Origin of the sequence: Roseococcus thiosulfatophilus (assembly GCF_017311575.1) — a bacterium.
In the GTDB taxonomy this organism is placed as follows: Bacteria; Pseudomonadota; Alphaproteobacteria; order Acetobacterales; family Acetobacteraceae; genus Roseococcus; species Roseococcus thiosulfatophilus.
This window is the reverse complement of record NZ_JAFFQY010000007.1, coordinates 1-102,304: the sequence shown is the minus strand read 5'-3', so window position 1 is coordinate 102,304 and position 102,304 is coordinate 1. Positions and strand designations below refer to the sequence as shown.

Annotated in this window: 98 protein-coding genes and 2 tRNA genes; 30 read left to right on the top strand and 70 right to left on the bottom strand. The window is 70.7% G+C overall.

The features are described from left to right. Positions 1-234: 234 nt before the first annotated feature. The 18 genes from JTN19_RS04715 to bchF all read right to left on the bottom strand — a co-directional run bounded on the left by JTN19_RS04715 (position 235) and on the right by bchF (position 20,451). On the bottom strand, positions 235-1,257 hold the full coding sequence (locus JTN19_RS04715; RefSeq protein WP_206930754.1) for a phytoene/squalene synthase family protein: 1,023 nt from the start codon (positions 1,255-1,257) through the stop codon (positions 235-237). Then, on the bottom strand, positions 1,257-2,165 hold the full coding sequence (bchO, locus tag JTN19_RS04710) for an alpha/beta fold hydrolase BchO (protein WP_206930753.1): 909 nt from the start codon (positions 2,163-2,165) through the stop codon (positions 1,257-1,259). Before bchO ends, JTN19_RS04715 begins: the two co-directional genes overlap by 1 nt. Before the next feature lie 37 nt (positions 2,166-2,202). Beyond that, entirely contained in the window at positions 2,203-3,879 is a 1,677-nt protein-coding gene (locus tag JTN19_RS04705) for a magnesium chelatase subunit D (protein WP_206930752.1), read from the bottom strand. Then, a complete protein-coding gene (gene bchI, locus JTN19_RS04700; RefSeq protein ID WP_206930751.1) occupies positions 3,876-4,946 on the bottom strand; it encodes a magnesium chelatase ATPase subunit I in 1,071 nt (356 codons plus the stop codon). Before bchI ends, JTN19_RS04705 begins: the two co-directional genes overlap by 4 nt. Before the next feature lie 2 nt (positions 4,947-4,948). Next, on the bottom strand, positions 4,949-6,160 hold the full coding sequence (gene hemA / locus JTN19_RS04695) for a 5-aminolevulinate synthase (protein WP_206930750.1): 1,212 nt from the start codon (positions 6,158-6,160) through the stop codon (positions 4,949-4,951). 23 nt (positions 6,161-6,183) lie between these two features. After that, positions 6,184-6,999: a putative photosynthetic complex assembly protein PuhE gene (gene puhE, locus JTN19_RS04690; RefSeq protein ID WP_206930749.1), complete on the bottom strand. Its 816-nt coding sequence runs from the start codon at positions 6,997-6,999 to the stop codon at positions 6,184-6,186. Between the two features lie 16 nt (positions 7,000-7,015). Beyond that, positions 7,016-8,089, bottom strand: a complete 1,074-nt coding sequence (gene acsF, locus JTN19_RS04685; RefSeq protein WP_206930748.1) for a magnesium-protoporphyrin IX monomethyl ester (oxidative) cyclase — start codon at positions 8,087-8,089, stop codon at positions 7,016-7,018. Further along, a complete protein-coding gene (locus JTN19_RS04680; protein WP_184383207.1) occupies positions 8,086-8,409 on the bottom strand; it encodes a hypothetical protein in 324 nt (107 codons plus the stop codon). Before JTN19_RS04680 ends, acsF begins: the two co-directional genes overlap by 4 nt. Next, positions 8,406-8,852, bottom strand: coding sequence for a photosynthetic complex assembly protein PuhC (puhC, locus tag JTN19_RS04675; protein ID WP_206930747.1), 447 nt, complete (start codon positions 8,850-8,852; stop codon positions 8,406-8,408). Before puhC ends, JTN19_RS04680 begins: the two co-directional genes overlap by 4 nt. A 1-nt stretch (position 8,853) precedes the next feature. Next, positions 8,854-9,504, bottom strand: a complete 651-nt coding sequence (gene puhB / locus JTN19_RS04670; protein WP_206930746.1) for a photosynthetic complex putative assembly protein PuhB — start codon at positions 9,502-9,504, stop codon at positions 8,854-8,856. 151 nt (positions 9,505-9,655) lie between these two features. Beyond that, positions 9,656-10,438, bottom strand: coding sequence for a photosynthetic reaction center subunit H (gene puhA, locus JTN19_RS04665; RefSeq protein ID WP_206930745.1), 783 nt, complete (start codon positions 10,436-10,438; stop codon positions 9,656-9,658). A 19-nt stretch (positions 10,439-10,457) separates the two neighbouring features. Further along, positions 10,458-11,894 (bottom strand): PucC family protein, encoded by a 1,437-nt coding sequence (locus JTN19_RS04660; protein ID WP_206930744.1) that lies wholly within the window; start codon positions 11,892-11,894, stop codon positions 10,458-10,460. Further along, on the bottom strand, positions 11,891-12,589 hold the full coding sequence (bchM, locus tag JTN19_RS04655; protein ID WP_206930743.1) for a magnesium protoporphyrin IX methyltransferase: 699 nt from the start codon (positions 12,587-12,589) through the stop codon (positions 11,891-11,893). The genes JTN19_RS04660 and bchM overlap by 4 nt, the downstream gene beginning before the upstream one ends. Continuing rightward, complete coding sequence (gene bchL, locus JTN19_RS04650; protein ID WP_206930742.1) at positions 12,589-13,503, bottom strand: ferredoxin:protochlorophyllide reductase (ATP-dependent) iron-sulfur ATP-binding protein; 915 nt, start codon at positions 13,501-13,503, stop codon at positions 12,589-12,591. The genes bchM and bchL overlap by 1 nt, the downstream gene beginning before the upstream one ends. Further along, positions 13,500-17,051, bottom strand: a complete 3,552-nt coding sequence (locus JTN19_RS04645) for a magnesium chelatase subunit H (protein ID WP_242530867.1) — start codon at positions 17,049-17,051, stop codon at positions 13,500-13,502. Before JTN19_RS04645 ends, bchL begins: the two co-directional genes overlap by 4 nt. 25 nt (positions 17,052-17,076) lie before the next feature. Next, a complete protein-coding gene (bchB, locus tag JTN19_RS04640) occupies positions 17,077-18,630 on the bottom strand; it encodes a ferredoxin:protochlorophyllide reductase (ATP-dependent) subunit B (RefSeq protein WP_206930740.1) in 1,554 nt (517 codons plus the stop codon). Positions 18,631-18,634: 4 nt separating this feature from the next. After that, entirely contained in the window at positions 18,635-19,897 is a 1,263-nt protein-coding gene (locus JTN19_RS04635; RefSeq protein WP_206930739.1) for a ferredoxin:protochlorophyllide reductase (ATP-dependent) subunit N, read from the bottom strand. 5 nt (positions 19,898-19,902) lie between these two features. Then, complete coding sequence (gene bchF, locus JTN19_RS04630) at positions 19,903-20,451, bottom strand: 2-vinyl bacteriochlorophyllide hydratase (protein WP_206930738.1); 549 nt, start codon at positions 20,449-20,451, stop codon at positions 19,903-19,905. Between the two features lie 235 nt (positions 20,452-20,686). On the opposite strand from bchF, the gene JTN19_RS04625 reads away from it, so the two are divergent. The 6 genes from JTN19_RS04625 to hemC all read left to right on the top strand — a co-directional run bounded on the left by JTN19_RS04625 (position 20,687) and on the right by hemC (position 27,385). Beyond that, positions 20,687-21,517, top strand: coding sequence for a cobalamin B12-binding domain-containing protein (locus JTN19_RS04625; protein ID WP_206930737.1), 831 nt, complete (start codon positions 20,687-20,689; stop codon positions 21,515-21,517). Between the two features lie 87 nt (positions 21,518-21,604). Further along, positions 21,605-22,972, top strand: coding sequence for a transcriptional regulator PpsR (gene ppsR, locus JTN19_RS04620; RefSeq protein ID WP_206930736.1), 1,368 nt, complete (start codon positions 21,605-21,607; stop codon positions 22,970-22,972). Positions 22,973-22,977: 5 nt separating this feature from the next. Further along, positions 22,978-23,865, top strand: coding sequence for a chlorophyll synthase ChlG (chlG, locus tag JTN19_RS04615; RefSeq protein WP_206930735.1), 888 nt, complete (start codon positions 22,978-22,980; stop codon positions 23,863-23,865). Further along, complete coding sequence (locus JTN19_RS04610) at positions 23,862-25,175, top strand: BCD family MFS transporter (RefSeq protein WP_206930734.1); 1,314 nt, start codon at positions 23,862-23,864, stop codon at positions 25,173-25,175. Before chlG ends, JTN19_RS04610 begins: the two co-directional genes overlap by 4 nt. Then, the gene (locus JTN19_RS04605) at positions 25,172-26,362 is read left to right on the top strand and encodes a geranylgeranyl diphosphate reductase (RefSeq protein ID WP_206930733.1); all 1,191 of its coding nucleotides are present in this window, start codon (positions 25,172-25,174) and stop codon (positions 26,360-26,362) included. The genes JTN19_RS04610 and JTN19_RS04605 overlap by 4 nt, the downstream gene beginning before the upstream one ends. 3 nt (positions 26,363-26,365) lie before the next feature. Next, on the top strand, positions 26,366-27,385 hold the full coding sequence (gene hemC / locus JTN19_RS04600) for a hydroxymethylbilane synthase (protein ID WP_206930732.1): 1,020 nt from the start codon (positions 26,366-26,368) through the stop codon (positions 27,383-27,385). Between the two features lie 231 nt (positions 27,386-27,616). Here the strand turns inward: hemC and JTN19_RS04595 are convergent, their stop codons facing one another. Next, positions 27,617-28,138, bottom strand: a complete 522-nt coding sequence (locus JTN19_RS04595) for a demethoxyubiquinone hydroxylase family protein (protein ID WP_242530863.1) — start codon at positions 28,136-28,138, stop codon at positions 27,617-27,619. 50 nt (positions 28,139-28,188) lie between these two features. Here JTN19_RS04595 and JTN19_RS04590 point away from each other — a divergent pair, with 50 nt between their 5' ends. Together JTN19_RS04590 and JTN19_RS04585 are read left to right on the top strand one after the other, a co-directional pair. Further along, positions 28,189-28,551, top strand: coding sequence for a thiol-disulfide oxidoreductase DCC family protein (locus JTN19_RS04590; protein WP_206930730.1), 363 nt, complete (start codon positions 28,189-28,191; stop codon positions 28,549-28,551). 44 nt (positions 28,552-28,595) lie between these two features. Next, positions 28,596-29,525 (top strand): NAD-dependent epimerase/dehydratase family protein, encoded by a 930-nt coding sequence (locus tag JTN19_RS04585; protein WP_206930729.1) that lies wholly within the window; start codon positions 28,596-28,598, stop codon positions 29,523-29,525. 3 nt (positions 29,526-29,528) lie between these two features. Here the strand turns inward: JTN19_RS04585 and JTN19_RS04580 are convergent, their stop codons facing one another. Together JTN19_RS04580 and JTN19_RS04575 are read right to left on the bottom strand one after the other, a co-directional pair. Further along, the gene (locus JTN19_RS04580; protein ID WP_206930728.1) at positions 29,529-29,795 is read right to left on the bottom strand and encodes a hypothetical protein; all 267 of its coding nucleotides are present in this window, start codon (positions 29,793-29,795) and stop codon (positions 29,529-29,531) included. Next, the gene (locus JTN19_RS04575) at positions 29,795-30,262 is read right to left on the bottom strand and encodes a TspO/MBR family protein (protein ID WP_340643276.1); all 468 of its coding nucleotides are present in this window, start codon (positions 30,260-30,262) and stop codon (positions 29,795-29,797) included. The genes JTN19_RS04580 and JTN19_RS04575 overlap by 1 nt, the downstream gene beginning before the upstream one ends. 110 nt (positions 30,263-30,372) lie before the next feature. Between JTN19_RS04575 and JTN19_RS04570 the strand changes: the two genes are divergently transcribed. After that, positions 30,373-30,750, top strand: coding sequence for a c-type cytochrome (locus JTN19_RS04570; RefSeq protein ID WP_242530862.1), 378 nt, complete (start codon positions 30,373-30,375; stop codon positions 30,748-30,750). 66 nt (positions 30,751-30,816) lie between these two features. Here the strand turns inward: JTN19_RS04570 and JTN19_RS04565 are convergent, their stop codons facing one another. Next, positions 30,817-31,473, bottom strand: a complete 657-nt coding sequence (locus tag JTN19_RS04565; RefSeq protein ID WP_206930727.1) for a GOLPH3/VPS74 family protein — start codon at positions 31,471-31,473, stop codon at positions 30,817-30,819. Positions 31,474-31,649: 176 nt separating this feature from the next. Here JTN19_RS04565 and rutA point away from each other — a divergent pair, with 176 nt between their 5' ends. Then, entirely contained in the window at positions 31,650-32,735 is a 1,086-nt protein-coding gene (gene rutA, locus JTN19_RS04560) for a pyrimidine utilization protein A (RefSeq protein ID WP_206930726.1), read from the top strand. Between the two features lie 46 nt (positions 32,736-32,781). Here the strand turns inward: rutA and JTN19_RS04555 are convergent, their stop codons facing one another. The 3 genes from JTN19_RS04555 to JTN19_RS04545 form a co-directional block, all read right to left on the bottom strand. After that, complete coding sequence (locus JTN19_RS04555) at positions 32,782-33,777, bottom strand: Bug family tripartite tricarboxylate transporter substrate binding protein (RefSeq protein WP_206930725.1); 996 nt, start codon at positions 33,775-33,777, stop codon at positions 32,782-32,784. Between the two features lie 108 nt (positions 33,778-33,885). Continuing rightward, entirely contained in the window at positions 33,886-34,527 is a 642-nt protein-coding gene (locus JTN19_RS04550) for a GOLPH3/VPS74 family protein (RefSeq protein ID WP_206930724.1), read from the bottom strand. Continuing rightward, the gene (locus JTN19_RS04545; protein ID WP_206930723.1) at positions 34,524-36,086 is read right to left on the bottom strand and encodes a gamma-glutamyltransferase; all 1,563 of its coding nucleotides are present in this window, start codon (positions 36,084-36,086) and stop codon (positions 34,524-34,526) included. Before JTN19_RS04545 ends, JTN19_RS04550 begins: the two co-directional genes overlap by 4 nt. Before the next feature lie 152 nt (positions 36,087-36,238). Here JTN19_RS04545 and JTN19_RS04540 point away from each other — a divergent pair, with 152 nt between their 5' ends. From JTN19_RS04540 to JTN19_RS04530, 3 genes are all read left to right on the top strand, one after another. After that, positions 36,239-38,377, top strand: a complete 2,139-nt coding sequence (locus JTN19_RS04540) for a malate synthase G (RefSeq protein ID WP_206930722.1) — start codon at positions 36,239-36,241, stop codon at positions 38,375-38,377. Between the two features lie 40 nt (positions 38,378-38,417). Next, positions 38,418-39,815, top strand: a complete 1,398-nt coding sequence (locus tag JTN19_RS04535) for an amidase (RefSeq protein ID WP_340643275.1) — start codon at positions 38,418-38,420, stop codon at positions 39,813-39,815. 100 nt (positions 39,816-39,915) lie between these two features. Next, positions 39,916-40,113, top strand: a complete 198-nt coding sequence (locus tag JTN19_RS04530) for a hypothetical protein (protein ID WP_206930720.1) — start codon at positions 39,916-39,918, stop codon at positions 40,111-40,113. A gap of 105 nt (positions 40,114-40,218) precedes the next feature. On the opposite strand, the gene serB is transcribed toward JTN19_RS04530, so the two are convergent. Beyond that, complete coding sequence (gene serB / locus JTN19_RS04525) at positions 40,219-41,112, bottom strand: phosphoserine phosphatase SerB (protein ID WP_206930719.1); 894 nt, start codon at positions 41,110-41,112, stop codon at positions 40,219-40,221. A gap of 29 nt (positions 41,113-41,141) precedes the next feature. Here serB and miaA point away from each other — a divergent pair, with 29 nt between their 5' ends. From miaA to JTN19_RS04500, 5 genes are read left to right on the top strand one after another with little or no spacing between them, the layout of a single operon-like run. Beyond that, complete coding sequence (miaA, locus tag JTN19_RS04520; RefSeq protein ID WP_206930718.1) at positions 41,142-42,098, top strand: tRNA (adenosine(37)-N6)-dimethylallyltransferase MiaA; 957 nt, start codon at positions 41,142-41,144, stop codon at positions 42,096-42,098. Positions 42,099-42,132: 34 nt separating this feature from the next. Next, the gene (locus JTN19_RS04515; RefSeq protein WP_206930717.1) at positions 42,133-43,947 is read left to right on the top strand and encodes an acetolactate synthase 3 large subunit; all 1,815 of its coding nucleotides are present in this window, start codon (positions 42,133-42,135) and stop codon (positions 43,945-43,947) included. Positions 43,948-44,003: 56 nt separating this feature from the next. Further along, positions 44,004-44,510 (top strand): acetolactate synthase small subunit, encoded by a 507-nt coding sequence (gene ilvN / locus JTN19_RS04510; protein WP_408901850.1) that lies wholly within the window; start codon positions 44,004-44,006, stop codon positions 44,508-44,510. Positions 44,511-44,549: 39 nt separating this feature from the next. After that, positions 44,550-45,566 carry a ketol-acid reductoisomerase gene (gene ilvC, locus JTN19_RS04505; RefSeq protein WP_206930715.1) on the top strand — a complete coding sequence of 339 codons (1,017 nt, stop codon included), beginning with the start codon at positions 44,550-44,552 and terminating at the stop codon, positions 45,564-45,566. 29 nt (positions 45,567-45,595) lie between these two features. After that, positions 45,596-46,402: an alpha/beta hydrolase fold domain-containing protein gene (locus tag JTN19_RS04500; protein WP_206930714.1), complete on the top strand. Its 807-nt coding sequence runs from the start codon at positions 45,596-45,598 to the stop codon at positions 46,400-46,402. Here the strand turns inward: JTN19_RS04500 and JTN19_RS04495 are convergent. From JTN19_RS04495 to JTN19_RS04450, 10 genes are all read right to left on the bottom strand, one after another. Continuing rightward, positions 46,368-46,835 carry an MOSC domain-containing protein gene (locus JTN19_RS04495; protein WP_206930713.1) on the bottom strand — a complete coding sequence of 156 codons (468 nt, stop codon included), beginning with the start codon at positions 46,833-46,835 and terminating at the stop codon, positions 46,368-46,370. The genes JTN19_RS04500 and JTN19_RS04495 overlap by 35 nt on opposite strands. A 31-nt stretch (positions 46,836-46,866) precedes the next feature. After that, positions 46,867-47,607 (bottom strand): trypsin-like serine peptidase, encoded by a 741-nt coding sequence (locus tag JTN19_RS04490; protein ID WP_206930712.1) that lies wholly within the window; start codon positions 47,605-47,607, stop codon positions 46,867-46,869. Next, positions 47,604-48,293: an NAD-dependent deacylase gene (locus tag JTN19_RS04485; protein ID WP_408901849.1), complete on the bottom strand. Its 690-nt coding sequence runs from the start codon at positions 48,291-48,293 to the stop codon at positions 47,604-47,606. The genes JTN19_RS04490 and JTN19_RS04485 overlap by 4 nt, the downstream gene beginning before the upstream one ends. A 218-nt stretch (positions 48,294-48,511) precedes the next feature. Beyond that, positions 48,512-49,009, bottom strand: a complete 498-nt coding sequence (locus JTN19_RS04480) for a copper chaperone PCu(A)C (protein ID WP_206930710.1) — start codon at positions 49,007-49,009, stop codon at positions 48,512-48,514. Next, positions 49,006-49,350 carry a hypothetical protein gene (locus JTN19_RS04475; RefSeq protein WP_206930709.1) on the bottom strand — a complete coding sequence of 115 codons (345 nt, stop codon included), beginning with the start codon at positions 49,348-49,350 and terminating at the stop codon, positions 49,006-49,008. Before JTN19_RS04475 ends, JTN19_RS04480 begins: the two co-directional genes overlap by 4 nt. After that, positions 49,347-49,844, bottom strand: coding sequence for a YcnI family protein (locus JTN19_RS04470; protein ID WP_206930708.1), 498 nt, complete (start codon positions 49,842-49,844; stop codon positions 49,347-49,349). Before JTN19_RS04470 ends, JTN19_RS04475 begins: the two co-directional genes overlap by 4 nt. Positions 49,845-49,865: 21 nt before the next feature. After that, on the bottom strand, positions 49,866-51,917 hold the full coding sequence (locus JTN19_RS04465; protein WP_206930707.1) for a TonB-dependent receptor family protein: 2,052 nt from the start codon (positions 51,915-51,917) through the stop codon (positions 49,866-49,868). 61 nt (positions 51,918-51,978) lie between these two features. Further along, the gene (locus JTN19_RS04460; RefSeq protein ID WP_206930706.1) at positions 51,979-52,356 is read right to left on the bottom strand and encodes a DUF2946 family protein; all 378 of its coding nucleotides are present in this window, start codon (positions 52,354-52,356) and stop codon (positions 51,979-51,981) included. 32 nt (positions 52,357-52,388) lie between these two features. Next, positions 52,389-52,925, bottom strand: coding sequence for an RNA 2',3'-cyclic phosphodiesterase (gene thpR, locus JTN19_RS04455; RefSeq protein ID WP_206930705.1), 537 nt, complete (start codon positions 52,923-52,925; stop codon positions 52,389-52,391). 25 nt (positions 52,926-52,950) lie between these two features. Continuing rightward, positions 52,951-53,547: an arylesterase gene (locus tag JTN19_RS04450; protein ID WP_340643274.1), complete on the bottom strand. Its 597-nt coding sequence runs from the start codon at positions 53,545-53,547 to the stop codon at positions 52,951-52,953. A 70-nt stretch (positions 53,548-53,617) separates the two neighbouring features. Here JTN19_RS04450 and JTN19_RS04445 point away from each other — a divergent pair, with 70 nt between their 5' ends. The 3 genes from JTN19_RS04445 to JTN19_RS04435 all read left to right on the top strand — a co-directional run bounded on the left by JTN19_RS04445 (position 53,618) and on the right by JTN19_RS04435 (position 57,740). Next, positions 53,618-54,334 carry an ABC transporter ATP-binding protein gene (locus JTN19_RS04445; protein ID WP_206930703.1) on the top strand — a complete coding sequence of 239 codons (717 nt, stop codon included), beginning with the start codon at positions 53,618-53,620 and terminating at the stop codon, positions 54,332-54,334. A 2-nt stretch (positions 54,335-54,336) separates the two neighbouring features. Then, positions 54,337-56,835 carry an ABC transporter permease gene (locus tag JTN19_RS04440; protein ID WP_206930702.1) on the top strand — a complete coding sequence of 833 codons (2,499 nt, stop codon included), beginning with the start codon at positions 54,337-54,339 and terminating at the stop codon, positions 56,833-56,835. A gap of 218 nt (positions 56,836-57,053) precedes the next feature. Then, entirely contained in the window at positions 57,054-57,740 is a 687-nt protein-coding gene (locus JTN19_RS04435; protein ID WP_206930701.1) for a Bax inhibitor-1/YccA family protein, read from the top strand. Between the two features lie 54 nt (positions 57,741-57,794). Here the strand turns inward: JTN19_RS04435 and JTN19_RS04430 are convergent, their stop codons facing one another. From JTN19_RS04430 to JTN19_RS04350, 17 genes are all read right to left on the bottom strand, one after another. Next, positions 57,795-59,762: an acetyl/propionyl/methylcrotonyl-CoA carboxylase subunit alpha gene (locus JTN19_RS04430; RefSeq protein ID WP_206930700.1), complete on the bottom strand. Its 1,968-nt coding sequence runs from the start codon at positions 59,760-59,762 to the stop codon at positions 57,795-57,797. Between the two features lie 5 nt (positions 59,763-59,767). Next, positions 59,768-61,369: a carboxyl transferase domain-containing protein gene (locus JTN19_RS04425; protein WP_206930699.1), complete on the bottom strand. Its 1,602-nt coding sequence runs from the start codon at positions 61,367-61,369 to the stop codon at positions 59,768-59,770. Positions 61,370-61,371: 2 nt separating this feature from the next. Then, entirely contained in the window at positions 61,372-62,547 is a 1,176-nt protein-coding gene (locus JTN19_RS04420; protein WP_206930698.1) for an isovaleryl-CoA dehydrogenase, read from the bottom strand. A 29-nt stretch (positions 62,548-62,576) separates the two neighbouring features. Next, entirely contained in the window at positions 62,577-63,365 is a 789-nt protein-coding gene (locus JTN19_RS04415; RefSeq protein WP_206930697.1) for a glycerophosphodiester phosphodiesterase, read from the bottom strand. A 32-nt stretch (positions 63,366-63,397) separates the two neighbouring features. After that, the gene (locus JTN19_RS04410; RefSeq protein ID WP_206930696.1) at positions 63,398-65,662 is read right to left on the bottom strand and encodes a tetratricopeptide repeat protein; all 2,265 of its coding nucleotides are present in this window, start codon (positions 65,660-65,662) and stop codon (positions 63,398-63,400) included. 4 nt (positions 65,663-65,666) lie between these two features. After that, positions 65,667-67,094 carry a methyltransferase domain-containing protein gene (locus tag JTN19_RS04405; protein WP_206930695.1) on the bottom strand — a complete coding sequence of 476 codons (1,428 nt, stop codon included), beginning with the start codon at positions 67,092-67,094 and terminating at the stop codon, positions 65,667-65,669. A gap of 10 nt (positions 67,095-67,104) precedes the next feature. After that, positions 67,105-67,443, bottom strand: a complete 339-nt coding sequence (locus tag JTN19_RS04400) for a flagellar biosynthesis regulator FlaF (protein ID WP_206930694.1) — start codon at positions 67,441-67,443, stop codon at positions 67,105-67,107. A gap of 150 nt (positions 67,444-67,593) precedes the next feature. Beyond that, positions 67,594-68,499 carry a flagellin gene (locus JTN19_RS04395; protein ID WP_206930693.1) on the bottom strand — a complete coding sequence of 302 codons (906 nt, stop codon included), beginning with the start codon at positions 68,497-68,499 and terminating at the stop codon, positions 67,594-67,596. Positions 68,500-68,595: 96 nt separating this feature from the next. After that, positions 68,596-69,597, bottom strand: coding sequence for an NAD-dependent epimerase/dehydratase family protein (locus JTN19_RS04390; protein WP_206930692.1), 1,002 nt, complete (start codon positions 69,595-69,597; stop codon positions 68,596-68,598). Between the two features lie 9 nt (positions 69,598-69,606). Then, positions 69,607-70,149 carry a class I SAM-dependent methyltransferase gene (locus tag JTN19_RS04385; RefSeq protein ID WP_206930691.1) on the bottom strand — a complete coding sequence of 181 codons (543 nt, stop codon included), beginning with the start codon at positions 70,147-70,149 and terminating at the stop codon, positions 69,607-69,609. Further along, positions 70,146-71,234 carry a glycosyltransferase family 2 protein gene (locus JTN19_RS04380; RefSeq protein WP_206930690.1) on the bottom strand — a complete coding sequence of 363 codons (1,089 nt, stop codon included), beginning with the start codon at positions 71,232-71,234 and terminating at the stop codon, positions 70,146-70,148. Before JTN19_RS04380 ends, JTN19_RS04385 begins: the two co-directional genes overlap by 4 nt. Positions 71,235-71,237: 3 nt before the next feature. Further along, positions 71,238-71,957 (bottom strand): TylF/MycF/NovP-related O-methyltransferase, encoded by a 720-nt coding sequence (locus tag JTN19_RS04375; protein ID WP_206930689.1) that lies wholly within the window; start codon positions 71,955-71,957, stop codon positions 71,238-71,240. A 148-nt stretch (positions 71,958-72,105) separates the two neighbouring features. Continuing rightward, positions 72,106-73,824 (bottom strand): dihydroxy-acid dehydratase, encoded by a 1,719-nt coding sequence (gene ilvD / locus JTN19_RS04370; RefSeq protein ID WP_206930688.1) that lies wholly within the window; start codon positions 73,822-73,824, stop codon positions 72,106-72,108. 18 nt (positions 73,825-73,842) lie between these two features. Further along, on the bottom strand, positions 73,843-76,539 hold the full coding sequence (locus JTN19_RS04365) for a valine--tRNA ligase (RefSeq protein WP_206930687.1): 2,697 nt from the start codon (positions 76,537-76,539) through the stop codon (positions 73,843-73,845). A gap of 84 nt (positions 76,540-76,623) precedes the next feature. Continuing rightward, positions 76,624-77,097: a DUF2497 domain-containing protein gene (locus JTN19_RS04360; protein WP_206930686.1), complete on the bottom strand. Its 474-nt coding sequence runs from the start codon at positions 77,095-77,097 to the stop codon at positions 76,624-76,626. Between the two features lie 46 nt (positions 77,098-77,143). Beyond that, complete coding sequence (locus tag JTN19_RS04355; protein WP_242530860.1) at positions 77,144-78,607, bottom strand: TolC family outer membrane protein; 1,464 nt, start codon at positions 78,605-78,607, stop codon at positions 77,144-77,146. 90 nt (positions 78,608-78,697) lie between these two features. After that, positions 78,698-79,420, bottom strand: coding sequence for a protein-L-isoaspartate O-methyltransferase family protein (locus tag JTN19_RS04350; RefSeq protein ID WP_242530859.1), 723 nt, complete (start codon positions 79,418-79,420; stop codon positions 78,698-78,700). A gap of 106 nt (positions 79,421-79,526) precedes the next feature. On the opposite strand from JTN19_RS04350, the gene JTN19_RS04345 reads away from it, so the two are divergent. Together JTN19_RS04345 and JTN19_RS04340 are read left to right on the top strand one after the other, a co-directional pair. Beyond that, positions 79,527-79,600 (top strand) — tRNA-Cys (locus JTN19_RS04345). A gap of 93 nt (positions 79,601-79,693) precedes the next feature. Further along, positions 79,694-79,768: transfer RNA gene (locus tag JTN19_RS04340), tRNA-Asn, on the top strand. Positions 79,769-79,973: 205 nt separating this feature from the next. Here JTN19_RS04340 and JTN19_RS04335 read toward each other — a convergent pair. The 4 genes from JTN19_RS04335 to JTN19_RS04320 form a co-directional block, all read right to left on the bottom strand. Next, positions 79,974-81,119, bottom strand: coding sequence for a mechanosensitive ion channel family protein (locus JTN19_RS04335; RefSeq protein WP_340643273.1), 1,146 nt, complete (start codon positions 81,117-81,119; stop codon positions 79,974-79,976). 131 nt (positions 81,120-81,250) lie between these two features. Beyond that, on the bottom strand, positions 81,251-82,078 hold the full coding sequence (locus JTN19_RS04330; protein ID WP_206930685.1) for a carbohydrate ABC transporter permease: 828 nt from the start codon (positions 82,076-82,078) through the stop codon (positions 81,251-81,253). Continuing rightward, the gene (locus tag JTN19_RS04325) at positions 82,075-82,929 is read right to left on the bottom strand and encodes a carbohydrate ABC transporter permease (protein WP_340643272.1); all 855 of its coding nucleotides are present in this window, start codon (positions 82,927-82,929) and stop codon (positions 82,075-82,077) included. Before JTN19_RS04325 ends, JTN19_RS04330 begins: the two co-directional genes overlap by 4 nt. Before the next feature lie 17 nt (positions 82,930-82,946). Next, positions 82,947-84,176 (bottom strand): ABC transporter substrate-binding protein, encoded by a 1,230-nt coding sequence (locus JTN19_RS04320; RefSeq protein ID WP_206930683.1) that lies wholly within the window; start codon positions 84,174-84,176, stop codon positions 82,947-82,949. Positions 84,177-84,499: 323 nt separating this feature from the next. Here JTN19_RS04320 and JTN19_RS04315 point away from each other — a divergent pair, with 323 nt between their 5' ends. Further along, positions 84,500-84,805, top strand: a complete 306-nt coding sequence (locus JTN19_RS04315; protein WP_206930682.1) for a hypothetical protein — start codon at positions 84,500-84,502, stop codon at positions 84,803-84,805. Positions 84,806-84,818: 13 nt separating this feature from the next. Here JTN19_RS04315 and JTN19_RS04310 read toward each other — a convergent pair whose 3' ends face one another. Continuing rightward, positions 84,819-85,817 (bottom strand): serine hydrolase domain-containing protein, encoded by a 999-nt coding sequence (locus JTN19_RS04310; protein WP_206930681.1) that lies wholly within the window; start codon positions 85,815-85,817, stop codon positions 84,819-84,821. Positions 85,818-85,883: 66 nt separating this feature from the next. Next, positions 85,884-86,498: a DedA family protein gene (locus JTN19_RS04305; protein WP_242530858.1), complete on the bottom strand. Its 615-nt coding sequence runs from the start codon at positions 86,496-86,498 to the stop codon at positions 85,884-85,886. A 202-nt stretch (positions 86,499-86,700) separates the two neighbouring features. Between JTN19_RS04305 and JTN19_RS04300 the strand changes: the two genes are divergently transcribed. Then, the gene (locus JTN19_RS04300; protein WP_206930679.1) at positions 86,701-87,663 is read left to right on the top strand and encodes an AI-2E family transporter; all 963 of its coding nucleotides are present in this window, start codon (positions 86,701-86,703) and stop codon (positions 87,661-87,663) included. A 1-nt stretch (position 87,664) separates the two neighbouring features. Here JTN19_RS04300 and urtE read toward each other — a convergent pair whose 3' ends face one another. From urtE to urtA, 5 genes are all read right to left on the bottom strand, one after another. After that, entirely contained in the window at positions 87,665-88,357 is a 693-nt protein-coding gene (urtE, locus tag JTN19_RS04295) for an urea ABC transporter ATP-binding subunit UrtE (protein WP_206930678.1), read from the bottom strand. A 3-nt stretch (positions 88,358-88,360) separates the two neighbouring features. Beyond that, positions 88,361-89,098, bottom strand: coding sequence for an urea ABC transporter ATP-binding protein UrtD (urtD, locus tag JTN19_RS04290; RefSeq protein WP_206930677.1), 738 nt, complete (start codon positions 89,096-89,098; stop codon positions 88,361-88,363). Next, positions 89,095-90,144 carry an urea ABC transporter permease subunit UrtC gene (urtC, locus tag JTN19_RS04285; RefSeq protein WP_206930676.1) on the bottom strand — a complete coding sequence of 350 codons (1,050 nt, stop codon included), beginning with the start codon at positions 90,142-90,144 and terminating at the stop codon, positions 89,095-89,097. Before urtC ends, urtD begins: the two co-directional genes overlap by 4 nt. Then, a complete protein-coding gene (gene urtB / locus JTN19_RS04280) occupies positions 90,141-91,688 on the bottom strand; it encodes an urea ABC transporter permease subunit UrtB (protein WP_206930675.1) in 1,548 nt (515 codons plus the stop codon). Before urtB ends, urtC begins: the two co-directional genes overlap by 4 nt. A 68-nt stretch (positions 91,689-91,756) precedes the next feature. Then, entirely contained in the window at positions 91,757-93,004 is a 1,248-nt protein-coding gene (gene urtA, locus JTN19_RS04275) for an urea ABC transporter substrate-binding protein (RefSeq protein ID WP_206930674.1), read from the bottom strand. Between the two features lie 137 nt (positions 93,005-93,141). Between urtA and JTN19_RS04270 the strand changes: the two genes are divergently transcribed. Beyond that, positions 93,142-93,315: a hypothetical protein gene (locus JTN19_RS04270; RefSeq protein ID WP_206930673.1), complete on the top strand. Its 174-nt coding sequence runs from the start codon at positions 93,142-93,144 to the stop codon at positions 93,313-93,315. Between the two features lie 71 nt (positions 93,316-93,386). Here the strand turns inward: JTN19_RS04270 and JTN19_RS04265 are convergent, their stop codons facing one another. From JTN19_RS04265 to JTN19_RS04255, 3 genes are all read right to left on the bottom strand, one after another. Beyond that, positions 93,387-93,644: a hypothetical protein gene (locus tag JTN19_RS04265; RefSeq protein WP_206930672.1), complete on the bottom strand. Its 258-nt coding sequence runs from the start codon at positions 93,642-93,644 to the stop codon at positions 93,387-93,389. Positions 93,645-93,710: 66 nt separating this feature from the next. Then, on the bottom strand, positions 93,711-94,418 hold the full coding sequence (locus JTN19_RS04260; RefSeq protein WP_206930671.1) for a hypothetical protein: 708 nt from the start codon (positions 94,416-94,418) through the stop codon (positions 93,711-93,713). Between the two features lie 63 nt (positions 94,419-94,481). Next, positions 94,482-95,120, bottom strand: coding sequence for a hypothetical protein (locus tag JTN19_RS04255; RefSeq protein ID WP_206930670.1), 639 nt, complete (start codon positions 95,118-95,120; stop codon positions 94,482-94,484). Positions 95,121-95,279: 159 nt separating this feature from the next. Between JTN19_RS04255 and JTN19_RS04250 the strand changes: the two genes are divergently transcribed. From JTN19_RS04250 to JTN19_RS04235, 4 genes are all read left to right on the top strand, one after another. Next, the gene (locus JTN19_RS04250) at positions 95,280-95,765 is read left to right on the top strand and encodes a YciE/YciF ferroxidase family protein (RefSeq protein WP_206930669.1); all 486 of its coding nucleotides are present in this window, start codon (positions 95,280-95,282) and stop codon (positions 95,763-95,765) included. Between the two features lie 85 nt (positions 95,766-95,850). Further along, positions 95,851-96,765, top strand: coding sequence for a non-homologous end joining protein Ku (ku, locus tag JTN19_RS04245; RefSeq protein WP_206930668.1), 915 nt, complete (start codon positions 95,851-95,853; stop codon positions 96,763-96,765). Between the two features lie 3 nt (positions 96,766-96,768). Then, positions 96,769-99,183 carry a DNA ligase D gene (gene ligD / locus JTN19_RS04240; protein WP_206930667.1) on the top strand — a complete coding sequence of 805 codons (2,415 nt, stop codon included), beginning with the start codon at positions 96,769-96,771 and terminating at the stop codon, positions 99,181-99,183. Then, on the top strand, positions 99,180-100,250 hold the full coding sequence (locus tag JTN19_RS04235; protein WP_206930666.1) for a glycosyltransferase: 1,071 nt from the start codon (positions 99,180-99,182) through the stop codon (positions 100,248-100,250). The genes ligD and JTN19_RS04235 overlap by 4 nt, the downstream gene beginning before the upstream one ends. Before the next feature lie 50 nt (positions 100,251-100,300). Here JTN19_RS04235 and JTN19_RS04230 read toward each other — a convergent pair whose 3' ends face one another. The 3 genes from JTN19_RS04230 to JTN19_RS04220 all read right to left on the bottom strand — a co-directional run. Further along, positions 100,301-100,870, bottom strand: a complete 570-nt coding sequence (locus JTN19_RS04230) for a class I SAM-dependent DNA methyltransferase (protein WP_206930665.1) — start codon at positions 100,868-100,870, stop codon at positions 100,301-100,303. Continuing rightward, on the bottom strand, positions 100,867-101,916 hold the full coding sequence (locus JTN19_RS04225; RefSeq protein WP_206930664.1) for an acyl-CoA dehydrogenase family protein: 1,050 nt from the start codon (positions 101,914-101,916) through the stop codon (positions 100,867-100,869). Before JTN19_RS04225 ends, JTN19_RS04230 begins: the two co-directional genes overlap by 4 nt. Before the next feature lie 38 nt (positions 101,917-101,954). After that, a partial coding sequence (locus JTN19_RS04220; RefSeq protein ID WP_206930663.1) for a sigma-70 family RNA polymerase sigma factor occupies positions 101,955-102,304 on the bottom strand: 350 nt, incomplete at its 5' end.

Sequence of the window (102,304 nt, the reverse complement as noted above, 5' to 3'; positions counted from 1 at the left end):
AGGTTGTTCGTCATGGCGTCAATGAAGGTCAGGTCGGTGTAGCCATCCGCCTTCAGGTAGCCCGCGAGATAGGCGACCCAGGCCGGCGGCCAGTTGCCCGCGATCTCCGCACCGCCCGAATGGTAGTTGGGGTGAACCAGCACGATGCGCATCGCGACACCTCCATTGACGATGGAGGCAGGCTAGGCGCGGGCTTGCGGCGGCAACCTTGATGTGCCGCAAGCCGCGTGCGCGCTATTGCGGCAGGCGGCCCCGGGTCTGGAGGTCCGCGAACAGCTCGATTGCCCAGCCGATGCGCTCGTCCAGGCTGCGTGCCGCGACGGCCATGGGCGCCGGCGTCACCGCATTCACCAGGAAGGCATTGGCGGCCAGTGGCGGCTCCGCACCGCCTTCGACGCGCGCCAGGCTGGGCAGGCGCGCGCGCGCCACCAGCGCCAGCTTGCGCGAGGAGGAGACCACGGCGCGGCGCGAGACGCTGTCGAAGCCGTGGCGCGTCACCTCCGCGCCGATCTCGGCATAGAGGCGGTGCGCGGCGCGGATCGCGGGCCGGCAGTCGCGCGGCAGCATGGCGATGCCGGCTTCCGCGCGGGCGTAGAGGCGCTGCGCCTCGGCCAGCAGCCGCGCCACCACGATGCCGATGGCGGGCGAGAATTCCGGATGCGCCAGGAAGTCGCGTGGCGACACCCCCGCCTCGCGCAGCCAGGCGCAGGGCAAGTAGAGGCGGCCGGCCCGCGCATCCTCGCCCACGTCGCGCGCGATGTTCGTCAACTGCATCGCGGCCCCGAGATCCGTCGCGCGGGCCAAAGCCGCATGGCTGCGCACGCCCATGATGAGGGTCATCATCGCCCCCACCGTGCCAGCCACGCGCGCGGCATAGCCGTGCAAGGCCTCGATGTCCGGATAGTGGCGGCCCTCGGCGTCCCAGGCGAAGCCTTCCAGCAGCGCGTCGGGCAGGGTGCGCGGGATGTCGTGCAGGCGCACGGCGGCGGCGAAGGCACGGTCGGCCGGGTGGTCCTCGGGCAGGCCGTCATAGGCCGCGTCGAGCCGCCGGCGCATGAGGGCGAGGCCCGCGCGCGGGTCGGCGGCGTTGTCCACCGCATCGTCGCCCAGGCGGCAGAAGGCGTAGAGGGCGGTGGCGCTGTCGCGCACCCGCCGCGGCAGCAGCAGCGAGGCGGCGTGGAAGCTCTTGGAGCCTACGCGCAACAGGTCGCGGCACGCTTCAAGGTCCTCGGACGCAAGGCGGGGTTCGGCGTCCATCACACGGTCTCCAGGATGCGACGCGCGACGAGGCCAGGTGCCTCCTCATGCGCGAGATGGCCAAGGCCCGGCAGCGCATCGATTCGGGCCGCGGGCAACAACGCCTGCAGGCGGCGCGCCTCGGTGGGGCGGATGGTGCGGTCCTGCTTGCCCACGATCAGCGTCAGCGGTGTGGCCAGCCGCGGCAGGTCACGCGCCAGGCCCGGCAGGTCCCAGGCCGCCATCATGCCGAGGGTGGCGGCGACGTGCTCGGGCCGGCGGAAGAGGCGGGCATAGAGGTCCACGCCCTCGGCCGGCAGGACGGAGCCCGTGTCCCGCAGCAGCCGTTCCACCGTCGCGCGTTCCCGCGCCTGGCGGGCGGCGAGGCGTGCCACGCCGGGCAGGTTCACCATCAGCCGCGCCATGGGGCCGAAGACCATGCCCGCCACGCCGCCCAGCGGCAGCAGCGCGCCGTTGATGGAGATGAGATGCGCGGGTGCCACCGCGCCATCCAGGCAAAGCCGCGCCCCCAGCGCAGCGCCCGCCGAATGCCCGATGATCAGCTCCGGCCGCACCTCCAGCACACGCAGCAGCGCGGTGATGCCCATGGCCATGCCGGCCAGCGAAAGCCCCCCCGCTGGCGGCATCGCGGAAAACCCCTGCCCTGGCAGGTCCGGCATGATGATGGTGTAGCGCCGGGCCAGCAGCGGGCCGAGGTCGCGCCAGGAATGGGTGGAGGCGCCGGTGCCGTGCAGCAGCAGCGCCACGGGCGCATCAGGCCGCGGGCTGTCCAGCACCTGCACATGCCAGCGCAGCCCGCCCGCCAGCACGAAGCGGCTGGCGGCGCGGTGCGGCCAGTCGGCCGTGGACAGCCAATCGGCCGCGGCGGGGACGATGGCCCGTTCGGGGAGGAGGAGGGTGGCGCTCATCCCGCCTCCGATCGCTGGAGGAGTGAAGCGGTCGCGCTCATGCCGCCATCACCTGTCGCACCGCGCCCGCGAGAACCTCCGCCCTGGCCTGGGGCAGCACCAGCGCGCGCCCGCCGGCCTCGGCGGCCAGGGTGGTGGCGAAGGGCTGCGGGCGGGGGGCGGTGTCCACGATCAGCACGGCGTGGCCCTCGGCGCGCAGCAGCTTCGCCACCGCCAGCGCATCGGCCTCGGCGGCGGCGCGGCCGCTGCTGCCGTCGCGCGCCATGTTCGCGCGGCCATCGGTCAGCGCCACGATCAGCGGCGTGCGGCCGGCGCGCTTCTCCAGCCGCGCCATCGCCAGCGCGGCATCAAGCCCCGATGCGAGCGGCGAGGCCCCTCCCCCCGGCAGTCCCGCCAGGGCACGCTTGGCGCGCACCAGGGAATGCGTGGGCGCCAGCAGCATTTCGGCGGCGGCGCCCCGAAAGGCGATGACGCCCACCCGGTCCCGACGCGCATAGCATTCGGCCAGCAGCATCTCGACCGCGCCCTTGGCCTCGGCCAGGCGGTGCAGCGCGGCCGAGCCCGAGGCATCCACCACGAAGATCGCCGTGCTCTCGCTGTGCTCGCGGAAGCGACGGATGCGGAAATCCTCGCGGCGCACGGCCACGCGCGCGCGCGGCGGCGCGGGGCGCAGCCGCTGCCACGGCGCGGCGGCGCGCAGGGTGTCCAGCAGCGCGATGCGGGCCCCGTTGCGCGGCTCGCCCGGACGGCTGCCAACAGGGCGGCCGCGCTTCAGCGAAATGCGCTCCGCCCCCGTGCGGCCGGAGGACGGTGCCCGCAGGCGCAGCGTGGCGGCGGCCAGGCTGGCCAGGAGTTGCGCGGGCAGCGGCACCTCGCGCGCCTCCTGCACCAGATCCTCCATCTGGCCCCGCTGGGCCGGGTCGGTGGCGTCGTCGGGGCGTTGGGCGTCCGGCTCCTCAGGTGGCGGCGGTGGCGCTTCCTGTTCCGGTGGCAATTCAGGAAGGACCGTGGCGCGGGGGCCCAGCACGAGGCGCACGGCCAGCGCCGCGTCATCCGCGCTCGGGGCGTCGCGGCCACCCAACGCCGCCGCGGCGCGGGCCGCGCGCAGGGCAAGCGCGGGCGCGCGCAAGGAAAGGATGCCCGCCGCCATGGCGGTGGCGAGGATGGCCTCGATGATGGGCTCCGGGCTGTCCACGCCCGGCAGGCGGGCCCGCGCGGCGGCGATGGCGCCCGCGTCATGCGGTGCGGGGGCCGGTGGTTCGGCCAAATCGGGGCAGAAGGCCAGCCGGTCCAGCAGGGCGGGCGGCGGGGCCTCGTCCTCATCGAGCCCCTCGTCCAGGGCCAGCATGGCGTAGCCGTGGCGCTCCTGGCCGGCGTTGAGGCGGGCGGCGGTGGGGCGGGTCAGGCGCTCGGCCATGGGCATGACCAGCACGCCGTCGGCACTCGCTTCCAGCAGGCCCGCGCGCTGCACAGGCCGGCCGGTGGCCAGCGTGGCCGTCAGGTCCAGCCCACCCAGCAGCGCGTCATCCGCCACACCGGGCGGCAGGCGGCGCAGCGCGGTGCCGGAGGGCAGGAGGGACTGCAGAAGACCGAGCCAGCGGTCGCGCTCCACGCCCGGACGCGCCCGCAACACGGCACCGCCCAGGCCAGCCGGATCCACCGCGAGCAGGCAGGCCGCGAGCGCGGCATCCTCGCGCGGTGAGCTGGGGGTCACGGCCCGATGACCTCCTCGACGGCACGGGCCACGCGGGTGGTGGCGACCGAATCATCGAGGGGGTTGCGGCGCAGCCTGTGCCGCAGCGCCAGTGGTGCGAGGCGGCGCAGGTGGTCCAGCGTCACCTCGCCCGCGCCTTCATAGGCGGCCAAGGCTCGCGCCACGCGGATCAGCGTGAGTTCCCCGCGCAGCCCATCCGTGCCCGCCGTCATGCACAGGCGCGCGGCGTGTTCCAGCATGGTGTCGGGCACGGCCACATGCGGCAATGCCGCACGCGCGGCCAGGATGCGGGCGCGCAGCGTGGCTTCCTCGGGCGCGAAGCGGGCGCAGAAGCCGGCCGAGTCACGCTCGAAGGCGTCGCGACGCTTGATGACCTCCATGCGCGTGGGCAGGTCGGTGGGTGTCGTCACCTCGACCGAGAGGCCGAAGCGGTCCAGCAATTGCGGGCGAAGCTCGCCCTCCTCCGGGTTGCCGCTGCCGACCAGCACGAAGCGCGCGGGATGACGCACCGACAGGCCGTCGCGTTCCACCACGTTCTCGCCCGAGGCGGCGACGTCCAGCAGCAGGTCCACCAGGTGGTCCTCCAGCAGGTTCACCTCGTCGATGTAGAGGAAGCCGCGGTGCGCTCGGGCCAGCAGGCCGGGCTCGAAGGCCTTCTCACCCTGGGTCAGCGCCCGTTCGAGATCGAGGGCGCCCACCACCCGGTCCTCGGTGGCGCCGAGCGGCAGGTCCACCACGGGCACGGGCACGGTCGCACGGGGCGCGCGGGGCTGCTGGCAGGCCTCGCACATCTGCGCGGGCTTGCCCGGCGCGCAGTTGAAGCGGCAGCCGCGAATGGCCTTCATGGGCGGCAGCAGGGCAGCCAGCGCGCGGATGGCCGTGGACTTGCCCGTGCCGCGATCCCCCAGCGCCAGCACGCCGCCAATGGCCGGGTCCACCGCGCAGAGGACCAGGGAGAGCGTCATCTCTCCCTGCCCCACCATCGCGGTGAAGGGAAAGACCGGCCGCGGCTTCGGCGCCTTGGGGCGGCGCGCCTTCGGCGTCAGGCGGTGCGCCAGCCCATCCATGTTCAGGCGCGCCGCTGGATCTGGAATTCCGTCCAGACCTCGTCCAGCGCCAGCATCAGGTGGTCAATGTCCGCATCGGTGTGGGCGGGCGAGGGCGTGAAGCGCAGACGCTCCGTCCCGCGCGGCACCGTCGGGTAGTTGATGGGCTGCACATAGACGGAATACCGCTCCAGCAGCAGGTCGCTGATCTCCTTGCAGAGCACGGCATTGCCGACCATCACGGGCACGATGTGGCTCGGGTTGCGGAGGTGCGGGATGGAGAGGCCATCCAGCCGGCTGCGCACCGTGGCAACACGTTCGTGCATCCGCTCCCGCTCTTCCGCACTTTCCTTCAGGTGCCGGATGCTGGCGGTGGCGCCGGCGGCGACGGCCGGCGGCAGCGCGGTCGAGAAGATGAAGCCCGAGGCGAAGCTGCGCACGAAATCCACCATGGCGGCGGAGCCCGCGATGTAGCCGCCGATCACGCCATAGGCCTTGGCCAGCGTGCCCTCGATGACGGTCAGGCGGTGCGCCACGCCATCACGCTCGCTGATGCCGCCGCCGCGGGGGCCGTAGAGGCCCACCGCATGCACCTCGTCCAGGTAGGTCATGGCGCCGAACTCGTCGGCCAGGTCGCAGATGGAAGCGATGGGGGCGACATCGCCATCCATCGAATAGACGCTCTCGAAGGCAATCAGCTTGGGGGTGTCGGCCGGGAGCGCCGCGAGCTTGGCGCGCAGGTCGGCCAGGTCGTTGTGCTTCCACACGATGCACTGCGCGCGGGAGTGGCGGATGCCCTCGATCATGGAGGCGTGGTTCAGCTCATCGGACAGCACCACGCAGCCGGGCAGCTTGGCCGCGAGGGTGGAGAGCGTGGCCCAGTTGGACATGTAGCCGGAGTTGAACAGCAGGGCCGCTTCCTTGCCGTGCAGGTCGGCCAGCTCCTTTTCCAGCAGCACATGGTAATGGTTGGTGCCGCCGATGTTGCGCGTGCCGCCCGCCCCTGCCCCGGCGCGGTCGATGGCCGTGTGCATCGCCTCCAGCACCTTGGGGTTCTGGCCCATGCCGAGGTAGTCGTTGGAGCACCACACCGTCACCTCGGCCGTGCCGCCCGGGCGGTGATGCACCGCGCGCGGGAAGGAGCCCGCCCGGCGTTCGAGGTCGGCGAAGACGCGGTAGCGGCCCTCGCGGCGCAGACCGTCGAGTTGCTTCCGGAACAGGGCCTCGTAGTTCATGGCGACAACCTTTCCTTCTTCGTTCATGGCCGCAGCGGCAGGGAGGCGGGCTCATTGCGCTGCGGGCGCAACGGGGCCGGTTGGGGGGTGGAGGCGGGGCGCCCCCAGGTCCAGAGGCCGTCCAGCGGCAGCGGCAGCACCAGGAACCAATGTTCGATCACGGCCAGCGCCAGCAAGGCCGCCAGCAGCGTATAGGCCGTGAGGGCGTAGGGGTCATCGGTCTGGACGGCGGCCAGGGCCAGCAGCACCGCCACCACCGTCCCGCCCGTCACCGAGAAGGGGAACAGCCAGTTCATCGGCCGGCGGCGGAAATAGCTGGCCAGGTGCGCGAGGTGCGGCGGCAGCATGGCCTCGCCCAGGTTCCGGGCGCCCAGGAAGATGTTGATCTTGGCCGATTGCCGCATCACCCAAAGTGCCAGATAGGTCCAGAGCGCCATCTGGTTCGGCGCGTCCCACAGCAGGGCCAGCAGCACGAGTCCGAGCGCCAGCATGGCCAATTCATTGTGGATGATGGCCGATAGCGCAGCGCGGAAACGCGGGAACCCCTCCGTCCCCTCGGGCAGCGGCGCACGGTTGGGGCCGGTGACGACGCCGGTGAGGAAGGCGATTTCCTGCCAGGCCCAGACCAGCACCCCGCAGGCGAAGCCCGCATAGGCGCTGGCCATGGTGGTGCGTTCGGACAGCGTCACGACGCAAAGCAGCGCGGCCCCCAGCATGAGGGTCGCCCCCCACATGGTGCGCCGGTAGGTGTGGCGCGGCAGCTGGTCGAGCATGAACACGAGCGCCGTGCCAAACCACCACACGAACACCGCGAACAGGCAGGGCCAGACGTATTCCACCGCGCGTCCCCTTCCCTCAGTAGGCCGGGCTCAGCCGGATTTCGGCCGGCAGGGGCGCACGTCGGCCAGGCATGGCCAGCAGGCGCAGGAAGGTCGCACCGGCGGCCGCACTCAGCGCCGCGCGCTTCGTGGCCGCCCAGGCGCCCTTCTGCGCGCGCAGTTGCCCGAGTTGGTCCGAGATGCGGAACAGCCGGTCCAGCCCCGCCTTGAAGGCGGGCGTGTCCCAGGCGAGCGTGATGGGAAAGACCTGCTTGCAGATCTCGGTCGTCTTGTCGAACACCTGCATGTCGTATTCGGTGGGCGTCATGCCCAGCGCCTCATGGAAGGCCGGGCGGGCGTGGTCGCGCACATACATGGTGGCGAAGACGGCCAGCTGGAAGAACTTCGCCCAATAGGCGTTGATGCCCGTCAGCAGGGAGGGGTTCGCGCGCATCAGCAGGGCGAAGGCCTCGCCGTGGCGGAACTCGTCATTGCACCACTTCTCGAACCAGTTGAAGATCGGGTGGAAGCGGCGCTCCGGATGCTTCTCGAACTGGCGGAAGATCGTGATGTAGCGGGCGTAGCCGATCTTCTCGGACAGATAGGTCGCGTAGAAGATGAACTTCGGCCGGAAGTAATGATACTTCTTTGCCTTGGTCAGGAAGCCCAGGTCCACGCCGACGCCGATATCCTTGAGGCTGTCATTGATGAAGCCCGCGTGGCGCGCCTCATCGCGGCTCATCACCGCGAACAGCTCCTTGATGTCGGGGTTCTTGATGCGCTTCTTGATCTCGGCATAGAGCACGCAGCCCGAGAATTCGGCGGTCACGGAACTCACCAGGAATTCCACCACCTCCTTCTGCAGCGGCTCGGGCAGATCCTCCAGGCGGAACTGGTCGAACTGCTCGTTGCGGACGAAATGGCCCTTGTTGGGGTCGGCGCGGAACTCGTCCATCAGCTTGTCCCACTCCGGGCGGATGGAGCTGACATCCAGCGCGTCCATCGCCGCGAAGTCGGTGGTGTAGAAGCGGGGCGAGAGCACCGTCTCGGTGCTGGCCATGCGCGTGGTCTCGTTCAGCACGCGCGGGGTGGACCCGGTCACGGCGTTCATGCGCCATACTCCTTGGGCTCGAAGCCGCAATGATACAGCTCGGCCAACTCGGCGAAGGCCGCAACCTCGGTCCAGAGCTGGGTGAAGGGGCCCGCGCGATAGACGGTCGCCGTGGTCTCATAGGTGGTGGCCGTGCCGAACTCCGGAAGGCCGGGGGGGTTGTTCACCACCACCCTGTCGCCGGGGCGCAGCGTGATGCCCTCGGGCACCGCATGCGCGTGCAGGCTGTCGAAACTCTGCTCGATCTCCACCGTGCAGGGCACGGTGATGACGCGCGGCCCGGACAGGCTCTCCCAGAAAGCCCCCAACGCCTTCTTCATTGTGTCTCTCCTTGGGCTGTCAGCAGCCGGGCGAAGATCCCGGCATTGGTCTGGCCGAAGGCCGTCAGGTCCACGCGCCGCCCGGTGGCGACATCATCCAAGGTCAACTGGCCATCCCGCCAGGCGGACACCCGGAAGGGCATTTCCTGCCCTTGTTCTTCCTGCCGACGCTCCCGCGCCAATGCCCGGAGCGTACCACGGACGAAGCCGCCCTCCGCCACAGGAAACCGCGCCAGCACCGCCTGATTCGCCGCGTCGCGAATGACAACGGAGCCATCCGGACCATCCTCGAAACGGACCATGCGTTCTCGCAGCGGTGTTTCGTTCGGTCGGGTAATGAGCGCGCGGTTCTGCTGCGGCCCCACCAATGCGAGCGTCCCCGCGATCATCGCCCCACAGACCAGCAGCGGCAGGACATGACGGCGGTCCATCATCCGGTCCATGTCAGGCCACCGCCTCATCCGGCAGGCGCACGGGGCGGCGGGCCGGCTCGGCCGCCACGGCCGGCGCCGCCATCTGCGCCGAGGCCGCCAGCATGCGCGAGAGCACCTGCGACGCCCCGGCACTCACCGGCAGGCCGCGCAGCATGGGTTCGGGCCGACCCATCCGCCAGGGGCGCAGATGCGGCCAGAGCGCCACCATGGAGACCCGGTGTTCCGGCAGCAGCGCCAGCACGATGTCCTCCGTGCCATCGGCATGCCGCCGCACGGAGGCCGACTGCACCGCGCTGAAGGGGATGTTGATGGTCATCGGCAGGGCCACGCCGACGCGCAGCACGACGCGCCGGTTGGTGATGGTGTAGAGCGTGGCGCGCGCCGCCGCCCGGCCGATGAAGGCCAGGATGACGAGGCAGAGGCTCGCCAGCACCACCGACATGGACGGCCCGGCCAGCGCCGCCAACAGTGAGCCGCCGGCCATCACGGATTCCACCAGGTGCCAGGCCACCAGCGCCAGGAAGTAGAAGCCAAGTCCCTTGAGGTGCATGGCACGCCGCGCGAAGGGCCACCAGGCAGGGGAGCCCTGCCAGACGATGCCCTCGCCGGCGGGAAGGCGTTCGGGCAGGCCAGGCACGGGTTCGATCTCGTGCTCGGGCATCCCTGGAATATGCTGGTCTTTCATCGAAGCCTTCCTCCGGCCTGGTGGCTTGGACAATGTTGGAGGGTTTCAGGGGACGGCCACCTTGATGCGGCGCAACCCCTGCCCCTCGGTAGAACCGGCGCGCCGGCAGCGCGCCGGGGTGGGGCCCTCAGATCCAGGGCTCGCTGCGCTCGCGCTTGGCATAGAACTGCCCGCCGGCGCAGTAGGCCGCCACCTTGTCCTCCTCGAGGAGGGTGATGGTGTCCGGGTTCTTCAGCGTCGGCGCGGTCTTGAAATGCTCGGCCAGCAGGGAGCGCACGCGGATCACGTTGCGGGCCGAGTTGATGGTCATCATCGGCACCGGGATCATGACGCGGCGGAAGCCCATCTCGGTCGCGACCTCGACCTCGAGGAAGCGGAAGATGGCCTCGGACTTGTCGTACCAGATGTCCACGCAGATGCCCGCAGGCTGCCAGTCGGCGTCCACCACCGTCATCCCGCGGGGGTCGGGATCCTCGGGGTCGATCGCCACGTCGGTGGCGACCCGCAGCGGCACGATCTTGGGCAGGCTCTCGTCGAAGGTGAGGTCTGGCACGTCGGCGCGGAGCGCATAGGCCGCGGGGCCCACGCCGTCGATCATCGGATTGCCGGTGGGCACGAGCGGGGCGCCCGGCGTCGGATCGGCCCAGACAGCCGCGATGGGCGGCTGCGGGTCGCCGTCATTGCGCGGCGCCTGCGCCGTGCCGCCATGGGCCAGCTTGAAGATCTTGGGCGTCGGCACGCCTGGGAAGCCCTGGGGGCGGTCATTCGGCTTGCCCGGCGTGACGAGCGGATAGCCCTCGCGCTTGCTCTCCCGATTCAGGTAGAGGATCAGCCCCAGGAAGAAGACCCAGAAGCCATAGAGCGCGGCCGTGACAAGGTCGAAGCCCGCGAAATATGAGCCAGGTTGCATGGCACTCTCTCCTTTCGCCCTAATGGGCGGTCTGCGGTGCTGCGGCACCGCGCGGTTCTGCAAGGGAGTCCGGGACGAGCGAGCCCCGGACGAGCGGGCCGATCGCGATGATTCCCGCGAAGAGCACGACGATCTCGATGAGGTAGACGGTGCAATAGCCCACCGCCGGGCCGGTCAGGGCCGGGCCGAGCGCACCCGCCTGGGCGAGATGGCTGACCACGTCGCGCACCACGCCGCCCAGCGCGATGGCGATGCCCGCGCTTGTCGCCTGCGCCGCGCCCCAGATGCCCAGCGTCAGGCCGATCTTGTCGGGCGGTGCCGCCTGCATGCAGCTGGTCAATGTGCCATGGGCGAAGAGCCCGCCGCCGAAGCCGATCAGCAGGGAGCCGAGCGCGAACATCAGAGGGCTGTCGAAGGGGGCGGCCAGCATCACGCAGGCGAAGGCCAGCGTGCCCCACCCCATGCCATAGCCGGCGATGCGGTTGGCGCAGGCGCCGCGGCCGATCCAGCCCGAGGCCAGCATGAAGCCGTTCACGCCGCCAAAGGCGAAGAGGGCCGTCAGCAGCGTGGTGGTACCGACCTCAAGCCCCAGGATCTCGCCGCCATAGGGCTCCAGCAGCACGTCCTGCATGGCGAAGCCGAAGGTGCCGAGGCTGATGGCCACGATGCGTCGCGTCCAGGGGCCGGTGGACTTCAGCTCGCGCCACGCCTGGCGGAAGCTCGGGTCCTGCGGCAAGGCCGCGGAGCGCGCGGGGTCGCGCACCTCCTGCTTCCAGATGGCCACGAAGTTCAGGATCATGGTGGCGCCAGCCACGCCCTGGATGACCTGGATCAGCTTGATCTGGCTGAACGGCGTCAGCAGCAGGCCAAAGAGCAGCGCACTGCCCAGCATGCCCAGCAGCAGCATGACGGACATCAGCGCCACCACCTTGGGCTGCTTCTCGCGCGGCGAGATGTCGGTGGCGAGTGCCAGGCCCACCGTCTGCGTCATATGCATCCCCGCGCCCACCAGCAGGAAGCAGATGGCGGCGGAAAGCTGGCCCGCGATGGGCGGTGCCCAGGTGTCTCCGGACAAGATCAGCAGGGCGAAGGGCATCATCGCGAAGCCGCTGAACTGGAAGATCGTGCCGAACCAGAGATAGGGCACGCGCCGCCAGCCCAGCACGGATTTGTGGTTGTCCGAGCGGAAGCCGATCAACGCGCGCAGGGGCGCGAAAACGAGCGGCAGGGCAACCATCACGGCCACCAGGCCGGCCGGCACGCCCAGCTCCACGATCATCACGCGGTTCAGCGTGCCGATCAGCAGCACCGCCGCCATGCCCACGGAGATCTGAAACAGGGACAGGCGCAGCAACCGGCTCAGCGGCACATCAGCCGAGGCCGCGTCCGCGAAGGGCAGCATGGACGGGCTGATCTTCATCCATTGCCGCGCCAGGCTGAAGCCCTGCGTGCTCATCGCCGCACCCATTCATAGGCGTGGGAGGTGTAGAAGCCGCTCTTGATGCGGCGGTGGCGACCTGGCGCGAAATCCGCGAGGCGCGGGTCCGCCGCGATCAGGCGGCGCAGCTTGGCCTCCGCCAGCGGCTCGATGAAGGGCGCGCGGTCGCTGCGGGGGAACATGCGGCCGACCGCGTGCATGACGGAGAGCAAGGGCGTCTGTGGCGCCACCGTGAAGATGAGCGAACGCCGGCAGCGCGGCGCCACCCGCGCCAGCGCGTCCACGATGTCGGCCGGCTTGTAGTGGATCAGGCTGTCCATCGCCACGATGTGGTCGAAGTGGCCCAAGGTCTCGTCCAGCATGTCGCCCACGCGGAAGTCGGGCTGGTTGCCGCCCAGATGCGCGGCGCGGTCGCGCGCGTGTTCGATCAGCGTGCCGGCCAGGTCCACGGCCACCACCTTCGCGCCGCGGCGGGCGGCCTCGTTGGCCAGCGCGCCCGTGCCGCAGCCGGCATCGAGCAGGCGCAATCCCGCCATTTCATCGGGCAGCCAGGAGAGCAGCGTCTCGCGCATCGCGTTGCGGCCCGCGCGCACCGTCGCGCGGATGCCGCTGACAGGCGCTTCCGAGGTCAGCCGCGCCCAGTTCTCGGAGGCGGTGCGGTCGAAATAGGTTTCGAGCTCGCCCCGTCGGGAGGTGTAGGTGCCGCTGTGCATCAGTCGTAGCCCAGCAGGTCGAAGATGTCGCGGTCCTTCAGCGCCTCGGCCTCCACGGGCTCCACCCCGGCCCAGAGGCTGGCGGCGATGCGGAGGTATTCCTGCTGCACGGCCTCGATTTCTGGCGTCGCGTCCATCTCGAACAGCGTCTGCTTCTTGAGACGCGAGCGGCGGATGGCATCAAGGTCCGGGAAATGCCCCAGCAGCTTCATCCCCGTGCGCTCATTGTAGCGCTCGATCTGATCGGTGGCTGCGCTGCGGTTGGCGATGACGCCACCGAGCCGCACGCCGTAATTCTTCGACTTCGCATGGATGGCGGCCACGATGCGGTTCATGGCGAAGATGCTGTCGAAATCATTGGCGGCCACGATCACACCGCGGTCGGCGTGCAGCAGGGGGGCGGCAAAGCCACCGCACACCACATCGCCCAGCACGTCGAAGATCACCACATCGGTGTCTTCCAGCAGGTGGTGTTCCTTCAGCAGCTTCACCGTCTGACCGACGACATAGCCGCCGCAGCCCGTGCCGGCCGGTGGGCCGCCTGCTTCGACGCACATCACGCCCGCATAGCCCTGCACCACGAAATCCTCGGGGCGGAGTTCCTCAGCGTGGAAGTCCACGCCCTCCAGCACGTCGATCACGGTCGGGATCATGCACTTGGTCAGCGTGAAGGTGCTGTCATGCTTGGGGTCACAGCCGATCTGCAGCACGCGCTTGCCGAGCTTGGCGAAGGCGACCGAGAGGTTGGAGCTGGTCGTGCTCTTGCCGATACCCCCCTTGCCATAGACGGCGAAGACCTTCGCGGTCTCGATCTTCGCGACCTGGTCCATGTGGACCTGCACGCTGCCCGAGCCGTCCCCGACCTTTTCGCGGTTCGAACCACGGATGAGTTCCGTGCGGATGATCTTGTTCATGCGGCCATCTCCGGCGTGATGCCCTCGAGGCGGTCCTCGAGTTCCTCTCCCGCGCGCCGCAGCGCCTCGAGCGTGGCCTCGTCCGGCGCCCAGTAGCTGCGCTCGGTGGCCTCGATCAGGCGGTTCGCGATCTTCACGGAAGCCGTGGGGTTGAGTGCTGCGAGGCGCGCGCGCATCTCGGGGTCGAGCATGTAGGTCTGCGCCAGGTGCTGGTAGACCCAGGGCGCCACCTGGCCCGTCGTCGCGGACCAGCCCATGGTGTTGGTGACGTGCTCCTCGATCTGGCGCACGCCCTCATAGCCATGGGTCAGCATCGCCTCGAACCATTTCGGGTTCAGGGCGCGGGTGCGGCTCTCCAGCGTGACCTGCTCGGCCAGGGTGCGGATCTTGCCCGCGCCGCGCGTCTGGTCGCCGATGTAGACGGCCGTGTCGCGCCCACCGCGCGCGCGCCGCGCGGCGCGGCTGATGCCGCCCAGGCTGTCGAAGTAGTGGCTGATGGTGGTGATGCCGCTCTCGACGCTGTCGAGGTTCTGATAGGCGCATTCCACCGTGCCGAGCAGATGCGCCATGGTCGCCTCCTGGCGGCGGGGGTGCCCGTCCACGCCATAGGCGAAGCCCTTGCGCTTCATGTAGGTGTCGGCGAGTTCGTCCTCGTCCTGCCAGGCGCCGTTGTCCACGGTGAGGTTGACGTTCGCGCCATAGGTGCCCTCGGCATTGCCGAAGACGCGCAGCGCCGCGTCCTCCAGGGAAACACCCTTCTCCGCCATCAGCGCCAGCGCGTGCTTGCGGATGAAGTTCAGCTCCGTGGGTTCCTCGGCGCCGGCGGCGAGGAAGGCGGCCTCGGCCAGCAGCTTGGTCTGCATGGGCAACAGGTCGCGGAAGATGCCCGAGAGGCTGATCATCACATCCACCCGCGGCCGCCCCAGCCGCTCCAGCGGCACGAGCTGCGCGCCACAGACGCGGCCATAGCCATCGAGCCGCGGCTCGGCGCCCATCAGCCACAGCGCCTGAGCGAGCGGCCCACCCTCGGTCTTGAGGTTGTCCGTGCCCCAGAGAACGACGGCGATGGTCTCAGGCAGCGCGCCGCTGGCCTCCACATGGCGCGCCAGCAGGCGTTCGGCCTGGCGCGCGCCATCCTCCACGGCAAAGGCGGAGGGGATGCGGAAGGGGTCGAAGCCATGGATGTTGCGGCCGGTGGGCAGCACGTCGGTGGTCCGCAGCAGGTCGCCCCCCGGCGCGGGGCGGACATAGCCGCCATCGAGCGCGTGCAGGATGGCCGGGATTTCGTGGTCCTCGCCCAGCAGGGCGCCAAGGCGCGCGCGCTCGGTCGCATCCGTCACACCCGCGGCGTCCAGCAATTCCTCGCGCTGGGCGGGCGTGTGGACCACGCCCAGGCTGTGCAGCCCGTGCGGGATCAACGTGTATTCCAACTCCAGCAGGTCGTTCGCCAGCTTGTGCAGCCGGGCCAGGATGCCCTCCAGCTCCCATTGGGGTTCGGCCTCGGCCAGGTCCACCGCGGCGGCCTGGGCCTGGAGCATGGCCAGCATGTCCGTTGCATCACCGCTTTCGGGATCGAGTGCCCGCCAGCGGTCGAGGCTGGCCTTCAGGTCCAGCAGCCCACGATACAGCCCGGCATGGGCCACGGGCGGCGTGAGGTAGCTGATCAGCGTGGCATTCGCGCGCCGCTTGGCCAGCATGCCCTCGGAAGGGTTGTTGGAGGCGTAGAGGTAGAAATTGGGCAGGTCGCCGATCAGCCGGTCCGGCCAGCAATCCTTGGACATGCCGGCCTGCTTGCCTGGCATGAACTCCAGCGCGCCATGGGTGCCGAAATGCAGCACGGCATCGGCGGTGAACTCCTCGCGCAGCCAGCGATAGAAGGCGGCGAAGGCGTGGGTGGGGGCGAAGCCCTGCTCGAAGAGCAGGCGCATCGGGTCGCCCTCATAGCCGAAGCCGGGCTGCACACCCACGAAGACATTGCCGAAGCGCTCGCCCAGGATGTGCAGCGTGGCGCCGTCGGTCTGCTGGCGGCCAGGGGCCGGGCCCCATTGCCGCTCGATCTCCGCGAGCCATGGCTGGCGGCGCACATGCTCGTCCACCGGCATGCGGGCCGCGACATTGGCGAGTGCCCCGAAGCGTTCTCGGTTGCCATCCAGGATGCGTTCGCGCAGCGCATCGGCGCTGGCGGGCAGGTCCACGCTGTAGCCCTCGGCCTTCATGGCGCGCAGCGTGGCGAAGATGCTGTCGAACACCGCGAGGTAGGCGGCCGTGCCTGTATTCCCCGCATTGGGCGGGAAGTTGAAGATGACGAGGCCCACGCGCCGCTCGGCCCGCGCCTTGCGCCGCAGCGCCACCATCCGCGCCACGCGCTGCGCCAGCGTCACGGCGCGTTCGTGGTGCGGCACCATGTTGCCCTTGCAGCGGATGCCGTCGCAGCCCGGGCAGCGCTGCTTGAGGTCATCCGTGCCGCAGCGCCCGCCGAAGGTCATGGGCATGATGGCGCCGTCGAGCTCAGGGATGGCCACCATCATCGTGGCCTCCACCGGCGTCAGTCCGCGATGGTCGGCCTGCCAGTCCACGATGGTCTGGAACTCGAGGGGGTGCGCCGCGATGTAGGGCACATCCAGCCTGGCCAGCATCTCCTCGGCCGCGCGGGCGTCGTTGTAGGCGGGACCGCCCACCAGCGAGAAGCCGGTCAGCGACACCACGGCATCCACGATGGGCCTGCCATCCTGCAGGAAGAAGCGCTCGATGGCAGGGCGCTGGTCAAGGCCGGCGGCGAAGGCCGGGATCACCGAGAGGCCGCGCGCCTCCAGCGCCTCGATCACGCCGCGGTAATGCCCCGCATTGTCCGCCAGAACATAGGAGCGCAGCAACAGCACGCCCACCCGGCCCTGCGCACCCGCGCGCGGCAGTTGCGCCACATGCTCCGCGATCCGGCCCGGCAGGCCCGGATGGTAGAGCCCCACATCGGGATACTCGATGGGCGCGCCCACCTGCAGCTTCGCCTGGCCGCCATAGCGCTGCACCAGCATCCGCGCCAGGTTCGCGATGTTCTCGGCCGAGCCCGCCAGCCAGTACTGCAGGGCCAGCATGTAGATCCGCACATCTTGCGCCGTGCCGGGAATCCAGCGCAGCAGCTTGGGCAGCATGGCCAGCGTCTTCATCTGGCCACGGCCCGAGGTGTTCTTGCCCTTCGAACCGCGCAGCTTCTTCAGCAGCGCCATGGCGCCGCGGGCCTCGGTGGACATGTCGAATTTGCCCAGCCGCGTCAGCTTCACGATCTCGCCGGCGGAAAGCAGGCAGACGGTGGCCATCGCCGCCTCGCGCCGCGCCGCGATGGCGTCATGGACAGCCCGCACATGCTCATCGAGGAAGAGCATGCCGGCCACCAGGATGTCGGCGCGGGCGATATCGGCGCGGCAGGCGGCCAGCGCCACCGGGTCGCTGCCCCACTCATCGGCCGAGTGGACGATCAGCCGGACCCCCGGGCAATCCCGCAGCAGCATCTCGCGCGCGCGGTCCACCGCCTGGCCGAGATGGCTGTCCATCGTCACGAAGACGAGATGGAGGGGGCTACCGCGAGTAATGAGCTTTTGCGTCATACAGGGTCTCGACGGTGATGGTGGCGACGCCGCGTTCCCGGGCGAAGGCTTCCGTGTTCCGACGGGCTTTGCCCCGGACGAAGAAGGGGATCTTTTTCAGCTCGGCCTCGGCGTCCGCGCCCCAGCGCGGCTCGACGGGCACGTCCAGCACGGCGGCGGCAACGGGCTGCACGGCCATGGCCTCGACCAGCGGCGGCGCCTCGCGCACCGGTGCCGCCTTGTGGCCGAGATGCGATGGCGCCTGGTCGTTGAACTCGAAGTCCTCGCGGAACATCCCGATCAGGTGTTCCTCGAGGCCCATCATCAGCGGATGAACCCAGGTGTCGAACAGCACGTTCGCCCCCTCGAACCCCATCTGCGGCGAATGGCGCGCGGGGAAGTCCTGGACATGCACGGGTGCCGAAATCACGGCGCAGGCCACGCCCAGCCGCTTGGCCGTGTGGCGCTCCATCTGCGTGCCGAGAACCAGCTCAGGATGGGCGTCGGCGATGGCCTGTTCCACCGCCAGGTAGTCATCGGTGATGAGCGCCTCGAGGCCCAAAGCCTTCGCGGCCTCCCGCACCTCGCGCGCCTGTTCGCGCGAATAGGTGCCGAGGCCGACCACCTCGAAGCCCAGTTCCTCGCGCGCCACACGGGCGGCGGCGACGGCATGCGTCGCATCGCCGAAGATGAAGACGCGCTTGCCGGTGAGGTAGGTGCTGTCCACGCTGCGCGAATACCAGGGCAGCCGGCTTTCCTCGGCAGCGAGCATGGCTGTGGCATCCACGCCCGCCAGCGCGGCCACCTCCGCGATGAAGTCGCGCGTGGCGCCCACACCGATGGGCACGGTCCTGGTGAAGGGCTGGCCCAGGTTGCGCTGCATCCAGGACGCCGCGACGCCCGCCGTCTCCGGGTAGAGCACCACGTTGAAACTGGCCTCGCCCAGCCGCGTGAGATCGGCTGGCGTGGAGCCCATCGGCGCCACCACATTGACCGTGATGCCGAGCCGCGCGAGCAGTCCGCACACCTCCTTCACGTCGTCGCGGTGACGAAAGCCCAGCGCCGTCGGGCCGAGCACGTTGCAGGTGGCTGGGCGCTGCTCCGCCTTCACCGCGAAGCGCCGCACCAACTGATAAAAAGTCTCGGCCGCGCCCCAATTCTCCTTCTTGGAGTAGGAGGGCAACTCCACCGGCACCACCGGGACATCCAGCCCCGCCGTCGCCGCGAGCCCGCCCGGGTCGTCCTGGATGAGTTCCGCCGTGCAGGAGGCGCCGACGATGAAGGCCTGCGGCTTGAAGCGCTCGGCCGCGTCCAGCAGGGCGCGCTTGAACAGCTCCGCCGTGTCGCCGCCCAGGTCCCGTGCCTGGAAGGTGGTGTAGGTGACGGGTGGGCGCTTGGAGCGCCGCTCGATCATGGTGAACAGCAGGTCCGCATAGGTGTCGCCCTGGGGCGCGTGCAGGACGTAGTGCAGCCCCTCCATGCCGGTGGCGACACGCATCGCCCCCACATGCGGCGGGCCTTCATAGGTCCAGAGCGTGAGCTGCATGGCCTCAGACCCTCAGCATGTCGCGGCGCGCGAAGGGGCGCGCGAAGAGGCTGGCGAGGTCCGCCGCCTGGTCGTAGCCCTGCACCGGGGTGAAGACGAGCTCGATGGACCACTTGGTCGTGATGCCCTGCGCCTCCAGCGGATTGGCGAGGCCAAGCCCGCACACCACCAGGTCCGGCCGTGCCTCCAGGCAGCGGTCGAGCTGGCGTTCCACATCCTGCCCTTCCGACAGCATGGCCGCGGCGGGCAGCAGCGGCATCTCGGCCGCCAGATGCGCGCGGTGCAGGTAGGGCGTGCCGATCTCGACCGCTTCCATCCCGCATTCGCGCGTGAGGAAGCGCGCCATCGGCACCTCCAGCTGCGAGTCGGGGAAGAAGAAGATGCGCTTGCCGGCCAGCCGCGCGCGGGGGCCTTCCAGCGCCGCACGGGCGCGGGCCTCAGCGGCGGCGGTGGCTTCGGCGAAGCGGCCGGCGCCCACGCCCATCGCCTCGGCGCCGGCGCGAAGGAAGTCGGTGGTGCCCTCGGCACCCAGCGGGAACAGGGCCGGGAGGTGGCGCGCGCCGCGCGCATCCAGCAGCCGCGCCGTCTCGGCCAGGAAGGGTTGCGCCAGGAGGTAGCGCGTACCCTGCCCCACGGCCGGCATGTCACCGGCGCGGCGGGCGGGCAGGAAGGCGATATTGGTGATGCCCATGGCGGCATAGAGGCGGCGCCACTGGTCCTCCACCACCTCGGCCAGCGCGCCCACGATGACGAGCTGCGCGGCATCGGTGGAGGGAAGCTCGGGCACCAGTGCCGCGAGGCAGGCATCCTCGCCCTGGGTGAAGGTGGTCTCGATGCCGCTGCCCGAGTAGTTCAGCACCCGCACACCGTTGAAGCGACGATCCAGGCGCTGCGCCGCACGGTGCAGGTCAAGCTTGATGACCTCCGACGGGCAGGAGCCCACCAGGAACAGGAGCTTGATGTCCGGCCGGCGCTCCAGCAGGCGCGTCACGTTGCGGTCAAGTTCCTCCTGCGCGTCGGCCAGGCCCGCGAGGTCGCGCTCATCCAGGATGGCGGTGGCGAAGCGCGGCTCGGCGAAGATCATGACGCCGGCGGCCGATTGCAGCAGGTGCGCGCAGGTGCGGCTGCCCACCACCAGGAAGAAGGCATCCTGGATCTTGCGGTGCATCCAGACGATGCCGGTCAGGCCGCAGAACACCTCGCGCTGGCCCCGTTCGCGCAGGATGGGGCGGGTGTCGCAGCCGCTCGCGGGGACGTGGTCCAGCATGGTGCTCAGGCGTCCCGCGCCTGGAAGCGCGCCATCCGCAGCTTCCACACGAATTGGCCGGCGTTGATGACGTAGGCGGCATAGGCGGCCAGCGCCAGCCACATCTGGAAGTAGGTGTCACCCCAGCCGAACAGCAGCGCGCCGAGATAGGCGGTGTGCAGCGCCAGGACCAGCATGGAGAACACGTCCTCCCAGAAGAAGGAGGGCGCGAAGAGATACTTCCCGAAGACCACGCGTTCCCACACGCAACCCGTGATCATGATGGTGTAGAGCACCAGCGTCTTGACCACGACCGAGGCCTCGGCGGCCCACAGCCCCTGGCCCGTGGCCAGGTAGTTCAGCACCAGGCCGAGGCTGACCAGGAAGACCAGAAACTGCACGGGGGCGAGGATGCCCTGCACCATCGTCCAGGGCGTCGCGTCACGGCGCACGCGTTCTTCCGGCGTGTAGAGCGGGCGCGGCGCGCGCGGGCGATGGGTGCGGCCGGCGCTGGTGCCGTAAGGGCAGGAATCCACCGCGGCGATGAGACGGTCGAGAACCGGGCCTGACAGCATGTCTTGACTACCCCTCCGCATCGGAACCGCATCTCGCGCCGCCGCCTGCCCGCTTGGGCGAAGCCGGGACGGGGCCTCAGCCCTCATTCCGGATTCCGGCGGCCGGATCGCTCCGAACGAGGGAAAGCTAGGAGGCCAGGACGACGGATGTCAAGGAAGATTGACGTAAAGATGCGTTGACAGATGGGAGGCGTTCCGCCGATGATCCGGGCGTCAGGGAATGGTCCGAGGGCGGATGATGCTGCACACACAGGCCAGGGTCGCGCCACCGAAGCGTTCCGCGCCGCACCGCGGCAGCAACGCGACGGCCCTGCTGGAACGCCGCATCCTGCGCCTCACCTCCCACATCGAAACAGCGCTCAGCCGCGAAATCCTGCCCCGCATCGGCGAGGCCCGTCAGGTCGCCGACCAGTCCGAGGTCGAGCGCCTGGCCCGCCTGGCCATCGCCGGAAACGCGGAGGGACTGCTGGGGTCTGTCAGAGCGAAAAGACAGCAGGGCGACAGCGCCGAATCGCTCTGTCTCGTCACCTTGACAACCGTGGCGCGTGAGCTGGGCGACTGGTGGAAGCAGGACCGTTGCGGTTTCGTCGAGGTCACGCTCGGCATGCTGGCCCTGCAATCCGTCCTGCATGACCTTGCCCCCTCCCTGGCCGGCGGCCCCCTGGGCTCCCAGCGCCGCTCGGCCCTCATGCTGCCCATGCCGGGGGAACAGCACAGCTTCGGCATCGCCATGGTCGCGGAGTTCTTCCGCGCCGGCGGCTGGCATGTCGCGCAGGATTGCGGAGGCACGGAAAAGGACCTGCATCGCCGGGTCTCGCGCGAATGGTTCGGCGTGGTGGCGCTGTCCTGCGGCGTCTCGGAGCGCCTGCCGGCCCTGCCGGGGCTGATCGCCTCGATTCGCACCCACTCCTTCAACCCTGACGTGGCCGTCATGGTGGGCGGTGCCGCCTTCCAGGACGACGCGGCGAAGGCCGCCATGGCGGGCGCCGATGCCACCGCCGATGACGCCGCCGGAGCCCTCGCGCGCGCGGAGGGCCTCGTGAGCTTGATGGCCGCGCATTCATGATGTTCATGCCATGCCTCTCCCCTCCTCCTCAAAAGGAACAAGCCGCACGTGTTGGGTTTTGGTACCCCGAGCCAATCGCTGGGGGTCATGGATGCGGAGGCAGCCTCACGCCTCATCGCGGCGGCGGCTGACGCGACGTTCGTGATGGACGGTGCGGGAGTGATCCGCGACATGGCCTTCGGCAATGCGGACCTGGCGGCAGCGCTGGGCGGGCGCAAGGCGTGGCTTGGCCGCGCGCTCGCCGATGCCGTCGCCGAGGACAGCCGCTCCAAGGTTCATGACATGCTGGGCGAGGCTTCCGCCCAAGACATGCCGCGCTGGCGGCATCTCAATCTCCGTGCGGCGGATGGTGCGTCCATTCCGTTACTTTGCGCGGCCAACCGGCTGCCGGGCACTGACCGCGTGGTGCTCTTCGCACGTGACCTGCGGCTTCTCGCCTCGCTCCAGCAGCGCCTCGTCGAGGCACAGCAGGCCATGGAGCGGGAGTATGGCCGCCTGCGCCAGGCCGAGACGCGCTATCGCCTGCTCTTCCAGATGTCGGGCGAGCCGGTGATGGTGCTGGATGCCGCGAGCCTGCGCGTGCTGGAGGCGAACCTTGCCGCCGACCGCATCTTCGGCGCGCAGCCCTCCTTCCTGGACGCCTTCGCGACCGAGGACCGCGCGCGGGTCGAGGCGCTGCTCGCCACCGTGCGGGCCGCCGGCACGGCCGAGGAGCGTCGCGTCGCCATGCAGGGCACCGGGCGTGAGGCGTTGCTCTCGGCCTCGCTGTTGCGGCATGAGCGCAGCTCGCTCTTTCTCGTCCGCCTCGCATTCCTCGGTGGCGAGTCGGGTGAGGGTTCCATTCCGGAATCGCGCGCCCGCCTTGCGGATTTCGTGGAGAGCACGCCCGACGCCTTCGTGCTGACGGCCGCCGATGGGCGCATCATCACCGCCAACCCGGCCTTCCTCGAACTCGCGCAATTGCCCAATGAGGCGACGGCGCGGGGCGAGGAACTCTCCCGCTTCCTGGGCCGCCAGGCGGTGGAGCTGGACGTGCTGCTGGCGCAGGTGCGCGGGCGTGGCCCCGTGCGGCTGTTCCGCACCCGAATCCGCGGGGACCAGGGTGCCGAGGCGGAGGTCGAGGTCTCCGCCGCCTCCGTGCTCGATGGCGGGCAGCAGTGTTTCGGCTTCACCATCCGCGACATCGGCCCCCGTCCCGCCCCGATCGAGACCGGCCCGCCCACCCTGCCCGCCGCGGCCGGCCAGCTCACGGAACTCGTGGGCCGGGTGCCGCTGAAGGAGCTGGTGCGCGAGGCCACCGACGTGATCGAGAAGCTTGCCATCGAAGCCGCGCTCGAGCTCACGAACAACAACCGTGCCTCCGCCGCCGAGATGCTGGGCCTGTCGCGGCAGTCGCTCTACGTGAAGCTGCGGCGGTACGGCATCGGCGACCTCGGTCCGGACGAGGAGAACTGAGCCTGATGTCCGGCCGCGCCCTACCCCGTCTCGACCCGTCCGCGGTGCTGGAGCTGTTCAAGCCCGTCACCTGGTTCCCGCCGGTGTGGGCCTTCCTCTGCGGCGCGGTCTCGGCGGGCGTGGGGTTCGAGGGGAAGTGGGGCTACCTGGCGCTCGGCCTGCTGCTGGCCGGGCCCATGGTCTGCGCGACCAGCCAGGCGGTGAACGACTGGTTCGACCGGCATGTGGACGCGATCAATGAGCCCGACCGGCCCATCCCCTCGGGGCGGATCCCGGGCCGCTGGGGCCTCTACATCGCCATCTTCTGGTCCGGCATGTCGCTGCTGGTGGCCGCCGCGCTGGGTCCCTGGGGGTTTGGCGCAACCGTGGTGGCGCTGATCCTGGCCTGGATCTACTCGGCGCCCCCGCTGCGACTGAAGCTGAACGGCTGGCTGGGCTGCACGGCGACCGGCCTCTCCTACGAGACGCTGCCCTGGATCACGGCCGCGGCCATCATGGCCGGCGGTGCCCCGCGCCCCGAGATCCTGCTGATCGCCCTGCTCTACGGCGTCGGCGCGCATGGCATCATGACGCTGAATGACTTCAAGGCGATCGAGGGCGACCGCCGCACTGGCATCAACTCCCTGCCCGTGCTGCTGGGACCGGAGCGCGCTGCGCTGGTGGCCTGCTGGATGATGGCGGTGCCGCAGCTGGTCGTGGTCGGAATCCTCTTCGCCTGGGGCGCGGTATTGAGCCCGATCATCATCCTGGCCCTCATCGGCGTGCAAATCTGGGCCATGCGCCGGATGCTGACCGACCCCCGCAAGCTCGCCCCCTGGTACAACGCGACCGGCGTGGGCCCCTATGTGCTGGGCATGCTGGCCGCGGCCTTCGCCCTGAGGGCCATGGCATGAACGGGCTCTCCTGGACCTCCATCATCCGCCTCGGCCTGGTGCAGACGGCACTGGGCGCCATCATCATCATGACCACGACCACGCTGAACCGCGTGATGGTGGTGGAGCTGGCCCTGCCGGCCACGCTGCCCGGGCTCCTGGTGGGCATCCATCACGGCGTGCAGATGCTGCGCCCGCGCCTCGGCTATGGCAGCGACATGGGGCGCCGGCGCACGCCCTGGATCATCGGCGGCATGGCGGTGCTGGGCGCGGGCGGTGCGGTGGCGGCGCTGGGTGTCGCGCTGATGGGCAGCCTCTTCGTCCTGGGCGTCGCCGTGGCGGCGCTGGGCTTCTTCCTGGTGGGCCTGGGTTCGGGTGCCGCAGGCACCTCCCTGCTGGCGCTGGTGGCCGCCAAGGTCGCGCCGCAGCGCCGCGCGCCGGCCGCGACCATCCTCTGGGTGATGATGATCGCGGGCTTCGCGGTGACGGCGACCACGGCCGGCCGCTTCCTCGACCCCTTCTCGCCCGAGCGGCTGGTGGCCGTCACCGCCATCATCTCGCTCATTGCCGTGTGCATCGCGGCGCTCGCGGTGCGCGGAGTGGAGAGCTCCGTGGCCGCGCCGCCCGCCCCGCGCGCCATGGCCTCCGGCCCCAAGCCCAGCTTCCGCGCCGTGCTGGGCGAGGTCTGGTCCGACGCCACGGCGCGGCGCTTCACCATTTTCGTCTTCGTCTCGATGCTGGCCTACAATCTCAGCGACCTGATCATCGAGCCCTTCGCGGGCCAGGTCTTTGGGATGACCATCGGCCAGTCCACCACGCTGGCCGGGCTGCAGAACGCCGGCACGCTGGCGGGCATGATCGTGATGGCCATCTTTGGCAGCGGCGTGCTGGGCGCGCGGCTCGCCTCGCTGCGCGGCTGGATGGTGGGGGGCTGCATCGCTTCCGGGGCCATGCTGGTGGCGCTTTCCGCCACGCCGGAAATGGAAGCCGCGCCGCTGACGCTGATCTATATGGGCCTCGGCTTCGCCACCGGCGCCTTCGCCGCGGCGGCGATCGCCAGCATGATGCAGCTGGCCGGGGCCGGCCGTGCCGGCACGCGCATGGGCCTTTGGGGCGCGGCGCAGGCCATCGCCTTCGCCATCGGCGGCTTCGCGGGCGCCGTGCTGGCCGACATCGCCCGCGCGGCGCTCGGCAGCGCGGCGGCGGGCTATGGCGCGGTCTTTCTCTTCCAGGCCGGGCTTTTCCTGGTGGCCGCCGTGCTGGCGACGCGGCTGACGGTGGCCGCCCGCCCCCTCTTTCCCACCCCGCCCCTGAAGGAGGCCGTCACGTGACCTCGGATACCTATGACGTCCTTGTCGTCGGCGGAGGACCTTCGGGTGCCACGGCGGCCCATGACCTGGCACGCGCCGGCAAGCACGTGGCGCTGCTGGACCGTGCCGGCCGCATCAAGCCCTGCGGCGGCGCCATCCCGCCCCGCGCCATCCGCGACTTCGCCATCCCGGACTATCTGCTGAAGGCGAAGATCACCTGCGCCGACATCATCTCGCCCAAGGGCAAGCGCGTGCCCATGCCGGTCGAGAATGGGTATGTCGGCATGGTGGATCGCTGCGAGTTCGACGAATGGCTGCGGGTGCGCGCCACGGAAGCCGGCGCCGAACGCATCACGGGCGATGCCACCGCCCTGGAACGCGACCCGGACGGCACCGCGGTCATCGCCTTCGAACCCAAGGAAGGCCCGGCCCAGCGCATCCGCGCGCGCATGGTGATCCTGGCCAATGGCGCGCGCAGCGACCTGGCCCGCCAGGCCATCCCGGGCCAGGCCCATCCGAAATGCGTCTTCGCCTATCACGAGATCGTGAAGGTGCCCGAGGACGTCGCCGCCCGAGGGACCTACGAGGCCACGCGCTGCGACGTGATCTACAACGGCCGCACCAGCCCCGATTTCTACGCCTGGATCTTCCCCCATGGGGACAGCGCCAGCATCGGCACGGGCAGCGCGCGCAAGGGCTTCTCGCTGCGCGGCGCGACGGCCGAGGTGCGTGAACAGCACGGCCTGGCCGGCTTCGAGACCATTCGCCGCGAGGGCGCGCCCATCCCCATGAAGCCGCTGAAGCGCTGGGACAATGGCCGCGACGTGGTCCTGGCGGGCGACACCTCGGGCGTCGTCGCCCCCGCCTCGGGCGAGGGCATCTACTACGCCATGCTGGGCGGGCGGCTCGCCGCCGAGGCGGTGCAGATGGCGCTCGCCACCGGGGATGCCACGGCGCTGAAATCCGCCCGCAAGCGCTTCATGAAGGATCACGGCAAGGTCTTCTGGATCCTCGGGATCATGCAGACATTCTGGTACCGCACCGACTGGACGCGCGAGCACTTCGTGAAGATGTGCGAGGACAAGGATGTCCAGCGCCTGACCTGGGAATCCTACATGAACAAGGAACTGGTCCGGAAGGACCCCCTGGCGCACGTCAAGATCTTCTTCAAGGACATGGCCCATCTGCTCGGGCTGGCGAGGGCTTAACACATGGATCTGGCTCACCCCCATCACGCCCGCGCCCGCGCGACCCGGCATCACGGCCCCACCCTTCCGCTGAAGGTCGGCACGCGCGGCTCGCCGCTCGCCCTCTACCAGACGCGGCATTTCCTCGACCTGATCCGCAGCGTCTGCCCCATCCTGCGCGACGTGAAGGCCTTCGAGGAGCACGAGATCAGCACCGCCGGCGACCGCATCCAGGACCGGCGCCTGGCGGAGATCGGCGGCAAGGGCCTCTTCGCCAAGGAAATCCATGAGGCGCTGCTCGATGGGCGCGTGGATTTCGCGGTGCATTCGCTGAAGGACCTGGAGACCGAACTTCCCCCCGGCATCGTCCTCGCCTGCACCCTGCGCCGCGAGGACCCGCGCGACGCCATCGTGCTCGGCACCGCCTGCGAGGGCACGGCCGAAGCCGCCTGCCGCGCCGGCGCCTCGCCCTTCAGCGCGCTGCCCTTCGGCGCGCTGATCGGCACTGCCTCCGTGCGCCGCCAGGCGCAGCTTCTCCATGCCCGCCCAGACCTGCGCTGCGAGGTGATCCGCGGCAATGTGCAGACCCGCCTCTCGCGCGTGGGCACGGGCGAGTTCGACGCCTCCCTGCTCGCCATCGCCGGCTTGAAGCGGCTGGAGCTCGACCACCGCGCGGGCGTGGTCATCAGCGAGGACGACATGGTGCCGGCCGCCTGCCAGGGCATCATCGGCGTCACCGTCCGCGCCGATGACGTGGAGCTGCACGAATTGCTCAGCGCCATCTGCGACACCGAATCCCGTGCCGTCAGCCTGGCTGAGCGTGCCTTCCTCGGCGCGCTGGACGGCTCCTGCCGCACGCCGATCGGCGGCCATGCGCGGCTGCTGCCCGAGGGCGACATCCGCCTGACGGGCCTTGTCGCGCGGGCCGATGGCAGCTTCCTGCTGCGCCGGACGCTGACAGGCCACGCCGCCGATGCCGTGGCGCTGGGCCAGGCGCTGGGCGAGGAACTCCTGGCCGACAGCCCGGCGGACATCTTCGGGTAGGAGGCGCCCTGCGAGGGGGCTCTGCCCCCTCGCGCTCCCCCGCCAGGGAACTTGTTCCCTGGACCCTTGGGACCTGGTGGGATTTGGAGGGAGGGGCGAGGTGCACCCGTCACCACGGGCACTCGCGCGACTCCCCTCCCTCCAAATCCCACAAAATCTCAAGAAGGGGTCCGGGGACCAAAAGTCCCCGGCGGGAGGGTTCGGGAGGGCAGCGCCCTCCCGCAGCGCCCCCTACACCCGACGTGCCGCCGCGACCGCCGCCTCACTGCCCACGCCCACCATCCAGCCCCAGCCGCGCAGCAGGGCGCCGACCACGCCCGCATGGCGTTCGCGCGCCTCGTCGCGGTGGTGGACCTCCTCCTCCTGGCAGCGGGCCAGCATGGCGCGGAGTTCGGGGAAGATGCCCTCCGCATCCAGCCGGTCGATCTGCTGCTGGTAGTGGTGATCCACGAAGCTCTCGACCGCATCAATGGTGGCGTAGACGGCGCGCGGGCCCAGAAGGGCGGGCAAGGCGCCCGTGACCCAGCCCGCCACCCGCCATATGGGCAGCAGGCGCGAGCGCTGGGCAGGCGACAATTCCGCCTCCAGCAGGCGCAGATGGCCCTGCTCAGTCGCCATGTGGCGCTGGGCGAAGTCGCGCAGTTCGGCGTCGCGGCAGAAGGCCAGGATGCCGCGGTAGATCATCACGGCGCCCGTCTCGCCCGCATGGTCGGAGCGGAGTTCGGCCACCAGCCAGTCCGGATAGGTGCTCATGCGCAACCACATGGGGTTGGCGCGAGGGAGGTCCAGACCATCTCTGGCCCATGTCCGACACCCCCCGCTGCACCACCGTCTATTATGACGGCGCCTGCCCCGTCTGCTCGCGCGAGATCGCGCATTACCGCACCCGGCGCGGGGCGGAGGCGCTCGCCTTCGTGGATGTCAGCCAGCAGGCCGAACTTGGCCCGGACCTCGATCGTGATGCGGCGCTGCGACGGATGCATGTGCGGATGGCCGATGGCACGCTGCGCGACGGCGCCGCGGCCTTCGCCGCCATCTGGCGGGCGCTTCCGGGCTGGCGCTGGCTGGGCCGCGTCGCCGCCTGGCCGGGCATCGCGCAGGGGCTGGAGCTGGGCTATCGTGGCTTCCTGGCGACAAGGCGCGTCTGGAGGCGGCGCCCCGGCTAGCAGGTCACTTGCGCCCTGGCCCGCACGCATGCTTCACCCGGCGCATGTATCGTGACCCGGTCATCGTCACGGGTGCCGGCGGCTTCATCGGCCGCCATCTCGTCGGCGCCCTCGCCTCGGCCGGGCTGGACATACGGCCCGCCTTCCGGCGCGATCCGCCCGCGGGCGGCCTGCTGCTGGACGACCAGACGAACGATACCGGGCTGCGCGAGGCCTTGGCCGGTGCCGGGGCTGTCATCCACCTGGCGGGCCGCGCCCACCGCACCGGCGAGGCGCCCGAGGAACAGGCGGACGCCTTCGGTACCATCAACCGGGAATGGCCGCTGCGCCTCGCCGCGGCCGGCGCCGCCGCGGGGGTGCGGCACTTCCTGTTCGTCAGCACCATCGGCGTGCACGGGACGCAAGGGCTGATCGGTCATGACAGTCCGCTGGCGCCCGGCACGGCCTATGCGCGGTCCAAGGCCGCGGCCGAGGCCGGGCTGCGCGAGGAATTCCCTGGCCATCTCGTGATCCTGCGGCCGCCGCTCGTGGCGGGGCCGGGCGCGCCGGGCAATCTCGCGCGGCTGGCGCGGCTGGCCTCGCTGCCCCTGCCACTGCCCTTCGGCGCGGTGCGGAACCGGCGCAGCCTGCTCTCCATGCGGGGCCTGTGCCGGGCCATCGGCGCCGTGCTCGAGCGTTGGGGCGGGGGCGACGCGGCCTCCGGCGCCTATGTCCTGGCCGATGCGGCACCGGTCTCGACCAGGGACATCGTCACGGCGGTGCGCGCCGGCATGGCGCGTGCGCCGGGCCTTGTGCCCATCGCCCCAGCCCTGCTGCGCGGCGCGCTGGCCGCCACCGGGCGAGGCGCCATGGCCGGACAGTTGCTCGATGACCTGGTCGTGGACCCCTCGGCCTTCCAGCGCGACTTTCCCTGGCGCCCGGAGCCGGAGAGCCTCACCGCCTTGCGGGAGCTGGGCGCGGCCTGGCGGCGCTGAGGCTCAGCCTCGCCATCGCCGCGCGATGTCCCACAGATGGGCGGCGAAGGCGGCCAGCAGCGGCAGGGCCACGAGAGCCCAGCCGGCCCCCGTCAGCGCCGCACGCAGCGCCAGGGCGAAGGCGGCCCCGGCCAGCAGGAAGGGCAGCATCGCCGCCAGCCCAGGCCCCTGCCCCGCCCATCGCCGGAGCGACCACAGGAGCAGGGCCTCCACCGCCAGCGCCAGCAGCACGAGATCCGCGGCGCGGCCCGTCTCGAACAGCGCCTGCATCAGCCGAAGGGCCCGTTCAGCCGGACGATGGCGAGGTTCAGCACGGCCGCGAAGCTCACCCAGGCGATGTAGGGCATGATGCACCAGGCCGCGACACGGTCATGCCGGGCCGCAAGCCAGATCATCGCCAGGATGGACAGCCACAGCGGAACGATTTCGATCAATGCCCAATTAGGTCTCCGCGAGGTGAAAAAGAGGAAACTCCACAGCGCGTTCAACCCCCCGTTCAGCACGAAGACGCCGAGCAGGAGCCGCCCCGCCCCGGCCCGCCAGGCGCGCATCAGCGCATAGCCGGACAGCGCGAAAATCAAGGTCCAGGCTGGCCCGAAGGCCCAATCGGGGGGTTGGAACCAGGGGCGCTCCAGGCCCTGGTACCAGGGCCCGATGGTGGTCAGCGAGGCCCCCAGCACGGCCGTGCCCAGCGCCCATGCCACACCAAGGGCCAGCGGCAACCATCTTTCGTTCACAGGGTTATGCCTTTATCCCGTTGCGGTGGCGAAGTGATCCCATGGGCTTGCGGCTTTGCCCACACTTCCCACAAATGGGTATGAACCGTGATCGAGGAGGAGATTTCCATATGCGGGCTTTGATGATCCTGGGCGCCGTCTTCGCCTTCGCTCCCTTCGGCGCCGCCATGGCGCAGGATGCGGCGGCCGGCCAGCGCGTGTTCAACCAGTGCCGCGCCTGCCACACCATCAACGAGGGCGGCCGCAACGGCGTGGGCCCCAACCTGCACGGCGTCTGGGAGCGTCCGGCCGGTTCCATCCAGGGTTTCCGCTATTCCGCCGGCATGCAGACGGCGGCCCAGGGCGGCCTGGTGTGGAACGAGGAGAACCTCCGCAAGTACCTGGCCAACCCGCGTGAGGTGGTGCCCGGCGGCTCCATGGCCTTCGCCGGCATCCGCAACGAGCAGCAGCTGAACGACCTGCTGGCCTATCTCCAGGCACAGCGCTGATACGGCGCCACCAGCGCCAAGCCAGGGAGGGCGCCGGCCATGCGGTCGGCGCCCTTTCTCATGCGGTCAATGCGCGCCGGCGAAGGCCAGCATCACCGCGAACACCTCGCGCGTCACATTGGACAGCGTGCGGCTGAGCTCCTCCAGATCCGCCACCTGGTCCACACGCTTGCCCGCGCGCTCCTGCTCCTCGGGCGTCAGGATCAGCGGGATGAGGCCGGCCGAGCGGGCGAGGCCCACCAGCAGCGCATCCTGCGGGTCAGGGATCTCGTCCTGCAGCAGAACGGCGCGCAGCCGCGCGCGGACCTCGCGCACCTCCGCCTCGCCCAGCGGGCCCTTGGGGTAGCGGCGGTCGGGGAAGACCCAGAGGAAGCGCCCCTCCTCGAGCCGCAGGATGCCCTTGGACACGAGCTGGTCCAGCACCATGCCGCGGTAATGCTCGGCATTGCGGCCGAGTTCCACGATCCAGTGGCGGCTGTCATGCCCATGCGGGCCGCGGGCGATGACGGCCAGCGCCTCGTCCAGCACCGGGTCCCCGGAGGGGGCCTCGTTCACTACCGTCAGCCGGTCGAGGTCGGTGTCGATCCGCCCGTCGAGCGAAAGCTGCATCAGGATGGCGGTGGCGATGGCATAGTCGCCGGCCGGGGCCGGCAGGCCGACGGGACGGCCCGTCTTGTTGTCGAGCAGGAGGAGCATGATCTCCTCCGGCATGTTGGGCGTCATGGCCGCGGCTCCGGATCTGGGGTGCGCGGGAGGCTCCCGCGCTTCCCTCCGATGTTGTCCGCGCGTGGGGACGCTGTCCAGCGAGGGAGGGGCGCGCGCTTGGCATGAGGCTTGCTGCGCCGCACCCGCGCAACAACCGCGGCCGCCCCGGCGGCCCCCCAGCGAGGGCCCAAGCGATGGACATCGGCGTCTTCATCCCCATCAACAACAATGGGTGGCTGATCTCGGAAAACGCGCCGCAATACATGCCGAGCTTCGAGCTGAACCGGCAGGTGGTGCAGAAGGCCGAGGGCTACGGCATGGATTTCGCCCTCTCCATGATCAAGCTGCATGGATTCGGCGGCAAGACCGAGTTCTGGGACCACGGGCTGGAGAGCTTCACGCTCATGGCCGGGCTCGCCGCCGTCACCTCGCGCATCAAGCTCTTCGCCTCGACGGCCGTGCTGACCATCCCGCCCGCCATCGTGGCGCGGATGACGGCCACAATCGACAGCATCTCGGGCGGGCGCTTCGGGGTGAACATCGTCTCGGGCTGGCACAAGATCGAATACACCCAGATGGGTTTGTGGCCAGGAGATGAACATTTCGGCAAACGATACGACTATAGCACCGAATACGTGCAGATCCTGCGCGACCTCTGGGAGAGGGGCGAGAGCGACCTCAAGGGCACCTATTTCCAGATGGACAAGTGCAAGCTGAGCCCCCGGCCGTCGAAGCCCATCCAGATCGTCAGCGCCGGCCAGTCCGACCGCGGGATGGAGTTCGGCGCCACCTACTGCGACTACAATTTCTGCCTGGGCGAGGGCGTGAACGAGCCCACCAAGGCCGCCTCCGTCCCCGCCCGCGTGCTGGAGCACGCGCAGAAGACCGGCCGCGACGTGGGCGCCTACATGCTCTACATGGTCATCTGCGCCGAGACGGACGAGGCCGCCATGGCCAAGTGGGACAGCTACGAGCGCGGCGCGGACCGCAAGGCGCTGGAACACCTGCTGGGCCACGCCGCGCATGACGTGAATACGGACGCGAACTCCATGGCGGCGGCGGTTCAGCGCAACCCCTCCCCCGTCAACTTCAACATGGGCACGCTTGTGGGCAGCCCCGCCAGCTGCGCGCGCATGCTGGATGAAATCGCGGAGATGCCCGGGGTGAAGGGCATCATGCTCTGCTTCGACGATTTCCTGGAGGGGATCGAGATGTTCGGCACCCGCATCCAGCCGCTGATGAAGTGCCGGCAGGACCGGCTGCAGCTGGCCGCGGAGTAAGCGCTTCCGGGGGCGCCACGGCGGGCGCCCCCGGTTTCGCGCCGGCTCAGGCGCCGGCGCGGATGTTGTAGCGCTCGGCCACCTGGCGGGCGACGGCCTGATCGGCCTCCATGATGCGCACGAAATCCGGGCCCAGCGGGATCGGGTTGCGCGGCAGGGTCTGGAGTTCCGTCATGCGCTGGATGAAGGCCTGGTCCTGAATGATCTTCGGGATTTCCGCCATCATCCGCTGCGCGATCGGCTCGGGCAGGCCGCGCGGGGCGGACATGCCGACCCATTGCGTCTGCACGAGGCTCGGGAAGCCCAGCTCCGCGAAGGTGGGCAAGTCGGGGAAATCGGCCAGGCGGGCCGGCGCCGAGACGGCCAGGGCGCGCAGCACCCCGTTCTTCATGTTGTTCACATTGGTGGTGATGGGGTCGATGAAGCTCTCGATATGGCCACCCATCAGGTCATTCAGCGCGGGCGCGCTGCCGGCATAGGGCGAGTGGTCGAGCTGGGTGAGGTTCGCGAGGCCGCCCAGCATGGCGCCCAGCATGTGCGGCGCCGAACCGATGCCCGAGGAGCCATAGCGCGTGGGCCGCGTGCGGGCATGCTGAAGGAAATCCTCGAAGGTGCGGATGGGGCTGTCGCCGCGCACCAGAAGCACGCTCGTCGCCTCGACCAGCAGGCCCAGATGGGTGAAGTCGGTGATGGGGTTGAAAGGCAGGCGCGGCAGGGTGGCGGCCGAGTAGACCATCACGGAAGCGTGCGTCATCAGGAAGGTGTGGCCGTCGGCCGGCTGCTTCGCCACGTAGTCGGTGCCGATGACACCCCCCGCGCCCGCGCGGTTCTCCACCACCACGCTGTGGCCGCCGAGCGCGCGCGACAGGGGGGCGGCGGCGAGGCGGGTCACGGTGTCCACCAGCCCGCCGGGAGGGAACTGCGCGACCAGGCGGATGGGGCGGCTGCCCGGCCAATTGGCCTGGGCATTGGCAATGGCGGGGGCAGCAAGGGGCGCGGCGATGAGGCCAGCAGCCATGCCGAAGATTTGGCGACGTTGCATGAAATCTGATCTCCCAGAGCGCGGCCCCACCGGGTGTCTGCCTTACAACAAGGCAATAACCCCGCAGGATTTCGTTGCGCCCTCAGACTCAAGCAAAAGACGTGCCACTTAGCCCGACCGCATACGGATCGAATAGAGATCGCCCACCGCCTGCGCCAAGGATCGGTTCAGCGCCTCAAGCCCCGCCAAGAAGGCCACGCGCTCCTGCCGAATGGCCAACAATTCGGCCGGCAGCAGCAGCGGCAACAAGGCCGTGGCGCGCGCCAAGCCCAGCAGCAGCGCCTCGCGCGGCTCCGGGATGTCGTCGGTCTCGATGGCGCGCAGCAGGCGGGCGCGGACCTCGCGCGGCTCCGGGCGGTCCTCGGGCTTGAGCCAGCGGCGCTCGGGGAAGATCAGCAGCACGCGGCCATCTACCCGGCGCAGCAGGCCCTTCTCCTCCAGCCGCGCCAGGAGGGTGGCGCGCAGCGCGGCCTCCTCGCGCGCCAGCAGCATCAGCGCGCCGCGGCTGTCCTCGGCCTCGGCGATCCGCGCCAGGGCACCATCCAGCGCGGCATCGCCGAGGGCCGCGCTGGAGAGCACCTCCAGCCGGTCGCGGTCGGTGTCGATGCGCCCGGCCAACGCCAGCTCCATCATCAGCGCGCCCGCCAGCGCCAGCCCCGCCGCCAGGCCCTGCCGCCCCACCGGGCGGCCCGTGGCGTCGTCCAGGGTGAGGAGGACGATCTCCTCCGGCAGGGAGAGCGCCTGGCTCATTCGGCGACGGCCGCCGACCAGGGCGACATGGCGTCGCTGATGCCGATGGTCATGCCCGCCTTGCGGTGAATGAGGTTGGGGCAGGCGAAGTTCAGCGGCATCACGCCATGCTCCACCACCTCCAGCGGGTTGTCGGCGCCGAGCGCGGCCAGCACGGCCTCGCCAAGGCGCCGGTCGGCGGTGACGCGGTCGGGGCCGCTCACGTCAATCCGCGGGTGGTGGGCGGCGGCCTCGGGGTCCATGGCGAAGTCCGCCACATAGGAGAGAAGCTGGAACACGGCGGCCATGATGCGCCGCCCGCCCGAGGCCCCGCCCGCGATCTCGGGGTTCCCCTTCCCGTCCAGCATGATGACGGGACACATGTTGCACAGCGGCCGCTTGCCGGGCGCGATGGCATTGGCGCTGCCCGGCGTCGGGTCGAACCACATCACGCCGTTGTTCATCAGCACGCCGGTGCGCGGCAGCACCATGCGGCTGCCCATGGAGGAGAGCAGCGTGGTGGTCATCGCCACCATCATCCCGTCCTTGTCGCAGGTGGTCAGGTGGGTGGTGCAGCTGTCGGCGGCGGCCGGTTCGGCGTCGCCCAGCGTGGTCAGCCGCTCGGCATAGGCGTCGCGCAGGGCACGGGCGAGGTGGGCATACCAGGCGGCGTCGGGGGCGGCGGTGTAGGGCGCCTCCTCCATCCGGCGCAGCACCGCGGCCAGCGTCGGGCCGGCGGTCAGCCCGGCGGCCAGCATCCAGGTGCGGCCCCGGAAGCGTGCCTCGATGGCGGGGAGGCTGCGGGCCTGGCAGCTGCGAAGATCCTCGGCCGTCACGAAGCCGCCCATGGCCTTCATGTCGGCCGCGATCTCACGCGCGATGTCGCCCTCGTAGAAGTCGCGCAGACCGGCGTGTTGCAGCCGTTCCAGCGTGTCGGCCAGGCGCCCCTGTGGCATGAAGCCCGGCGTGCCCTGGTAGGGCGCGATGGGGGGCAGGCCGTTGGGGAGGTAGATGCGGGCACTCTCCTCATAGAGGCGCAGCACGGCGGCGCTCGCCGCGATCTTCAGCGTCGTGTACCAGTCCTGCGGCAGGCCGCGCCTGGCCAGGGCCACGGCGGGCGCCATCACGTCACGCAGCGGCATCCGCCCGTACCGCTCATGCAGCAGCGCATAGCCGGCGACCGAGGAGGGGATCAGCGCCGATTTCGGCCCATGGATGTTCACATCCCCCACCACCTCGGGCCAGGAGAACAGGTCCTGCTTCTGCCGCCCGGTCAGCGGATAGGCCGAAGGGTCCAGCCCGCGGGGCGCGACCGGGCCGAAGTCGAAGGTCTGGCAGGGGGTGCCCGGCGCCATCACCTGGGCGAAGCCGATGCCGCCGAGGCCGCTGTTCCAGGGCTCGACAGTGGCCAATGCGAAGGCCGCCCCCACCGCCGCATCCGCCGCCGAGCCGCCGGCGCGGAGGATTTCCGCCCCCGCCTCCGCCGCCGCCTTGGCCTGGCTGGCCACCATCCCCCCCGCCGCGCGGCCCGCGGGCTTGCGGATGTGCCAGTTCTGCGTGAGGTGGGGCTGGATCGTCATGCGGCGTCTCTCCTGTTTGAAACCCATGGTGCCAGAGGCCGGTCCCGCCTCCAACGGGGCGCCCCGCGACCCGCCCCCAGGCGCACCCGCCCCTTTCACAGCCCGCCGATGTTGCTTAAAGCCCATGATGACCCCGGCTGCTGGAGAGTGAAATGACGCTGAACGTCGCCCCCGTGCTGAAGACCTTCCTGGAAACCGAAGCCCTGCCCGGCACCGGCGTCAGCCCCGAGGCCTTCTGGGACGGCTTCGCCGCCATCCTGGCCGAACTCGGCCCCCGCAATGCCGAGTTGCTGGCCGAACGCGACGCGCTCCAGGCCAAGATCGACGCCTGGCACCAGGCCAACCCCGCCCGCCCCATCGACGTGCCGGCCTATGAGGCCTTCCTGCGCGAGATCGGCTACCTGCTGCCCGAGCCGGGCGAGGTGCAGGTGACCACCGCCAACACCGACCCCGAGCTGGGCGCCATCGCGGGCCCGCAGCTGGTGGTGCCGGTCTCCAATGCCCGCTACGCGCTGAACGCGGCCAATGCGCGCTGGGGCAGCCTCTATGACGCGCTCTATGGCACCGATGCCATTCCGGAGACCGAGGGCGCCACACGCGGCGGCGGCTACAACCCCGCCCGCGGCCAGCGCGTCATCACCTTCGCGCGCAAGACGCTGGACAGCATGGTGCCGCTGCTGGGCGCGGGCCATGCCGAGGCGCTGAAGTATGTGGTGAAGGACGGGGCGCTCTCCGTCACGCTCTCCGGCGGCGGCGCCACGGTGCTGAAGTTCAAGGAGCGTTTCGCGGGCTATACCGGTGATGCCGCCTCGCCCTCCTCCATCCTGTTCCGCCACAATGGGCTGCACGCGGAGCTGGTGATCAACCGCAACCACCCCATCGGCAAGGAGGATGCGGCCGGCGTGGCCGACCTCATCCTGGAATCGGCGCTGACCACCATCCAGGATTGCGAGGACAGCGTCGCGGCCGTGGATGCGGAGGACAAGGTCGCGGTCTACCGCAACTGGCTCGGCCTGATGAACGGCTCGCTGAGCGCCGACCTGGAGAAGGGCGGCAAGACCATCACCCGCCGCCTGAACGAGGACCGCGTCTACACCGCGCCCGATGGCTCGACGCTCACGCTGCCCGGCCGCTCGGTCATGCTGGTTCGCAATGTGGGCCACCACATGATGACAGACGCCGTGACCTGGAACGGCGAGGAGACGGCCGAGACCATCCTGGACGCGATGGTGACCAGCCTCATCGCCATCCATGACATCAAGGGCAAGCGCATGAATTCGCGCGCGGGCTCCGTCTACATCGTGAAGCCGAAGATGCACGGGCCCAAGGAAGTGGCCTGGGCGGTGGAGCTGTTCGGCCGTGTCGAGAAGGTGCTCGGCCTGCCGCACGCCACGCTGAAGATGGGCATCATGGACGAGGAGCGCCGGACCACGGTGAACCTCAAGGCCTGCATCGCCGCGGCCTCCGAGCGTGTGTGCTTCATCAACACGGGCTTCCTCGACCGCACCGGCGACGAGATCCACACCTCGATGGAAGCGGGCCCCATGATCCGCAAGAACGACATGCGGGGCACGGCCTGGATCAAGGCCTATGAGGATTGGAACGTGGATATCGGCCTGATGTGCGGGCTGCGCGGCCGTGCGCAGATCGGCAAGGGCATGTGGGCCATGCCCGACGCCATGGCCGCCATGCTGGAGCAGAAGGTGGGGCACCCCAAGGCGGGTGCGAACACGGCCTGGGTGCCCTCGCCCACCGCCGCCACGCTGCACGCGCTGCACTACCACCAGGTGGACGTGGCCGCGCGCCAGGAGGAGATCGCCAAGGGCGGCCGCCGTGCCCAGCTTGCGGACCTGCTGACCGTGCCCGTCGCCACCAACACCAACTGGGCGCCCGCGGACCTTCAGGCCGAGCTGGACAACAACGCCCAGGGCATCCTGGGTTATGTGGTGCGCTGGGTGGACCAGGGCGTGGGCTGCTCCAAGGTGCCCGACATCAACAATGTCGGCCTGATGGAGGACCGCGCGACGCTGCGCATCTCCGCCCAGCACATCGCCAACTGGCTGCGCCACGGCATCGTGACGGAAGCGATGGTCGTGGAGACGATGAAGCGCATGGCCGGCGTGGTGGACAAGCAGAACGCGGGCGACGCGGCCTATGTGCCCATGGCGCCGAATTTCGACGGCCCGGCCTTCCAGGGCGCGCTGGCCCTGGTGCTGGAAGGGGCGGCGCAGCCCAATGGCTACACGGAATTCCTGCTGACGAAGTTCCGCCGCGTGGCGAAGGGGGCGTGATGGCCGCCGCCCGTTCATGCCTCGCGCGATCGGGGGCGGTGTGACCACCCCCACCGACCCCGCCCTGATGGAGGCCGAGCAACTGCTCGGCCTCTACGCCCGCCGCGCCCTCTCGCCCGTCGAGGCGCTGAAGGCGGTCATGGAGCGCGTGGCGCGCATGAACCCCTGGGTCAACGCCTTCGCGGCGATGAACCCCCGCGCCCTGGCCCAAGCCGGCGAGAGCGAGGCGCGCTGGGCCGCCGGCCGCCCCATGGGCCCGCTCGATGGCGTGCCCTGCACGGTGAAGGACCTGCTGAACCTGGCGGGCTTCCCCACCCGCCGCGGCAGCCGCGCGACCGATGCCACACCGGCCAGCGAGGACGCGCCCTCTGTGCTCGGGCTGAAGTCGGCCGGCGCGGTCATCCTGGGCAAGACCACCACCACCGAATTCGGCTGGAAGTCGCCGGGCGATTGTCCGCTGCACGGCATCACCCGCAACCCCTGGAACCGCGAGCGCACGCCGGGCGGGTCTTCCTCCGGCGCCGGCGCCGCGGCCGCCGCCTGCTTCGGCCCGCTGCACATCGGCACCGATGCGGGCGGCTCCATCCGCATCCCGGCGGCCTTCTGCGGCGTGGTGGGCGTGAAGCCCAGCTTCGGCCGCGTGCCGCAATGGCCGCTCGGCGCCTTCGCCAATGTGGCGGTGGCGGGCCCCATGGCGCGTTCGGTGCGCGATGCCGCGCTGATGATGAACGCCATGGCGCGCCACGACCTGCGCGACCCCTTCTGCCTGCCCGATGACAACCGCGACTGGCGCGATGGCATCGAGGACGGCGTGGCGGGGCTGCGCGTCGCCGTGGTCCGCCGCCTGGGCTTCGAGGCCCCTCTGGACGCCGAGGGCGAGGAAGCCCTGCTCCAGGCCGCCAGAGCGCTCGAAGCCGCCGGCGCGCATGTCGAGGAAGCGGACCCCGCCCTGCCCGACACCCGCGCCATCTTCGGCCGGGTCTGGGGTGTGGCGCTGGCGCGACTCGTCGCCTCCATCCCCGAGGAATCGCGCGGGCTGCTCGATGCCGGGATCATGGAGGTGGCCGAGCGCCAGTCGCGCATGTCGGCCGTGGATTTCCTGGGCGCCGATGCGCTGCGCATCGAGGCCGCGCACGCCATGGCGCGCTTCCACCAGCGATTCGACTTGGTGCTGACGGCCGCGACTCCGACCGCCGCCTTCGCCGCGGACCAGCCCACCCTGCACCCCGAGACCGCCCTGTGGCGCGACTGGGCGCCCTGGACCTTCGCCTTCAACCTGACCCGCCAGCCGGCCATCTCAGTGCCCGTGGGCCTTGATTCCGAAGGAATGCCGCGCGCGGTGCAGGTGGCGGCGGCGCTCTATCGCGACGATCTGTGCTTCCGCGCCGCGCGCTCCCTGGAAATCGCATTGCAGGTTCCCAGCGCACCGAGCTTGTAACCAAAGCGCAAAGATGCTTTGACGCCGCCACAGTCAAGGCGGCGCCGTGGCGGAACGGGGGCACCCCTTTCCGCCGCGAGGGCCGGAGTGGAGGGAACCCATGCGTGTTCTGAAGCCCCTGATCCTGGCACGTCGCCGCCAGATGTCCGCCAGCCCCGCGCGGCGCGAGGCCCAGCACCCCTTCGTATTGGCGCTGCCCGTCGAGACCACCGACATCTTCGACATGCGCGACGAACCCCGCGCCTTCACCGACGCCGCCATCCTGCCCCTGCCCGTTCCGCGCGTCGCCGCGGAGTAATCCGCGGCGCCAGGGAGAAGCCCGCGGAGTAATCCGCGGCGCCAGGGAGAAGCCCGCGGAGTAATCCGCGGCGCCAGGGAGGGGCTCGCGGAATAGCCTTCTGGCTCAGGCCCGGCGGAATTCCGCCGCGCGATAGCCCTGGGCGAACAGCAGCCCCCGCAGATCCGCATGTTCCAGCCGGTGGCGCGCCGCGGCCGCCACCACGGGCTTGGCGCGGAAGGCCACACCCAGCCCCGCGGCCTGGATCATGGCCAGGTCATTGGCGCCATCGCCCACCGTCGCGGCCTCGGCCAGCGGCACGCCGAGCTGCGCGGCGAGGCGCTTCAGCGTAGCGAGCTTGGCGTCGCGGTCCAGGATGGGCTGCCCCACCGCACCGGTCAGCTTGCCCTCCTCGACCAGCAGCGTATTGGCATGGTGCTCATGAAAGCCCACGAGTTCCGCCACGCGCGCGGTAAAGAAGGTGAAGCCGCCCGAGACCAGCGCGGTGTGGGCGCCGTTCGCGCGCATGGTGCCGACCAGTTCGGCCGCACCGGGCGTGAGTTCCGTGGCCTTCCAGGTGGCCTCCAGCGCCGTGGCCTCCAGGCCGCGCAGCATGGCCACGCGCGCGGTCAGCGCCTGGGCGAAATCCAGCTCGCCATTCATGGAGCGGCGGGTGATCTCCGCGATCTGCTCCTTGAGGCCGGCGAAGGCCGCGATCTCGTCCAGCGTCTCGCTGGTGACGATGGTGCTGTCCATGTCGGCCAGCAGCAGCTTCTTTCGCCGCCCGTCGCGGGGCTGGGCGATCAGGTCCAGCGGCGCATCGCCCAACGCGGCGCGCACGGCGGCCTCCGCCTGCTCGGCCGCCAGCGCCGTGAAGGGCTGGTCCACCGCCTCGGCCTCCGACAGCCATTCGGCCGCGTCCAGGTCGGCGCCCAGCGCCGAGAGTGCCGCGCGGGCGGCGCGCAGATGGTCAGGGGTCAGCGCGCCGGGCGCGGCGATCAGGGTCAGCATATGGGGCATGGCGGGCGGACCATGCCGGGTGCGGCGTGATGCGCCAAGCCCTCATCATCGCCGGGCCGACGTGCAGCGGGAAATCGGCGCTGGCGCTGGAACTGGCCGAGCGGCTGGGCGGCACCGTCATCAATGCCGACGCCATGCAATGCTATCGCGAATTGCGCGTGCTGACAGCCCGGCCCACGCCGGAGGAGGAGGCGCGCGTGCCGCACGCCCTCTATGGCGTGCTGCCGGCCGCGGTCGCGGGCAGCGTGGCCTGGTGGCGCGCGGCGGCGCTGGAGGCGATGGAAGGGGCGCTCCTGCCCATTCTTTGCGGCGGCTCAGGCATGTATCTGCGCGCGTTGACCCAGGGCCTTTCAGCGCTGCCCGACGTGACGCCGGCCGCCCGCACCGAGGCACGCGCCCTGCTGGCGGAACTGGGGCCGGAGGCGCTGCACGCGCGGCTCAACGCCGAGGATGCCGCGGCCATCCGCCCCTCCGACAGCCAGCGCATTGCCCGCGCGCATGAGGTTTGGCTCAGCACGGGGCGGAGCCTCGCGCACTGGCAGCGCGCGGCGCCCCTGCTGCCGCCGGCGCCCTACGCCTTTCGCGCCATCCTGCTCGACCCACCGCGCGAGGCGTTGCGCGCGGCGATCGCGGCGCGCTGGGAGGCGATGCTGGCGGGGGGCGCACGGGAAGAGATGGCGGCGCTGCTGGCCCAAGGCCTCGACCCTGCCCTGCCCGCCATGCGCGCCCATGGCGTGCCCGAACTGGCCGCGCTGCTGCGGGGGGAGATCACGGAAGCGGAAGCGAGCCGCCGCGCCATCGCCAACACCGGCGCCTATACAAGGCGCCAGGCCACATGGTTCCGCCACCAGCCCCTGGTGGCCGCGCGGCACGCGCATAGGATCAATGCGCGTTTTGCAGCTCTGGCGCAATTTTCAGAAAGTGAAGAGGCAAAAATCTTCGCATTTCTTCGTGAGGGTGTTGACGGGGGCGCACCACCCCCGTAAGCCCTTCGCAGTCGCACATTTCCGGAACCTCACCATGTCCGCCACCGCCATGCCCACCGCCCCCGCCGCCACCGACCATCTGTCGGGCGCCGAGGTCGTCCTGCGCGCGCTGAAGGACCAGGGCGTGGACGTCATCTTCGGCTATCCCGGCGGTGCCGTGCTGCCGATCTATGACGCGCTGTTCCAGCAGAACCACATCCGCCACATCCTGGTGCGGCATGAGCAGGCCGCGGTGCACGCGGCAGAGGGCTATGCGCGCTCCACCGGCAAGGTGGGCGTGGTGCTGGTCACCTCCGGCCCCGGCGCCACCAATGCCGTGACCGGCCTTGTGGACGCGCTGATGGACAGCATCCCGGTGGTGTGTCTCACGGGCCAGGTGCCCACGCACCTCATCGGCAATGACGCCTTCCAGGAGGCCGACACCACCGGCATCACCCGCCCCGCCACCAAGCACAACTACTTGGTGAAGCGCAGCGAGGACCTGGCGCGCGTGGTGCATGACGCCTTCTATGTGGCGCGCTCCGGCCGGCCGGGCCCGGTGGTGATTGATCTTCCCAAGGACATTCTCATCAAGCCCGCGCCCTATGTGGACGCGCCCAAGGCCGAGGCCCCGCACCGTTCCTACCGCCCCGTGACCGCGCCCAACCGCGACGCGATCCTGGAGGCGGTGCGACTGCTGAAGCGGTCCGAGCGGCCCATCATCTATGCCGGCGGCGGCGTCATCAATTCCGGCCCCGAGGCCTCGCGCCTGCTGACGGAGTTCGTGCGCCTGACGGGCATGCCCTGCACCAACACGCTGATGGGCCTCGGCGCCTTCCCAGCCAGCGACCCGCTCTTCGTGGGGATGCTGGGCATGCACGGCACCTATGAGGCGAACCTCGCCATGCATGGCTGCGACGTGATGTTCAACATCGGCGCGCGCTTCGACGACCGCATCACCGGGCGGCTGGACAAGTTCAGCGTGGGCTCGAAGAAGATCCATGCCGACATTGATCCCTCCTCCATCAACAAGAACGTGAAGGTGGACGTCGCCATCCTGGGCGATGCCGGCCAGGTGCTGGCCGCGATGATCGAGGCGTGGAAGAGCGACGACACGCCCATCGCGAAGGACGCGCAGCTCGGCTGGTGGCGGAAGATTGACGGCTGGCGTTCCATCAACTGCCTCGCCTACACCCAGGCGCCCGAGCCCGGCGCCATCATCAAGCCGCAGCACGCGGTGAAGCGCCTCTTCGAGATCACGCAGGAGCTGGGGCGCGAGACCTTCATCTCCACCGAGGTGGGCCAGCACCAGATGTGGGCCGCGCAGTATTTCGGCTTCGACAAGCCGAACCGCTGGATGACGAGCGGTGGCCTCGGCACCATGGGCTATGGCCTGCCGGCGGCGATGGGCGTGCAGATCGCCCACCCGGATGCGCTCTGCATCGACATCGCGGGCGAGGCCTCCATCCTGATGAACATCCAGGAGATGGGCACGCTCGCGCAGTATCGCCTGCCGGTGAAGGTGTTCATCCTGAACAACGAGTACATGGGCATGGTGCGCCAGTGGCAGGAGCTGCTGCATGGCGGGCGCTATTCCGAGAGCTACAGCGCTTCGCTGCCCGATTTCGTGAAGCTGGCGGAAAGCTTCCATGCGCGCGGGCTGCGGGCCACGAAGCTCGGGGAGTTGGACGACGTGATCCGCGAGATGATCGCGCATCCCGGCCCGGTGATCGCCGATATCTGCGTGGACCAGAAGGAGAACTGCTTCCCGATGATCCCGTCGGGGGCGGCGCATAACGAGATGATCCTGGGCCCGGACCAGGAGAAGAATGCCGCCAGCGTGACCGACGAGGGCAAGGTCTTGGTCTGACAAGGCGCCCCCTTCCCCTCTCTCACGACCGTGGATGACTGAAAAAAATGTCGGCAATGGATACGCGGACGGCGACGATCGCCGTGCTGGTGGAAAACGAGGCGGGCGTGCTGGCCCGCGTGATCGGCCTGTTTTCGGGCCGCGGCTACAACATCGACAGCCTGACCGTCGCACCGGTGGATGAGGCGGGGCGTCTGTCACGCATCACCGTCGTGACCTCGGGCACCGAGATGGTGATCGAGCAGATTAAGGCGCAGCTCGACCGACTGGTGCCGGTGCATAAGGTGGCGGATCTGACGGTGGAGGGCCCGCACCTCGTGCGCGAGCTGGCGCTGATCAAGGTGGTGGGCACCGGGGATCACCGCGTGGAGGCACTGCGGCTGGCCGATGCCTTCCGCGCCCGCGTCGTGGATGCCACGACCGAGAGCTTCGTCTTCGAGATGACCGGCAATGCCGACAAGATTGATGCCTTCTGCGCGCTGATGCGCCCGCTGGGGCTCGCGGAGATTTGCCGCACCGGGGCGGTTGCCATCGCCCGCGGCACGCGGCAGATGGCAATCTGACGTCCAGTTCAAGACTATAACCACAGGAGTGCGCGAGAGATGCGCGTCTATTACGACCGTGATGCCGATGTGAACCTGATCAAGGCGAAGAAGGTCGCCGTGATCGGCTTCGGCTCCCAGGGCCATGCCCATGCCATGAACATGCGCGACAGCGGCGTGACCGACGTCGTCATCGGGCTGCGCCCCGGCGGTTCCGCGAAGAAGGCCGAGGCCGCGGGCTTCAAGGTCATGTCACCCGCCGATGCCGCGAAGTGGGCCGACATCGTGATGATCCTGACCCCCGATGAGGGCCAGGGCGACCTCTACCGCGACCACCTGCACGACAACCTCAAGCCCGGCGCGGCCATCGCCTTCGCGCACGGCCTGAACGTGCACTTCAATCTGCTCGACCCGCGCGCGGACCTCGACGTGTTCATGATCGCGCCCAAGGGCCCCGGCCACACGGTGCGCAGCGAGTACCAGAAGGGCGGCGGCGTGCCCTGCCTGGTCGCGGTCGCGCAGAACCCCTCGGGCAATGCGCTGGAAATCGCGCTCTCCTACGCCAGCGCCATCGGCGGCGGGCGTTCGGGCGTGATCGAGACCACCTTCAAGGAAGAGTGCGAGACCGATCTCTTCGGCGAGCAGGTGGTGCTCTGCGGCGGCCTCGTCGAGCTCATCAAGGGCGGCTACGAGACGCTGGTCGAGGCCGGCTACGCCCCCGAGATGGCCTATTTCGAGTGCCTGCACGAGGTGAAGCTCATCGTGGACCTGATCTACGAGGGCGGCATCGCGAACATGAACTACTCGATCTCCAACACCGCCGAATACGGTGAGTACGTCACCGGCCCCCGCATCATCACCGCCGAGACCAAGGCCGAGATGAAGCGCGTGCTGGAGGACATCCAGTCGGGCAAGTTCGCCCGCGACTGGATGCTGGAGAACAAGGTGAACCAAGCCAGCTTCAAGGCCACCCGCCGTCGCCTGGCCGAACACTCCATCGAGGAAGTGGGCGAGAAGCTGCGTGGCATGATGCCCTGGATCAAGAAGGGCGCCCTGGTGGACAAGGCGAAGAACTGAGCCTGGTCGCGGGGCGGCGGGCGGTCGCGGTGGCGGGGTTGTTCGGCCTCGCCGCCTGCTCACCCGCCCGCCTCGCGAGTTGGCTCACGCCGAGCGAGGGCGTGCGGCGCGAGCAGGGGCTTGCCTACGGCCCCCTGCCCCGCCAGCGCCTCGATCTCTACACGCCCGAGGGGCTGTCCTCCGACGCGCCCCTCGTGCTCTTCCTCCCCGGGGGCGCCTGGGTTTCGGGCCAACGCGCGGAATATGGCTTCGTGGGAATCACGCTCGCCCGGCTCGGTGCCGTCGCGGCGGTCGCGGACTACAGGCTCTGGCCCGAGGCCGCCTATCCGGCCTTCGTGGAGGATGCGGCGCTGGCGCTGCGCTTCCTGGCCCAACAAGACCGGCCCCTGGTCGTGATGGGCCATTCGGCCGGCGCCTTCAACGCGGCCGCCGTGGCGCTCGATCCGCGCTGGGGCGCGCGGGGGCTGGTGTCAGGCCTCATCGGCATCTCCGGCCCTTATGAGTTCGGCGCGCATGAGGTGACACCGCCCGCCATCTTCGCGGGGCTGGAGCGCATCCAGGCCGCGCCCGCGCCGCTGGCGGGGGCGGCCCCCATGCTGCTGCTGCACGGCGGGCGCGACACCACGGTGGGCCCCTATCATTCCGAAATCCTGGCCGAACGGGCGCGCGTGGCGGGCGTGCCGGTGCGGCATGTGGTGTGGCCGCGCCTCTCCCATATTGACATCATGGCGGGCTTCGCGCCCGCCTCGCGCTGGCTGCGTGTGGGCGAGCCCGAGGTGGTGGCCGAGCTCGGCCGCTTCCTCACATCGGTGCGAGGGCATCCCCCGGCCGGATGACGCTCCCCTGCACGATGATGCAGTTCAGCCCCGAGCGGTTGGTCAGCGGCTTGAACAGCCGCCGCCCCAGCAGGTCATCGAGATACTGGCAGGGCACGTTCAGCCGGATTCCCTCCAGCACCGCCCCGCCCACCCGGAAGCGCCGGCCGACCAGGTGGTTCAGCGGCACGCCGCGCACGGTCAGGTTGCGGCGGTGCTCATGGGGTTCCAGCGTCAGGTCGTGGTCGCGCGCCAGGGCCTCCAGCGTCTCCACCTCGATCAGCGTCACCTGGCGTTCGCGCTGGGGCTTGGGGCTGTAGGTGCCGGTGCCGAGCAAATAGCGGTCGCCCTCGATGCCCTGGCCCTCCAGCAGCCGCGCCTCGTCCCGCGCCTCCATGGGCGCGCCGCCGCGCGGGGTGGTGTGGATGTGCAGGAGGGTGCCGGACCATGTCATGCGCCCAGGCTGTGCGCCCGGCCGCGTGCGGTCAAGGCAGGGCCGGGCGCACCATCTCCACCGCCACCGCCTGGCCCAGCGCCATGTCGGCCGCGACGCGCGAGGCGATGCCCGCCACCGCCCAGCCACTGCCCTGCCGCACCAGCAGCGGCGCGCCCGAGGCACCCCGCGTGCCGGCGCAATCATGCAGCAGCAGCCCGCCCCGCAGGTCCAGCAGCCGGCAACCGGTGTCGGCCAGCAGCACTTCCGGCTGGTCCTGCTGGTAGCCGCCCAGCACCAGTGGCGTGCGCGGGGCGGCGGGTCGGTCCAGCAGCGGCAGGGCCACGCCGCGGATGGGCTGGGACAGCGTCAGGATGGCCCAATCCTCCCGCCCAGGTCCGCGCAGCGCGGGGTCATAACCTGGCCCGGCCTGATAGCCGATGACGCTGCCGCGCGCGCGGAAGCGCCCTCGCTCATAGCCCAGCAGGAAGCTCACGCCGCGCGGATGGGTGAAGTCACCGGTGCGGAGCAGCAACAGGCAATGGGCCGCGGTCAGCACCCGGTCAGGCGCGATCAGCGTGCCGGTGCAGCGACCGCCGCCTTGGGTCTGCACCACGCCGATGGAGGTCCAGGGCGCCTCGCCCATCGAGACGGGCGCGCGCGGGTCGAAGCTGCCGATGCCGGGCAGCGGCACCGCCTGGGGCACGCCGCCCGGTGGCGCGGGGGATTTCGTCTGGGCGAAGGCGGGGGCTGCCAGCAGCAGGGCCAGCAGGGCGAGGGCGGACCGTCTCATCGCAGCATCTCCTCCACCCATTGCGGCACCAGCCGACCGGCCGGGCCATGGCGCGTCTCGTGAAAGATGGAGGCGCCGTCGGAAGCTTCCAGATTGATCTCCACCGTGCGCGCCCGACGCCGCACCGCCGCCGCGAAGCCCGCCGCCGGCCAGACCCGGCCGGAGGTGCCGATGGAGACGAACATGTCGCACACCTCCAGCGCCGCCTCGATGCGCTCCATCCCCAGGGGGATCTCCCCGAACCAGACCACATGCGGCCGCAGCCGGCCGGACACGCCACAGGCCGGGCAGGAACTGTCCGGCCCGATGTCGTCCTGCCAGGGGCTGTCAGCGCCGCATGCCAGGCAGCGCGCCCGGCGCAGCTCGCCATGCATGTGGTGCAGGCGGCGGCTGCCCGCGCGCTCATGCAGGTCATCCACGTTCTGCGTGACCAGCAGGAAGTCGCCCCGGTCCCAGGCGGCGTCCAGCCGGGCGAGCGCCTCATGCGCCGGATTGGGCGCGACCTGGTGAAGCTGCGCACGGCGGGCATTGTAGAAGCCCTGCACGCGGTCGGGGTCGGCGGCGAAGGCCTCGGGGGTGGCCACCTCCTCCAGCCGCACCTGGGACCAGAGGCCGCCCAGGTCCCGGAAGGTGGCAAGGCCGCTTTCGGCCGAAATCCCGGCCCCGGTGAGGATGACGAGGTTCATGGCCGCCATCCTGCACCACTTCAGGGCGCGGTTGTGGCGCGACCCGATTCAGGCACGCGGGCCGGATGGCCCTCCGGCCATCGGGACGCTTGTGGCGCGACCCGATTCAGACCTCCGGGCCAGATGGCCCTTCGGTCATCGGGGCGCTTGTGGCGCGACCCGATTCAGACCTCCGGGCCAGATGGCCCTTCGGCCATCGGGGCGCGTGCGGCCAAGCCTCAGTGGCCGTGCCCGCGCGCGCCCGCCGCCTGGACGCGGAGCTGGACGGTCACCTCGCCCGCCTCGGCGAAGCGCAGGGTCACGGGAATGGTCTCGCCCGCCACCAGGGCGCGGTTCAGCCCCATGAACATCAGGTGCAGCCCCCCCGGCGCGAGGGTGGCGCTGCCGCCCGCCGGCACCGGGATGTCCTCCACGGGGCGCATCCGCATAACGTCCCCGTCGCGGATATGGGTGTGCAGCTCCACCCGCCCCGCGACGGGCGAGGTGGCGGAAACGAGCCGATCGGCCGCCGCGCCGGTGTTGCGGATGGTCATGAAGCCCGCCCCCTGGCGGCCTTCCAGCGCGGCGCGCGTCCAGGGTGCCTCGATCCGCAGCGGGCCGAGGCTGGTGGCGCCGTGCTGGTGCTGCACCGGCTGCACATGGCCGTGGTGGTGATGCGCCTGCGCCGCCACGGGCAGCAGCGGCAGGGCGCCGAGAAGGATGCGGCGATGGATCATGTCGAAGGCTCCTGTTGCGTGGGAATGAGTGGAATGTGGCGGGCCGCCTGGGCCGGCCGCGCCTCGATGCGGCCCGCGATGCGCGCCAGCGCGGGCGCCTGGCGCACGGCCAACACCGGGTCGCCCTCGGTGCAGCCGCGGCGCAGCGTGGCGAGGCCCGCCTGCAGCGTCGCCGCCTCCTCCGCCGTGGCGCGCGGCAGGGCGGCGGCGATGGCCACCTCCGCCCCTTCCGCCGCGGCCTGGCAGATCTCGGTCATGGCGCGCTCCATCTCCTCCGGGTCGCAGGCCCATACGGCGATGGGGGCGGCGATCAGCCCCAGGGCCAGCAGCGCGCCCTTCATGGCGCGGCCCCCAGGCGCAGCGTGGGCACGGGGCTGCGCGGACGGGCCTGGCCGGGCGTGGCCACCTCCACCCAGTCATGCCGCGCGCCACCCGCGCAAAGCTGCGCCACGGGGAAGAGCAGCGTCTCGCCCGGGCGGTTGGGGGTGCGGATCATCATGACGAACTCCTCGAAGAAGGGGTCGGGCAAGTTGCCGCCGCTCCAGGCAATGAAGGACGGCGCCTCACGCACCAGCCCATGCCCGCCGGAGACGGGGCGTTCCAGCGGGCGCATCCGCACCGTCAGCTCCCAGCCCGGCTTGGGGCTGGGGCGGGCGGAGGTGATGCCCTCGGGCAGCGTCACCTCGATGGCGGTGGTGGGCTGCCCCGCGCAGCCATGCGGCACGCGGAAGGCGATGCGCTGGAAGCTGTTGGGAGCGGCCTCCGGCGGATCAATGGTGACATGGGCCCCGGCCGGCGCGCTGGCCAGCAGGAGCAGGGCGAGAAGCTTGCGCATGATGTGTCGCTCTCCTGCGGGTCAGAAGCGGAAGGTGGTGCCGGCGAAGACGGCGCGGCCGAAGCCTGGTTCAAAGAGGGCGGAGCTAGCCGTCGCCACCGGCGTGACCGAGGCCGAGCTGATGTAGCGGCGGTCCAGCAGGTTGCGGCCCTCGACGAAGACGGAGATGCCGCGCTCGGGCAGTTCGAAGCCCGCGCGCAGGCCCATCAGCGCGTAGCTGTTGGTGCGCGTGGTGTTGGCGTTGTCCACGAAGAGGCCCTCCGGCACGTAGTCCAGATTGGGCGCCACCCACCACCCGGCCGGGTGGTTGTAGCGCGCCTCGACCCGCAGCACGTGCCGGGGCACGCCGGGCAGGCGGTTGTCGCGGAAGGTCGGGTCGCCGTCGAAGCGGAAATCGCTGAAGCTGTAGGCGCCGCGCAGCAAGACGCTGTCCTGCGCCGTGACGAGGCTTTGCGCCGCGCGCCAGGTGGCGGCCAGTTCCGCGCCCTGGTGGAGGGTGCGGCCGGCATTGCGCGCGAAGCTCGACCCGGGCGTGGGGCCCTGGAACAGCTGGATCTCGTTTCGCAGCCAGGCGTGCCAGATGGCGGCCTCGATGTTGACCGGGCCCACCTCGCCCCGCACCCCCAGCTCGATGGTGGTGGCGCGCTGCGGCTTCAGCAGGCTGAACCCGCCGAGCGGCACCAGCGATACCAGGTCCGACAGGGTCGGCGGCTCGGTGGACCAGGTCACGTTGCCATAGGCCTGCAGCCCCGGCGTCGCCTGCCACATCACGCCCAGGCGCGGATTGGCGAAGGACCAGTCCCCGCTGCCGCTGAGCGCCGGGTTCAGGCGGTTGATGCTCTCCCGCCGCGCCTGCCCGCCCGCGATGCCCGTGACCAGGGCCAGGTTGTCCAGCACATAGAGGCTGTTCTCCACATAGGCGTCGAGGGTGGTGGCTTGCTCCCGCGCCGAGAAGGTCAGCGCCCCGCGCCGCCCGGACAGGTTCACGAAGCGACGGTTGTCCACATCGCCCATGGCCGCGTTCACGCCCGTGACGAGGCGGTTGCGAAGCCCGCCGAGGCGGCCGTCCAGCGTGACGCGCGCGAAGAGGTTCACGTCGTCGTTGCGGTTGTCGATCACCTGGAAGATCGGGTGATCCAGGCGCCGGTGCACATAGCTGCCGCCGAACTCCAGCAGCCCCCCCTCGCCCAGCCGCACGGCGGTGCGGGAGCCGATCCGCAGGCTCTCGATGTTGCGGGCATAGCGCAGGGCCAGATTGGCCGCCGCCGCCTGGCGCGGGTTGGACAGCGCGGCCGCGCGGGTCAGCGAGCCCGGAATGTCCTGCCGGATGGAGTTGTAGGTGAAGAAGAGCCGCGTCTCGATGTCGTCATTCACCCGCCAGCCCAGGTTCATGTTCACCCGGGCGCTGTCGCCGCCGCTGTGGCGCCGGTAGCCATCCTGCCGCGCGCCGGTGATGCTGATGGCGCCGTCGAAGGGGCCGGACACCACGCCATGGGCCAATTGCCCGCGGAAGAGGCCGAAGCTGCCCGCCTCCAGCCGGACCATGGAGCCCTGCCGGTCGCGCCCCGTCGGCGTCACGAAGTTGATGGCGCCGCCCAGCGTGTTGGCGCCCAGGGCGAAGGCATTGCCGCCGCGGAAGACCTCCACGCGCTGGAAGGTCAGCGGGTCCAACTCCTGGAAGTCGCCACTGCCATCGGCCTGGTTCACCGGGATGCCGTCCTGGTAGAGGCGCACCCCCCGCAAATGGAAGCTGCGCGCGACGCCCGAACCCCGGATGGAGAGGCGCGAATCCTCGCCCCATTTGGGCTGCGTGAAGACGCCAGGGACAAATTCCAGCACGTCGCGCAGCGTGGTGGCGCCGGCGCGGTCATTGAATTCACTGGCGGGGACCACGGTGTTGTTGCCCGGGCTGAGCCAGGCGCGGACCCGCGCCTGCTCATTGCTCGGCACGGTCAGCGAGGGCGCCGGGGCCGTAACCAGCACGGAGGGGATTTCGGCGGGCGCCTGCGCTCCAGCAGGCGCGGCGAGAACGAGAAGCGGTGCGGCCCAGCAGGCGCGCGGCAAGGCGGACATGGGAGATTTCCGAAATGGCGTGAACGAGGGCCCGCGCGGCGTCACCGCGCGGAGGGCGTGTTCAGGCCAGGACGGGCGGGGCGCGGGTGCTGTAGGGCGGCGCGCGGGCGCGCGGGGAAGGCAGGGCGGTGCCAGTCAGGGAGAAGCCGGGGACGGCGGCGAAGATCACGGGCTCCGACAGCGTCGGCGCGGCGGGCAGCACCACGCCGGGCAGCCCGGCGCAGGCGGGGCAGACGCCCGACCCCGCCTCGGCCGGGGCCTCCATGGGCTGGCCCTCATGGTCCAGCAGCGCGAGGCGCTTGCCCTCGATGGTGCAGATCTCAACCAGCAGGCCATGGGCGGCGCCCAGGCCGCGCAGGCAATGCGCCGCACCCACCCCGGCCTGCATGAACAGGACAAGGGCGAAGGCCAGGCAGCTCAGGCGGCGGAACGCTCCCACATGGGAGGCTTTACGCCGGCGAGGCGTCGGGCTCAAGCCGCCAGGGCGTATTCGACCTCGGGCGTGTAGACCGCCATCTCCTTGCCCAGCCGCGAGGAGAAGAGCACGAAATGCTCCACCATCACGGGCTCGGTGCGAAAGAGGTTGTGCGCCTGGACGAAGCCCGCGAGCTTGTCCAGCGGCACCAGGTCGGTGCGCGCCAGCGTCACATGCGGGGTGAAGCGGCGCCGCTCGGCCGGCAGGCCCGCGCGCTGCAAGGCCGTCTCGATCTTGGCCTGGAGATGCGCGAGCCCCGGCGTGCGTTCCGCCACCGCATGCAGGGATTGCACCCGGCCGGCCTTCTCGAAGGTGCCGAGACCCTGCAGGCGCAATTCGAAGGGCTTGGCGCGGATGGCGGCGAGAGCGAGGTCCACCTCCTCCGCCTCCACGGAGGTGACGTTGCCGATGAAGCGCAGCGTCAGGTGATAGTTGGCCGGCGGCACCCAGCGGACGCCGGGCAGGCCGCCCACCATCAAGGCCAGGCTGTCGCGCACCGCCTCCGGAAGTTCGAGAGCGACGAAGAGACGCATGGGCACCCCCTTCCGGATTCGCGCATTATCCTGCCGGGACAGCGGCCACCCGGTCCAGCAGTTGTTCGGTGACAGGCAGGATCTCCGCGATCATGCGCTCAACGCCCCGGGCGTTCGGATGGATGCCGTCGGCCTGGTTCAGCGCCCGCTCCCCCGCCACGCCCTCCAGGAAGAAGGGCATGAACAGGATGTTCGGCCGGCGCCGCGCCGCCTCCGTGAAGACCGCATGGAACTCCCGCCCATAATCCGCGCCGAGATTGGGCGGCGCGTGCATGCCGGCCAGCAGGGTTGGGATGTTGCGCGCCTCCAGCCGGTCCAGGATGGAATTCAGCGCCTCGGCCATTCGGGACACCGGCAGGCCGCGCAGCCCGTCATTGCCGCCGAGCGCCACGATGGCCGCCTGGGGCCGGTCGGCCAGCGCCCAGTCGAGCCGCGCCGCCCCGCCGGCCATGGTGTCGCCCGAGACGCCGCCATCCAGCACCCGCACCTGGCGCCCGCGGGCGTTCAGCGCCGCCTCCAGCCGGGGCACGAAGCCCTCGCCGCGCGGCAGGCCGTAGCCGGCCGTCAGGCTGTCGCCCAGCGCCAGCAGCCGCACCGGCTCCTGCGCGGCGGCCTGACGCACGCCGACACCCAAGGTTGCGGAAAGCAACAAACCCTTTTGCAGCGCAACGCGGCGCCCATATCGCAAGGTGATGGACAAGCAGCAAACCCCTTCGCCGTTGATCGCGGCCCATGATCTCCGCTTCGAGGTGGGGGCCGCCGCCGGGCGGGTCAACATCCTGCGCGGGGTGAGCCTCTCGGTCGCGGAGGGCGAGGCGGTGGCCATCGTGGGCCCCTCCGGCTCCGGCAAGACCTCCCTGATGATGCTGCTGGCAGGGCTGGAGCGCGCGACCGCGGGCCGGCTGACCGTGGCGGGGCGCGACCTCTCCGCGATGGACGAGGATGCCCTGGCCCGCTTCCGGCGCGAGGAGGTCGGCATCGTCTTCCAGTCCTTCCACCTGGTGCCGACCATGACGGCGCTGGAGAATGTGGCCATCCCGCTGGAATTCGCGGGCGACCCGGCCGCCTTCGCCAAGGCCGAGGCGGCGCTGGCTTCGGTGGGCCTTGGCCACCGCGTCGGCCACTACCCCGGCCAGCTTTCGGGCGGCGAGCAGCAGCGCGTGGCCCTGGCCCGCGCCTTCGTGGCCACCCCCCGCCTGATCCTGGCCGACGAGCCCACTGGCAATCTCGACCGCGCCACGGGCAACCTGGTGATGGACCTGCTCTTCGACCTGCGGGAGCGGCACGGCACCACCCTGCTGCTGATCACGCACGACCCGCTGCTGGCCGCGCGCTGCGCTCGGCAGATCCATGTGGCCGATGGGCGCATCGAGCGCGACACGGCCGAACTGCCGCTGGCCGCGGAATAGCTATGCGCGATGTGATGATGGGGCTGCGCCTCGCGCGGCGCGAATTGCGCGGGGGTGCCCGCGGGCTTTGGCTGGTGCTGGCCTGCCTGGCGCTCGGCGTGGCCGCCATCGCGGCCGTGGGCACGCTGCGCGCGGGCATCCAGGCCGGGTTGCAGGCGGATGGCGCGCGCATCCTGGGCGGTGACCTCGAAATCCGTGGCGGCTACCAGCCGGTGGATGCGGCCACCCTCGACTGGGTGCGCGCCCGTGGCGGCACCATCAGCGAGGTGCGGATGCTGCGCGCCATGCTGGTGGCCCCCTCGGGCGAGCGGAGCCTCGTGGAACTCAAGGCCGCCGATGGCCTCTACCCGCTCTTCGGCGAGCTGCGGCTGGACCCGGCGGTGCCCCTCTCCGGCGCGGCCGTCGTGGCCGAACCCGCGGTGGCCGACCGGCTGGGCCTCACCACGGGCGACGCGGTGCGCCTGGGCGAGGCGCAGTTCACCTTCGCCGCGCGCATCACCGAGGAACCGGACCGCGTCGCCACCCCCACCGTCTTCGGCCCGCGCGCCATCATCCCGCTGGACCAACTCGCCGCCACGGGCCTTGCCCAGCCCGGTAGCCTGATCAGCCACGAATACCGCATCCGCCTGCCCGAGGGCGCCTCGGCGCGGGCCTTCGGCAATGACCTCCGCGCGGCCTTCCCCACCGCGCCCTGGCGCGTGCGGCTCGCGGAACAGGCCGAGCCGGGGGTGAACCGCTTCCTCGACCGCGCCGCCTCCTTCCTGACCCTGGCGGGGCTGACGGCGCTGCTGGTGGGCGGCATCGGCGTGGCGACGGGCGTGCGCGCCTGGCTGGAGGCGCGGGCGCGCACCATCGCCACCCTGCGCTGCATGGGCGCCCCCAGCACGGCCATCTTCTCGGCCTATCTGTTCCAGGTGCTGGCGCTCTCCGCCGTGGGCATCCTCTTTGGCCTGCTGGCCGGCTGGGGCCTCACCTTCCTGGCCGCGCAATTGCTGGCCGGCGCGCTGCCCGTGCCGCCGCGCATGGGCTTCTATCCGGCGCCGCTGGGGCTGGCCGCTCTCTACGGCCTGCTGACTGCGCTGACCTTCGCGCTCTGGCCGCTCGGCCGCGCGGGGCGCATCCCGGGTGCCGCCCTGTTCCGCGACATGTTCCGCACCGAGGCCCGCCGCCCCGGCTGGCGCGTGATGGCACTGAACGCCGTGACGGCGGGCGCCCTGGTGGCGCTGGTGATCCTGACGGCCGAGCAGCCCTTCTTCGCCATGGCCTTCTGCGCGGGTGCCGCGGTGGCGCTGGTGGTGTTCCGCCTGGGAGCCGGGGTGCTGATGTGGGGTGCGAAGCGCCTGTCGCACATCCGCCGTCCGGCCATCCGGCTCGGGCTCGCCAACCTCCACCGGCCGGGGGCGGCCACGCCCATCATGCTGGTGGCCTTGGGGCTGGGGCTGACCACGCTCGCCGCCATCGCGCAGATCGAGGGCAATCTGCGCGCCGCCATCGGCAGTGAGATGCCCAACCGCGCGCCCAACTTCTTCTTCATCGACATCCAGCCCGACCAGGTGGGCGACTTTGACCGGCTGGCGCGCGAGACGCCCGGCGTGGAAGAGGTGCGCCGTGTGGCCAGCCTGCGCGCGCGCATCAGCAGCGTGCGCGGCATCCCGGCCGAAGAATACCAGACCACCCCGGACACCGCCTGGGCGCTCCGGGGCGAGCGCGGCCTGACCTACACGGCCGAGATCCCGGAAGGCACACGGCTGGTCGAGGGCCGCTGGTGGGCGCCCGACCATTCCGGCCCCACCCTGCTCTCCTTCGACGCCAATCTCGCCCGAGGCTGGGGCGTGGGCATCGGCGACACCATCACGGTGAACGTGCTGGGGCGCGAGGTGGAGATGACCATCGCGAACCTGCGCCAAGTGGAATGGCGCAGCCTGGCCATGAACTTCACCCTGGTGGCCTCACCCGGCCTGCTCTCGGCGGCACCCCACACCCATATCGCCACGGTGCGCGGCGACCCGGCGCAGGACGGGCTGCTGCTGCGGCGTATCACGGACGCGCTGCCCAACGTCTCGGGCGTGCGGGTGCGCGACGCCTTGGCCCAGGTGGCGGAGTTGCTGGGGCGCATCGCCACGGCGCTGACGGCGACGGGTTCGGTGACCTTGCTGGCGGGCGCGCTGGTGCTGGCGGGCGCCGTCGCCGCGGGCCAGCGCCGCCGCGTGCGCGAGGCCGTGGTGCTCAAGACCGTGGGCGCCACGCGCGGCCAGATCCGCCGGGCCTTCCTGGTGGAATTCGGGGCACTCGGCGCCTTCGCGGGGCTGCTGGCGGCCGCGGCCGGCACGGCGGCGGCCTGGGGCGTGGTGCGTGGCATCATGCGGCAGGAATGGCTGTTCCTGCCGGGCACCCTGGCCTTGACAGTGCTGGGCTGCATGGTTCTGGTGCTGGCCTTCGGCTATGCTGGCACCGCCCTGGCTCTGCGCGCCCGTCCTGGTCCCCTGCTGCGGAACGAGTAGCCGCACCGCAGCGTAAAGAAGTCCAGGCAACGTGAAATGGCGTTGAATTCGGATTACAGCCGGTCCATATAGCGGCACGACGGGCAACGCCCGATTCAGGAGGACACATTCACCCATGGCACTCCAACCCCAATCTCGGTGGACTCAGCCGCAGCAAGGCTGGGGCCGCGCCGGCGCGCTCGATCAGGCGGTCCTCGACGAGGAGGCTGCGCAGCTACATGCTCCGCGTCTACAACTGGATGGCGTCGGGCCTGCTGCTCACGGCCATCGTGGCCTACCTGATCGCGAGCACCCCCGCCGTCGCGGAACTCTTCTACACCACGGTCCGCACGCCGCGCGGCCTGGCCACCGCGCCGACCATCCTCGGCTGGATCGCGATGTTCTCGCCGCTGGCCTTCGTCCTCGTCCTCTCCTTCGGCATCAACCGGATGAGCAAGACGACGGCCCAGGCGCTGTTCTGGGTGTTCGCGGCCGTGATGGGCGCGAGCATGTCGAACATCTTCGTGATCTACACGGCGTCCTCGATCGCGAGCACCTTCTTCGCCACCTCGGCGATGTTCGCGGCGATGAGCCTGATCGGCTACACGACGAAGCGTGACCTGACGAAGCTGGGCAGCTTCATGATGATGGGCCTCATCGGCATCATCATCGCGATGGTGGTGAACATCTTCATCGGCTCTCCGGCCATTGCCTTCGTCGTCTCGATCCTGGGCGTGATCATCTTCTGCGGCCTGACCATGTGGGACACGCAGCGGATCAAGAACGACTACATCGAGCACGCCTATGCCGAGGGCTCGGAGATGGCGGGCAAGCGCAGCGTGATGGACGCGCTGGGCCTCTACCTGAACTTCATCAACCTGTTCCAGTTCCTGCTCCAGTTCATGGGCATGCGGAACCAGGAGTAACCGGCCCCAAGGCCGACCGGCCCGGCGGAGCGATCCGCCGGGCCTTTTTCATGTTCAGGGGTCCGCCAGGGTGACGACCTCGGTGCCCTCCTCGATGGAATCGCCCGCGGCGCAGCCCAGATGCGCCACCACCCCATCGCGCGGGGCGGTAATCTTGATCTCGGTCTTCATGGCCTCCAGCACCGCCAACAGCTGCCCGCGCGTGACCGCATCGCCGGGCGCCACCAGCACCTGGACCACCCGGCCGGGAATGGGTGCGGCGAGGCGGCTTTCCGAGGCCCCGCCCTCCTCCACCGGCGCATAGGGGTCCCGGCGGTAGAGCCGCCAGGTTTGCCCCCCCATGCGAAGGGTGACGCCATCCTCCTCGGCCTGGAGGGCGAAGGCGGTCAGTCGGTCGCCCTCGCCCAGGGCCAGGCGGCCATGCTGCAAGGCGACGGTGATGTGGCGGGGCGCCTCGCCCTCCACCTCCGCCGCGAAGCCACCTTCCCGCCAGCGCAGCACCACGCGGCGCGGCGCCACGCCATCCTCCCAGAGCGAGACCGTCTCCGCCCCGCCCTGCAGGCGCCAGCCGGCGGCCTGGGCCCAGGGCGTGGCCGGCGCCGCGCGCTGCCGCGCGAGCATGGCCTCGCCCGCCGCCGCCGCGATCAGCGCCTCGGGCGGCGCAGCCTTGGGCGGGGCCAGCAGCGCCTCGCCATGGCGCGCGATGACCCCGGTGTCGAGTTCGGCGGCCCGCAGCGCCTCATGTCCCAGCAGGCGCCGGAGAAAGCGGAGGTTGTTGCCCACCCCCTCCACCTCCAGCGCCGCCAGGGCCTGGGAGAGTCGCACCAACGCCGCATCGCGGCCCTCGCCCCAGGCGATGAGTTTGGCCAGCATCGGGTCATAGAAGGCGGTGACGCTGTCACCCGCCGCGAAGCCGGTGTCCATCCGGACATGCTCGCCGAGGTCGGTGGGGCCCAGCTTTCGCAGCCTGCCCGTGGCGGGGCGGAAGTCGTGCTCGGGCTCCTCGGCATAGAGGCGCACCTCCACGGCATGGCCACGCGGCGCGGGGGGCCAAACTGCCGGCAGGGCCTCGCCGGCGGCCACGCGCAGCTGCCATTCCACCAGGTCGAGGCCCGTCACCATCTCGGTGACGGGATGCTCCACCTGCAGGCGGGTGTTCATCTCGAGGAAGAAGGCGTCCTCGCCCTCCACCACGAATTCCACCGTGCCGGCGTTCACATAGCCCACGGCGGCGGCGGCGTTCACGGCGGCCTCGTGCAGCCGGGCGCGCAACGCGTCCGAGAGGGCGGGGGCCGGCGCCTCCTCCAGCACCTTCTGGTGGCGGCGCTGGATGGAGCAGTCGCGCGTGTGCAGGTGGACGATGCGGCCATGGGTGTCGCCCATCACCTGCACCTCCACATGGCGCGGCCTGGTCAGGTATTTCTCGATCAGCACGCGATCGTCGCCGAAGGCGGCCAGCGCCTCGCGCCGCGCGCCCTCCAGTTCGCGCGCGAAGTCGGCGGCGTCATACACGGGGCGCATCCCCTTCCCGCCCCCGCCGGCACTCGCCTTGATCAGCACGGGAAAGCCGATGCGCCGGGCCTCGCCTGCCAGCATGTCGTCCTCCTGCGCGGCGCCGTGATAGCCGGGCACGGTGGGGACGCCGGCGGCCACCATCAGCCGCTTGCTCTCGGCCTTGCTGCCCATGGCGCGGATGGCGGCGGGCGAGGGGCCGATGAAGGCGATGCCGGCCTGGGCGCAGGCCTCGGCGAATTCCGCGTTCTCGGAAAGGAAGCCGTAGCCCGGATGGATGGCCTCGGCGCCGCTGGCCCGCGCCACCTCCAGGATGGCCTCGGCGCGCAGGTAGCTCTCGCGCGCCGGAGCGGGGCCGATGAAATACGCCTCGTCGGCCTCGCGCACATGCAGGGCGCGGCGGTCGGCCTCGCTGAACACAGCCACGGTGGAAATGCCCATGCGGCGGGCGGTCCGCATGATGCGGGCGGCGATCTCGCCCCGGTTCGCGATCAGGATCTTGCGGAACATGCGCGTCACATCCGGAACAGGCCGAACTTCGTCGGCGGAATGGGCGCGTGCAGCGCGGCGTTGAACGCGAGGCCCAGCACGTCGCGCGTCATGGCGGGCGGGATGATGCCGTCATCCCACAGGCGGGCGGTGGCGTAGTAGGGGTCGCCCTCGCGTTCGTATTTTTCGCGGATGGGCGCCTTGAACGCCTCTTCCTCCTCGGCGCTCCAGGCGCGGCCGGAGGCTTCCAGGTTGTCCCGCCGCAGGGTGGCCAGCACGGAGGCCGCCTGCTCGCCCCCCATCACGCTGATGCGCGCATTGGGCCAGGTGAAGAGAAAACGTGGCGAATAGGCGCGGCCGCACATGCCGTAATTCCCCGCGCCGAAGCTGCCGCCGATGATGACCGTGATCTTGGGCACCTGCGCGGTGGCGACGGCCGTGACCAGCTTCGCGCCATCCTTGGCGATGCCGCCGGCCTCATATTTGCGGCCCACCATGAAGCCCGAGATGTTCTGCAGGAACAGCAGCGGGATGCCGCGCTGGCAGCACAGCTCGATGAAATGGGCACCCTTTTGCGCGCTCTCGCTGAAGAGGATGCCGTTATTGGCGATGATGCCGACCGGCATGCCCCAGATGCGCGCGAAGCCGGTCACCAGCGTGGTGCCATAGCGCGGCTTGAACTCGTCCAGCACGGAGCCGTCCACGATGCGCGCGATGACTTCCCGAACCTCGAAGGGGGCGCGGACATCGGAGGGGATCACGCCGTTCAGTTCGGCGGGGTCATAGGCCGGCGCCTCGGGCGGGAAGGGCGGCGTGGGCGGGGAAGCGGCATTCAGGTTGCCCACGATGCGCCGCATCAGCCCCAACGCGTGCATGTCGTCCTGCGCCAGGTGGTCGGCCACGCCCGAAAGCCGCGTGTGGACGTCGCCGCCGCCCAAATCCTCGGCCGAGACGATTTCGCCCGTCGCCGCCTTCACCAGCGGCGGGCCACCCAGAAAGATGGTGCCCTGGTTGCGGACGATCACGGCCTCGTCGCACATCGCCGGCACATAGGCGCCGCCCGCGGTGCAGCTTCCCATCACGGCCGCGATCTGCGGGATGCCGGCGGCCGACATGTTCGCCTGGTTGAAGAAGATGCGGCCGAAATGCTCGCGGTCAGGGAAGATCTCGTCCTGGTTGGGCAGGTTGGCGCCGCCGCTGTCCACGAGATACAGGCAGGGCAGCCGGTTCTGCTGCGCCACCTCCTGCGCGCGAAGGTGCTTCTTCACCGTCATCGGGTAGTAGCTGCCGCCCTTCACCGTGGCGTCATTGGCCACGATGACGCAGGCGCGGCCGGCCACGGTGCCGATGCCGGTGATGAGGCCGGCGCCGTTGATCTCCTCGCCATACATGCCATGGGCGGCCAGCGGCGAGAGTTCGAGGAAGGGCGCGCCGGGGTCGAGCAGCCGCTCCACCCGCTGCCGCGGCAGCAGCTTGCCGCGCGCCACATGCCGGTCGCGGGCGGCCTCCGGCCCACCCAGCGCGGCGCGCGCCGTGCGCGCGCTGAGTTCGTCCAGCAATTCCTGGGTGCGCGCCGCCTGCGCGCGGAAATCCCGCCCGCGCGGGTCGAGTTGGCTGGTGATGCGCATGGCTATGCCGTCTCGCGAAACAGCTCGCGCCCGATCAGCAGGCGGCGGATTTCGCTGGTGCCGGCGCCGATCTCATAGAGCTTGGCATCCCGCAGCAGGCGGCCCGTCGGGTAGTCGTTGATGTAGCCATTCCCGCCCAGGATCTGGATGGCATCCAGCGCCGCCCGCGTCGCTTCCTCGGCCGCGAAGAGGATGGCGCCGGCCGCATCCTTGCGCGTGGTCTGCCCGGCGTCGCAGGCGCGCGCCACCGCATAGACATAGGCCCGCGCCGCGTTGAAGCGCGTGTACATGTCGGCGACCTTGCCCTGGATGAACTGGAACTCACCGATCGCCTGGCCGAACTGCTTGCGTTCGTGGATGTAGGGCACGACCACATCCAGGCAGGCCTGCATGATGCCGAGCGGCCCCGCCGCCAGCACCACGCGCTCATAATCGAGGCCCGACATCAGCACGCGCACGCCGCCATTCACCTGGCCGAGCACGTTCTCCTCCGGCACTTCGCAATCCTCGAACACCAGCTCGCTGGTGGGGGAGCCGCGCATGCCGAGCTTGTCCAGCTTCTGCGCCGGCGTGAAACCCTTGAAGCCGCGCTCGATCAGGAAGGCGGTGATGCCCTTGGGGCCGGCATCCGGGTCGGTCTTGGCGTAGACGATCAGCGTCTCGGCGTAATGCGCGTTGGTGATCCACATCTTCGTGCCGTTCAGCACGTAGCGGTCGCCACGCTTCTCGGCGCGCAGCTTCATGGACACCACGTCCGATCCCGCGCCGGGCTCGCTCATGGCCAGCGCGCCCAGATGTTCGCCGCTGATCAGCTTGGGCAGGTACTTGGCGCGCTGGGCCGGGGTGCCGTTACGCTCGATCTGGTTCACGCAGAGATTTGAGTGCGCGCCATAGCTCAGCCCCACGCTGGCGCTGGCGCGGCTGATCTCCTCCACCGCCACGCAATGCGCGACATAGCCCATGCCGGCCCCACCCCGCGCCTCGTCCACCGTGATCCCGTGCAGGCCGAGCGCGCCCATCTCGGGCCAGAGGTGGCGGGGGAACTCGTCGGTCCGGTCGATCTCGGCGGCCAGCGGCGCGACGCGCTCGGTGGCGAAGGCGCGCACCGTGTCGCGCAGCGCGTCAATCTCGGGCCCCAGGCCGAAATCCAGCGAGGGGAGGTGGGCGTTTCCGGACATTTTGTTCCCTTCCTCGGAAGGGTGGCAGGCTAGCGCGGATCTTGAGCCGCCGGAACGCCCGATGCGCGCAGCCGGATGGCCAGCGGCGGGTCATCGGTGGCGATCACGTCCACCCCCAGCCGCAGGGCGCGATGCAGGGTGGGGGCGTGGTTGGCCCCCCAGACCGACAGGCGCAGCCCCTCCGCCCGCAACGCATCGCGCAGGGTGGCATCGGCCAAGCCCTCGGGGACGCCGAGCTCCGTGGCTCCGCAACTGCGGCACATCGCCACCGTGTCGCGTGGGCGCATGCCCCGCAGCGTCCAGCCCCCGGCCAGCCAGACGGTCTGGGCAAAACCGCCCAGCGCGGCCGCCTCGGCGACACTCGCCGCCTCGAAGCTCATGAAAACGGTGCGGGCGCGCATGCCATGCTGGTCCACCACCGCGGCGCAGCGGGCGACGAGGCCCGGATAGGGCCGGCCCTGGGCATCCGCCTTCACCTCCAGCCGCAGCACCTGCCCGCCCTCCTGGATCAGCCGCGCGGCGTGGGAGAGGTGCGGGATGGTCTCGCCCCCCGTACCGCGGATGCGAAGCTGGGCCAGCGCCTCCCAGGACTGGGCCACCACCGGCCCCTGCCCGTCCGTCGTGCGGTCCAGCGTGGCGTCGTGCATGACCACGGGCTCGCCGTCCGCCGAGGCATGGACGTCAAGTTCCACCTGCTCGGCCGACCACTTCAGCGCTTCGCGGATGGCGAGCAGGCTGTTCTCGGGCCAGATGAAGGCACCACCCCGATGACTGGCGATTTCGGGGCTGGCGATCTCGGAGAGGGGGGGCGTGTCCATACCGCATTGCTGGCCGGGACACGTCCTTGACGTCAAGCGGGCCGCGCCTCCCAGGCCTGGCGCAGCGCCCGCCCCAGGTTGCGCCCAAAGCGTGGCCCGTCGCACAGCGGCGAGGCAGCGACCCGCGCCCGCAGCCCCGCGCGCAGCTCCGCAAGCGCCGGGAGGTCCGCGGCGCGGCGCAGGGCCTCGGCCACATAGCTGTCCTCATCGGGTACGGCCCAATCCGGCAGGCCTACATTGGAGAGGTGCGACAGGGCGTGGCGGCCCGCGAACCCCTCACTCACCTTGGTCAGCACCGGCACGCCCATCCAGAGCGACTCGCAGACCGTGAGGCCGCCCGTATAGGGAAAAGGGTCCAGCGAGAGGTCGATCTCGCCATAGGCCGCCAATAGCGCCTCGTGCGGCACGGCGCCATGGAGTTCCAGCCGGTCCAGCGGCATGCCGAACGCCGCGGCGCGTGTCAGAAAGGCGGCGCGCGTGGGGTCGTCGCCCAGCGCATGGGTCCGCAGCACCAGCCGCGCGGTGGGCAGGGCCGCCAGGATGCGCGCCCAGGTCGACAGCACCGCGGGCGTCACCTTTGCCAGGTTGTTGTAGCAGCCGAAGGTGACATGGCCGCGCGCCAGGGCGGGCAGCGGCGCCACATCAGGCGCGCGGTCGGGCGGGGCGTAGCAGCAATAGCCATCGGGCATGCGGAGCAGGCGCTCGGTGTAGTGGGGCTCGAAACCCGCGGGCGTCTCCCAACGGTCGGTCAGCATCCAGTCCATGTTGGGGACGCCGGAGCTCGCCGATTGCGACCCCACCCACTTGATCTGCACAGGTGCGGCGCGGTGGCGCAGCACCCGCACCCGCCCGCCCTGCCCATGGCCGCTCAGGTCGATCAGGATGTCCAGCGCCTCCGCGCGCAGGCGGTCCAGCACGAGCTGGTCCCTCGCCCCTGGCTCGAAGCTGATCCAGCGGTCGGCGCGCGCGCGGAAGCGCCGCGCCAACGGGTCCTCACGGTCAGTGAGGCTGAAGACCACCACCTCGAACTCCTCGCGCGGGAGGTGTTCGATGGCCGGCAGGGTCAGCCAGCCCACCGGGTGCCGGCCCAGATTCGACGAGAGCAACCCGACGCGCAGCCGCTCGCCGGGCGGGCGCGCCACGGGCACATAGGGGTTGATGCCCTGGGACAGCCGCTGCTTCAGCGCACGGGCGGCCTCGCCCAGCGCCTCGGACGTCGCCATCGCCGGGTGGTAGGGGCCCACATTGCACAGGGCATGGACGAGCGCGTTCTCACCCCCCGCGGCCTCGGTGGCGAGCCGCGCCTCCTCCTGCAGCCCTTGCGAGACGAGCACGAGCGCCAGCGTGGCGTGGGTGCGCTCATCCCCGCCCAGATCGGCCAGGGTGGCGCGCAGGGAGTCCGCCGCCTCGGCCAGGCGGTGCAGGCGAAACAGGATTTCGCCATGGCCCACGCGCAGGCTCCGCTCACCGGGGGCCAGGGCCACCGCGCGTTCGAAGACCGGCAGGGCGGCCTTGTAGGCGCGCTCCCGCCACAGGCCATGGGCAAGGCCCGAGAGGATGGCGACATCCTCCGGCGCCAGGGCCTCGGCCAAGTGCCAATGGCGCAGCCCTTCCCGCGTCTGCCCGAAGGCATCGAGCAGGGTGGCATGGGCCGCGATCCGCGCGGGGGAGAGCGGGTCCGCCGCCAGCGCGGCCTCGCTGGCCGCGCGGGCACCCGCCGGCCCCTCCCGCGCCAGCACCGCCTCGCTCCAGACGACACCGGCCAGGCCCGGGGCGCCCTCTCGCGCCAGCAGCGGCACGGCCAGGGCCAGGGCCTCGCCGGGCTCATTCGCCGCCACGAGGCCGCGCGCCAGCTCCAGCGTGATGCCGTCGTCCTGGGGGCTGTGCAGCAGGGCCTCTCGCAGGAGCGCGACCGAAGCCTCAGCCCGCCCTTCGGCACGGGCCAGCTCGGCCAGGCCGCACAGGGCCGCGACATGGCCAGGGTCCCGCACCAGGGCGGCCTCATAACCCTGGCGTGCCGCCTGACCCTGGCCGCGCAGATGCGCGAGGCGCCCACGACGGAAATGCGGCTCCGGGTGATGGGGCAGCCGTTCCAGCGCGGTGGCGAGAGGGCCTGCCGCGGCGTCAAGTTGGCCCAGATCCATCCGCGCCATGGCGAGGTTCAGCGCGGCCAGCCCATGCCAGGGCACCTCGGCCACGGCAGCTTCCAGCAGGGGCAGCGCGTCCCGGGTCCGCCCCTCGCGCAGCAGGGCCAAGGCGGCCTGGAAAGCCGAGGCGTCGCCGGGCAGGCCGTCCATCACCTCAGCCTCCGAGGCGGGCGAGGGCGATTACGCCCGGCACGGTGGCCTCGCCCTCCCAGCGCAGCGTCTCCTCGCGGAACTCCAGCGTGGCGAGCCCCGCGCGTTCCAGCGCCGCCCGCAGATAGCCGGGGTCATGGCGGTAGCGGGCGCTGGCCTGCAACTCCCAGCCGCCCTCGGCCTCGCCGGACTCGATGCTCAATGCAACCAGGCCGCCGGGCTTGAGGCGGGCCGCCACCGCGCCGAGAACCGCATCCAGGCGCCCGAAATAGCAGAGCACGTCCGACAGCAGGACCAGGTCGTAATGGGCGGTATCGGCGGCCATCGCCTCGTTGATCTCGGCGCAGCGCAGCTCCGTATAGATGCCCTTGGCGCGTGCCACCTCGATCATGCGAGGCGACAGGTCCACGCCCACCAGCCGCCCGCCCAGCATGTCGTGCAGGGTGGCGCCCATGAGCCCGGTGCCGCAGCCGAGGTCGAGCACATCGCCCAGATGCCGGCCGCCCGGCGTGTAGCCCTGGCCCTCGATCAGCTTGAGCATGACGCCCGGCACGCGATAGCCGAGCGCGAAGAGCGCGGCCTCGAAGCGGTTCGCATAGCCGTCGAAGACGTCGGTCACGTAGCGGTCGCTCGCGCGGTCCGGGGTGGCACCGGCATTGGTCATCGCGGCGGCAAGGTGCTGGAGATAGGTGTCCGTCGGGTCGAGCCGCGCGGCTTCCGCATAGGCTTCCGCCGCGGCTTCCGCCTGACCCAGTCGCTGCCGCGCCTGGCCGAGCACCGAGTAGAGGGCGGCCTCTCCCTGCTGCCGCCCCAAGGCCCCCTCGATCAGCGCGATGGCCTTGTGCGGGTCACCGCCCAGCAGCACGTTCTGCGCGCGCAACGGCAAGATGCCGCGCGCATAGGGCGCCATCGAATGCGCCAGCGCATAGAGTTCCTCGGCCGCCGCATGGCGCCCGCCGCGCATCATGGCCATGGCCAGCATGGCCGAGCGGTGCGGCGCCTCGGGCTCTGCCACGAAGGCCTGGTGGAAGAGGAAGATGGCCTCGTCATGCCGCCCTGCCTCGGACAGGCAGGTGGCCAGCAGCGCCTTGGCATCGCGGTCCGACGGGGTGGCCATCACGGCCGCGGCCGCGTCATCCATGGCGCCGTCCGCATGGCCCAGGGCACGGCGGATGCGCGCGCGCAGCAGGCGCAGCGCGGCGTCATCGCGCAGGGAAAGCGCGGCATCGGCGGCGATGAGCGCGGCCGGCGCGTCATCGCTTTCCATCAGGGCCTCGGCCAGCAGGCCGTGAGCCTCCGCGGGGGCCGCGGGCAGGGAAGCGGCGCGCGACAGCAGCAGCGCGGCATCGGCCGGGCGGCGGTCGCGCAGCAGGTCGCGCCCGCGGTCGAGAAGGCGCAGCGCGGTCGTGTCGGGCGTGGCGTGAATGTTCATGGCCGCGCCCTCAGTTCCAAAGCGCGCCAGCCATCTGCTCGTTCATCTCGATGATGAACGCCGCATCAGGCGCCTCAGCGTCGAGCTCGCGCAGCACGGCGCGGGCGAGCGAGGCAATCTGCGCGCGCAGCGGCATGGCCAGGCGGTTGGTGGGGTCCAGCACCGAGTCGAGCACGGCGTCCCACAGGCGCCGGTTGTCCGCGATGGCGCGCGCCTGCGCGATGCCGCCCTCGGCACCCGCGTCGCGCAGCGCGCGGGTCGCGCGGGCGAAGACCTCGGCCTCCATCTGCTTGGGCGTGAGCTGGCGGCGATAGCGGCCGGCGGAGGATGTGTTGCTGGCGAAGGACATGGTGGGAAACCTCCCGCGATGGATTTCGGAACCCAAACGGGCGCGCCCTCAAGGCCGCGGCGCCGTGCATGGGGAAAATTCGGGAACGCATCAGCCCGAGGGCTGCGCGGAAGGGGGAAGGCGGCCTCCTGCCAGCCTCCGTTCAAGGTCTTACCGGAAGAGCGAGAGCAGAACCTGCGGCGCCTGGTTGGCGATGCCGAGTGCCTGGGAACCGAGCTGCTGCCGGATCTGCAGGGACTGCAGCCGCGCCGATTCCTTGGCGAGATCGGCGTCGATCAGGGCGCCCATGCCGGCTTCCTGCGCGTCCATCTTGGCCTTGTTGAAGTTGATCTGGCTGTCCACGTAACGGCTGTAGCTGCCGAGGTTGTTCAGCGAGGTCAGGGTGTTGTTGATCGCGACGTTGACGGCGCCGCCAGTCGTGAGCGCCGAGCTGAAGTCACTGATGGCGGCCAGAAGCGAGGCCCCCGTCAGCATCGTCGCGCCGTTGTAGCCCACGCCCGTCAGCGCGGTGAAATCGGCCGCGCCATTGATGGCCGCGGTGGCGATCTTGGCGAAGCTGTAGGTCGCGCCCTCGCCGTTGCGCACCGTACGGATCTCACCCAGCGTGGTGCCGCCCGCCGTCGCCGCGGCGGCCGTCACCAGCATGGACTGCCCGTTGTAGCGCGTATCGGTGATGAAGTTCGCGATCTGCGAGAAGGTCTCCTTCAGCCCCGCCATGTACTGCTCGCGCTGGGCCGGCGTGATGTTGCTGTCCGAAAGCTTCACGACCGTGGCCTTCACGTCCTGCAACGCCTTGGAGACGTTCTCAAGACCGGTCCGGGTCGTGTCGAGCAGCCCCTTCGCACCGCCCAGCTGCTGGTTCGCCGAGGTGGTGGCAGCGAGGTCGCCGCGGATACGCTCGGCCACGGCGAAGGCCGCGCCGTCATCCCGCGCATCCGCCACGCGCGAGCCGGTGGAGATGCGCTTTTGCGTCGCCGCCATCTCCTCGTTCGTGCGGTTGAGCGACTGCAGCGCCACCATGGCGCCCAGGTTGGTATTCACGGAGTTCAGCGACATTGGTCTTTTTCCTTTGTCAGGTGCGGCCCCCGGATTTCGGGGACCATCCGCCGTGTAGGAGACGAAGGGTTAAGGAAGGCTTGCGCCCCCTCCCGTTCAGAACATGCGCTGCGTCCAGGTGCGCGGCGTCTTGTCGCTGACGATCTCGATGTCGAGATGGTAGCGGAACTTCCGCGGCCCCACCTTGCGGATGAAGTCGGTGATGGAGGCGAGCCCATCCTCCAGCTTCGTCGTGGTGCGATAGCCCAGCAGACGCCGCGCCTTGTCGGCCGAGCAGGTGGCGAACTTCACCTCCTGCGGGCGGCCCGGGACATAGATGGGGGTACCGGTGAAGTTGGTGAGCTTGGCGAGCACCCGCGACAGCTCGTTGATGCTCACGAACTCCTCATCGGGGCCGATATTCACCGTCTCGCCCAGCGCCACGTCGTCGAGGCCCATGGCCAGCAGGCAGGAGAGGCAGTCCTCCACATAGGAGAAGCAGCGCTTCTGCTCGCCATCGCCGTAGATGATGGGCGGGCGGCCTTGCAGCATCAGGTTCGCCATGATGGAGGCGACGTTGCGGTAGGGGTCGTCGAACTTCTGGCGCGGACCGATGATGTTGTGCGGCACCGCGATGGACCACTCCACACCGTGCACGGCGCAGAGATTCTTCAGCGCCTCCTCCGCCGCCACCTTCGCGATGCCATAGGGGTCCTGCGGGCGGGGCGTATAGTCCTCGCGGAACGGCACCTCGTTGCTGCCATAGCGCGCCATGGAGGAGCAGAACACGATGCGCCGCGCCTTGTTCGCGATGGCCGCGGAGAACAGCGAGACCGAGCCGCTGACGATGTTGTCCATCACGAGCGCGGGCGAGAAGACCGACAGCCCTTCATAGGCCGTGGCCGCGCAGTGATAGACCAGCTCGCAGCCCTGCGAGATCTTCTGCATCGCGTTGAAGTCGCGGCAGTCATACTGGTAGAACTCGGCCTCGGGCGGGACGTGCCACAGCTCGCCGCCCAGAAGCGTGTCGCAGCCCACGACATGATGACCCATGCCGATCAGCCGCTCGGCCAGGTGGCTGCCGAGAAAGCCCGCGATGCCGCTGACGAAGATTCGCATGGGGTGCTCCTAGCGGGTGATGAGGGCGCGGATGGCCTGGCCGCCCTTGTTGTGAAGGGTGTGCTGGCGGACCTTCGCGAAGCCCACCAGCGCGGCCACGTCGCGAATCTTGCCCTGCGTGTAGGCCGATTTGTGGAACTGGCCGGCGCCGTTCTGATTGCCGAAGAACATCGTCTGCACGATGCCCCAGCGCTGCCCCGTGTCGCGGCCTGAGCCGAAGTAGTGGTCGAGCGCACCCGTCTGGTAGAAGGCGCGGAAGCGGTCCTCGCCGGCCAGGAAGGCCTGACAGACCCACTCGAAATCCGGCACCTCGATTTCCAGCAGCCCACCTGGACGCAGCACGCGGGCGCATTCGCGCCAGAGACGCTCCTCCTCCGCGAAGGCGAAATGCTCGAAGACGTGTTCGGCCAGGATGTGCTCCACGCTGGCATCGGCGAAGGGCATGGCCAGCACGTCCACATCGGTGCGAACGCCGGGCGCGCGCGCCACGCTGTCAATGTTGACCCAGCCATCCAGCACCTTGGGGCCGCAGCCGATGTGAAGCCGCGTCATGCCGCCACCTCCGGTCCCACCGCGAGCCCGGTCTGCGCGCGCCATGTGGCGGCCAGCGCCTCGGCCTCCCGACCAGGTTCGAGCACCCAGAGAAGGGCCTCCACCAGCCGCATCGCCTCCACGCGCAGCCGCGTGGCCGCACCGGTCGCGCCGCCACGCGCCACCTCCCGCGCCTGGGCCAGCAGCGCCGGCAGCCGGGCCGTGACCAGCGCCGCCTCGCGCACGAAGGAGGTGGACCAGCGGGCGCGCAGGATGTCACGCGCGGCCTCGATCAGGCCCGCGCGTTCGGGCGCGCTCAGCCGGGCCAGGCTGAAGGTCTCCACATGCGCCCAGGCGCAGGAGGCGCTTGGCGCCAGCGGCCCGACATCGGCGAAGACATCACGTTCGGAACGTGCACGCGCCCAGGCCATGCCGGCATTGCGCGCCAACCGCCACAGCGGCGCAGGCCCGCCGCGCCGCAGGAAGAGCGGCTCCGGAACGTGGCGTATGTGGCCGTAGAGCGCGATCTCGGCCAGGAAGGCATGGTCCCAGCCGCCACAGGCCATGGGCTGGCTGGCGAGGTCCAGGGCCTCACGGCGGTAGATCCCCCAGAAGCTCGGCGAATAGGCATAGCGCTGCATCACATGCATGGCGCGCTGCAACGGCCCGCCATCGGGCGTGTCGAGGCGGGTATGCGCCGGCACCTCGCCCAGCACCGTGCCGGCCTCGTCAATGTTCAGCGCGCCGGCGTGGCACATGGCGACGTCGCGATCGGCCAGCAGCACCGCCATCAGCTTCGCCATGAAGTCGGGCGCGATGAGGTCGTCGGCGCTTTTCGGCATCACGAAGTCGGCGTCGCCATGGGTGAAGGCGCGGCGATAGGCGCCCACGATGCCCTGATTCGCGCGGTGGCGCTTCAGCGCGATGCGTCCATCCCGCGCGGCCCAAAAGGCCGCGATGGCCGGCCCGCCATCGGTGGAACCGTCATCCAGCAGGGTGAGCCGCCAATGCGGCCAGCTCTGCCCCACCACCGAGGCGATGGCGCCGTCCAGCGTCGCCTCCGCGTTGTGGTAGATCAGGTTCACGTCCAGCACGTGCTCGGCCATGTCTCAGACCTTCACGATCAGCCCCTGCCCCGTGGGCAGCGGCAGGACCAGCGCGCCGCGCGCGGCCGCGAAGTCCTGGAAGGCCAGCATCTGCTCCTCATGGCCGGCATAGGCGTAGTCATCCAGGATGATGACGCCGCCGGGCGAGAGGCGGTCCCAAAAGAACTCCGCCGCCGCGATCTCGGGCAGGGTGATGTTCATGTCGATGTGCAGCCAGGCCACGCGCGCGGGCGCCGACTCATGCAGCGTGTCCGGCACCATGCCGGGCACCAGCCGCGCATTGGGGAAGGGGGCGAAGCGGTGCCGCGCGATGGGCAGCACGTCGTCCGTGTAGTTGTTCCGGTTGTGCCAGGTGCCGAGGCCCATGGCCTCGCGCGCGCTCATCTGCTCCGTCGGGATGCCCTGGAAGGTGTCATAGAGCCAGAGCGTGCGGTCCTGGTGGGATGCCAAGTCTATGTACGCCGCCATGGTGCGCGACAGCAGGCCGTAATTCACCCCGCACTCGACGAAGTCCCCCTCGATCAGCAGGGCCTGGCGCGCGGCCCAGCAACAGACATAGGCCTTCCACTCGATGCGGAGCACCTCGGGGGTCTTGTGCTGGATGAGGGGAATGAGCGGCACGGCCGAGGCTCGGAAGGCGGCCTTGAAGGCCTCGTCCCGCGCATAGGGCACGTTCAGACCCCAGATGGCGAAACGGTCCGCCACATGGGTGAACTTCGGCATCCGCGACGGCGGAGGCGTCTCGGTGGGCGATGGCAGGTTTTCTGCCAGGTCGGAACACATCGGGCGCAAGCTCCATGTCCTGAGACCGGAACTTGCGCCCGTGCTGGTTAACGAAAGCCTGACGCCAAACCCGCGTCAGGCGGAAAATTCAGATATCCGCGTAGGTGTGCGTCTCAGCCTTCGCCCCCGGCTGTGTCACGGCGCCGTAGCGCGCCGGGCCGACCGTCTGCGCATACTTCCACAGCACGCCCGAATTGTAGTTGTGGCCGCGCGGCTTCCACTCGGCGCGGCGCTTGGCCAGCTCCTCGTCGGAGAGCGCCACCTCGATGGTGCCGGCCTGGGCGTCCAGGATGATCTTGTCGCCATTCTTCAGCAGGCCGATGGGCCCGCCCACCGCGGCCTCCGGCCCCACATGGCCGATGCAGAAGCCGCGCGTGGCGCCCGAGAAGCGGCCATCGGTGATCAGCGCCACCTTGTCGCCCATGCCCTGGCCATAGATGGCGGAGGTGGTGGACAGCATCTCGCGCATGCCCGGGCCGCCCTTGGGGCCTTCGTAGCGGATGACGATGACGTCGCCCGGCTTGTAGGCACGGGCCTCCACGGCGGCGAAGGCGTCCTCCTCGCAGTCGAAGCAGAGCGCCGTGCCCTCAAAGCGGAGCTTCTGCATGCCCGCGATCTTCACGATGGCGCCATCGGGGGCCAGGTTGCCGAACAGGCTCACCACGCCGCCGATCTGGCTGATCGGGTTGGAGACGGGATGCACCACGTCCTGGTCCTTCGGGAACACCACATCCTTGTGGTTCTCCTCCAGCGTCTTGCCGGTGGCGGTGATGCAGTCGCCATGCAGCAGCCCGCCCTCCAGCAGCGCCTTGATGATGACGGGCACGCCGCCGATGCGGTGCACATCCTGCGCCACATACTTGCCGCCGGGCTTGAGGTCCGCGATATGCGGCGTGTCGCGCATCAGCCGCGCGACTTCCTCCAGCGGGAAATCAATGCCGGCCTCATGCGCGATGGCGGGCAGGTGCAGGGCCGCGTTGGTGGAGCCGCCCGTGGCGCCCACGATGCGCGCCGCATTCTCCAGCGCCTTGCGGGTGACGATGTCGCGCGGGCGAAGCTGGCTGCGGATCAGGTCCACCACCGCGCGGCCCGACTTGTAGGCGTATTCGTCCCGCTCCGTGTCCGGCGCCGGGGCCCCGGCCGAGAAGGGAATGGCCAGGCCGATCACCTCGCTGATGCAGGCCATGGTGTTGGCGGTGAACTGGCCGCCGCAGGCGCCGGCGCCGGGGCAGGCGTGCTGCTCCAGCTCCTCCAGCTCCTCGTCGGACATGTTGCCGCCGGCATGGGTGCCCACCGCCTCGAACACATCGAGCACGGTCACGTCGCGGCCCTTGTGCTGGCCGGGGCGGATGGAACCGCCATACATGAAGACGCTCGGCACGTTCAGCCGCACCATGGCCATCATCACACCCGGCAGCGACTTGTCGCAGCCCGCCAGCCCCACCAGCGCGTCATAGCAATGGCCGCGCATGGTCAGCTCAATGCTGTCCGCGATCACGTCGCGCGACACCAGCGAGGACTTCATGCCCTGGTGGCCCATGGCGATGCCGTCGGTCACGGTGATGGTGGTGAATTCGCGCGGCGCGGCACCGGCATCACTCACCCCCCGCTTGGCGGCCTGCGCCTGGCGGTTCAGCGCGATGTTGCAGGGCGCGGCCTCGTTCCAGCAGGTGGCGACACCCACCAGCGGCGAGGCGATCTGCTCCTTCGTCATGCCCATCGCGTAGTAGTAGCTGCGATGCGGCGCACGCTCGGGGCCCACGCTGACATGGCGGCTGGGCAGGCGGGATTTGTCCCAGGTGGTCATTGGCTGTTTCCTCGGTGGTCAGCTGGAAATGCGGGTCAGCGCGGCGTCGAGGCGCGCGACCTCGGCGGCGGCGTCGGCGAGCCGCTGCTCGGTCTCGGCGATCACGGCCTCCTCGGCCTTGGCCCGGAAGCCGGGGTTGGCGAGCTTGGCTTCAAGCTTGGCGCGCTCGGCCTCGGCCTTCGCGCGATCCTTGGCGAGGCGCTTCGCTTCGGCCGCCAAATCCACCACGCCCGAAAGCGGCAGGAAGAGCGGCACGTCAACCGCCACGGCACTCGCCCCCGGCCCCGCGCCCTCGGCGGCATCGGCCAGGAATTGCGGTGCCTCCACGCGCGCGAGGCGCATGATCTGCGGCGCGAAGTCCCGCAGCGCCTGGAGCGAGGCGGCACTCCCCTGCCCCACGCGCAGCGGCAGCACCGCCGCGGCCGGCACGTTCAGCGCCGAGCGCGCGGAGCGGATGGCGGTGATGGCGGCGATGGCCAGGTCCACGGCGGCGCTGGCCGCGCCCTGCCCTTCGGCCTTTGGATAGGCGGCGGTGGTCAGCGCCACGGCCTCGCCATAGCCCAGCTTCTCGAACAGCTCCGCCGTGATGAAGGGCATCACCGGGTGCAGCAGCCGCAGCACCTGCCCCAGCACATATTGCGCGACACCCCGCACCTCGTCCTTCTCAGGCCCATCGGGGCCGTTCAGCACGGGCTTCGCGAATTCGATGAACCAGTCGCAATAGGTGTTCCAGGTGAAGCCGTAGAGGGTGCTGGCGTAGTCGTCGAAGCGGAAGGCATCGAGTGCCGCCGTGGCATCGCGCGCCGCGTCATCGGCCTTGGCCAGCAGCCAGCGCGCCAGCACGCCCTCAGCCTGCTCCGGCCGCCAGGAGGCATCCACCCGCACGCCATTCATCTCCAAGAAGCGCGCGGCATTCCACAGCTTGGTGGCGAAGGCGCGGTAGCCCTCCAGCCGCTGCGGGTCGAGCTTCACGTCGCGCCCGGGCGAAGCGAGCGCGCAGAGGGTGAAGCGCACCGCATCCGCGCCGTGCTGGTCGATCAGCTCCAGCGGGTCAAGCACATTGCCCTTGGACTTGCTCATCTTCTGGCCGCGCGCGTCGCGCACCAGGCCATGGATGACGACATGCTTGAAGGGCACCTCGCCGTCCATGAAATGCAGCCCCATCATCATCATCCGGGCGACCCAGAAGAAGATGATGTCGAAGCCCGTCACCAGCACATCGGTCGGGTAGTGCTTCTTGAGTTCCGCGGTCTGCTCGGGCCAGCCCAGCGTCGAGAAGGGCCAGAGCGCGCTGCTGAACCAGGTGTCGAGCACGTCCGGGTCGCGCGTCAGTTCCACCGCGCGGCCGTAATTGGCCGCCGCGGCGGCCAGTGCCTCCGCCTCGCTGCGCTCCACGAAGACCTGCCCATCCGGCCCATACCAGGCCGGGATGCGGTGCCCCCACCAGAGCTGGCGCGAGACGCACCAGGGCTGGATGTCGCGCATCCAGGCGAAGAACAGGTTCTCGTATTGCCGCGGCACGAATTGGGTGCGGCCATCCTCCACCGCCGCGATGGCGGGCTTCGCCAGCGTGGCGGCGTCGCAATACCATTGCAGCGTCAGCCGCGGCTCGATGGGCACGCCCGAACGGTCGCCATGCGGCACCTGGTGGGTGTGCGGCTCGGTCGCTTCCAGCAGTTCCAGGCGCTCGAGTTCCGCCAGGATGGCCTTGCGCGCGGCGAAGCGGTCCATGCCCGCGAGCGAGCGCACGAAGCCCGGGTCGGCCACGCCCTCCACGGCGGCAAGCTCGGCCTCAATTTCCGAAAGCATCACCCGCGCCTCGGCGTCCAGCACCGAGGGCATGGGCAGGTCGTGGCGTCGGCCCACTTCATAGTCGTTGAAGTCATGCGCGGGGGTGATCTTCACGGCACCCGTGCCCTTCTCCGGGTCCGAATAGCTATCCGCCACGATGGGAATCCGCCGGCCGGTCAGCGGCAGGATGGCGTGCTTGCCCACGAGATCCGCGAAGCGCGCATCCTCCGGATGCACGGCCACCGCTGTGTCGCCCAGCATGGTCTCGGGGCGGGTGGTCGCCACGCGGATGAAGCGGCCGGGCTGCCCCTCCACCGGGTAGCGCAGCGTCCAGAGGTTGCCCTTCACCTCGCGGCTTTCCACCTCGAGGTCGCTGATCGCGGATTGGAACACCGGGTCCCAGTTCACCAGCCGCGTGTCGCGGTAGATCAGCCCTTCCTTGTGCAGGCGGACGAAGACCTCCAGCACGGCGGCCGAAAGCCCCTCATCCATGGTGAAGCGCTCGCGCTCCCAGTCGAGGGAGGCGCCCAGGCGACGCAGCTGGCGGGTGATGGTGCCGCCGCTTTCGCCCTTCCACTGCCAGACGCGCTCGAGGAAGGCTTCGCGCCCCATTTCCTGGCGCTTCTTGCCCTCCGTGGCCAGCAGGCGCTCCACCACCATCTGGGTGGCGATGCCCGCATGGTCGGTGCCGGGCATCCAGAGCGCGTCGCGCCCCTGCATGCGGCGGAACCGCACCAGCACGTCCTGCAGGGTGTTGTTCAGCGCATGGCCGATATGGAGGCTGCCCGTGACGTTGGGCGGCGGGATGACGATGGTGTAGGGCGCGGCCGCGCGCGACGGATCGGCATGGAAGGCGCCGGAGGCTTCCGAGGCGGCATAGAGTCGGGCTTCCAGCGTGGCTGGGTCGAAGGCCTTGTCGAGCATGGACCAGAGGTCCACCGCGCGGGCGCGCGCGTCAAGGGGTGGCCGCGGCCTGTCTGGGCTGAACGGCGCGGGTGGCGCGGCGCCTCAACCGGCGCGGGACATCACCCGCTCGATCTCGGCGCGCACCAGACGTTCCACCAGGGGTGGCAGGTGGGTGTCCAGCCACTCCTTCAGCAGGGGGCGCAGTTCCTCGCGCACCACATCCTCGATGGAGAGGCCCGGCGCGCGGGAGATGATGGAAGCGCGGTCCTGCGCCACGGCCCGCGAGAGCTGCCCCAGCGCCGCCGCCGCCGCCGCCGCCGCGGGCGCCGACACCAGCGTGGAGGCCGCCTGCGGCTCCGGCATCGGGGCGGGGGGCGGCGGCATCGGCGCGGGCTCCATTTGCAAAAGCTGGGGCGGGGTGGGCGGCGGCGCGACCTCGGGCGACGTGATCATCATGTCCGGGGTGAGGTCGAGCGCCTCCTCCACCGCCTCCACCGCGGCCGGGGCGGTGGCCGCCGCCGGCTGGGCCTCGTCCTCGTTCAGGATCTTGCGGATCGAGGCGAGGATGTCGTCCATCGAGGGGTCCGCCCCGGAGCCTGAAGGAGGTGTGGCCGCCATCGCGTCAGCGCCGCGCGCCGGCGGGGATGGAGTAATCCCCGAGGCCCACCCAACGGTTCCGCACGGCATTGTAATAGGCTGTCATGTCATATTGCTCCACCGGCAGGCCCAAATCCTGCGCCGTCAGCCGCCCGATCGAGCCGGCCAGCGCGTAGGATGCGTTGATGACCGTGGCCAGCGCGTTAACAAGGTTGGTGCGCGCGTTCAGCAATTCCTGCTCGGCGTTCAGCACATCCAGCGTGGTGCGGCTGCCCACGATGGCCTCGCGCTGCACACCATCCAGCGCGATCTCGGCCGCGCGAATCTGGGAGCGGACGCTCTCCACCGTGGCGCGGGCGCTGCGCAGGCTCTCCCAGTTGGAGGCCGCCTGCTGGGCCACCAGGCGCCGCGCCTCGTCCACCTGCTGCAGGCTCTGCTGGGCGGTCTGGCGCGCCTGGCGCACCAGGGCGTGCTCCGCCCCGCCCTGGAAGATGGGCACCGAGAGGTTCAGCGTCGCCTGGCCGCCCGTGGTGGTGTTGCCCGCGGTCTGCTGGTTCTCCTGCCGGAAGGCCTGGGCCGAGGCCGAAAGCGTGGGCAGGAGGGTGGACATCTGCACATCGATGTTGTCGCGCGCGCTGGCCGCGGCGAAGAGCGCGGCCACCACCGTCGGGTTGTTGGTGGCCGACAGCGCCTGCGCCTCAGCCGCGCTGGAGACGGGCACGCGCAGCGGCTGCGGGTTCACGAGGCGGCCCGGCGCCTCGCCCACCACGCGCTGGAAGGTGGCGCGCGCCACCTGGAGGTTGCCCTCGGCCTGGGTGCGGCTGGTCCGCGCACCGGCGAGCCGGCTTTCCGCCTGGGCCACGTCGGTGCGGGTGATCTCGCCCACCCGGAAGCGCTCATTGGTGGCCTGGAGCTGGCGGGAGAGCACCTGCTCGTTGTTGATGTTCAGCCGCACCAGCTCCGCCTGCTGGATCACGGAGATGTAGGCGTTCACGGCCTCGCCCAGCACCTGCTGCTCGGTGGCCAAGAGACGGGCGCGCTGGGCCAGCACCGCGTTCTCGGCCTGGCGGGTCTGCGCCACCGTCCGCCCGCCACGATAGAGGGGCTGGGTGACGGTCGCTGTCAGCGCCGTGGGCGAGCGTTCGATGGTGCGGGCCGGGACCCCCTGCTGGTCCACCCGCGTCTGCGCGGTGCCGACCGAGCCGCTGAGGACCACCGTGGGCCGCCAGCCGGCCAGGGCCTGGGGCACGTTCTCGTCCACGGCGCGCAGCTGGGCGCGGGCGGCGAGCAGGGTGGGGTTGTTGCTGTAGGCGCGGGCCAGCGCCTCCTGCAGGGTTTGCGCCGAGGCGGGGGTGGCGATCAGCCATGCGCCGGCCATGGCCAGCCCGGCGACCGCCCAGCCGATTCGCGGGCGTGCGGCGCGGGCCAGGGAGTGATGCGGGCGTGCGGCAGGGTGCGCCGGAAGGGGGCGGAGCGTGCGGTCGGACATGCGCCGCACACTAAACCGGCGCGAAACGCCGCGCCACTCTGACGAATCTGCCCCAACCGTCAGTCGGGGCACGGAAACATGACCGCTTTTTCAGAAGGTGAAGCGCGGCGGGGCGGCGAAGTCCGGCAGGGGGTGTGACGCGGTCTCGAAGGCCCAGCTTTCGCTCAAGCCCCCGCCGGCGCGGCGGATCAGCACGCCGCGCGCCACGGGGCCGCCCGCCTCGCCGGCACGCAGCAGGGCCAGCCGCCCGCCCTCGCCCAGCTGGTGGGTCAGCGCCTCGGGAAGTGCGGCCACCGCGCCCTCGATCAGGATGAGGCGCCAGGGGGCGCCGCCGGGCATGCCCGCTTCGGGCGGGCCCTCGATCCATTCCGGCGCCTGGGCGAGGCCCGCGGCCGCGAAGCCGCGCCGCGCCGCGTCACCCAGACGGGCATCGGACTCGATGGCCGTGACGGACAACCCCATGCGCGCCAGCACGGCGGCGCCGTAGCCGACGCCAGCGCCAAGCACGAGCGCGCGTTCGCCGGGCTGGGGCATGGTCAGCTGGATCATGCGTGCCAGGACCATGGGCGAGAGCATCACCCGTCCGCCGCCCAGCGCCAGGTGCTCATCGGCATAGGCGCGCACGGCAAGGGCGGGCGGCAGGAAGGCCTCGCGCGGGACCTCGCGCAGCGCTTCGATCAACAGCGGGTCGATCACGCCATTGGGAGTGATTTGCCCCAGCACCATCAGCCGGCGTGCCGCCGCGGCGTCGAGCGGACGCGCCTCCATGCCTGCGGGAAGCCCTGCCTGTTCCGCCTGGGTTTGCGCGTTCATCGTCTGATCCTGCCTTTCCGGCGGCGGTTATACGGGCCCGGGCGCGGCGCGGAAAGCCGGGACGCTTGACCCCGGGCGCGGGGCATTCGATACAGCGGTCGCGTGGGGTCCGGTGGCCGAGTGGTCAGGCAAGGGTCTGCAAAACCCTCTACGGCGGTTCAATTCCGCCCCGGACCTCCAGCCGCCCCTTTCTCTGTCACCTTTCTGCAAATGAGGGCCTGGGGCGTGGTTGCGGGACCGGGCAGCCTCTGGTATCAGCCCGCCACCGCATGATCCGGCGTGGCGCAGCGGTAGCGCAGCGGACTGTTAATCCGTTGGTCGTTGGTTCGAATCCAACCGCCGGAGCCATCATTTCAAATGGACGCGGCCCTCGGCCCCGCCACGTTCCAAGCCCACTTTCAAATTGTTCACGCGGCTTGCCACAGGCAGCCATGCGCCCCACGACCGGCCGACGTCGCCCGGGCGATGCGCCAAGTGATTGAGGCGCCCGCGGGCGTGGACACCAAAGAGATCACCATCCAGCCCACCGCCTCGGCGAACTGAGGCCCCCGCCTCAGTTCCCGCTGACGGCCTCGCGTTGCTTGGGTGGCGCATCGGGCATCCAGGCCGCGCCCTCGGGCAGGCTTGCGATCTCGGTGCGCCGGCGCGGCAGGGCGCCCGGATATTCCGCTTGCAGCCAGGCGATCAGCTTCTCGCGCACCTCGCAGCGCAGGTCGAAGGCGCGGCCAGCGCTGGTGGCACTCACCAGCATACGGATTTCCATCGTGTCCTGCCGCAATTCCAGCACCTGGAGCCCGGCCACGCGGCGGTCCCACAGGGCGGAGGCGGCGGCGATCTCCTCCAGCTTGCGCCGCATGGCGGCCACGGGCGCCGAGTAATCCACGTGGATGATCACGGTACCAAGCAGGGAGGAGCTTTCGCGCGTCCAGTTCTGGAAGGGTGTCTCGATGAAATAGGTCAGCGGCAGCACCATCCGCCGCCAGTCCCATAGCCGCACCACGACGTAGGTGGAGGAGATCTCCTCCACATTCCCCCATTCATTCTCGACGATCACCGCGTCATCAATCCGGATGGGTTGCGTGATGGCGAGCTGGATGCCCGCCACCAGGTTCCGCAGCAGCGGCTGCAGGGCGAAGCCCACCACGATGCCCGCGGCACCCGCCGAGGCCAGCAGGCTCACGCCATACTGCCGTACGCCGTCGAAGGTCATCAGCGCCGCGGCGAAGGTCACGACCAGCACCAGCAGCGTGGCCACCCGCTTCAGGATGCTGAGCTGGGTGGTGTGCTTGCGGGCGAGGAGGTTGTCCTCCGCGTCCAGCTTGAAGCGCCGCAAGTAGAGGGTGGACCAGATATGGATGGCCGTGCGCGCGACCCAGCCCACCAGGAAGATGAAGCAGATCAGCAGGAAATGGCGCACCATGCCGGTTTCCACCCGCGTGAGGGGCGCGATCCCCGCGGCGATGGACAGGCAGAACATGATGATGGCGAGCCGCGTGGGCCCCCGCGTCCGCGCCACGATGGAGCGCCAGAACAGGTCCTGGTCCCGCACGATCCGCGTCATTCCCCGGAACACCAGCCGATGCAGCCCCAGCGCGACCAGCACCGCCAAGGCCAGGACCCCGGCGCTGACCAGCATGGGCGGCGCCCAGGAGAACAGCAGAACGGCATTTCTGGCGGCGGTGTTGAACTGATCGATCACGGCAATACTCCTGGAACTCCCCCCACGATGCTCGTGGCACCGAGGGTCTGCGCCCTACGGCCTGGCTTATGCCTGGCCCCACTTCATGAGCTTCAGCGCGGGGGGGTGCCCAAAGTTGCGCGCGGCGCGTCTCAACCCTTCACCGCGCCCGCGGTCAGCCCGGCCACCAGCCGCCGCTGAAACACCAGCACCAGGAACACCAGCGGCACCGTCACGATCACGGAAGCGGCCATGATCAGCCCCCAGGGCAATTCATAACGGCTTGAGCCCGTGATCATCGCGATGGCGACGGGCACGGTGCGCATTTCGTTCGTCAGCGTGAGCGTCAGCGCAAAGAGAAACTCGTTCCAGGCCGCGATGAAGGCGAGCAGCCCCGTCGTCACCATGGCGGGCGCCATCAGCGGCAGGAAGATGCGCGTCAGCGTGACGAAGGGGGTGGCGCCATCCATCGCCGCCGCCTCCTCCAGTTCGAGCGGCAACTCGCGCAGGAAGGCGGTCAGCACCCAGATGGTGAAGGGCAGCGTGAAGATGAGGTAACTCAGCACCAGGCCCAGCAGGTTGTTGTAGAGGCCGAGTGCCCGGATCAGCTCGAACAGCCCCGACAGCACGGCCACCTGCGGGAACATCGAGACGCAGAGCAGGGTGCCCAGCAGCATCCCTCGCCCGCGAAATTGCGCCCGCGCGAGGGCATAGGCCGCCGATGCCGCCAGCGCGAGCGAGACCAGCACCACCGAACCCGCCACGAACACGGAATTCAGGATGTTCCGCCCGAAGGGCTGGTCCTGGAACACGGCCGTGTAGTTGCTCCAGGCGGGCGCGCGCGGCCAGGCCTCCACCAGGAAGAGGTCCGGCCCCGATTTCAGCGAGGACACCACCGCCCAGTAGAAGGGGAACAGCGTGTAGAACAGGATCAGCGCGACCAGCAGCGCGAAGCCCAAGCGGCCCAGCACGCGCCTCATGCCCGCCCCGCCGGCGAGAGCCTGAGCCGCCCGAGCGTCACCAGCGCCACCGCCACCAGCGCCACCACCAGCGCCACCATGGTGGCCGCGGCCGAGCCGTATCCCACATCCTGGAAGTCCACGAGCAATTGCCGCGCGTGGACCGACATGGAGGCCGTGGCGCGGCTGTTGCCCGTCAGCACATACATCAGGTCGAAGACGCGCAGCGCATCGAGCGTGCGGAACAGGATGGCCACCAGCAGCGCGGGCCAGATCAGCGGCAGCGTGATGCGGAAGAAGGTGCCGACGGGGCCGAGCCCGTCCACCTTCGCGGCCTCGTACAGCTCGTTCGGCACCAGTTGCAGCGCGGCCAGGGTCAGCAGCGCCATGAAGGGCGTGGATTTCCACACATCCACCGCGATGACGGCGGCCAACGCCACGCCCGGCTCCGCCGTCCAGGCCAGCGGCTGCGCGATCAGGCCCATTCCCATCAGCGCCGCGTTCACCACCCCGTGCTGGTCATGCAGCATCCAGGCCCACATCTGCGCCGAGACGACGGTGGGAATGGCCCAGGGCACCAGCATGGCCGCCCGCACCACCCCCCTGCCCCGCATGCGCGCGTTCAAGGTCAGCGCGATGATGAGGCCCAGCACCGTCTCGAGGGTCACCGACACCACGGCAAACACCAGCGTCACCCGCACCGCTCCCCACCAGTCGGGGTCCGTCAGCAGGAAGGTGTAGTTGGACAGGCCAAGGAAGCGCCATTCCTCCAGCGCATCCAGCCGCGCATCGGTCAGCGAGAAGAAAACGGTGCGCCCGAGCGGCCAGCCCGCCACCAGCGCCAGCACCAGCAGCGCGGGCGCGAGGAACAACCAGGCGGTCCGCGGCGTCACCATTGGCCGTCGCGCCCCACGCGCGCCAGGATGCGGTCCAGCCGGGCCAAGGCCACCTCCGCCTCCAGCCGGCCCGAAAGCGTGTTGTGCACCGCGTTCCAGAACTCCGCCGAGACCTGGTTGTAGCGGTTGCCCGTCACCGAAGAGGGCCGCGCCACCGCCCCCTCCAGCGCGGCGGCGAGCAGGGCGAAGGCCGGGTTGGCGGCCTGCAAATCGGCGTCCTCATACAGCGCGGGGCGTGTGGGCGGGGCGCCGGCCGCCAGCGCCCGGCGCCGCTGCTCGGCCGCGCCGGTCAGGTACCGTACCAGGCTGATGGCCGCCTCGGGCTGGCGCGAATGGCGCGAGACGGCCAGCTGTTCGCCGCCCAGCACCGCGCCGCCGCCCGGCAAGGGCACCACGCCCACATGGCCCGCGACGGCGCTGCCCTCCGCCTCCAGCAGCGGCCAGGCATAGGGCCAGTTCCGCATGAAGACCGCCTGGCCGGATTGGAAGATGCCGCGCGCATCCTCCTCCGCATGGTTCAGCACGCCGCGCGGCGCGATGGTGCCGACCCAGCCGGCCGCGCGGCGCAGCACGGCGGCGGCTTCCGGGGTGGCGATGCTCACGCGGCCATCGGGTTCCACGATGCGCCCCGCGCCGTCCGCGTGCAGCCATTCCAGCGCGTTCACCGTCAGCCCCTCATAGGCGCGGCCTTGGAATACCAGGCCCCAGCCGCCCTCGGCGGCCTGGATGTGCCGCGCCGTCGCCTCCAGCGCCTCCCAGCTTTCCGGCACGCCGCGCCCATGCCGCGCCAGCAGGTCCGCGCGGTAATAGAGCAGCCCGGCATTGGCGAACCAGGGCAGCGCCACCAGCCGCCCGCCCACGCTGTTGTTGGCGATGAGCGCGGGCAGGTGCGCCGCCACCTCCTCCGGCGGAAGGTGCGGGCCGAGGTCGAGTAGGTGCCGCGCCAGGATGCCAGGCCAGACGATGTCGAGCTGGAACACATCAATATCCGCCGACCGCGCGGCGAGAAGCTGCTGGATCAGCGCCAGGCGCTCGGTGCTGCCCGCCGGCATGGCGACCAGCGCGACCTCATGCCCCTCGGCGCGGGCCCAGGCCTCGGCGCCCTCGCGGCACAGCGCGGCCTCCGTCCCCACCGCGCCGCAGGCGATGACCAGGCGGGCGGCGGCGGGTTGGCCGAGGCAAAGCCATGCCAGGGCGGCAATGACAGGCGCCAGGCGAGGCATGGCGGTCTCCTTCCCAGCCGGTTGGGCCGGCAGGAAAAGCCATGCGGCAAAGGGCCGCAACCCAGGCGATGACGCCGGGAACCTTGGGCTCCGCCTGGGCCTTCTGCGTTCACCGCTGGTTTGCCCGCCTCGTCCCTGGCGCCGCGATCGGCACCTCTCGCCGCCCCAAACGGAGGGCGATGCGTTTCCGCGCCGGGGTTTGCCGTCTAGCCTGCCGCCCCGGAAAGCCCCGAAGGACAGCCCATGCCGAGATGTCGCCAAAGGGCCAGGACGTGCGGCCGCCTCACATCATCCACCTTCGCTGACGGCAAGGTGCGGCGGCGATGAGCGGCAGGGCATTCCTCGCCTGGATCATCCTCCTGGGCGCACCGACGGCGGTGCTGTTCGGCATGCTGGGCGATTTCGGTGGCACCCGCTCGCCGGGCATCGGCGGCGGCGCGTATGATCTGTCCGGGTCCCTCTACGCCACGCTGCTCGTCGCGCTGACGGGCGGCTGGACGGTCGGGGCACTCCTCGCGACCCTGCGGCGACGGCCTGCCCGCGGGTGGAACCTCGCGCTGGCCGCGGCGGGGGCCGGTTCGCTGCTGGCGGCCCTCCTGCTGCACGGCCATCAGCTTCCCTTCTGGTGAGGCCTGCCGCGCCTCAGCCGCGCGCCAGCATGGGCAGGATGGCGTCTTCCATCAGCCCATGCAGCGCCCGCGCATGGCCCTGCGCCCCGCCCGAGCGCTGGGTGGGGTCCGAGGTCATCACCACCGTGGCGCCCAGCGAGGGCACCACATGGATCATCTGCCCGCCGAAGCCCCAGGCGTAGTGGCGCACCGGCCCCGGCCCGGGCGCGGTGAACCAGGCATAGCCATGCGCCGCGCCCGTGAAGACGGAGGCCGTGCGAGGCGCGAAACAGGTGGCCACCCAGGCCTCCGGCAGCACGCGCCGGCCCTCGTGGACGCCGCCCGCACGAATCATCTCGCCAAACACCAGCATGGCACGCGGCGAGAGCAGCATGTCATTGCCGCCGAAGAAGATGCCCTGCGGGTCTCGCGCCCAGGGCGGGATGGCGATGCCGAGCGGCCGGCCCAGCCATTCCTCGGCCAGCGCATGGGTGGAGCGGCGCGCGACGCGCGTCAGGATCGCCGAGACCAGGTGCGAATTGCCCGTGGAATACAGCATGGGCCCGCCCGGCTCCGCCACGAAGGGCCGCGCCAGCGCATGCCGCACCCAGTCGGGGCTGGTCACCCAGCGGCCGTAGTTCACGCCCGAGGTGCGCTCCAGCCCCGCCCGCATGGAAAGCAGGTGGTCCAGCGTGATGCGCTGCAGCCGCGCGTCGGCGTCGCGCGGCAGGCGGTCGGCCAGCAGGGGGGCGATGCGCTGGTCCGGCCCCTCCAGCAGCCCGCGGGCGATGGCCGCGCCCGCAAGTGCGGCGATGATGGCCTTGGAGACGGATTTGACGTTCACCGGCCGATCCAGCGCCGGGCCGGCGAAGCGATGTTCCAGCAGCACCTCGCCCTGGCGCGCGATGATCAGGCCGCGCAGGGGCTCCAGCCGCGCGGCGGCGGCGATGACATTCTCCTGGGCGGCAGCGGGGCGGGCGAGGATCAGGGCGGGCACCGCCAGAAGCGTGCGACGTAGTAGGGCGAAGGTCATGCTTCGCAGATAACGCGCGGCCCCGTCCTGGCCAGCGGCGGGTTACCCTTCGTCACGCGCGGCCGCTCACTCCGTTGGCAGCACGCGCAGCTGCCAGCGCCGCCATCCCCACCAGGCGAGACCCCCCAGCGCCAGCAGAGCCGCACCCAGCAGCAAGGGGTGGTCGGAGGCCGCCACCTGCTCCAGCCCACGCGCCGCCGCATAGCCCGGCAGCAGCATGGCCGGCGCCCAGAGGAAGGCCGAGGCGATGTTGGCGGACTGGAAATGCCGCTCACGCATGCGGGCCACGCCCGCCAGCAGCGGCGCCACGGCCCGCATGGGCCCCAGGAAACGGCCGAAGAAGACCGCGGCCCAGCCCCAGCGCCGGAACAGCAGCAACCCGCGGGCGTAATTGCGCCGCTGGCTGCGCGGCAGGATGCGCCGCACCGCCCGCGGCCCCAGCCAGCGCGACAGCCAGAACCCCACCGCGTCGCCCAATATGGCGCCCGCGATGGCGCCGCCCACCACCCCCCAGGGGTCGAGCGTGCCCGCGCCGAGAAGCGCACCTGTCATCACCAGCAGCGCCGTGGCGGGGACAAGCAGGCTCACGCCGGGCAAGGATTCGAGGAAGGTCAGCAGGAACACCACGACAGGCGCCCAGCCACCATGGGCTGTGAGCCAGGCTTCGACGGTTTCGATCAAGCGGGGCGTCCTCCGGTCATGACCGCGCATATGGGCGGCGCGGGTGGCAATTCCACGGCGGCGATGGGTCGCGGGAATGTCAAAGACGGGGGGCAACGCCCACCCAAGGTAGCGCGTTGCAGCGACGGACCACGCACCGCGAAGGAATATTCCCCTGCCCCGCCTCGACGACTTCACGCGCCGCGTCATTCAGCTCGGCGCCGTGGCCAGCGCCTTCGCGCTGATATGGCTGCTGTCCCATGTGCTGCTGCTGCTCTTCGCCGGCATCCTGCTGGCCACCGCCGGCGCGGTTCTGGCGAACGCATTGTCGCGCCTGACGGCGCTGCCGCGCGGCCTGGCGCTGGGGGTGGTGGTGCTGGGCATACCAGCGCTGCTGCTCGGCGTGGTGGCGCTGATGGGCCCGCAGATGGTGCGGGAGGTGAACGAACTCCGCACCGCCCTGCCCGAGGCGCTGGACGCCGCCGACACCTGGCTGCGGGAGGATTCCGGCATCGGCATCGGCCTGCGCGAAATCCTGGGCGACCCGGCCGATGCCACCGCGACGGTCCCCTGGGCGAGCCTTGCGGCCTATGTCGGCATCGGCGTGGGCGGGGTGGTGAACGCGGTGCTGATCGGCTTCATGGGCGTCTACCTGGCCGCGACACCCGGCTTCTACCTGCGCGGCTTCGTCTCGCTCATGCCGCATGACCTGCGGCCGCGCGTGGCGGATGCGATGCGCGCGGCGGGCGAGGGGTTGGAAGGCTGGCTGCTGGGCCAGGTGATGTCCATGGCCGTGATCGGCGTGCTGAGCGGCGTGGGGCTCTGGCTGCTGGGCGTGCCCATGGCGGCCTCGCTCGGCGTGCTGGCGGGGGTTCTGGGCTTCGTGCCCTTCATCGGCGCCACGCTGTTCACGGCCATCGCCGTCATCTTCGCCTTCTCGCAGGGGGCGATGCAGGCGCTCTACGTGCTGCTGCTGTGCATCGCCGTGCAGCAGCTGGAGGGCGAGGTGATCACGCCGCTGATCCAGCGCTGGGCGGTGGCCTTGCCGCCGCTGCTGACCATCATGGCCGTGCTGGTCTTCGGCACCCTGTTCGGCTTCATGGGCGTGCTGGTGGCCACGCCGCTGATGGTGGTGGTGATGATCCTGGTGCAGCGGCTCTACCTGGACCAGCGGCCCGAGCTGTAGGTCACACCGTCAGCAGCCGGCGCACCGCGGCCTCGTCCAACGCCTCGGTGGGGCCGGCCAGCGCCACCTCGCCGCGGACCATGACGGTGATGTGGTCTGCGAGGTCGCGCGCGAATTCGAAATACTGCTCGACCAGCACCACCGCGAAGTTGCGGTCGCGCGCCAGATGGCGGATCACCTTGCCGATATCCTTGATGACGTTGGGCTGGATGCCCTCTGTCGGCTCGTCCAGGATCAGCAGGCGAGGCCGCGCCGTCATGGCCCGCGCGATGGCGAGCTGCTGCTGCTGGCCGCCAGAAAGGTCGCCCCCGCGCCGCCGCAGGAATTGCCGCAGGATGGGAAAGAGGTCGAACACCTCCGGGTCCACCTTGCTGCCGCGCGGGGCGGCGGCGAGCGCCGTCTCCAGATTTTCCTGCACCGTCAGGAAGGGGAAGATCTCCCGCCCCTGCGGCACATAGCCGATGCCCGCCCGCGCCCGGTCGGCCGGCGAAAGGCCTGCAAGGTCCCGCCCCTCCCAGGCGATGCGCCCGCCCTGGATGCGCTCCAGCCCCATGATCGCCCGCAGCAGCGAGGACTTCCCCACGCCGTTGCGCCCCAGCACGGCCGCCACCTGCCCCGGCTGCACGGCAAGCGAGACGCCCCGCAGGCAGCGGCTGGCGCCATAGGAGAGGTCCACGCCTTCGACACTCAGCATCGCTCAGCGCCCCAGATAGACTTCGATGACGCGCGGGTCGGCCTGCACATGGGTGATGGACCCCTCGGACAGCACGCTGCCCTCGTGCAGCACCGTGACCCGGCAATCCAGCGCGCGGACGAATTCCAGATCGTGCTCCACCACCACCACGCTGCGTGTGCCCGCGATGCCACGCAGCAGGGCGGCGGTCTGCTCGGTCTCATGGTCGGTCATGCCGGCCACGGGTTCGTCCACCAGAAGCAGGTCGGGCTCCTGCATCAGCAGCATGCCGATCTCGAGCCATTGGCGCTGCCCGTGGCTCAGCAGTCCGGCGAGGTCCTCCCGCCGGGCGGCGAGGCCGATCTGTTCCATTATGGCCTCGATGCGCGCCCGCGCCGCACCAGCCAGCACCCAGCGCAGGCAGGCGATGGGGCCGCGCGGGGCCTTCAGCGCCAGTTCCAGGTTCTCGAACACGGTCAGCGCGTCGAAGACCGTGGGCTTCTGGAACTTCCGCCCGATGCCAAGGGTCGCGATGGCGGCCTCGTCCAGCTTCGTCAGGTCGCGGCCGGCGAAGCGGACGATGCCGGTGTCGGGCCGCGTCTTGCCGGTGATGACGTCCATCATCGTGGTCTTGCCCGCGCCATTGGGGCCGATGACGGCGCGCAGCTCCCCCGGCTCCACCACCAGCGAGAGGGCGTTGAGCGCGCGGAAGCCGTCGAAGGTGACGGTGACGCCGTCCACATAAAGCCCCGTGCCGCTCATGACCCGCGCCTCCGCAGCAGGCCGACAAGGCCCTTGGGCAGCAGCAGCGTGACGATGACGAACAGCAGGCCCAGCACGATCAGCCACAGATCCGGCGCCACCGAGGTCAGCCAGGTCTTGAGCGCGTTCACCGAGAAGGCGCCCAGCACCGCGCCCACCAGCGTCCCCCGCCCACCGAAGGCCACCCAGACAACCGCCTCGATGGAGTTGCCCGGCGAGAATTCCGAGGGGTTGATGATGCCCACCTGCGGCACGTAGAGCGCGCCGGCGAGCCCCGCGATCATGGCCGAGAGCACGAAGACGAAGAGCTTGTGCTGCGTGACGTTGTAGCCGAGAAAACGCGTGCGGCTTTCGGCATCGCGGATCGCGGTCAGCACACGGCCCAGCTTCGTCTGGGTCAGATGCGCGCTGCCCCAGAACACCAGCACCAGCGTGGCCAGCGAGGCATAGAACAGCACGGCGCGCGTGGCGCCGGTGTTGAGCGGCATGCCCAGCAATTCCTTGAAGTCGGTGAAGCCGTTATTGCCGCCGAAGCCCATGTCATTGCGGAAGAAGGCCAGCATCAGCGCATAGGTCATGGCCTGGGTGATGATGGAGAGATAAACGCCCGTGATGCGGCTGCGAAACGCGAGCCACCCCACCACCAGCGCCAGCAGCCCCGGCACGAACAACGCCATGAGGAAGGCGAAGGCGAACCAGTCGAAGCCCAGCCAGTACCAGGGCAGTTCGGTGTAGCCCAGGAACACCATGAAGTCCGGCAGCACCGGGTGGCCATAGACGCCGCGCGGCCCGATCAGCCGCATCAGATGCATCCCGATCGCGTAGCCGCCCAGCGCGAAGAAGGCGCCATGACCCAGCGAGAGAATGCCCGCATAGCCCCAGGCGAGATCAATCGCCAAGGCGAGAATGGCGTAGCAGATCCACTTGCCCACCACGCTTACGAGGAAATCCGGGACATGCAGCGGATGTTCGGCCGGCAGCGCGTTGAAGGCCGGAAGTGCCGCCAGCGCCAGCACGCACAGCAACAGGGCGAGGCGACGGTTCATTGGTCGGCCGCACGCCCCTTCAGCGCGAACAGGCCCTTGGGCCGGCGCTGGATGAACAGCATGATGCCCACCAGCACCGCCACCTTGGCCAGCACCACCCCCGCATAGGGTTCCAGGAACTTGTTGAGCAGGCCGAGCGTGAAAGCCCCGATCAGCGTGCCCATCAGCGAGCCCACGCCGCCGAAGACCACCACCATGAAGCTGTCGATGATGTAGCCCGTGCCGAGATTGGGCGAGACATTGTCAATCTGGCTCAGCGCCACGCCCGCCAGCCCCGCGAGGCCTGATCCAAAAGCAAAGGTCATGGCGTCCACACGCCCCGTGCGGATGCCCATGGTGGCGGCGATCCGCCGGTTCTGCACCACCGCGCGCATCTCGAGCCCGAAGCGCGTAAGCCGGATGGCGGCGAAACAGGCCAGCAGCACCACCAGCGAGAACAGGATGATCCAGAGGCGGTTCTGCGTGACCGCGATGCCGCCCGACAGCAGCAGCGTGCCCATCATCCATTCGGGACTGATCACCTCGCGGTTCTGCGCGCCGAAGGCGAGGCGCACCACCTGCTGCAGGATCATCCCCACGCCGAAGGTCAGCAGCAGCGTCTCCAGCGGGCGGCCATAGAGGTGGCGGATAAGGCCGCGTTCCATCGCGGCGCCGATCGCGGCCGTCACCAGGAAGGCCGCCGGAACCGCGAGCGGCAGCGACCACGGCGCCAGTTCTGGGATGTTCCGGCAGATCTCCTGCACCACCACGGTGGTGTAGGCGCCGAGCATCACGAATTCGCCATGCGCCATGTTGATCACGCCCATCACCCCGAAGGTGATGGCCAGCCCGAGTGCCGCCAGGAGCAGCACGGAACCCAGTGACAAGCCCTGGAACACCGTCTCCGCCGCGCGGCGCAGTTGCAGGCGGCGGTCAATGGCGGCGATGGCGGCCTCGATCTCCGGCAGCAATTCGGCATTGGCCGCACGCGCCGCCAGCAACTGCCCGCGCGCCTCGGGCGAGGCGGAGGCGCCCAGCGCCGCGACCCCCGCCCGCCGCACCGCCACATCCTCCGACGCCAGGCGCGCGCCGCCCAGCGCCAGTTCCAGCCTGGCGCGGATCGGCGCCTGCGTCTCGCGCGCCAGCGCGGCCTCGATCAGCGGAATGTCGGCGGCGCTGCGGTTGCGCAGGATGGCATCGGCCGCGCGCAGCCGCTCGGCCGGGTCGGGCGAGACCAGTTGCAGCCGGCCCAGCGCGCCACGCAGCGCGCCCCGCACGCGGTTGTTGATGCGGATCAGCGTGGCGCCCTCGGGCGGCGCCGCACCCTGCTGCGGGGCGAAGCTGCCATCGGCCAGACGCAGCAGCCGCGCATCGGCCATGGCCTGCAACAGCGGAATCGCGCGCGGGTCGCCCAGCAGGCCCAGGCGCTCCACCGTCTCGGCCTGTTGCGCGAAGCCGCCGGCCAGGCCCGGCAGCAGCGCCTCATATTCCTGCGCCCGGGCGGGTGCCAGGAACAGCAACAGGGCCAGCGCGGCGGCAAGGCCACGCAGGAAAAACCAGGGCATCAGCTCCGCCGCTTCCTTCTTCGCGCCACGAAAAGGGGGCGGGCGCATGCCGCCCCCTGGGCTTGGCATCAGCGCCGGCGGTTCGCGTTCTCGGGGATGAAGGGCGACCAGTTCTCGGCCACGATGGCCGTCGGCGTGCGGCTCACGATGTCGAACTGCCCATCGGCGCGGATTTCGCCGATCATCACCGGCTTCGAAAGGTGATGGTTGCGGTGCATCTCCACCTCATAGCCCGAGGGCGCCGCCACCTTCTGCCCGTAGAGCGCCTCACGCACCGCATCCACGCCCGTGCCGCGCGCGGCGGTGACGGCCTGCGCCCACATCTTGAAGCCGATGAGGGTGGCCTCCATCGGGTCGTTCGTCACGCGGCGCGGGTTGCGGATGTAGTTGCGCCACATGGTCAGGAACTCGGTGTTGGCGGGCGACTCCACGGACATGAAGTAGTTCCAGGCGGCCAGGTGCCCGACCAGCGGGCGGGTATCAATGCCCGCCAGCTCCTCCTCGCCCACGCTGAACGCGACGCAGGGGATGTCCTCGGCGCGGATGCCCTGGTTGCCCAGCTCGCGGTAGAAGGGGACGTTGGCATCGCCATTGATGGTGCTGACGATGGCGGTCTTCTTGCCCTCGCCCGCGAAGCGCTTCACGCGCGCCACGATGCCCTGCCAGTCGCTGTGGCCGAAGGGGGTGTATTCCTCCAGGATATCCGCGTCGGTGATGCCCTTGGAGTTGAGGAAGCCGCGCAGGATGCGGTTCGTGGTGCGCGGATAGACATAGTCCGTGCCCAGCAGCGCGATGCGCTTGGCTTCGCCGCCATCGGCGCCCAGCAGGTATTCCACGGCCGGGATGGCCTGCTGGTTGGGGGCGGCGCCGGTGTAGAAGATGTTCCGGCTCTCCTCCTCGCCCTCATACTGCACGGGGTAGAAGAGCAGCCCGTTCAGTTCCTCGAAGACCGGCAGCACCGACTTGCGCGAGACCGAGGTCCAGCAGCCGAAGGTCACGTCCACGCGCGAAATCTGCAGCAGCTCGCGCGCCTTCTCCGCGAAGAGGGGCCAGTTGGAGGCGGGGTCCACCACCACCGCCTCCAGCCGCCGGCCCAGCAGGCCGCCCTGGGCGTTCTGGGCCTCCACCATCATCAGCACCGTGTCGCGCAGCGCGGTTTCGCTGATGGCCATGGTGCCCGACAGCGAATGCAGCACGCCGACCCGGATCGGCGCCTGCTGGCCGAGGGCGGGCGCGGCCAAGGGGGCGGTCAGCCCGGCGGCCAAGGGGGCGGCCAGCAGGCCGCGGCGGGTGACGGAGTGGCTGGGTTCGCGCATGGCGTCCTCACGGAGGGTGAAACCACCCAAAGGTTACGTGCATCGCTGCGCTGCAAACCAAATTTTACGTTTTGAAAATCGGCATTTCGAGGCCGGCGCGCCCGGGAACGCCCCCGGCGTGTGCAATTGCATATTTAATGATCCACTGGACGTTCATTTTTCGCGGCTCGAACGTGACGGCGCTGCAACCGTACCGCGCCAGCCCCGTTAGCCCCCCATCGGAAAGGAGATATGCCATGAACAGCATCGTCTATATCGTGGGCGCCGTCGTGATCGTCCTCTTCATCCTGGGCTTCCTGGGCCTGCGCTGACCGGGCGCGACCCGACTTCACAGGGCATCAAACGGGCCGGCGGCATCAGCCCCGGCCCGTTTTTCGTGGCCTCAATTCGGTGACATGGCGGGGATGATCGCCCCGCCCGTCGGATCATGTTCCAGCCGCGTGACCTCGTAGGGCATGGGACGGGCGCCGTCGCCCGGCGGGGCCACCATCGCCAGGGCCACGAGCCCTCCCTGGACGTGATGCAACGGCACATCCGCCTGGTCCGGCACCACCGGAACGAAGACGATGTCCACGACCTGGCCCAGCACGTGACGGTCCGCCGCGCGAAGGGTCAAGCCGATCAGTTGGCGCAGCGACACAGGCGATACTCCAGACATAAGAAGGGGCGGCGCGAAACGCCGCCCCGATGCATGCAAAAGAGGGCGTCAGCCGCCCGGCTGGGCGCCGGAAGCGGGCGGCGCGGATTGCTGCGGCGTCGGCGTCCGGTCCGGCTGCTGCGGCGGGGTTGCAGGCGTCTGCGCGGCGCCGGGGCTCACCTGCGGCTGGGCGGCAGGCGCGCCGGTGGGCGCGGGCGCCGCGGCAGCCGCCGGGTTGTCCGGATTTTGCGGCGTGCCATAGGAGACGGGCGGCTGGCCCTGCGGCTGACGCGGCACCGGGGCACCCTGGTCGGTGGTCGCGGTCGGGCTGCCGGGGCTGGGCCCGGCCGGTCCGCCCGAGGCGGCGGGCGCGGTCGTCGCACCACCGGCACCCGTGCCCGCGCCGCCGGGAGCCTGCCCCGCCGCACCCTGCGGCGTGCCGCCCTGCTGCGTGCGGGGGCTCATGCCGGGATAGTCGCCCGCGCGCGTGCCCGGCACCATGCCGCCAGGTGCCACGCCACCACGCTCGGCCGGGGCGGGTCGGGCGGATTCACCGGAGGCCGGGGGCTGCGCCGCCTGGCGCTGCGCAGGGGCCTGCTGGCCCTGCCCCGCGGTGGCCGGCGCCTGGGTGCCCGCGGGCGGCGCGCCCGGCGTGGCCGAGGCGGGCGGGGCGGTGGGGTTGGGCGCCTGCTGCGCGAAGGCTGCGCCACCAAGGGCGAGCCCGCCCGTCAGCGTGACGGCGAGCAGCGGCAACCGCGTGAAATTCCGTTGGGTCATGTCGTCCTCCTGCTTGCGCTGCACAAGGCAGCTTCCAGGCAGAACGTCCCGGCCCGGGGTTGGTTACGCGCTCACGCCGGAGGAAGGCGCCCAGGCCCGCGCGTCGAGGCCCGCGCGGCCATTCTCCGCCGCCCAGGCCCAGCCGGCGGCAGCGGTCATGCACAAGCCGTGCAACCCGTGTTCCCGCCGCAGCCGGCCCAGCAGGCGCCGCGTGGAACGGTGCAGAAGGCGCCGCGCCGACAGCGCCTCCAGCCCCGCCTCGCGAGGCAATTCCGGCTGGAGATGGACCACGCGCGCATCCGGCGCCAGCAGCGGCACCGCCGCCCGCAGCACGGTGGCGAAGCCCGCGACATCGCCGCGCGTGTCGGGCGCCGCGCCCTCCACGCAGACCACCGCCGCGATGCGCCCACGGCCGAGGAAGGCGGCGTGCAGGGCGGCTTCCTCACAGGTCTCCATGTCGTCCAGCGCGCCCGCGACCAGTTCGCAGCGCCGGCCCTCCGCCTCCACGTCGAGCGCCACCGAAAGCGCGATCGCCTCGTCGGCGGGCGCATGCAGCAGCAGCACGTCCCGGCCCGCGCGCGCGAGATCACGCGCCGCGGCCCCGGCCAGGCCGATCTCGCGCCCCGCGCTCAGCAGCACGGCACCCTGGCCGGACGCGCGCAGCCATGCGGCCAACCGGCCCGCCGGCAACTTTTCCATCATGCCCATCACGCCATCCCTCCCGCACCCGACGCGAACCGGAACGACAAGGCGGCCAAAGGGTTGCCCGGGATGTCGGAAACTTCATGGATGAACCCCGCGCGGCGAAACCGGTTCCGCAGACACGGGCGTCACGCCCGCTTCCCGTACGGAGAAACGCCCATGTATTCGATGGACAAGCTGTTCCTGACCACCCTGAAGGATGTCTATTTCGCCGAGCGCCAGCTGCTGAAGGCGCTGCCCAAGATGGCCCGCGCCGCCCAGAGCGAGACCTTGAAACAGGCCTTCACCGACCACCGCGAGGAAACCCAGGAGCAGGTGGCCCGCCTCACCCGCGTCTTCGAGATCATCGGCAAGCGCGCGCAGGGCCAGACCTGCCAGGCGATGCTGGGCCTGATCGAGGAGGCCGAGGAGTTGATGGAGGAAGTCACCGAGCCCAGCCAGGTGCGCGATGCCGGCCTCATCGCCTGCGGCCAGGCGGTCGAGCATTACGAGATGGCCCGCTACGGCACATTGGCCGCCTGGGCCGCCATGACGGGCCATGAGGAGGCGGCCCAGCTTCTCCGCCAGACGCTGGAGGAGGAGAAGAAGGCCGACACGCTGCTGAACCGCATCGCCACGCGGGAAGTCAACAAGGCCGCCGCCTGACGGCGAAGGCGCCGTGCCCCGTGACGGGCACGGCGCAACGCCCGGGGCCCCGTCGCGTTCCAGCCCCGCAGCAGGAGGTTCACCCATGGCGTCGCGGCCGAGTTGGCGGGGGCATCTGAAGCTTTCCCTCGTCGCCTGTCCCGTCTCCCTCTTCCCGGCGACCACCGCCGCGAACGAGGTGCATTTCCACCTCATCAACCCCGCCACCGGCAACCGCATCCGCATGCAGACCATCGACCCCGAGGCGGGCGAGGTGGAGCGGCGCGACCTGGTGAAGGGCTACGAGATCGAGAAGGACCGCCACATCCTCCTCACCGACGAGGAGCTGAAATCGGTCCGGCTGGAGAGCACCCGCACCATCGAGATCGAGCGCTTCGTGGATGCCTCGGAGATCGACCGCATCTGGTGGAGCGACCCCTACTTCATGGTGCCGGACGGCAAGGCGGGGCTCGACGCCTTCTCCGTCATCCGCACCGCGATGGAGGAGGCGGGGAAGGTCGCCTTGGCGCGCCTCGTGCTGACCACGCGCGAACGCGTGGTGGCGATCGAGCCGCGCGGGCGTGGGATGCTGGTGACGACGCTGCGGGCCGTCCACGAGATGCGCGACGAGGAGGAGATCCTGGGCGACATCCCCGCCACCAAGCGCAATGCGCCCATGATCGAGATCGCGGAGAAGATCATCGCGCAGCAGCAGGGCCCCTTCGACCCCGCCGCCTTCAATGACCGCTATGAGGAGGCGCTGCGCGCGCTGATCGCCTCCAAGGAGGATGGCGGCGATGGCGGCGTCTCCGCGCCCCCGCCGCGCAAGGACAATGTCATTGACCTGATGGAGGCGCTGCGGCGTAGCCTGGAACAGGGTGGCGGCAAGGGCGGCGGCGCGAAGGCGCGCCCGGCCGCGAAGGCCAAACCCGCCACCAAGCCCCCCGCCGCGAAGCCCAAATCCAAGCCGGCCGCCAAGGCCAAACCCAAACCCGCCCCGCGCCGGCGCGCCGCCGGCTGAGCCATGGCCCGCGCCGCCCTCGAACGGTATCGCGCCAAGCGCGACTTCCGCCGCTCGCCCGAGCCGGAGGGGGGCACACCCCAGGAGGGCCGCCTCGCCTTCGTCGTGCAGCGCCACGCCGCGCGTCGCCTGCACTACGACCTGCGCCTGGAATGGGGCGGCGTGCTGAAATCCTGGGCCGTCACGCGCGGCCCCTCTCTCGACCCCGCCGACAAGCGCCTGGCGGTGGAGGTGGAGGACCACCCCCTCGACTATGCCGACTTTGAGGGCGTCATCCCCAAGCCCGGCTATGGCGCGGGCGTGGTGCAGCTCTTCGACCGGGGCGCCTGGGCACCGCTCGACCCTGAACGGGTGGAGGAGAACCTCGCCAAGGGGGAGCTGAAATTCGTGCTGGCGGGCGAGCGGCTGCGCGGCGGCTTCCTGCTGGTGCGCCTCAAGCCCCGCCGCGGCGAGAATCCGCGCCAGCCCAACTGGCTGCTCATCAAGGAGCGCGACAGCATGGCCCGCCCGGGCGAGGGCGATGCGGTGCTGAAGGCCGAGACCTCCATCGCCACCGGCCGCACGCTCGCGGCCATCGAGGCCGGCACCGCCGCCATCCCGGATTTCGTGGAACCCCAGCTCTGCCGCCTGGTGGACACGCCGCCGAGCGGGGCGGCCTGGAGGCACGAACCCAAGCTCGACGGCTATCGCGTGCAGCTTCGTGTGGAGGGCGGGAAGGCGCGGCTGCTGACCCGCACCGGCCTCGACTGGACCGCCCGCTTCGGCCCGCTGGCCCGCGCCGCCCGCGCTTTGCCCGATGGCTTGGCGGATGGCGAGGTGGTGGCGCTGGACCGCAAGGGCGAGACGAGCTTCGCCGCCCTGCAGGCGCATCTCGCGGGTGAACGCCGCGCGACCCTGCTCTACCACGCCTTCGACCTGCTGCATGACGGAAGCCGCGACCTGCGGGGCGAACCCCTGCGCGCCCGCAAGGCGACGCTGCGCGACTGGCTGCCGGAGGGCGACCCCTGGCGCTTCGTGGGCGATTTCGACGCGCCGGGCGCGCAGATGCTGGCCTCCGCCTGCCGCCTCGCGCTGGAGGGCATCGTCTCCAAGCGGCAGGACGCGCCTTACAGCTCGGGCCGGGGCGAGTCCTGGGTGAAGTCCAAATGCCGGGGGCGCGAGGAATTCGTGGTGGGCGGTTTCTCCCCCCAGGCTTCGGGCCGCGGCCTGGGCGCGCTGCTGGTCGGGCTGCAGCGCGACGGCCGCTTCAGCTATGCCGGCCGCGTGGGCACGGGTTTCAACGCCGCCGCCTCCTCCCGCCTGCTGAAGCGGCTGGAAGGGCTGCGCCGCAAGTCATCCCCCTTCGAGCAGGGCGCTCCCGCCCGCCTCAGCGACGTGACCTGGGTGGACCCCGAACTGGTCGTGGAAGTCGCCTATGGCGGCTGGACCGAGGAGGGCATCCTGCGCCACGCCAGCTTCCTCGGCGAGCGCGAGGACAAGCCGGCCGGGGCGGTCGAGGCCGCGCCGTCCACCAAGCCCCCTGCCCCGCGCCGCAGCACCAGCGCGCGCCTCTCCAACCCCGGCCGCGTGCTCTGGCCCGGCCCGCCCGACGTGACGAAGGAGGCGCTGGCCGCGCATTACGAGCGCTTCGCCGACCGCATCCTGGCCCATGTCGCGGGCCGGCCGCTGTCGGTGCTGCGGGCGCCGGGCGGGCTCGGCAAGCCGCTCTTCTTCCAGCGGCACGCGGGCAATTCTCCCTCGCCCGCCCTGCGCGAGGTGCATATTGAAGGCCAGGACAAGCCCTACATGGCGGTGGATGACGCGGCGGGCCTCGCCGCGCTGGCGCAGATATCGGCGCTGGAACTGCACCCCTGGGGCGCCACCGCCGCCCGCCCCGAAATCCCGGACCGACTGGTCTTCGACCTCGACCCGGCCGAGGGCGTGGAGATGCCCGCCATCATCGCCTGCGCCAAGGAATTGCGGGCGCGGCTGAAGGCGCTGGGCCTTGCGGCCTTCCCCCGCGTGACGGGCGGCAAGGGGCTGCACCTGGTCGTGCCGCTGGCCATTCCCGCCCGTGGTGCGGCGGCGGATTGGGCGGCGGCCAAATCCTTCGCGCGGCTGCTCTGCACGCTGATGGTGCGCGACGCGCCGGATCGCTACACCGTGACGCTGGCGAAGAAGGCGCGCACCGGAAAGATCTTCCTCGACTACCTGCGGAACGACCGGCTGGCGACGGCCATCGCCAACTGGTCCCCCCGCGCGCGGGCCGGCGCCCCGGTGGCGCACCCCATCGCGTGGTCGGCGGTGAAGCCGGGGCTGGACCCCGCCGCGCTGACCCTTCCGAACCTGGCCGAGGCGCGGATGCCCCCGGACCCCTGGCGCGGCTTCGAGGCCGCCGCCATCCCGCTCAACGACGCGATCCGGCAGCTGACCAGGTGACGCCCACCCTCGCCGTCGCCATCCCCGCGCATGACGAGGCGCGCCTGCTGCCGCGCTGCCTTGCCGCCCTGGCCGCGCAGCGCGACGCCCCGCCCTTCGCCGTGGTGGTGTTGGCCAACAACTGCACCGATGACACGGCGGGCGTGGCGCGGCGCCTCGCCCCCCGCCTGCCCTATCCGCTGCATGTGGAGGAGGTGACCCTGCCCGTGGGCGATCGCCATGCCGGGCACGCGCGGGGCCTCGCCATGGCGCGCGCCGCCGCGCTGCTGGACGAGGGCGGGCTGCTGGCCGGCACCGATGCCGACGCCACCCCGGCGCCGGGCTGGCTGGCCGGGCTTGCGCGGCATCATGCCGCGGGGTCCGACGCCATCGCGGGCTGGGCCATCATGGACCGTGCCTCGGCCCGTTCCCTGCCGCCCGCGGTGCGGGAGCGCGCGCGGGCGGAAGCGCGGCTCGCGCAGTTGCTCGACCGCCTGGCCAGCGTGCTGGACCCGTTGCCCTGGGACCCCTGGCCCCGCCACACCGGGCATTCCGGCGCGAACTTCGCGGTGGGGCGCGAGGCCTATTGGCGCTGCGGCGGCGTGCCCGACGTGCCATTGGCGGAGGACCGGCTGCTCTTCGCGCGCCTCGCCGAGATCGGCGCGCGCATCCGCCACGCGCCCGATTGCGTGGTGCATGTCTCGGCCCGGCTGAAGGGACGCGCGACGGGTGGCATGGCCGATGCGCTTCGCCGCCGCGCGGCCGATGCGGACCCGTTCTGCGATGCCTCGATCGAGCCCGTCTCGCACGTGCTGCGACGCCACCGCCTGCGCCGCGCCCTGCGCGAGGGCGCGGAGATCGAGCGCCTGGCGGGGCGGCTTGGCCTTGCGGGGGCGGAGGCCCAGGCGCTCACCGCCGGGCTGTCCGAGGATCAGAGCTGGGCCTGGCTGCGCGCGGCCGCACCCCGCCTGCAGCCCGTGCCCGTGCCGGCCCTCGAGCTGGCGCGGCAGACGCAGGCCGCCGAACGCGCCCTGCGCCGCCTGGGCATACCCCTGCCCGAGGCGCCGCCGGACGGCGCCCTGGTGTAGCCGAACGGGTCAGGCACCGTTGCTGAGGTTCCGCCGTTGCGGATCGCCTCCTACCCAGTCTCCGCGACGTCAATCCGGTAGCGCGGCTCCAGCGCCAGGTTCCTTGAGGGCCAATGCCCCGGCAGCGCGGCCAGGAAGCTCAGCGCCGCCGCATCGCCCGACATGGTGCCATCATTCTCGCCGCGCCAGTTCACCAGCAACACCACGCCGCCGGGGGCGAGGCTGTCCTCGCACCGGCGCGCCAGCGCGTGAAGATCCGCGAAGCCGAGGTAGTAGAGTACCTCGGACAGCATGATCAGGTCGAAGCGGCCCTGCGGCCATTCGCCGGGCGCGGCCATGCGGTGGAAGGCGCCTTGCGGGCAGCGCCGCCGCGCTTCTGCCAACGGTGCCTCGGCGTGGTCAATGCCCAGGAACTCCCCGCAGCGCGGCGCCAGCAGGGCGGAGAGCGTGCCGATGGAACACCCCACCTCCAGCCCGCGGGCAAAGCGCCGCGGCGGCAGGGCCTCCAGCGTGGCCGCGTATTTCCGCGCCTCGTAGTCGCTGCCGGCCAGGTCCCAGGGGTCTGACCGCGCGCGGTAGAGCTGGTCGAAGTAGCTGGCGGGAACCGAGGGCCGGCTCATCCCAGCACCCTCGCGCCGCGCGCCAAGAGAATGTCCGTCGCGCGGTCCAGCGCCGCATCGGGGCCGGGCTGGCGCAGGAAGCTGTCGAGGTCGCGGGCCAGGCGCTCCACCGGCGCCCCGCCGGGCGTTCCCTCCATGACGCTGCCGGGAAGCCCGATGCCGCGACGCGTGCGGGCGAGCACGCCCTCGGCCGCCCGCGTCGTCACTTCCCGGGCCAGCCCCACCCGCGCCAGGGCGGCCTCGGTGTCCTGGCCCGCCTCGACGGCTTCGGCCGCCGCGAGGGTCCAGAGGCGGGTCGTCTCCAGATCCAGCGCGTTCTCCATCAGCCGCGCGCGCTGCGCCGGGTGGCCGGCGCGGTCATGCGCCAGAAGGTGCGCGCGCAGCGCCTCGTCCAGCCGCCGCATCGCGCCCAGTTGCAGCGCCAGGATGCGCCAGATGCCGCCCGAGAAGGCGGGCTGCGCCAGGTAGTCCCCCAGCCCGCCGACCACATCCCCCGGCCGCACCTCCAGCCCATCCAGCGCGCAGGCGCGGCTTTCGCTGGCGCGCATGCCCCCGACGGGCCAGGCAGGGCCATCCGTGAAGCGCGTGGCCGCGGGTCGCTCAACCCAAACCAGCACCGGGCCTTCCGGGGTGCGCGCCGTGACCAGCGCGGCGCCCACCGAAGCGGCGCCGGAACAGAACAGCTTCCGCCCGGACAATCGCCCCGCCTCCAGAAGCACGGGCGATGCGGGGTCATCGGCGCCCCAGATGGCGAGCAGCCCCGCCCCCTCCGCCCGCGCGCGCTGGGCGGCGTCGCCATGGTCGTCCAGCAGGCGGAGCACGTTCACATGCCCCTCGAACAGCCGCCCCGCGCTCAGATCCGCATGGCCCAGGGTGACGAGCGCCTGCCACAGCACGCGCGGCGCGGCGCGTGCGAGCGGCAGGAGCGGCGCGAGCTGATCGAGGGCGGCGGCCGCATCGCGCGGCGGCGCGGCCCGCAGCGCGGCGGCCACGTCCAGGGCGCGCGCGTCCAGGCTGGCGGACAGGGGCTGTGCGGGAATGTCCATCGCCCTCCAACGCGCCGCGGGTGGCCGCGGTTACGGCCTCAGACCGAGTCAGGCTCCAGCGTGCTGGAATGGTCGAGCAACGCCGCCAGCTCCTGTCGCGCGCGGTAGACGCGGCTCTTCACCGTGCCGACCGGACAGCCGATGATCTCGCCGATCTCGGCATAGCTGAGTTCCGCCCCCACGCTCAGCAGCAGGGCCTCGCGCTGGAGGTGGTGCAGCTTGCCCAGCGCGATCCGCAGCTCGGATTGACGGAAGGCCCATTCATGGGCGGGCGGGGTGACAAGCGCCTCGGCCGGCGCGTCCTCGAGCGGGACATTCGCCCGCCCATGGGCGGCCACGGTGTTGAAGAAGCGGTTCCGCAGGATGGTGAAGAGCCAGGCGCGCATGT

Bases quoted from the DNA above. Each gene is read 5' to 3' on its own strand.
- JTN19_RS04255 (WP_206930670.1), bottom strand. From the start codon at position 95,120: ATGATGGAAAAGTTGCCGGCGGGCCGGTTGGCCGCATGGCTGCGCGCG.
- thpR (WP_206930705.1), bottom strand. From the start codon at position 52,925: ATGCGTCTCTTCGTCGCTCTCGAACTTCCGGAGGCGGTGCGCGACAGC.
- JTN19_RS04590 (WP_206930730.1), top strand. From the start codon at position 28,189: ATGTCCGACACCCCCCGCTGCACCACCGTCTATTATGACGGCGCCTGC.
- ku (WP_206930668.1), top strand. From the start codon at position 95,851: ATGGCGTCGCGGCCGAGTTGGCGGGGGCATCTGAAGCTTTCCCTCGTC.
- bchI (WP_206930751.1), bottom strand. From the start codon at position 4,946: ATGGATGGGCTGGCGCACCGCCTGACGCCGAAGGCGCGCCGCCCCAAG.
- JTN19_RS04410 (WP_206930696.1), bottom strand. From the start codon at position 65,662: ATGGACGGCCTGCCCGGCGACGCCTCGGCTTTCCAGGCCGCCTTGGCC.
- JTN19_RS04390 (WP_206930692.1), bottom strand. From the start codon at position 69,597: ATGCGAATCTTCGTCAGCGGCATCGCGGGCTTTCTCGGCAGCCACCTG.
- urtB (WP_206930675.1), bottom strand. From the start codon at position 91,688: ATGCCCTGGTTTTTCCTGCGTGGCCTTGCCGCCGCGCTGGCCCTGTTG.
- acsF (WP_206930748.1), bottom strand. From the start codon at position 8,089: ATGAACGCCGTGACCGGGTCCACCCCGCGCGTGCTGAACGAGACCACG.
- JTN19_RS04545 (WP_206930723.1), bottom strand. From the start codon at position 36,086: ATGACGATCCAGCCCCACCTCACGCAGAACTGGCACATCCGCAAGCCC.
- ppsR (WP_206930736.1), top strand. From the start codon at position 21,605: ATGGATGCGGAGGCAGCCTCACGCCTCATCGCGGCGGCGGCTGACGCG.
- JTN19_RS04225 (WP_206930664.1), bottom strand. From the start codon at position 101,916: ATGGACATTCCCGCACAGCCCCTGTCCGCCAGCCTGGACGCGCGCGCC.
- ilvD (WP_206930688.1), bottom strand. From the start codon at position 73,824: ATGACCACCTGGGACAAATCCCGCCTGCCCAGCCGCCATGTCAGCGTG.
- JTN19_RS04680 (WP_184383207.1), bottom strand. From the start codon at position 8,409: ATGAAGAAGGCGTTGGGGGCTTTCTGGGAGAGCCTGTCCGGGCCGCGC.
- JTN19_RS04625 (WP_206930737.1), top strand. From the start codon at position 20,687: ATGATGCTGCACACACAGGCCAGGGTCGCGCCACCGAAGCGTTCCGCG.
- JTN19_RS04485 (WP_408901849.1), bottom strand. From the start codon at position 48,293: ATGAACCTCGTCATCCTCACCGGGGCCGGGATTTCGGCCGAAAGCGGC.
- urtC (WP_206930676.1), bottom strand. From the start codon at position 90,144: ATGAACCGTCGCCTCGCCCTGTTGCTGTGCGTGCTGGCGCTGGCGGCA.
- miaA (WP_206930718.1), top strand. From the start codon at position 41,142: ATGCGCCAAGCCCTCATCATCGCCGGGCCGACGTGCAGCGGGAAATCG.
- hemC (WP_206930732.1), top strand. From the start codon at position 26,366: ATGGATCTGGCTCACCCCCATCACGCCCGCGCCCGCGCGACCCGGCAT.
- bchO (WP_206930753.1), bottom strand. From the start codon at position 2,165: ATGAGCGCCACCCTCCTCCTCCCCGAACGGGCCATCGTCCCCGCCGCG.
- puhA (WP_206930745.1), bottom strand. From the start codon at position 10,438: ATGCAACCTGGCTCATATTTCGCGGGCTTCGACCTTGTCACGGCCGCG.
- JTN19_RS04425 (WP_206930699.1), bottom strand. From the start codon at position 61,369: ATGCGCATCACCAGCCAACTCGACCCGCGCGGGCGGGATTTCCGCGCG.
- JTN19_RS04395 (WP_206930693.1), bottom strand. From the start codon at position 68,499: ATGTCGCTGAACTCCGTGAATACCAACCTGGGCGCCATGGTGGCGCTG.
- ilvC (WP_206930715.1), top strand. From the start codon at position 44,550: ATGCGCGTCTATTACGACCGTGATGCCGATGTGAACCTGATCAAGGCG.
- JTN19_RS04555 (WP_206930725.1), bottom strand. From the start codon at position 33,777: ATGCAACGTCGCCAAATCTTCGGCATGGCTGCTGGCCTCATCGCCGCG.
- JTN19_RS04250 (WP_206930669.1), top strand. From the start codon at position 95,280: ATGTATTCGATGGACAAGCTGTTCCTGACCACCCTGAAGGATGTCTAT.
- JTN19_RS04480 (WP_206930710.1), bottom strand. From the start codon at position 49,009: ATGATCCATCGCCGCATCCTTCTCGGCGCCCTGCCGCTGCTGCCCGTG.
- JTN19_RS04645 (WP_242530867.1), bottom strand. From the start codon at position 17,051: ATGGACAGCCATCTCGGCCAGGCGGTGGACCGCGCGCGCGAGATGCTG.
- JTN19_RS04495 (WP_206930713.1), bottom strand. From the start codon at position 46,835: ATGACATGGTCCGGCACCCTCCTGCACATCCACACCACCCCGCGCGGC.
- JTN19_RS04365 (WP_206930687.1), bottom strand. From the start codon at position 76,539: ATGCTCGACAAGGCCTTCGACCCAGCCACGCTGGAAGCCCGACTCTAT.
- JTN19_RS04490 (WP_206930712.1), bottom strand. From the start codon at position 47,607: ATGAGACGGTCCGCCCTCGCCCTGCTGGCCCTGCTGCTGGCAGCCCCC.
- JTN19_RS04445 (WP_206930703.1), top strand. From the start codon at position 53,618: ATGGACAAGCAGCAAACCCCTTCGCCGTTGATCGCGGCCCATGATCTC.
- urtD (WP_206930677.1), bottom strand. From the start codon at position 89,098: ATGAGCGGCACGGGGCTTTATGTGGACGGCGTCACCGTCACCTTCGAC.
- JTN19_RS04585 (WP_206930729.1), top strand. From the start codon at position 28,596: ATGTATCGTGACCCGGTCATCGTCACGGGTGCCGGCGGCTTCATCGGC.
- bchF (WP_206930738.1), bottom strand. From the start codon at position 20,451: ATGCTGTCAGGCCCGGTTCTCGACCGTCTCATCGCCGCGGTGGATTCC.
- ligD (WP_206930667.1), top strand. From the start codon at position 96,769: ATGGCCCGCGCCGCCCTCGAACGGTATCGCGCCAAGCGCGACTTCCGC.
- JTN19_RS04565 (WP_206930727.1), bottom strand. From the start codon at position 31,473: ATGACGCCCAACATGCCGGAGGAGATCATGCTCCTCCTGCTCGACAAC.
- JTN19_RS04380 (WP_206930690.1), bottom strand. From the start codon at position 71,234: ATGGCCGAGCACGTGCTGGACGTGAACCTGATCTACCACAACGCGGAG.
- JTN19_RS04355 (WP_242530860.1), bottom strand. From the start codon at position 78,607: ATGTCCGACCGCACGCTCCGCCCCCTTCCGGCGCACCCTGCCGCACGC.
- JTN19_RS04715 (WP_206930754.1), bottom strand. From the start codon at position 1,257: ATGGACGCCGAACCCCGCCTTGCGTCCGAGGACCTTGAAGCGTGCCGC.
- JTN19_RS04400 (WP_206930694.1), bottom strand. From the start codon at position 67,443: ATGTCCTTCGCCAGCAACACATCCTCCGCCGGCCGCTATCGCCGCCAG.
- JTN19_RS04330 (WP_206930685.1), bottom strand. From the start codon at position 82,078: ATGAGGCGCGTGCTGGGCCGCTTGGGCTTCGCGCTGCTGGTCGCGCTG.
- JTN19_RS04415 (WP_206930697.1), bottom strand. From the start codon at position 63,365: ATGGACACGCCCCCCCTCTCCGAGATCGCCAGCCCCGAAATCGCCAGT.
- JTN19_RS04360 (WP_206930686.1), bottom strand. From the start codon at position 77,097: ATGGACGACATCCTCGCCTCGATCCGCAAGATCCTGAACGAGGACGAG.
- JTN19_RS04515 (WP_206930717.1), top strand. From the start codon at position 42,133: ATGTCCGCCACCGCCATGCCCACCGCCCCCGCCGCCACCGACCATCTG.
- JTN19_RS04375 (WP_206930689.1), bottom strand. From the start codon at position 71,957: ATGCCGAAGTTCACCCATGTGGCGGACCGTTTCGCCATCTGGGGTCTG.
- JTN19_RS04310 (WP_206930681.1), bottom strand. From the start codon at position 85,817: ATGACCTTCGCCCTACTACGTCGCACGCTTCTGGCGGTGCCCGCCCTG.
- bchB (WP_206930740.1), bottom strand. From the start codon at position 18,630: ATGCAGCTCACGCTCTGGACCTATGAAGGCCCGCCGCATGTGGGGGCG.
- ilvN (WP_408901850.1), top strand. From the start codon at position 44,004: ATGGATACGCGGACGGCGACGATCGCCGTGCTGGTGGAAAACGAGGCG.
- JTN19_RS04260 (WP_206930671.1), bottom strand. From the start codon at position 94,418: ATGACCCAACGGAATTTCACGCGGTTGCCGCTGCTCGCCGTCACGCTG.
- JTN19_RS04435 (WP_206930701.1), top strand. From the start codon at position 57,054: ATGCTCCGCGTCTACAACTGGATGGCGTCGGGCCTGCTGCTCACGGCC.
- bchL (WP_206930742.1), bottom strand. From the start codon at position 13,503: ATGAACAAGATCATCCGCACGGAACTCATCCGTGGTTCGAACCGCGAA.
- JTN19_RS04550 (WP_206930724.1), bottom strand. From the start codon at position 34,527: ATGAGCCAGGCGCTCTCCCTGCCGGAGGAGATCGTCCTCCTCACCCTG.
- JTN19_RS04315 (WP_206930682.1), top strand. From the start codon at position 84,500: ATGAGCGGCAGGGCATTCCTCGCCTGGATCATCCTCCTGGGCGCACCG.
- JTN19_RS04420 (WP_206930698.1), bottom strand. From the start codon at position 62,547: ATGTCCGGAAACGCCCACCTCCCCTCGCTGGATTTCGGCCTGGGGCCC.
- urtE (WP_206930678.1), bottom strand. From the start codon at position 88,357: ATGCTGAGTGTCGAAGGCGTGGACCTCTCCTATGGCGCCAGCCGCTGC.
- JTN19_RS04660 (WP_206930744.1), bottom strand. From the start codon at position 11,894: ATGAGCACGCAGGGCTTCAGCCTGGCGCGGCAATGGATGAAGATCAGC.
- JTN19_RS04350 (WP_242530859.1), bottom strand. From the start codon at position 79,420: ATGAACGCGCAAACCCAGGCGGAACAGGCAGGGCTTCCCGCAGGCATG.
- JTN19_RS04270 (WP_206930673.1), top strand. From the start codon at position 93,142: ATGATCCACTGGACGTTCATTTTTCGCGGCTCGAACGTGACGGCGCTG.
- JTN19_RS04385 (WP_206930691.1), bottom strand. From the start codon at position 70,149: ATGACGCGGCTTCACATCGGCTGCGGCCCCAAGGTGCTGGATGGCTGG.
- chlG (WP_206930735.1), top strand. From the start codon at position 22,978: ATGTCCGGCCGCGCCCTACCCCGTCTCGACCCGTCCGCGGTGCTGGAG.
- rutA (WP_206930726.1), top strand. From the start codon at position 31,650: ATGGACATCGGCGTCTTCATCCCCATCAACAACAATGGGTGGCTGATC.
- JTN19_RS04470 (WP_206930708.1), bottom strand. From the start codon at position 49,844: ATGCGCAAGCTTCTCGCCCTGCTCCTGCTGGCCAGCGCGCCGGCCGGG.
- urtA (WP_206930674.1), bottom strand. From the start codon at position 93,004: ATGCGCGAACCCAGCCACTCCGTCACCCGCCGCGGCCTGCTGGCCGCC.
- JTN19_RS04610 (WP_206930734.1), top strand. From the start codon at position 23,862: ATGAACGGGCTCTCCTGGACCTCCATCATCCGCCTCGGCCTGGTGCAG.
- JTN19_RS04580 (WP_206930728.1), bottom strand. From the start codon at position 29,795: ATGCAGGCGCTGTTCGAGACGGGCCGCGCCGCGGATCTCGTGCTGCTG.
- JTN19_RS04570 (WP_242530862.1), top strand. From the start codon at position 30,373: ATGCGGGCTTTGATGATCCTGGGCGCCGTCTTCGCCTTCGCTCCCTTC.
- JTN19_RS04320 (WP_206930683.1), bottom strand. From the start codon at position 84,176: ATGCCTCGCCTGGCGCCTGTCATTGCCGCCCTGGCATGGCTTTGCCTC.
- JTN19_RS04635 (WP_206930739.1), bottom strand. From the start codon at position 19,897: ATGCTGGACCACGTCCCCGCGAGCGGCTGCGACACCCGCCCCATCCTG.
- JTN19_RS04530 (WP_206930720.1), top strand. From the start codon at position 39,916: ATGCGTGTTCTGAAGCCCCTGATCCTGGCACGTCGCCGCCAGATGTCC.
- JTN19_RS04405 (WP_206930695.1), bottom strand. From the start codon at position 67,094: ATGAACATTCACGCCACGCCCGACACGACCGCGCTGCGCCTTCTCGAC.
- JTN19_RS04595 (WP_242530863.1), bottom strand. From the start codon at position 28,138: ATGAGCACCTATCCGGACTGGCTGGTGGCCGAACTCCGCTCCGACCAT.
- JTN19_RS04465 (WP_206930707.1), bottom strand. From the start codon at position 51,917: ATGTCCGCCTTGCCGCGCGCCTGCTGGGCCGCACCGCTTCTCGTTCTC.
- JTN19_RS04475 (WP_206930709.1), bottom strand. From the start codon at position 49,350: ATGAAGGGCGCGCTGCTGGCCCTGGGGCTGATCGCCGCCCCCATCGCC.
- JTN19_RS04430 (WP_206930700.1), bottom strand. From the start codon at position 59,762: ATGTTCCGCAAGATCCTGATCGCGAACCGGGGCGAGATCGCCGCCCGC.
- JTN19_RS04230 (WP_206930665.1), bottom strand. From the start codon at position 100,870: ATGAGCCGGCCCTCGGTTCCCGCCAGCTACTTCGACCAGCTCTACCGC.
- hemA (WP_206930750.1), bottom strand. From the start codon at position 6,160: ATGAACTACGAGGCCCTGTTCCGGAAGCAACTCGACGGTCTGCGCCGC.
- serB (WP_206930719.1), bottom strand. From the start codon at position 41,112: ATGCCCCATATGCTGACCCTGATCGCCGCGCCCGGCGCGCTGACCCCT.
- puhB (WP_206930746.1), bottom strand. From the start codon at position 9,504: ATGCCCGAGCACGAGATCGAACCCGTGCCTGGCCTGCCCGAACGCCTT.
- JTN19_RS04540 (WP_206930722.1), top strand. From the start codon at position 36,239: ATGACGCTGAACGTCGCCCCCGTGCTGAAGACCTTCCTGGAAACCGAA.
- puhC (WP_206930747.1), bottom strand. From the start codon at position 8,852: ATGGACCGGATGATGGACCGCCGTCATGTCCTGCCGCTGCTGGTCTGT.
- JTN19_RS04440 (WP_206930702.1), top strand. From the start codon at position 54,337: ATGCGCGATGTGATGATGGGGCTGCGCCTCGCGCGGCGCGAATTGCGC.
- bchM (WP_206930743.1), bottom strand. From the start codon at position 12,589: ATGCACAGCGGCACCTACACCTCCCGACGGGGCGAGCTCGAAACCTAT.